Source organism: Bacteroides neonati, from assembly GCF_000499785.1.
GTDB lineage: Bacteria > Bacteroidota > Bacteroidia > Bacteroidales > Bacteroidaceae > Bacteroides > Bacteroides neonati.
This window is the reverse complement of record NZ_HG726022.1, coordinates 1-115,343: the sequence shown is the minus strand read 5'-3', so window position 1 is coordinate 115,343 and position 115,343 is coordinate 1. Positions and strand designations below refer to the sequence as shown.

The window sequence follows — 115,343 nt, the reverse complement described above, 5'->3', positions numbered from 1 at the left end:
CGAAGTTAAAGATCGGACTAAAGAAGATAAAATGCTCGCCGCCTACAAAGGGCATCCAAGTAGGCCAGTTGGTATCAATAATCGGGAAGTAGAACATATCGACTACCTTACCGTAAAACCACGTGGAGTACCCTCCCCCTTCGGGCATGAAGCCGGCAATCTGCGAATGTGTACTTTCATTAAACAAAACACCGTAAAATACACTATCGATAATGTTGCCCAATGCACCGGTGAAGATCAATGAAACACAAACGATGTATCCTGTTTTAAAGCCGCGCTTAATAATCTTTATCAGATACCAGGCGATCAATGCTACCGCTACGATTCGGAAAGTGGTAAGGAACAATTTACCGAATATCTCCATACCAAAAGCCATGCCATTGTTTTCGGTAAAATAGATATAGAACCAATCTGTAACATGAATACTTTCGTGCCAGTACATATGAGTTTTAATCCATATCTTGATGATCTGATCAATAATCAACACTGAGAAGATAATCAACAGCGAAATTTGTCCTTTCGTGAGTATTTTTTTCATTATTAATAAAGCTGTAAGTTACGAATTACGAGCTACAAATACAAGTGTCGCAGTATATATACATACTGCTTTGCTTGCAAATTGTAGCTCGTAATGAATAACTAATTTATTTCTTTCCATTATTTTTTGCCTCAATGCTCAATGTAGCATGAGGTACGGCACGCAGACGCTCGGCAGGAATCAACTTACCGGTTTCCCGACAAATTCCGTAGGTTTTATTTTCAATACGAACCATAGCACCTTGCAAGCTCTGAATGAACTTTAATTGACGCTGAGCCAGACGGGTCGTCTCCTCTTTCGACAATGTATTCGCTCCTTCTTCAAGCACTTTATAGGTAGGTGACGTATCATCGGTATCATTACCATCCAATCCCATCAAACTCATTTTCAACTGATCGTAATCACGTTGTGCTAATTCGAGTTTTTCTTTAATAATGGTGCGGAACTCTTCCAGTTCAGCATCCGAGTATCTCGTTTTTTCTGCCATTTCTTTACTAGTTTAAAAGGTTATTATTTTTTATTATTCTTTTACGACATTGACAAATAGGGAGAAGTCGTCAAAATTGAGCTCTGTACCGTCTATCACTTCTTCTGCCAATCTCAAAGGCGGTATGCCTAATACCTGGTTACAAATATAACTATTATATTCATTTACCGCATCATCTGTCTGCGGATTTTTCGACAATGTGATGTTTATCTTATCCGTAATTTCAAAGCCACTCGATTTACGTATATTCTGAATACGATTGACCAATTCACGCGCAATCCCTTCACGACGAAGCTCTTCAGTAATAGTAACTTCCAATGCAACCGTCAGTTTTCCTTCATTGGCTACCAACCAACCGGGAATATCTTCACTAAATATTTCCACATCGGCAGTCTCCAAGATGGCTTCTTCGCCATTCAAATTTAATACATAACGGCCGTTTTTTTCTAATTCGGCAATCGCTTCCTGAGACATTTCGGCTACGGAAGCAGCAACAGCTTTCATCTGTTTGCCAAATTTTGGTCCCAGTTTTTTGAAGTCACACTTCACTTTTTTTACCAATACACCGGCAGCTCCATCTACAAATTTGATATCCTTTACGTTAACCTCATTCATGATCAATGCCTTCACAGCTTCGATGTGTGCTTTCTGCTTCTCGTCCGTTACCGGAATCATGATGCATTGTAGCGGCTGACGAACTTTGATATTTACTTTGCGACGCAGAGCCAATACCATAGAGGTAACATCTTGAGCCATTTTCATGCGATCTTCCAACTCCTTATCGATCACTGCTTCCTGGTATTCGGGGAAACGAGCCAAGTGAATAGAGACAACCTGGTCGCGTCCGGTAGCCGTAATCAAGTCCGTATACAGACGATCGGCATAGAAGGGAGCAATGGGTGCCATTAGTTTGGCTACTGTTTCGAGACAGGTATACAGCGTTTGATAGGCCGAAAGCTTATCTTGTGTGAACTCTCCACCCCAGAAGCGTTTACGGTTCAAGCGAACGTACCAGTTAGACAGGTTATCGTTGACGAAATCCGAAATCAAGCGTCCGGCACGTGTAGGTTCGTATTCGTTATAGCACGTATCTACTTCTTTGACCAATGTGTTCAGTACAGATATAATCCAGCGATCAATTTCGGGACGCTCGCACATCGGCACATCGGCCTCTTTGTATTCGAATCCGTCTACATTGGCATAGAGCGCAAAGAACGAATAGGTATTGTAGAGTGTACCGAAGAATTTGCGACGCACCTCTTCGATGCCTTCTACATCGAATTTCAAGTTATCCCAAGGAGATGAATTGGTAATCATGTACCAACGCAACGGATCGGAACCATACTTTTCGATGGTCGAGAACGGATCGACAGCATTGCCCAAGCGTTTCGACATTTTGTTACCGTTCTTATCCAGCACCAAACCGTTGGATATAACGGCTTTGTAAGACACATTATCGAAGACCATCGTTGCGATGGCATGCAAAGTAAAGAACCAGCCACGTGTCTGGTCTACCCCTTCGGCAATGAAATCGGCCGGGAATACCTGGTGACTGTCGAGCAGCTCTTTATTCTCAAACGGATAGTGAATCTGTGCATAGGGCATCGCACCCGAGTCGAACCAAACATCGATCAAATCTGTTTCGCGATTCATGGGCTGACCAGTTTTCGATACCAGAATGATATCGTCGACGTATGGGCGGTGCAGGTCTATTTTATCATAATTCTCGCCATTGTATGCGCCCGGCACAAAGCCTTTGTCCTTGTACGGATTGGAGGTCATGAAACCGGCAGCAACCGATTTTTCAATCTCATTATAAAGCTCTTCGACCGACTCGATGCAGATTTCCTCTGTATTATCTTCGGTACGCCAGATAGGCAGCGGAGTACCCCAATAGCGTGAGCGACTGAGGTTCCAATCGTTCAGGTTTTCGAGCCACTTACCAAAACGACCTGTGCCAGTCGATTCGGGCTTCCAATTGATGGTCTTGTTCAACTCCATCATGCGCTCTTTGCACGCAGTAGAGCGGATAAACCAGCTATCCAACGGGTAGTAAAGCACCGGCTTGTCGGTACGCCAGCAGTGCGGATAGTTGTGCACATGCTTTTCTATTTTGAAGGCAAGATTGCTTGCTTTCATCATCATACAGAGGCTTACGTCGAGTGTCTCGTCCTGATCGGTCAAGGTGTCGTCGTAGGCATTCTTCACATACCGTCCGGCATACTCCTGATAAAGTTCCACATTGACACGCTCTTTCACAAACGTATCGTCGAGTTCGTCTAAAGTATAGAATTTACCGGTCAGATCGACCATCGGACGCAACTCGCCTTTTTTATTGATCAGTTGCAACGGAGGTACACCTGCATTTTTAGCAACCAAGGCATCATCGGCACCAAAGGTCGGGGCAATGTGTACAATACCCGTACCATCTTCGGTTGTTACATAATCGCCCGGAATCACACGGAAAGCACCTTCGCCCGGATTAACCCATGGCATCAACTGCTCATATTCCATACCGACCAGGTCGGTACCTTTGTATTCGGCAATGACCTTGAAAGGAACCAGCTTATCGCCCACTTTATATTCGTCAAGAGGCAGTTCGGCAGCTTTAGGGTTGAAGTGAGTATGCAACAGAGCTTTGGCCAGCACCACTGTGATAGGCTGTCCGGTATAAGCATTGTAAGATTGTACGGCTACATAATCAATTTTCGGACCTACACAAAGTGCTGTATTCGAAGGAAGTGTCCAGGGAGTGGTGGTCCAAGCAATAAAGTACGAAGTGCCCCATGCAGCCATTTCGGGTTTAGGGTTCTTCATCTTAAACTGAGCCACTACGGTGGTATCTTTCACATCGCGGTAGCATCCGGGCTGATTCAGCTCGTGCGAGCTCAATCCTGTTCCTGCTGCCGGCGAATAGGGCTGAATGGTGTAGCCTTTATAGAGTAATCCTTTTTTGTAAAGTTGCTTTAGCAGCCACCACAAGGTTTCGATATAGCGATTGTCGTAAGTGATGTAGGGGTGTTCCATGTCTACCCAATACCCCATCTTGTGCGTCAGATCCTCCCATTCTTTGGTGAATTTCATAACATCTTTGCGACAAGCGGCATTGTATTCGGCTACTGTAATCGATTTACCGATGTCTTCTTTGGTGATGCCCAGTGTTTTCTCTACGCCCAGCTCTACCGGAAGACCGTGTGTATCCCAGCCTGCTTTACGCATTACCTGAAAGCCTTTCATGGTTTTGTAGCGACAGAAAATATCTTTAATGGAGCGAGCCATGACGTGGTGAATACCCGGCATACCATTGGCAGAGGGAGGTCCTTCATAAAAAACAAATGAAGGACAACCTTCTCGTTCTGTCATACTTTTGGCGAAAACTCCGTTTTCGTCCCACTTCTTCAGCACATCTTTGTTCACCTGCGAGAGGTCAAACTGCGAATATTCAGTAAATCTCTTACTCATGGATTTATTATGATTTTACGATTGACAACTATAAGTAGGGATACCCCTTTGATTTTAAAGGTGCAAATTTACAAAAACATTTGCTTCATTGTATATAAAAGAAGTAAAAAGTAATGCTGTGAAGCATACATATTTAGCGTTATGCTGACTTATACCGCCATAAGTGATGCAATAAACGAGGCTAACAAATACACAAGTATGCCTGAGTGAGCAACTCGAAATAGTGTAGACGAGGAAGATATACAAAGAAAAAGAAGGAGATATAGAAATGAGTCTCGAAGCACACAATACACTGATTACGAACAATGTATATTACAGAAATCGAGTACCTGTCATTTTCTTTTTATTTGCTCGCAAAAGAACGGTATTAAAGGTGTGTTAAGTACGTAGTTTTGGTATCAATGAATCCGTATTCTTTGATACCAAAACTACGTACTCTTGCATAGCTGACGATAAATACAGGCAAAAGCAATTAACATTGTTAAAACATAGGGTACAAGAAAAAGGGACGTATCTTTCGATACATCCCTTTTATTTTATCCTTAATTAATGGATTAGTTACGAGGCAGAGCTTCTTTCACTACCATTTGACGACCTTCGTATTCAGCGCCATTCAGTTCAGCGATAACACGTTGAGCTTCTTCGTCATTAGCCATTTCAACAAAAGCAAATCCTTTAGATCTTTTTGTGTCGCGGTCGATAATCAGCTTTACTGAGTCTACTGTTCCGTATTCTTCCATTACTTGTCTCAAATCTGCTTCCTTAACACGATAGCTAAGGTTTCCAATGTACATGTTCATAAAATAAAAAAAATAAAAATTGATAAATAAAATTAGAAACAACAGAGGTTTGTGATAGATCTGATTCAACAGAAAAATGCGAAAAAAGAAAAATTATAAAACGTTCAATTGTTTACTGTCACAAAGAACGACATTATATTTGAATTACCAACTATAAACAGCTATTTATTTTCATGATTTACTTCATTTTATCAATTGTAGGGCAAAAAAAGTAAATAATTCGTTTTATAGTACGTATCTTTGCAATAAAGAACAAATACACACAATGAAATTGAAAACTCATTTTATTTTATCTGCCTGCTTATTTTGCAGCATGGCTTACGCACAGAAAACCGATTTACACCTTTGTCAATCAACACCCATTGAGAAAGGATTACAAAGTATTAACCGGCAAACAGCCGAAGCGCAAGTAAACTTTTTAGCTTGCGATGATATGGAAGGGCGGGAAGCCGGCTTTCAAGGCTCGCGCCTGGCTGCCCGATACATTAGCTCGCTTTTGCAGATGTGGGGCATACAGCCCGTTGGAAATAGCTATTTACAACCATTCGAGGCTTACCGCAAAGAGCGTCAGCAGCGCGGACGCTTTCAGGTACACCCCGACTCTATCGCTCTATTAAAGCAAGGTGTGCACCAACGTCTGTCGATGAACAACGTATTAGGTATGATACCCGGCAAGAGAACCGACGAATACGTCATTGTAGGTGCACACTTCGATCATTTGGGCATCGATATGGCTTTGCATGGCGACCGCATCTATAACGGAGCCGACGATAATGCCTCGGGCGTATCGGCTGTGTTGCAAATAGCACGCGCGTTTCTTGAGAGCGGTCAACAACCCGAACGCACTGTAATCTTTGCTTTTTGGGATGGAGAAGAGAAGGGATTACTCGGATCTACCTATTTTGTACAAAACTGTTCCTTTCTGAAACAGATTAAAGGCTATCTTAATTTTGACATGATAGGACGTAACAACAATCCGAACAAACCGAAACATGTGGTTTATTTCTATACAAAATCGCATCCGGAGTTCGAAAGTTGGTTGAAACAGGATATTCAACGCTATAAATTAGGCTTGGAGCCCGATTATCGTTCATGGGATAAGCCTGTGAGTGGTAGCGACAATGCTTCGTTTGCGAAATATGACATTCCAATTATATGGTATCATACCGATGGACATCCGGATTATCACCAACCGTCGGACCATGCAGATCTACTCAATTGGGATAAATTAGTCGCTATCACTCAAGCTTCTTTTTTAACGATGTGGAAGTTGGCTAACTAGCCTGCCTCCTTAGTTCTTATTCATCAAGTTCAATGTGGAGCTACTTTTACTCTGCTTCTCACGTTGATACTCGCTCAAGTGCTTAGAGGCCGTCTTGTCCGACTTCTCTTTCTTTACTTCTTTTTTCTTTTCTTGACCTTTCATAATTCAATTGCTTTTAGTTGATTTTATTTTTGCAAGGTACGGTTTACATAAGGAATATTCGTATAAAGTCCGCCTTATTGTTTATTTATAACAATAAGGCGGACTTTCTTGTTTGCTGACAGTGAGTTTATTTAGGCTGTATCAGTCAAAATAAAGTATTCAGGCTTTCCCTCTCTCGTTTTACCGAAAAGAAAAGCAATGCCAACACCTACTCGTTAATCAATACGTTGAGAAACGACTACCCGACGAGTTGATGTCTTTCCGGCATGCGAAGCGGTTACGTCGACTTCCACCAATTTACTTTTTAGGGGAGAATAAGCGGGAGAAGGAATCGCGTTTGCAGCAGGATACAACGTAGACCAATTATACACATGCAGATAGGCGTCAGGATGGTATTTACTACTGAGTTCGGGTACCCCGCCGGGAAGATTAGTGGGTATAACTGTTGGTTGTGACTGAGTAGGATGCAGCACGGCATTGCTTGCTATTGAGGTGACTCTCCTTACTCCCCAGTTTCGATCGGGCGCATCAACTAAATCGATGACATAGGCATTCTCATTTTTCACCGCAGAGATGGATGGATTCCATGACACATAAAACTCTTGCATGAGGTTGTCAGCAATAATCTGAACGGTAGTCTCGACACGCGAAGTGGCACCACTGAAGACAGCATTCAAGTCATACCCTTTTACAGTGGAAGTAGAGTATGCCGATGGCGAAAGAGATACCTCCAACCAATCAACACCGCTGGGTACTACGGCTATAGGGGTAACAAACTCAGTATATGGTTCAGTATAACTGCCGTAGTTAGCTTGCAAAGTTCTGGAACTTGCATAGACCGTGGCTATTGGCCCACTAATCGAAGCACCATATAGATCGAACCCATCACGGTTAACCCCCATATACCACTGCCCATCAGTGACGAGGCGTGCGCTATTGGTTTCGTCAGTCAGCGCTACCTTCACATTAGTAGAAGCGGCCCCAATTGCTGCTGTTTGGGCAGTAGCATATCCGGGGCCATTTACTTGCATTATCGTTATAATATACCGATGGTTACGTACAATATTGAGCGGTGTACCTTGTGCATCGACCATATCTATTTTATAATAACCCAACCTGCCTTTATAGGTAGCAGCGAGAATCACACTCATAAAAGACGATTCATTAGAAAAATGCTCATAGGTATATAAAACAGGCTCCGCACCATCACTCCAAGCTCGATCGTAAGGAAAAAAGTCATTACCGTAGTAAAAATCCACATGTGGTTCGGTAGGGGTTACAGGTTCAGATTGATAATCGGCCGCAGCAACAATACCCTGCGTACGTACACCGGTTGCTGTCATCCCGGTGACAATAAAATCGGACAATCCATTATCAGGTAGTTCTTTGCCTTTAATCACTTGCACACTCGCTGACGTTCGCAATAATTTAATTCCATCTACCTGAGTCTCCACAGTGATGTTGTTGAGTACAATACGCCCCCACATCACTAATGGTAGCATATTGTTGAGTAATGTACTCCGCCCTTCATCTTTCCATTGGTACGATCCGCCTTTCTCGCCTACCGAAAGAAAGGATAAAGAAGATTCGGGGAACCGCATCAAAGATGTGAAATACGCAAAATCTCCCCGAAAAGCTTCTTCATTTACCCGGTAGGGATTGACTAGCAGATGGACAATACGTTTATCAGGCGACGCAGGGACGCTTACCGAAAACTTAACGCCTCCGGGAATGGTAGTTAAGTCAGACTCTTCGATTAGAAAAGGATCTGCCACCATATTTCCGTCTTCATCGTATAAAAGTAAATACAGGTTTATAATATCCGTATCCGTATAGGGAGACTCTGCCCGAGTACCAACTTTTACCTGATCGGGCATGGGTACATTGACCGTAAAGGTAACATTGACCATGCCATCAGATGCCTCTTGTGGTTCGTACTCTTCGGCCCCGTTACACGAGGCGAAGAGGAGACACAGAATATAGGTCAATAAACCTGTTGCTGTTTTCGTTTTATATAATTGTTTCATTTGTTTGTTCTTTATATCTGTTACTTTACATCCGGAAACGGATGTTTACCTTTAATAAGGACTAGCCAGCAAATTCACCAAAGCAGTATGCTTTACTCGATCATACGTAACAGTGGCCACTTTCGTATATCCGCCTGTGGCGTATGTCTCTACTCCCTGCGTGGATGTAATGGTTACCGAGTAAGATTGCTCGTACAGCTTTTGACCACCACTATTATTGTAGTTAGTGCCGCTCTGCACCATTGAACCACCTTTGTAGGCAGTCATAGTAAAGTTCATTTTATTAGGTGCTATGCCGGGAGTATTCCAAGTAGCATAAATATCAAATTTTACTTTTTCGAGTGAAAAAGGGTCATTGTTCAATACAGGGGCGTTAAAATAGACAGATTCTCCCTCTCCTGCCTTGGCATCACCTGCCCATAGCAACAAAAGTTGTTGATTATAGTTAACAGATGTATGCAATCCTGCACCGACAGGTAACTTATCATAGGTGGAATTATTTTGCCCGCTAAGACCGGATAAGTTATTCCCGGCAAACTCTACCGCAACATTCAAATCAGATCCACCCCAAGAAAATTTCAAGGACAAATAATCAAACTCGGGAATGGATTCGAATATGCTCTGATACACGATTGATCTTATCCGGTAGTCGGGGGCATCGGCATGATAATACTCCAAAAAGCCTCTACGCCATTGATCGTTTGGATCGCGATCGGTAGTCAGTGTCAAAACCTGTGTATTGCTGTCCCAAGTCATACCCGGATGTATCCAAGTACTCCATGAAGTAAAGGTAAGGTTTCGACTTCCCCCCCAAACCATTACATCTTTTGAATTGGTAACGGCAGTTTGGTTGCTTCCTAGCGGTGCATTTACATTGATCACGTTATTGTTTTCGATATAAATGTAAGCGTTGATCAGGTTCAGCGTATCAGTATCGAGTGTAGTCGTGTTTTTAACCACCACTTTTCCATCTCCGTAGTAGGTGTTAAATTGAGTCTTATCAGAGGTTGATACACGGGTAAACGTTACCGGGGTAATTCCTACGCCTCCGCTTTGAACATTGGCAGTTGCTTTGGGAGTAGAAGATATAAATTTCCAACTACCACCCAAACTCGTTACATCGAGCGTTCCCCTTTCTCGTATGCCTGGATGCAGAACCAGTTTGCCGGTACCTATCTTTATCGTTCCTCGGTCGGGACGTTGCGTTACCTCTACCTTTCTTGTTATATTATCCGCCTTTAGGAGGATGTAAGAGGTACGTGGGCTGTTGTCGACGTAGCTGTTTACATCGGCAGTTACCTCTACCGCATTGCCTTCTATCTTTCTGACCGAAGTTATCCAAGGAGCATCCGGAGCTTTGGTTACAGTGAAGTCTTTCGCATTTGTATTGACAATAAGCGTATCTTTGTAGGCCAAACCTATTGAAGGTTTATCGGTATAGAGAACCGTTTGGATCAAGTTGGCTTCTAAAGGTACTTCTTTCCAATCAAGCACTTGGGTGGTCACATTGAGCCTTCCGGTTATATTAAGTCGCGCTAGCAGAATCGTGTTGACACGAGGTACACGCGGAAGCATTGCCGGTTTAGACACTTGATAGCGACTGCCATTCTGAAGAGCCATGTCAACGGTGATGTACAAGTTCTGTGTAGTTGTATCAGTGGGTTGCGGACTCAAATAGTCAACTCCTTTATGCGCCGGAATTATAAAAGTAAGTGTATCACTCTGCTGATGATCGGCCAGCGTTTCGTGCTTGCGTAAGCTAAACACCCCCTGCATGGGAACTTCAGACGTGGTTGGAGCTGTTGCACTGGGATACAAGCGTCCCTGCCAGTTAAGAGTAGTGGGTACACCTAGAATTCGAAGGTAATGAATACCATTTATGTCTAGTTCTCTGGCATCTGCTACCACAACCTTGAGCATTGCTACATTGCGCGATAGCAGAGCTTCTTCCGAAGAGACAGTTTCCTGTCCGGCTACAACTGTCTGCGTATTCACAAATGCAGTACGCAACTCGGGCATTGATGGCAACTCACCTCCCGAAGCATCTGTTTCCCACATTTTGAGTGTACTGCGCTCTTTACCCCTAATAGGAGAGATTAGTTTATCGGTAATCGGTTCATTGGCAGCCACCAAGGATACATTCCACGTACCGGTTGGCACAAACATCGACAAACGGTCTGTGCCATAGGTAATGTCGGATACCTTTTCTCGAAATTTATCTGTATCATCAAATAGATAAACCTGCGTGTTATCAATCACTTCCGACCGCATTCCCATCATACCGAAGGTCAGCGAGTTTGCATATACCTTAGTCTCTGTAACTGCTTCTTCTTTCCCATCGGTACATGCCCAATGGGTTGCAAGGAGCAGTAATATGCTCCATAATCTTATCTTTTGGGCTATCATGATTATTCTTTTTCATTGTAAACTATTCTGTTATTGTGTATCTCAACACGTCTGTCACGTCGGTCTACTCCCATTTGATCAGCGCCTTCCGAAGTAGGGCGAACCGGATCGAATATACCTTTGGGTCTCTCATTGGTAGATCCGATATAGCCCCATCCCCGTATATTGAAACGACATTGCAGCCCGTAGTTCTGCAAAAAAGCAGATACCGTACGGGCTCTTTCTGCAGATAGCTTATAATTGTAATCTTGTGTTCCTATCCGATCAGAAAAGCCTCCAACCATCAGTTCGCCAAACTGTAATCCTCTCGTAGCTAGCACAAAATAGCGTAGCCGCTCCACAGACTCACTTGTGAGATCGGCCGAATCAAAGTCAAAATAAAGTGTCAGCAACAACCCTTCGGGAGCAGACACAGAAGGTATAGGCTCTTGAGGTGGAAGCGACTCGGGAAACTCGGTAATGGTAGCTACCGCAGTAGATGATTTGCCACGCAATCCTAGCTCGCAATTTGTTTGGAGGTAATATAAATCATCCCTCGTTACCGGATTACGGTCGGAGACGAAATAAGCCGTGTACAAGCTCAATGGATATAAGGAGTAATCGTTGTGCGCTGAGTTAACCGGTGCAGGCAAATGAACAATACTACCCTCCTGCACTTCACCTTTATCAAAAAGAGCAGTGAAAAGGTCATACCCCCCAAATCCGGGTAAGCCGTTAGAGGCAAACAGCAGTCGATCTTGATAAAGTACGGGGTAAATTTCATCTCCCGTTGTATTTACCTCCGATCCTAGGTTTTGGGGATTTCCCCACGTCTTTGTTTCTTTATCATATCGCGACAGATAGAGATCGAAACCTCCGTATCCTCCAGGCCTGTCAGAGGCAAACAACAACGTTTTCCCATTATCAATAAAGAAAGGATGTGCATAAGAGTAGTTCGCTTCTTGCGGGAAAAGCAGCTTATATGGACTAAACCGATGCCCATTATTCGATATTGTGGTATAAAACAGTTGTGTGCAAAAGCCGGAGAACGTTCCATGGGTTTCTCCCGGTGTTACCCGCAATCGATCGTATGCGAATGCCGTAGCCACCATCTGACGATTATCGGGCGAAAAGGTGACGGGACCGCTTTGCATATCAACCGGAATACTACGGAAGTAGTTACCGTGACGAGGTGCTTTTTGTGTTGATTCTCCGGGATAAGCTCCCGGCTTGAGTTCGTAAAAGTGAACACGGTGAAAACACTCTTTGCTTGCATTAACAAACCGATCACAGCTTCGGGCATAAAAGAGTTCTCCACCATAATTGCCCACCCAAAACTCGGCATCGGCTGTGTTAAGTTTTAATCGGGTTATTGTAAAGGAAACATCCCCTTTCAATGGAGAAAGTGTCTGCTCACCCACTAGGTTCAGCGTGTGCTCCTGTGCCTGGCAGAGCGTATTTCCCTGCATAAGCATTAGAAATATTACTACCAGAACCTGTATTTTTTTATTTCTCATATCAGCCTATTTTTAAAATCCGTATGATTAACGGAATAGGTTATAAGTCATACTTACCCCCACTTTGGTAGGGCCTATCCAGCTTTTTGTTTTCTTTCGTTCCAATGGGAAATGGATGTACTCGCCACCCAGATAAAACTTATCATATTGCAGGTGAGCATAGCCCAAACCCAGGTTTAAATCGAGTCCCCAGCGGTTGCCGAAGGCAAATTTATAACCGGTAGATATACCTGCAGATACCCCCCACCCTTCGCGGCGATAGCTTTGCGAAGCATCGCCTTTACTCAGCAACCCGATATTGAAGTTACCGTACATAGCATAGGGGCCTACATAAAAACCATCCCACGAATCGTTTGTATAGAAGTGACGAGGATTAACATAGTAACGCAGTTCAATACTGCTTTGTAAGGCTCTAAACACCTCCTCATTCTTCTTAAAGAGATACGGCATACACAACACTTCACCATTAATGGTGAGTTGGCGTGATAAGGGAATCTCTATACCCACATTGGGCGAACCGGTGAGCAGAAAAGGTACATTAACCTTTACGCTCTGTGCCTCTGCACCAATGGCAAAGCACCCCAATAGAGTTACTAGCACCACAGTGCGTATCATTGATTTTATTTCCATTTTATTTCATTCTATTATTTATTCCAAGTTGGTATCTCCACTCCGAATGTTTTCATCCCAACCTACCACAGATATATTCACTACAAACCCCGAATCGATTTCGATAATAATGCGTTGCCCACTGAGTAGACGCAAGGGTACTTGGGTTTTCGGATCTACAACTTCGACCGGGATACTGCTCAGTGTATTGCCGGCAGCATCAAGGAAAGTCAGGTCCAATTTCGTAAATCCATTCTGTATACTAGGGAAGTAACGATAGTCCACCTCCAGCATATTGGGATCAGGTTGTGACCCAAGCTCTCCCTGATGGTACATCACATCATTCTCGGACAGTCGTGTGGGCCATGTATCATCTTTGAGGTGTTGTTTGCTGGCAATTCCTTGGGCAGACAGCCGAACACTCTTTATCTGCGAAGCATAGGCGGGAAGCTTTCTGAAGCGTACCGTAATACGCCCCGTGTATCGTTGGGTCTGCAACGTATCTACATACAAATATCCAGGACGGATAATCGAAGGGGTCAGTTTCTCGACGAATAGGTCAGGAGGCTGATTATATCTCTGCTTGCCTGACACATTATCAGACAGCCTAAAAGCAGCTTGATCCAAAGACGACGAATCCGTAAACAATAGACTGTCGGTGTTGGTGTAGCCATATACTTTATAAGTACCACCCACGGGCAGACGAAACGCAAACTGTCCTTTGGCAATACGGGGGTCTTTATCAAATGGAGACGAGGCGTGACGAGCCTTCACCAGCATGCCTGCTTCATTATAAACCATTACACGACAGTCACTGACGGTATTATTCATTACTTCGGGTACGAATACGATATAATTGGTTTCGTCTTCAAAATAATCATAAGTACACGAAGTGAGTGAGAGGCAAGCCAGCCAGCAGGTATATAATACAATGAGAAGCTTATTTTGTCTCATGCGCTATATTTTATTCATTAACGTAACGGGGGTGTGCAGATAGACAGACTGCCCACACCCCCGAAACTTAATATAAGTTTTTTATAAAATTAGGGTAGATTCAACGATATTGTTATCCCATCCTGCCGGCTCACCTACAGTAATGGTCAAACCGCCAAATTCGGTAGGATTTACCGGTACAAGGGTTGTACCGCCGGATTTTAAGCTCAAGTTGACTTCACGAATCACATTCGGAGAGAAGTTATCCGTTACTACACCCGACCAATACACCGTTGTTTCTGCTGTCAACGAAGTACCATCAGCCAATACATGTCCAATCTTACCTTTACCGGATATAACAACAAAGTACTGTTGCGCCGGAGCAGCTTTGCCATCTACTAACGCATTGTTAGCACGGCCACCATTATTCGGGAACACAATGACATCTCTCCACAAAGTGAATTGGTCGTCTGCAATAAGCATAGGGGTATATCCTGTAGTAGGATTAGCTGTGTTGAAGATAGGGGTTGCAGTATTACCTTCGTGAATCGATAGAATATTGTTAGTAGTGGAGGTACTGCTCACACCACCTGCCTCACCTGCCAAAAACTTCAGGTTGTCGGGCAAGCGGTGAATCATGATAGATGCACCTTGTGAAAAGTCTACACCTTTATCAATATTATCATTAACCGTACCTTCGCCTCCTTTTACAGCAAGACGTAAACGCATCAATGAGACTTCTCTCTTCAGAGCAACAGGAGGCAGTATAGTCGTTTCATTGGCGTAGATAGTGACATTAGTTGCTTCTCCCATAAACACTTCGGATGGTTCTACGTAGGCTGTTTTTGCAGAAAGTGCAGAGGCAGCATCAGCGGGGAATGTGCCCATTTTTTGCTTAATAAGCAATCCTGTAGCAGATTTTTGACGGACATTCCATTTGGTCCATTCAGCCAGAGTAGTTCCACCATCCAGAGAGGTGGCAATCGCATTATCCACTTGGGTATTAGCCACCAATACAACCTGATAATTACCGACAGGCACATCTGTGTAGGTAAATGTGGTTTGATCAGCAGTCGGCTTTATCACATCCGAGTAACGTACTACATTAGAGGCATCGTACAAAAACAATTGCACATCTTTGATATTGCTCCATGAAGTAACCGGAATGGCAGTAGACTGCGCAGCTCTTGTTGTCTTATCGGACTTTTGAAGAGCTAATTTAATGGTTAAACTTGATTTTTCAGTATTCTCATTAACAGGTACTTCGTTCTTCTCAGAGCATGCACCCAAAACCATTGCCGCACATAAGCAGCTCAATAAAATTGATTTTTTTTTCATAAAAATTTGTTTTAAAAATTAATAATTGACAATTTGTCTATCGTTTTGTTCTTTGATGTCGTTGAAAGTTTTTTCGTCTTTTTCTTTAAATTTCATTTTGTTTTTTTCGTCACTCTTGTTTTCCTTTACGCGTATATTTACGTTTTTTTCGCGCTTGTTTATTCGTTTACAATAACAGCTCTGCTTAGGGCAGCATCGTTGTAAAATATGTCGTCCACGCCACCTACGCTGATAAATACTACTAAAGGAGTTGGTTTCCACTTTGTATTTGTCTGGTGTTACTGAGGTCTGTGCGTTCATTGAACCTACTTCTGCTACTAATAATGCCAATAAGAGGCATACTTTTTTTGTTTTTTCATAAATTGATAATGAATATGTAGTTATCATGCAAATTACATTCTCAACTATTTATTCATCCATTACTTTGTAGGTAACAGGAATAGACACACTTTATGGCTTTACAACGTATATTTACAACGTTTCATGCCAATACGGGTTGCGTACAGGTTCATCAGTACCTGCACAAAAGCTAGTTTCTCTCTCTTACAAAGAGGGGGAACTAACAATTATTGTAATTTCTATGATTTTTTTTCCTAAATTCGAAAAGAGTTATTATATTTGCCGCGTCTTTATCGTATCCGTTACCTACAAAGTAACACCGTTTTATTTCACTAGAGATCAATTACTTACGTCTTTTTCAGCTATTATTTATTAGGAAGCAATCAGGTAGTTTATTACTCCTTGATTGACTTTCTTAATTCTTGAATTTCCTTGAGCTTTAAAATATGTTTCTGTCATCTTCAGGGATGAATGACCCATGCACTCACTAATCAATTTTTTATCAAATCCTAAGAAATTAGCTAATGAGGCCCAAGTATGTCGAGCTTTATAAGAGCTTAACCCTGTATTCAGTCCCAATAGCTTACCTAAAAAAGACAAAGATTGATTAAATTCGCGCAAAGCATTTTGATACTGCCGATACCCTTCACGTCTTGAAGTGGTTACAAACGGAAAAAGATATGGAGAATCCGGATTCTTATGCTGATATTTTTCAATGATCGCCATTGCCTTAGGATCTACTGTGACGCTGAGTTCCATTCCCGTCTTGTGTCTACGGTACACGATGACTCCGTCTTTTAAATCACATTTACGCAAATGGGCCAAATCGACGAATGGCATGCCTTGCAACATTAGTAAGAGCAGAAATATTGATCGGGTCGTTTCCAAGCGTGTATTGAGGTAGCGGGTCGGGCTAATTAACTTTTGCAATGCCTCAGGCTCCAGACTACGGTCACGCTTGGCATCTACACCAGTATATACGTGTTTAAAGAGACGAGGTGCATATTCTACTAGCCCGCGATCTACTCCTTGATTATAAACAGCCTTAAGCATACGTAAATAAGTCGAGATAGAATTCTCCTTCAACTGCTCAAATCTTAACTGAATTTCAAATCCTTTGATCCACTCACGGGTGAGTTTACTAAAAGGCATTTTGTTGCTTCGTTCATATTTTCGAATTCGGTTGAGGGTGCTCTGATATACATGTGCAGTACCAAACCGTTGTTCACTTCGTTGCACTCGAATCAACGATTCCATAAAAAAAAACAGATCTTTGGTTTTCATAAACAAAATATTTAATCATATATTTACACAAAAAACTCCTCGCACATAATTATAAACAGCATATTTACGTGCGGATAGCATTTATATTAAAAATGAAAAAACACAATGAATTGTTTACCAGCACTATCATTATATTAAGTTAGGGAGTTCGTTTTAGATTCTTTTTCCATTCTCTTCATCAACTAAAATACAACATGACAAACATCTCCATTACCGGACGTATTGCGCCAACCGTCGAGTGACGGTCCACATATCAGACTGGTTGCTGACTGTAAGAATACCTAGGAGTTTTTGAGGTCTGTGTTATTTATTCTATCTTTGCCATTCATTCTTAAAAACACTAAATGAAACGTTATCCGGTTATTTTGACCATTGCAGGTTCCGATTGTTCGGGTGGAGCAGGTATACAAGCCGATATCAAAACGATTTCGGCATTGGGATGCTATGCTGCTTCGGTTATTACGGCAGTAACCGTACAAAACACTCGGGGAGTAAAGGATGTACATGCCATCCCCCCCGAAATAGTACGCGGACAGATAGAGGCTGTTATGGACGATCTGCATCCGGATGCCATTAAAATAGGTATGGTGAGCAACCGTACAGTTGTTACTGAAATAGTGGATTGCTTACAAAAATATCATCCTTCCTGCGTGATATATGATCCGGTTATGGTATCTACCAGCGGGCGAAGATTGATGGATGATATTGTAGTTGAACAAATAAAGAACGAACTATTTCCGTTGGTTCATCTGATAACACCCAATCTGGATGAGGTAGCTACCTTAACGGGACACAAACCCACCACTTTGGCGGAGATGAAGAAAGCTGCCCGAAAATTATCGAACAAATACCACATTGCAGTATTGGTGAAAGGTGGACACTTGAATGGAGATGAAATGTATGACGTGTTGCACGAACACAATACCACCTATGTATATAAGGAGTCCAAAATAGAGAGTAGCAATCTGCACGGAACAGGCTGTACACTCTCCTCTTCTATTGCTACTTATATGGCAAAGGGCTGCCGGTTGAACGAAGCGATAGATAAATCAAAACACTTTATCAGTCAATCAATTGCAGCAGCCAAGGAGTTGAATATTGGCTCTGGGAATGGTTCTCTTTGGCACTTCCATCGCAATAATTTATGAATTGTAATTTGTAATTCCTAAATTATCCCTACCTTTGACCCCGGATTTTTAAAACAACTAAAATACTAAGTAGATGAAAGCATTTGTATTTCCCGGTCAAGGTGCTCAGTTCGTAGGAATGGGCAAAGACCTATATGAAAATTCAGCTTTAGCAAAAGAACTATTTGAAAAGGCCAATGATATTCTTGGATATCGTATTACCGACATCATGTTTAACGGGACAGACGAAGACCTTCGCCAAACGAAAGTGACTCAGCCTGCTGTGTTCTTGCACTCGGTTATCTCAGCACTTTGCATGGGCGATGATTTCAAACCAGAAATGACAGCGGGTCACTCACTGGGTGAGTTCTCGGCTTTGGTTGCTGCAGGAGCTTTGAGCTTCGAAGACGGCTTAAAGTTGGTTTATGCTCGTGCCATGGCTATGCAGAAGGCTTGTGAAGCTACACCTTCGACAATGGCCGCTATTTTAGGCTTGGCCGATGATAAAGTAGAGGAAATTTGTGCAGCCATATCAGCCGATGGTGAGGTATGTGTTGCTGCTAACTATAACTGTCCGGGACAGATCGTTATATCGGGATCAATCCCCGGTATTGAAAAGGCTTGCGAATTAATGAAAGCTGCCGGAGCCAAACGCGCGTTGCCGTTGAAGGTAGGTGGTGCATTCCACTCTCCACTGATGGACCCTGCAAAGGTAGAATTGGCTGCTGCAATTGCTGCTACTGAGATTCATACTCCTAAATGCCCGGTTTATCAGAATGTAGATGCATTGCCTTATACCGATCCTGCCGAAATTAAAAAGAATTTAATGTCGCAGCTAACAGCTTCGGTACGTTGGACGCAAACCGTTAAGAATATGGTTGCCGACGGTGCTACCGACTTTACCGAATGCGGCCCCGGTGCAGTGCTCCAAGGTTTGGTTAAGAAAATCGAACCCGGAGTAGAAGCTCATGGCATTGCGTAAGCACATATAAATAAAAGATTTTTTAAAAAGGCTCCTGTTGTACACAGGAGCCTTTTTTTATGGATAAATAAACTTTCTCTCTTCGTTCTTTGTTCTATTTATGTTAGGCTTTCTATGAAACATCCATCCAATAATTTCTCTAATGAAAATACATGAATACCAAGCCAAAGAATTATTCGCTAAGTACGGGATACCGGTAGAAAAGCATGCATTATGCCACACAGCTGATGGGGCATTGGCTGCCTATCGCCGCATGGGACTTCCCAAAGCCGTAATTAAAGCTCAAGTGCTGACCGGTGGACGGGGCAAAGCAGGAGGTGTAAAGCTAGCTGTCAACCCCGAAGAGGTGCATCACTATGCAAAAGTAATGCTGAGTACGTCTATCAAAGGACTTCCCGTCACAAAAGTACTACTGAGCGAAGCGGTTGCTATTGCTTCGGAATACTATCTGAGCTTTACCGTCGACCGTAATACGCGATCGGTAGTACTCATCATGAGTAACTCAGGAGGCATTGATATTGAAGAAGTAGCTCGAAATACTCCCGAGAAAATAACCCGCTTTTCGATTGATCCCTTCATTGGTATTCCCGACTATTTAGCTCGTCGTTTTGCTTTTGTGTATTTCGACCGAATAGAGTTGGCAGGCCCTATGAGCCGGATTATCCAATCACTGTACAAACTGTTTATGGAGAGCGATGCATCGCTTGCCGAGATAAACCCGTTGGTACTCACTGCGGAGGAGCAGTTAGTGGCAGTTGATGCTAAGATGCTGTTCGATGACAATGCGCTGTATCGTCAATCCAACATACATACACTTTTCGAACCTACCGCAGAAGAGAAAATAGAAACATCTGCCAAAGAGAAGGGATTCAGCTATATACATATGGATGGCGAAATAGGTTGCATGGTCAATGGAGCCGGTTTGGCCATGGCTACTATGGATATGATTAAACTTTATGGGGTCACACCCGCCAATTTTCTGGATATAGGCGGTAGCTCCAATCCGGCAAAAGTAATCGAAGCCATGAAGATATTGCTGCATGACGAGCAGGTAAAAGTAGTACTCATCAATATATTCGGAGGTATTACTCGTTGTGATGATGTGGCCATGGGACTTCTCGAAGCCTTCGAGAAAATGGATACCGATATCCCGATCATTGTTCGCCTTACCGGCACCAATGAACAAAGAGGGCGCGAACTTCTACGTACGTCCACTCGCTTTCATGTGGCCGAAACCATGAACGAAGCCACATCATGGGCGGTTAAATCATTAAAAAACAAATCTATATGAGCATATTAATAGATCAATCCACCCGCCTGATAGTGCAGGGGATTACCGGACGAGACGGCCTTTTCCATGCCCTTCGCATGAAAGAGTATGGCACTTGCGTAGTAGGTGGTACCAGTCCGGGCAAAGGAGGAAGCAAAATAGATACACTTCCCGTGTTTAACACCATGTATGAGGCGGTACAGGAAACAAAGGCAAATACATCTATCATCTTTGTTCCGGCACGTTTTGCTGCTGATGCCATAATGGAAGCTGCCGATGCAGGTATTGCTTTGATTATTTGTATTACCGAGGGCATCCCTACCCTCGATGTAATCAAAGCATATCACTTTGCCCATCAGAAAGGAGCTTTATTAATTGGTCCCAACTGCCCGGGAATCATCTCTCCGGGAAAGAGTTTGACGGGTATTCTGCCGGGAAAAATATTCAAGCAGGGAAACATTGGTATCATCAGTCGCAGCGGAACTTTGACTTACGAGATTGTGTATCAATTAACAACACATGGAATGGGACAGTCGACTGCCATCGGTGTAGGTGGAGATCCTGTCGTCGGGCTCTATTTTATTGATTTGCTTGAACGATTCGAGAAAGATCCTGACACAGATGCAATCGTAATGATTGGAGAGATCGGAGGCAATGCAGAAGAATTGGCTGCCGATTATATCCAAAAGCATATTACTAAACCTGTTGTTGCTTTCATAGCCGGACGATCGGCTCCTGTAGGAAAACAAATGGGACACGCAGGTGCGATTATTTCGACCGGTTCGGGTTCTGCAGCCGATAAGATTACGGCACTTGAAGGTGCTGGAGTACGGGTAGCCAAGGAACCATCGGATGTGCCTAAATTACTAAAAGAACAGATTCAGAAACTTGAAAAAGTACACAATAGTAGGATATAGTTGCATAAAATATGCAACTATTCTTGTTTAATAGACAAATAATAGCGATCTTTGCACCAGCTAAAAAGATAAATAATTAAAACAGCAGATTACATGCAAAAAAGAAAATTATTCAGTTTCGCTTTATTAGGAATGATGTTATTAGTTTCTTGTGAAAAAAATCTGTACGATCCAACAAAGATACAAGAAAAAGAACCAACAGTGGCCGATATGGTTGTTCCGGCTGATTTTGATTGGGTAATGTCTCAACAAGTGAATTGTACTGTCCGTACCCTCCATGCATCCCAGGTCTCTCTCTATTCGGATGAAGCGTGCAAAGAGGAGTTAATTGCTCAATTTACGGCAAGCCTAGGTAATGCACCAGTTGTATTAAGCTTACCTAAAGACACCAAGGTCATTTACTTAAAATACACCGATACGCAAGATAAGGAAAAGTCAATATCTGCCTCTGTAGAAAATAAAACAGTGATATTTGAGCTTCCAGCAGATAGCAAAGCATTGGCACAAACCCGTACTGGTAGCGGCAATAGCATCAGTTTGCTTTATCCATCTAAATGGGGAACGATTCTTTTTGAAGATATGTTTCCCAAAACAGGCGATTTTGACTTCAATGATCTTGTAGCGAAGTATCAAATTATGCTGTCCGGGCAACAAGCGTCTAACGGCTATGTTACCAATATGCGTGTTTCTCTCTATATATACGCTGTTGGAGGAACACTTCCTTATAATCCTGCTTTTAGACTAGCAGGCTTGAATAAAGATAAGATTGACATGAGCAGTGTTAAATTGCTCTCTGTTGTAAACAATCCAACTCCCGGAGTCAAACTAAATATTTTGGACAGTAGATCCAACGAATTGGCATTTGAACTAGAAAACGGCACAAAAAATCCGAATAAGATACCTGGAAGCGTTTTCTTAAATACTGAACCGGGGTTCGTGACCCGAAGAAGCGAAACAACCCAAATCACTGTCGATTTTAACTTTAAAGAACCAGTAGACCCTGCTCAACTTCAAGAACCCGCTGTAGACTTCTTTCTAATAAGCAAAGACAAAAATACGGAGATACATACAAAAGGATATCAACCCGTGGTTAAAGAGTATGATTATAGCATGAGTGGACTTCACCCGAATGAACCCTACTGCACTGATCGTAACTTGGTATGGGCTATCAAAGTTCCCTACGAAGCGAGACACGCTATTGAAAAGGCTAATTTCCGTGCTGCTTATCTTCGCTTTTCCGATTGGGTGCAAAGCGGAGGAAAACAGGCAACAGATTGGTACAAAACTAATTTGGGTCATACAAACAATGCATTGCTGATACAATGGAAACGCTAATTACTTGATAGAAATCAGAATACCTATATACAAGAATCCCGCTTATTCATCCAAACGAATAAGCGGGATTCTTGTATATAACCATAAAATAACTGTTTGCGCGATCTTACATCCCCTTCTTTACCCCTAATTTGATAAGCAATGCATTCATCGGATAAGCACAAACGAAGCCAAAAAGCATAGCTATCTGCATCATAAACCAGAAAGTCCAACCATCTTTGACTATTCCTCCGTCTTTGAAAAGCACAAAGTTAACAATAGCCATCCAGCCATACATTCCTACTTGCCACGAGAGCAACGAGAAGAAATCGGCTTTGAACGCTTTGATTAATGCATCGGCAGCAGATATTTTCTGCATCTCGCGGATGGCATAAAACTGGAAGTAAACGCCAATAATGAGGGCTAATATAAAGTCGAACACCCAACCGCCAATAATTAGACTTCCGCCAATAATAAAAGGTACATAGAATGTAACCCATTCGCCGATCATATCAGCCAAGGTGCAACCGGCACCACAATGCAAAGCCGACAAAGCGATAGACTGGCTTTTTGTACGTTTAGGCCCCATTGCCATACCCATGGGCATGGCATCCATAGGCATATCATCCATAGAGGTATCATCCATAGCCATGCTACTCATAGACATATCCCCCATGGGTGTATCACTGACAGGCACATTCTTTTCTGTACCGCCTTCTATCCTCATATAGCCATCCATCTTCATGTCCATTTTCATATCCGCCTTTGCCATGCCATTGCCCATCTCCATTGACTCTCTGCCAAATTTAAAGTAAGCCCACAAAGCAAGATAGCTACCCCAAAGTGCAGTTAACACCCATACTGCATTCATGATTTTCATGGATTGTTTATTCCGTCGAAGATCCATACCGACGATGATGGCGATAAAAATGCCAGAGCATACAAAGAAGACTGATAATAGATGAAGCATAATTGTACGTTTTTAAGTGATTGAAAGTACAACAGTTCATACTATAAATGGTTCAGTATTCTTTGCTAAATGAAACAGGGCGATTAGCCATTAATGGAAAGACCGGTTAGTTGCTGATAGACAGTCCGTATGCAACACTATTGAAGGTGTCACCCGTGCGGATCTTATCCTGGCCGAAAATACGGTATAGTATATTCCGGACAGGAACCACCAAGCTACTACCTCCGGTAATAAACACCGCATCGATATCGTCTGTACCATAAGATACCGATTGTAATAGATTCAGGATGTATTGCTCTATCTCTTTGGTATGTTGGGAGATGATGGTTTCAAATTCGGGTAGATTGAACGATTCCCGAATTTCGATGGTCTCTTTGGAGAACTCGATGAACGTTTCTGTCTGATTGGAAAGATCGGTTTTCGCCTTCTCAATCTTTTTGAAAAGAGAGAAAATGAGGTTGTTATCAATCAGTACGCGAGCATTGTCTATCCGGGGATTGTTGCCCGAAAAGACATAGTAACTATCCATTGAGCGGCGCAGTTTACTCTCTTTGAGCAGAAAGGAGCGTTCCCAACTTCTGAGTTCGCGGTATAGCGAGGTGGGAACTTCAATCTCTTTGCCGTATGATTCATACGTAACTCCCCTACCCAACCCGGGTGTAATCTTGTGCCACATAATTTCAGAGTCGAACATATCACCACCAATGTACACACCACCGTGTGCGATAATATCTTCCGCCCTATTCTCCTGTCCCCGTTTATCGGGCGAAAGGCGCATGATGGTAAAGTCCGAAGTACCTCCGCCAAAATCTGCCACAAGTACATTCTCGCTCTTCGTTAGCTGTTCTTCGTACGAGAAGGCGGCGGCTATGGGTTCAAGCTGCAAACGAATGTTCTTGAAGCCTGCCTGTTGTGCACCAAGCATCAAGCGCTTCACAGCCAAAGCCTCTTGTTTGGGATCTTCGGAGAAGATAGCTGGTCTACCCAGCACAACATCGGTTATCTCTTGCCCCAGAAATGCTTCCGCTTTCTGTTTCAAATGGCCGATGATGCAGGTGACCAACTGCTCGGGAGTCATCTTCTTTCCATAGATGTTGGTAGAGATGAATTTGTCCTGTCGCAGCAGGGTCTTCACTGACTTCAGCAAACGACCCTGCATTTCTGACTTTACATAATGATTATGTGCTTCCTTTCCTACATAATACGTCCAGTCGCTAACCGGAGGGAAAAAGAGGATGGAGCTTTCGCTACAGGAGAAAATTTCTTTTCTGGTTTCTGTGTCGGTAATGGAGAGTACGGAGTTAGAGGTTCCGAAATCCAGTCCGCACGCATATTTTTTCAAGTTCATGGTCTGTCTTTGCTTTAAAAAGGGGCGCAAAGATAGGCAGGAACTTTTAATCTGACAAATGGATCAGCAACATTATCCGCAATGGAAATATTTATCAACCAATAGCTGCATCTCTTCGGGATTGTTCTGCACATCGCTTCGAAGCGTGGCATCCTTGTAGGAACGTAGCTTGTTGATGATGCCATCGATCATAGCCGGACTGAATACCTGATACTGCTCGAATATCTGCCGTTGCTCTTGCAAACAGTCGGCCGAAGCAGCACAGCTATCGGGCAGTTGCTTCAATGCATTCAGCTTGTCGGCATTCTCCTTTTGATGAATATTGACTTGAACATAAGTATGCTCGGCCACAGCCAAAGCATTGTCCATTTCGAAACCATGACGGCAAGCTACTGCCAACCCTGCCAATAACTGATAAAGATCGGCCGAACCATCGGGCGAACGCATCTCGACCGTTTGTTTCTGTGTAGTATCGTAGTGGCTGTCTGTTTCCAACGGATTGGCCAATGCGCACATATCAGCTTTGGACGACCATCCCAGTGGAACGCGCACCAATACCGAACGGTTTCTATCGCCCCAACAGATATTGGTCGGTGCTTCCTGGTGAGGAACCAGACGGAAATAAGAGGTAGGATTCGTATTGCCGAAGGCGGTAATCGACGGAGCGAGCACCATCATACCTGCGATGGCTTTGCGTGCCGTTTCGGAGAGTATGCCCTCTTTCAGCATCTGATTCTGCCCGTTCTTCATCAGGCGCATGTGTACATGCATTCCCGAACCTGCCTTTCCTGTGGTAATCTTCGGTGCAAACGTAATATTATATCCTTGTTCATAGGCGAGGTTGCGAATCACCCACTTGGCTATCATCAACTGGTCGGCAGCGTCTTGCGCACGTACGGGCAGAAACTCGATCTCATTCTGTTCATATACCATACCGTCGAGCGTAAAGTTGCCCACTTCGGAGTGTCCGTACTTGATTTGTCCGCCTGCTTGAGCAATGTATGACATACACTGCGTACGAAATTCGTTGAACTTGGCATAAGGCCCCGACTCGTGGTAGCCACGTTGATCGGTAGCAGGAAACACCTCTTCGTCTTCGGCTATGACGTAATACTCCAATTCGCCCATCGCCTGAAACTCCATGCCGGTAACCTGAGTAAAGGCCGCACAGGCTTTCTGCAACGTATATTCCGGAGAGCTCTCCAACGGTTCGCCGTCTTTATTAAAGAAAGAGCAAAGCATCGAAAGCGTAGGCAATTCGGCAAACGGATCAATAAAGGCTGTACGAAAACGGGGAATGACGTAGAGATCGCTACTGCCTGCCTGAATAAACGGGAACAGGCTCGAACCATCCACGCGCTCACCACAAGTAAGAATGGTTTCGAGATAAGCGGCATTGTTAATCACAAAATTCAGGGTCTTCAATCTTCCGTCGGCTGCCGGATACATAAAGTTAACCATGCTGATATGATGATCTCGAATGTAAGCGATAATATCTGCTTTAGTAAACTCGGAAGATGGCTTTCCGATAGCTGCCACCAACAAGTTGGGACTCATTTGTAGTTCTTGGTTCATAATAGTTCGATGATTAGAGGTTGTCTGTGAAATTATCGAACCAAAGATAACAAATAGTAAGCACACAACCAAACATATCGCTTAAATTCGATTAAAAACTATCTAATTGCTATTTTTTCTTCCAAAAGTACATCCAATACCCCCCAATGGGAAGTAATCCACCGATGATAGCTGCTACAAAGGTTGGTATTTTAGAGAACCAGCCTGCATAATTACCAAAGTGTAAGGCTTTCACTACTTTCCAAATGGGTGCTCCGCGCTGTACCTCGGTTTGAAACAAATAACCGACTCCGTCTCTGTACCATTGGAAAGACCACATCAGGCCGGTCAGGCAACAAACCAGTAAAATAACACAGGCGTAAAGGCCCAATATGACATGTAAGCGGTAAATGGTTTGATACGCGTTTTTACCTTTTTTCATTATCAGGTGCTTCTTTTTCCATTTCCGAGGCCAATAAGCTGCCATTCCGCTTACCAATATGGCAATAAAAAAAAGCGTGGAGATGCCTACGATAACCTTTCCTATGGTACGCGTGTCATCCATCAGCCAACGATGAAGCTTCATCACTCCCATGAGCGGACTGTCACGTATGCTCTCATACCCCATGGCAAACAGTATCTCTTCTTGAAACACTAAAATAGCTCCTGTAAAGCAAATAATACTAATTATGGCTCCCGCAGGGAGCGAGAGCCATAAATGAATTTTCCTACTAATATATCTCATTATCTATTCATCAAAAAGCATACGTTACTGCTGCTGAGAAATTGCGTGGATCTATTTGGTTGATATATCCGCCGCGGTAATACGAGTTGTATCCCAGTGCATCAAACAAATTGTTCATATAAACACGAGCAGTAAAAGCCCCCAGGTTATAACCAAGTTGTGCGTTAACAGTAGTATAGGCAGGCATATCGAAAGGCTTAGCTCCTATCAGACTTCCATGTCCGTTGGGTTTTAAACCGAAATCGTCTACTGGGCGTGCACCCACATAATACACCCCTACACCTGCCGAAAGACGTTTCAACCATCCTTTGCGCACAGAATACTGCACCCATGCATTAGCGGTATGCTTCGGTGTGTTTATTGGAGCTGATCCATCTTCAAAAGCAGGGCTGTTTCGGTATTTTGTATCCAGATACGCATAACCCATCATCACTTGCAGGTTCTCAAGAATACTTCCGGTCAACTCTACCTCAATACCCTTTCGAGACAAATCACCTGCCTTGTCATAGTAACCGGTCAGCTGTGTGGTTCCCTCGCGGTAGGTAGCATACGAGAGATTTTTGGTGATAATATCAAAATAGGTCAGATTAAAGCGTAGTCTATTGTTCAGCCAGTCAGACTTGATACCTACCTCAAATTGGCGGGTATCGGATGGACCGATCTCATCTCCATTCTCCATCCGGTAGGCAGCCGCTCGCAAGCTAGTTGTCGTTGTATACGACCCAAACAGGTTGATGTTACGTATCGGTGTCACCATAATTCCCAGCATCGGGTTCCAAGCGTCTCCTGTAACCGGACCTGCATCCGTATTGCCCAGGCTGCTAATGTAGCTATAGCGAAGCCCCAGAACAGCTTTCAGGTATTTATTGAATGTCATCACCTCCTGTGCCATGATACCGTAGCTCGATGAGCTTGAAACGACAGGAGTTCCGGGCTTGAAGCGAATGGCACGTGGCAGCGTATTCGAAATTGTAGGGGCTAGCACATCAATCGTGTCAATAGTAAATTCACCGTATTCTGTAGTAGACAAAGTAGTTTGTTTATAATCGAAGCCTACCTGAAACGTATGCTTAATTGAACCGGTAAAAACATCCTTACCTATAAAATCCTCAAGTTTCGGATTTAGAAATCAAGCCGTTTGAGCGTACGCTCGGAGTGCTGCAAGTCGTCTGTCATTTTCTATGATCTGTATCATCAGTTGCTCTTCATCAGCCCCTGTGAGTTCAGCCACGACTGCCACTACTTCTAATATGATTGCCCATATCTTCTCCATAACAGTCAGTTCGTGTACTCCGGCAAAAATATCGTTGAACAACCCACCGATTGTTTCGTAGTCCAGACTCCTTTTTACCGAGGCAAGCAAATTGTAGCGTATCATAACCAGTGATACGTGCGCTATCTGCGAGGAAAAGTCTCTTGCCGAGCATCCTGCAAGATTAAGCAATCGCTTGCTATCGGCAAAGAAAACCTCAATAGCCCAACGCATTGCATAGATTTCATATGCCCGCAAGAAATCAAGTTTTACATTGGTTGTCAGCAATATTTTCCATCCCTCTCTCTTTCCTCTGCGACAGAAGAACAGCCGCACCTTGCGCCCACCGAGCATCACGTCCACCGACGCATAGTGGCAACGGTACCGTCTACTGTATATCACAGATTTAGAGCCCAGCAGCTTACTGATTATGGCTTTTGCCGTCAGTTCACCCCACTTTTTGGTGAGATATTTGGTATTACCCATCTTTGCCATCCCTAACAAGTGAAACTTCTTATGACTGTTGTATACGAAATCGACAAGCCCGGAACAAGTGAACCAACTGTCAACAAGCAGATATTCAAAAGGAATCTTTGCTTTGATGGCGCGTCTGACCATTTCAATGAGTTTCTTTCCCTTACTCATGAAATATTCCTCTTTACGTTTGGCCACATGGGAGTTCTCATCTCGTTTCCTATTATAACGGTTCTGTCGTTGCTTTGCGCTTAACCCCTGTTCCTTACCCTCTACCTTGCCTTTCTCTCCATGCAGAGATGAGTCAAGCATAAACTGGGTGCGCCCGTCACTCCAGCACAGCATAAGCGCTTTATACCCAAGAATACATTTCTGATGAACATGTGAGAATATCTTGCCGATAGACTCCATACGCATTCCGGTTTTAGGCAAGTCAGAGTCATCAGCGATGAGTACTACAGGAAGATGACTCTTCTTGAAATCCTGACGGTTAGTCACTTTGGCTATCAGCTTGACAACAATGCGGTATATCAGATTGCGCCAGTTGATATTATCATGTGACATAAACGAATACAAGACATCCTTCTTGCCGCCGAACATTCGACTTAAAGCCGAATCAGGATAATGGGAAAAACCTTTTATGGCGAAAAACGGCATCAGGACAAGAATCTGAAACAGCTGAAGATTGGTCAACTGACAGTTTTCACGTTTGTTCCCTCCAAGACAACGGCTGTCAAGATGAAGAGACTCTAACAGTCCTGAAAATGAGTCCATCACAGAGCAACGGCGTTTTTCACTCAAAATATTGCGGATTTCTGACGGAATTTTAGTAATTTTGCTCATGGCTTTGAGAATGGTTAATTAGTTGTTTGGTCACTGCTAATTTACTAAATTTCCGAGATTTACGGAAAGTCTCAAAGCTTTTTTTATGTCTAGAATTAGGATGTCAGCCTAAATCCGAAACTTGAGTAAAATCGAGCTGGAAAGTTGAGTTCTTATCATCACGAAGTGAACGAGAAATGTTGCGCTGTCGACGGTTATATTCCTTATTAACTACCGTTTTTACCGAAGTACTAGTGTTGTCTACTTTATACGAAGAGTTGAAATAGGCGGCACGCAAGCTAAAGTTATCAGTTAACTGACGAGTGATGCGGGCAGCATAGGTCAAGGTTTTATTCTCTACATTATCATTCACGAAACCAAGAAATTTATTGTAGGGCATTTTATACAAGTCTTCGGTAGTACTTGCCGATAGGTTGACAGAGCTTGTGTATGGGGTCCGATTATCGTTCAGGTAATCCATTTCGAGTGTAATCGACGTTTTATCGTCGGGACGCCATTCGAACGATGGGTTAACGTACACTCTGTTCGAGTGAACCTTTGCCCGGTAACTATCTGCACGTTCGTAGGCACCATTCATACGAAAGGCAACACGGTCGTTCTTGTCGAGCACCGTCTGTACATCGAAGGTCGGGCGCAGCAAGCCCCAACTACCCGCCCGTACGGTTACGTCTCCTTGGTTTACGAACTTGGGTGTTTTGGTCACTACATTGATTACTCCACCGGCACTACCCAAATCGTTGCCAACACCCTGAGTTACAGCAGCAGAACCTTTAACGACCTGTACACTCTCTACTCCCTGCATCTCTGAGAGAGCCGAACCGGTACGAAAATCGGAGTCAATCCGCACACCGTTTTTCAGAATTGGCACACCTCTGTAACCACGAATAGACATACTCTCGCGCACCCCACCATACGATCCGAATAGCGTTACGCCGGGCACGTTTTTGACCGCATCGGTTACCGTAAGAGCACCCTGTTCCGTTATCGATTTGTCGGAGATAACCGAGATACTCTGAATCTGCTCACTAGGACGCAACGGCATACGCGTCACAATATCAAGCTTAGTGGGCTGTGTATGGCGTTCGCCAAATACTTCAATAGTAGAGAGTAGATTCTCATCCGGCAACAGTGTGAAGGTCAGATTAATGGTATTGCGACCATTGAAGTTTATTGTTTTAGTTTGAGAGGCATAGCCTACGAAGCTGGCCTTCACACGATAGGTTCCTTTCGGAAGGTCTTTTATAAAAAAGCGACCGTTATTACGGGTAGTACTGCCAAAAGTGGTGCCTTCGATCAGTATACTTGCTGCCGGCAACGGATTATTGGTTTCATCGAATACAACTCCCCGAATAGAGGGAGATTTATCCTCTATTTCATCATTAGCATAAAGCGTTACAGGAAGCATACAAGCTATTAATAGCATTAAGATACAATTTTTTTTCATACGTAAAATCGGTTGATATAATATTTTTTGTCGGCTACAAAGTTAGAACTGTCAACCGGGTGGCACAATACCTATTCAAGGGTATAATACACGAATCAATCACCATAAAAGGTGATAGAAACAGAAAAGACAGCCTAAGAAATTGTCAAAATCATCTGATTTTTATATATTTATAAAATGATACCCTTATTGAATGTTCACTTTGAAACAAGATTATCATGATAGCTTCGTATCGTGATCACATAACACCCAACAACATACTGGGCAAACGCAGCTTGTTCATACCGAGTAAGATATTTCAACGAACGTTGAATGACATAAGTGTGACACGAGCCACGGGGTACGATCTGGACTATACCGACAATAAGAGCATGGGAAAACCTGAAAATCCATTCGAATAAACGATAGCCATCAATGATTCTGTTTTCGTGAAAAAGTCGCAAATTCGATGAGAGTTTGCGACTTTTTTATATATATTGCATTACAATCTAAAGTTTTTACCCTATTTTTGCGAAAGTTAGCCCTTGTGCCCTATCGGCACAGCCTTCTAATCAACCATTAAAAACAGAAATAAAATGGAAACAACCACTAAGCTTTATTCGTTAACTTATAGCAATGTAAGAACCTATTTCTTTGCATTGCTATTCATAGCAGGCAATCTCGCATTGCCACAATTGTGCCACCTAACACCCTATGGTGGCCCTACCCTTCTTCCTATTTATTTTTTCACACTCATTGCGAGCTATAAATACGGCTTTCGGGTAGGTTTGCTTACCGGCATACTCTCTCCACTGATGAATCACCTGTTGTTTGCCATGCCTGCATTGGCAGTACTGCCGGCTATTCTGGTCAAATCGGCTCTATTGGCAGGTGCGGCTGCATTGGTTGCCGAGTACAGCAAACAAATCTCACTACTGACTCTCCTGTCTGTCGTGTTGGCCTATCAAGTACTCGGCACAATCTTCGAATGGTTGTGGGTAGATAACTTCTATATAGCTATGCAAGACTTCCGGATCGGCATCCCCGGTATGCTCATTCAGTGGTTTGGCGGGTATGCTGTCTTGAAAGCCATCGCTAAAATCTAAAGACAGATGGGCAGAACACTAAACGAAGTGCTGGAGCGGTTTCGGACTATTCGTTTCAACGAAGAGTTCGATCTCATTGTAGCCATTGCCAACGGAGGAATTGTTCCGGCAGGTATCATCAACCAACGATTACAAAAAGAGATTCAGCTGTTACGCATCAACCTCAGAGACGAGTATCAGCGACCGAAGTACGACTCTCCACGGTTATTGACACCCGTTGATTTTGAGGTAAAGGATAAAAAAATACTGTTGGTCGACGACCGGATTAAGACCGGTGCAACCATTCGCATGGCGTGCGAACTGATGAAAGAGGCAGCAGTGATCAAAACCTTTGCAGTAAACGGAACGGCAGACTATGCGCTCTTCGACGAGTCTTGTTTCAAGTTTCCCTGGATTCTATAACAATGTGTATCAAACAACTTTTATAATAGCAAATACGAACAGATGGATAGAAGAGATTTTCTAAAAACAGTAGCGATTGCAGGTGCGGCAATGACCATACAGCGATCGGAAGCGATGGAGATTTTGACGCAAGCCACCAAAGCCGGTGGAAAGCCCGACTTGGTAGCTGTGATGGGTGGCGAACCCGAAGAGATGTTTCGTAGAGCCATAGCTGAGCTGGGAGGGATGAAGCAGTTCGTTAAACCCGGGCAGAAGGTAGTGGTAAAGCCCAACATCGGTTGGGACAAAGTGCCCGAACTGGCCGGAAACACCAACCCCAAACTGGTTGGCGAAATAGTGAAGCAATGCTTTACTGCCGGAGCCAAAGAGGTAATTGTATTCGACCATACCTGCGACGACTGGCAGAAATGCTATAAGAACAGCGGCATTGAGGCAGCCGCTAAAGCAGCGGGGGCAAAGATGATGCCGGCACATCTGGAATCGTACTACCGTCCGGTAAATCTTCCGGCAGGCAAGAGTCTCAAATCGACCAAGGTGCACGAAGCCATTCTCAACAGCGATGTATGGATCAATGTACCGGTATTGAAGAACCACGGCGGAGCCAACCTCACCATCTCGATGAAGAATCACATGGGCATTGTGTGGGATCGCGGCTACTTTCATCAGAACGATCTGCAACAATGCATTGCCGATGTCTGCTCCATGCAAAAGAAAGCCGTACTCAACGTGGTAGATGCTTACCGCATCATGAAAACCAACGGACCACGTGGTCGCTCTGCGGCAGATGTAGTCGTGGCAAAGGGATTGTTCCTCTCGCCCGATATTGTAGCAGTAGATACGGCAGCAGCCAAGTTCTTCAATCAAGTGCGCGAGATGCCACTCGAAACGGTAGGCCATCTGGCCAAAGGCGAAGCCCTGAATATTGGTACTATGGACCTCGAGAAACTCAATGTGAAGCGAATTAAGATGTAATATAATAATGTTAAGAAAAATACGTATTATCCTATCGGTTGTGCTATGGGCACTCCTTACCTTTTTCTTCCTTGATTTTGCCGGGGTGTTGCCTTGGCAACTTCATGTAATAACACATATCCAATTCATTCCCGCCCTGCTATCGGTAAGCATCGGCATAGTGGTTGCGCTGCTTATCCTGACTCTCCTCTTCGGACGGGTATATTGTTCGAGCATCTGCCCCATGGGTACTTTTCAGGATATAGTAACCGGGCTCTCCAAACGTAACCGCAAACGGCGAAAGCGTTTTTCGTTCTCGCCCCCAAAGCGTATACTGCGGTGGAGCATCGTTGTCATTGTATTAGCGGCATCGTTGAGCGGATTCGGTGCAGTATTGGGGTTGCTCGACCCATATAGTGCGTATGGCCGTATAGCCACCAACGTATTCAAACCCGTTTATCTACAGGCTAACAACCTGCTCGAATCGATCTTTTCGAGCTTCGACAACTATACGTTCTACCGGGTCGATGCGGCAATGGTAAGCGTCAGCTCATTTTTTATTGCATTGGGTACATTGATACTGATTGCTGTGTTGGCATGGAAGCACGGTCGCACGTGGTGCAACACCTTTTGTCCGGTAGGTACGGTGCTTGGATTCCTCAGTCGCTTCTCGTTCTTTAAGATACGGATTGATGCCGATAAGTGTACGCACTGCGGCAACTGTGCCACCTACTGCAAAGCCTCGTGCATGGATAGTAAGGCAGGAATGATTGATTATAGCCGGTGCGTAAACTGCTTTGACTGTCTGGACACCTGCAAAGAGAAAGCATTGATCTATGCGCCTCGCTTGCAAAAAACGAAACAAAGCGAACAAACAAGGCAGGGTGAGGAGATCAAGCAAAGCAATCAAGCAAAACAAGCCGATCAAGCCCCACTTGCCTCAAAGCGACGCTTTCTGCTCGCCGGACTGGTAACGACTGCTGCCGCCCCCAAGCTACTGGCACAAGCACAAGAAACACTCGCCACACTGGGAGGAAAGAAAAGCTATCAGAAGATGCATCCGATCACTCCTCCGGGCTCTGTGAGTCGAACACATTTTGCCGATCGCTGTACCTCTTGCCACCTGTGTGTAAGCAAATGCCCGTCGCACGTACTCAAACCGGCTTTTATGGAGTATGGGCTCGGAGGCATCATGCAGCCTACGGTAAGTTTCGAAAAGGGATTCTGTAACTTCGACTGTACCGTATGTGGCGATATCTGCCCCAGTGGAGCAATCAAACCGCTTACCATCGATCAAAAACACCTCACACAAATGGGAACCGTTGTCTTTATCGAAGAGAATTGCATCGTTTATACCGATGGAACCAGTTGCGGTGCCTGTTCGGAGCACTGCCCCACGCAGGCTATTGCCATGGTTCCCTTTAAGAACGGGCTCACCATTCCGCAAGTAAACACCGACATCTGTGTAGGATGCGGTGGGTGCGAATATGTATGCCCTGCCCGCCCCTTCCGTGCCGTGCACATTGAAGGAAGTGTGGTGCAAAAACAAGCCCATCCTTTTGTAGAAAAGAAAGAAGAAGCTGTCGAAGTGGATGGATTCGGCTTTTAAACGAATTATTTTCGGTACATAACATCCTTACTTTCCATAATTTTATTACTTTCGTGGCGTACTATCAACGTTAATGGATAAACGAAAAATGGAAAGTCATCAAAAAATGTATAACATTGGCTACGCACTGAGTGGTGGGTTCATCAAAGGATTTGCCCACCTCGGTGTGATTCAATCGCTTTTAGAACACAACGTGAAACCCGACATCATTGCAGGTGTCAGCGCAGGTGCTTTAGCCGGTGTGTTTTATGCCGATGGCAATGAGCCATACCGTGTCCTCGATTACTTTTCGGGACACAAGTTTCAAGACCTCACCAAACTGGTTATTCCCAAAGTCGGATTGTTTGAATTGGGAGAATTTATTGACTTTCTGAAAACCAACCTCAAAGCGCAGAAGATCGAAGACCTGAAAATACCGCTTATCATCACCGCTACCGATCTGGATCACGGCAAGAGTGTGCACTTCACCAAAGGCAGTATTGCCGAGCGTGTAGCGGCATCGTGCTGCATGCCGGTTATGTTTACTCCCGTACGGATCAACAATACGCACTATGTAGACGGGGGATTGTTCATGAATCTTCCCGTATCGGTGCTGCGCAACCAATGCGAAAAGGTAGTAGCAGTCAACGTAAGCCCGCTGGTAGCCGAAAAGTACAAAATGAATATCGTAAGCATCGCCATGCGTTCGTATCACTTTATGTTTCGTGCCAATACCTTCCCCGAACGCGAAAACTGCGACCTGCTTATCGAACCCTACAACTTGAACGGATACAGCAATAGCGAACTGGAGAAAGCCGAAGAGATCTTTGAGCAAGGCTACGACACCGCCAACGCTATACTCGATCAGCTTACCGAAGAGAAAGGAAAAGTATGGAGATAAAGAACGAAGAGAAACTGATTATATACCAAGTGTTTACCCGTCTGTTTGGCAATAACAACAGCGGATGTATCAACAATGGCGACATACATACGAACGGATGTGGAAAAATGGCCGACTTTACGCCCAAGGCTCTCAAAGAGATAAAGAAGTTGGGCACTACACACATCTGGTATACGGGTGTCATTGAGCACGCCACGCAGACCGATTACAGTGCATACCATATCCACCCCGACCATCCCGCTATTGTGAAAGGTAAGGCCGGTTCGCCCTATGCCATCAAAGATTATTATGATATTGATCCGGACATTGCCACCCGGGTGCCCGAACGCATGAAAGAGTTCGAACAATTGGTTGCACGTACACACAAGGCAGGGTTGAAGGTAATCATCGATTTTGTGCCCAATCACGTAGCCCGTCAGTATCATTCGGATGCACAACCCGATGGAACCGTTGAATTGGGTGCCAATGACGATATGACCTGTTCTTTCAGTCCATACAACAACTTTTACTACATTCCGCAATCCGAACTGCGTGGACAGTTCGACATGAAGGCGGGTGCAGACGAAGCTTACAAAGAATATCCGGCCAAGGCTACGGGCAATAACCGTTTCGATGCCTACCCCAACATATCCGATTGGTACGAAACCATCAAACTGAACTATGGAGTCGATTACCAGAACGGTGGTACGTGCAGCTTCTCTCCCATTCCCGATACCTGGTTAAAAATGCTCGATATCCTGCTGTTCTGGTCTTCCAAACAGGTAGATGCCTTTCGTTGCGATATGGCCGAGATGGTGCCGGTAGAGTTTTGGGAATGGGCCATTCCGCAAGTAAAGGAGGCATATCCACACCTGCTTTTCATAGCCGAAGTGTACAACCCCGATGAGTATCACAACTACCTGCAACGAGGCAGGTTCGACTATCTATATGACAAAGTGGGGCTGTACGATACCCTGCGCAACGTATCTTGCGGATACGACTCTGCCACTGCCATCACACGCAGTTGGCAGAACCTGGGAGGTATTGAAAAACGTATGTTGAACTTTCTAGAGAACCATGATGAGCAACGCATTGCTTCCGATTTCTTTGTCGGCAATCCATACAAAGCCATTCCGGCACTTATCGTATCGGCCTGTATGAATACCAACCCGATGATGATTTACTTCGGTCAGGAGTTTGGCGAGATGGGCATGGATACCGAAGGGTTCAGCGGACGAGACGGGCGTACCACCATCTTTGATTATTGGAGTGTAGACACCATTCGCCGCTGGCGCAACGAAGGTACCTTTGACGGCAAGCTATTGACCAAAGAGCAAAAGAGCATCTACGCCTTATACCGCACCATCCTTACGATTGCTTCACAGGAGAAAGCCATTGCGCAAGGGTTATTTTTCGACCTGATGTATGCCAATCAAAACGGTTGGCGATTCAATGAGCATAAACAGTATACGTTTCTGCGCAAATACAACAATGAATTGCTGTTCATTGCGGTCAACTTCGACAATCAGCCGGTAGATATTGCCATCAATATACCCTCTCACGCCTTCGATTTCCTGCAAATACCACAGATGGATGTGTACAAAGCCACCGATCTACTAACCGGAAAAGTAGAAGAAATTTGCCTGTTGCCCTACAAAGCAACTGAATTTTCGATTGGTACATACGGAGGCAAAATACTAAAAATCAAGCTATAAGCATATAAAACAAAAGTACGTACTCATTCATAGTAAGAGTACGTACTTTTGGTAGGAATGAATACGTACTCTTTGATACCAAGAGTACGTATTCCTATGTAAGAGATTAACTACTTCTTTCTAAGCACTACTGCCGTACGTGCCGGCACATAGAGCTTCAACCATTCTTTCTTCTCTCTCTGATACAACGGATCGGAAGTTGTAAAATGTGTCACACTATCATCAGCCAAGCCATTGCCGCCAAACAAGGTACTATCGGTATTCAGTACCACTTCGTAAGCACCCGGAGCTACCAAGAAGCCATAATCAACAAAAGATTGCTTGGGGTTGAAGTTAAACACAAAAATCAAATCCTTACGTTGGTAAGCCAATATCTGATCGGCATCATTGTGCCAGATCTCCTGAACAGGCGTTGACTCGAAACCTTTGACTCCTTTGATGATCTTAAGCATCGCTTCGTCAAAGTCTGCCATATAATGATAGGTCAGGTTCTTGTTATCGACCAAATCCCATTGCCGACGGGCGTATTTGCACGACCACCCATTGCCCTGACGAGGGAAATCTATCCATTCGGGATGTCCGAATTCATTGCCCATAAAATTCAGGTATCCTCCATTGATGGTTGTTGCCGTAAGCAAACGAATCATTTTATGCAGCGCAATGCCTCGGTTCACGATGTAATTCTCGTCGCCCTTTTGCATATGCCAATACATATCGGCATCAATCAAGCGGAAGATAATGGTTTTATCGCCTACCAAGGCCTGATCGTGACTTTCGGTGTACGAGATGGTCTTCTCATCTTTGCGCCGATTGGTTACTTCCCAGAACATGCTGGATGGTTTCCAATCTTCATCTATCTTCTCCTTGATCGTTTTGATCCAATAGTCGGGAATGTTCATCGCCATGCGGTAATCAAACCCATAGCCACCGTCTTCTATCTTTGCAGCAATACCGGGCATACCCGATACCTCTTCGGCAATGGTGATTGCCCGCGGATTCACCTGATGAATCAACTCATTGGCAAGGGTAAGGTAGCAGATGGCATTATCGTCCTGATGACCGTTGAAATAGTCATTATAGTCGGAGAACGACTCACCCAAACCATGGCTGAGATAGAGCATGGAGGTTACACCATCGAAACGGAAGCCATCGAGTTCGTATTCTTCCAGCCAGTATTTGCAATTGGAGAGTAGGAAATGCAGCACTTCATTCTTACCGTAATCAAAACAAAGCGAATCCCAAGCAGGATGCTCCCGACGTTCGTCGGGATAGAAATATTGATTAGGGTCTCCTGCAAAATTGCTTAAGCCTTCGACCTCATTCTTTACAGCGTGTGAGTGAACAATATCCATAATCACAGCAATACCCAACGCATGGGCTGTATCAATCAGCTCCTTAAGTTCTTCGGGAGTACCGAAACGCGAAGAAGCAGCAAAGAAGCTCGATACGTGATAACCAAAGCTACCATAGTAAGGATGTTCCTGAATACCCATGATCTGAATACAGTTGTATCCTGCCTTGGCTATACGAGGAAGAATCTTTTCACGAAACTCATTGTATGTGCCTACTTTCTCTTCTTTCTGAGCCATACCAATGTGGCACTCATAGATAAGCAACGGCTTAGCCGAAGGTTTAAACTCCTTCTTCGTAAACTTAAATTCCTGTTCCGGATTCCACACTTGCGCACTGAATATAGTCGTTTGCCGGTCTTGTACCACGCGCGTAGCCCATGCAGGTATACGCTCGCCCTGACCACCGTCCCAATGCATCATCAACTTATACAGATCGCCATGTTGCATGGCATCTGCCGGCAAGTTTATCTCCCAGTTACCATTTCCGATCGGTTGCAGTTTATAGGTAGTTCTTTCTTCCCAGTTATTGAACGTTCCTACCAGATAGATATGTGTGGCATTGGGAGCCCATTCGCGAAACGTCCAGCCCTTGTCTGTACGATGCAAACCAAAATAGAGATACCCCGAAGCAAAGTCCGAGAGTGTTTGCTTTCCCTTATTGGTCAGTTCCGACTCTTTATCAAGAGCGTGCTGATGACGTCCGGCAATGGCCTCGGTAAAAGGCTCTAACCAGGGGTCGTTTTTAATCAGATGAAGTGTCTTTTCCATATAATAGGATGTATTTAATTCAGTGGTTTATGCTTTCACCTTTACAATTACTTTTTTCACACCATCGGGGGTGATACCCGGTGCGTGTCCGTCTTGCGGAAAGAAAATGGCAAACATACCCGGTTTAACAGGAATATAGCTTTCGGCCAATCCGTCAAAGAACGTAATGTCTTTCTCTGCATCGTAAGCAGCATCGGCAGGCACACAGTCTTTACCGGCGGTATAACCCATGATTTCTGTTCCCGAAAGAGGTATCTGGATGTCGATAAAAGCATTATGTGTTTCCAGTTTAGCTTGTTCTTTCGTTTTAGGAGCAGTTTGTGCAATGTTCACAACCAAATCTTGTCCTTTCAATTCCGTCTTACCTACTTCCATTGCATGGAGGTCGTGTGTGAGAATAAAATCAATAGCTTGTGCGAATAAAGGATTCAGTGATGCGTACTTTTGCAAATTGTCTAATGTATCTACTACCATGAGTATAAGTTTTTGTTATTGATGTTAGTTATTATCTATTTTCATTCGAAATCATCGATGGTATAATTCAGAAAATCCGAAAAACGTTTAAACTGCCGGAAGGCCTCTTCGGTACGATCCAACAGATCGGGTGACGTAAAGAAGTCATCGGGTACCTGATAGGAACATACAAATTCCTTGCATTTGAGATAGTCAATGTATTTAAAATCTTTCGGAAAGCCTTTGGGAGCTGTTTTTAGAAAATTCTCGCCTACTACGGGATAGAATTTCTTAAATGCAGGGTCTTCTACAATAGAACGGTACTCTTCGATATTATCGTAGATAGACTGTCTAACAGCTTTTAAGACCTTGGGAGGCAAACACAGGCTTCCACCTGCCAACATGCAGTTGCCCGGTTCGAGATGAACGTAGTATCCGCAATGATCGGACTTTTTGCCTTTGGCATTGATGTAGCCGCCAATATGAGTCTTATAGGGAGTTTTATCGGACGAGAAGCGGGTATCGCGATAGATGCGATAAGTACAGTCGCCAGCCGCTATGCCTCTGATACTCTCATCGAAAAGCGAGATACGATCAATAATAACTGTCAGGAGCTTTTGGAATTCTGCCTGCACCTCGGTATACGTCTGGCGGTGTTCGTTGAACCATTCACGATTGTTGTTTTCGCTTAGTTCTTTTAAGAATCGAAAGATGATGGATGTATTCATTGTCATTCTTTTCTGCTTTTATGTCCCACAAACGTACGAATTTTATTTGTAACTAACTAAAAAACGAGATAAAAAGGAATTAAAAAAGCATCGACTCCGAAGAATCGATGCTTTAACACATTTATCAAAAAAGAACAGACGCCTCTGCCTTTGACGTACTTACTTATCACAAGCGGGTACAATCTCTTCTAATTAATCTTATATCTAATACTATGAAAAACACAATAATATAACGCATCCCAAACAGCCTTTGTTCACAGTGTTACAATTTATATTTGTTAATAAAACTCAAAATATAAATTAATACGAAATAAATGCTGAATTCACGTCAAGCACGAGCGATTGAAAGGGAATCATAGCATTAAATATTGTCATTTGCGAAAAGGAAAAGAGTTCTTCGAGCATTATCTCTTTCTCCTGAATGATTCCTTTTTGAAGCAGCTGTGCTCTTTGCGTTCCCTTAAGCAACGGATGCTTCGGTGTAAACCAATGGGTGCCGTCAAAAAGAGCTACATTGGCTATGGAAGTATCGGTAATGTATCCATTTTTTATAATCAACACATCATCTTTTGTATCTCTTTGTTCGTAAAGTTGATTGAGCGCCTCTCTATCGGTACTCTTGTACGTATAGTTAATTGTATCCGAACAAACAATACGCAAGGAACGTACAGGACGAATCGAATAAGGAGTGTAGCTAACCTCCTCAATGACATCCGAATAAACGACCCGGCACTTCATCACTCCTTCAGCTGTAGGCGGCAGCAAGAAATGGTTCAGATCAAGCGGTTTTGCATTGGGCCAGAAAGCCGAACGCGTATCATTCATCCTTTGATTGTGATAATCGATATGGAGCAGCACGCCTTGTTCTACTCGAATAGTTTCAATAAATGGGCACATAGACTTTTTGTATCATTTCGTTATATTCATTTTCCGCACAACTTTTGCAGGTAATTCCTCCCCCACTTTTGAAAGCAAGTCCATCTGTCGATTGCTCGATGAAGCGAATCATCACGGCACTATCCAGACTCTCGCCGTCAAAACAGCCAGTAATACCGGTATAGAAACCTCTGTCATAAGTTTCTGATTGAGCAATAATTTGGGATGTTTTACATTTGGGAGCCCCGGTAATCGACCCTGCCGGAAGCAATGTAAATATGATTTCGCCCAACCGGGAAAGGTAATCGTCGGGCAAAGTTCCTCTAATCTCCGAACTGGTTTGTAGGATAGGTCCGTGATTGGTTTCAATCGAATCGACATATCGATAACGCGAAACGTTGACTTGCGAAGCAACAATGCTCAGATCATTGCGTATCAAATCGACAATGGTAGCATGTTCTGCCGCCTCCTTTTCGTCGGCCATAAGCAGCTCTTCTGCATGAGGTAGCGTGGCATCAATCGTTCCCTTCATCGGATAAGAGCTTATCTGCCCTTGATGAATGCGTATAAAGATCTCCGGCGAGAAAACCACAAATCGGTCTTTCAGCCATAGTTTATAAGGTGCTTGAGAGTGGTAGAATATCTCTTTGAGGCTTAGATTCGTACTAATGGGAGTCATACAGGTCAAGTTGGTCAGGAAACTATTACCTGCCAAGATGTTGTTCATGACTACATTAAAAGATTTTTTGTATTGCGGGAAGGAAATCGGATGAGGTTCCCACAAAACAGATTCCGTATGTTTTTTATCGATTGAACCACATTCGGGAGTTGGGGCATTGGTATAACCGTTGAGTTGATAAAGCAGTTGAGAGGGATCAACAGCATTTACCTCTTCGATATACGAGCCATCTTGTGCATAGTTGATGATAAAAATAAAAGGCTTACCCTGCGTAGCCAGTTCATTCATTCGTTGTACAGCTTCTTTTTTATTATATAATTGCATGCGACTTTCTGTTATAAGCATGCAAATGTAGCAAAAAGAAATTATAATTTCTCTTGTTTATCCTCTGCCTCGAGTTCTTTTATCTCTTTGTTTAAAAATACCGAAAGAATGGTTCTTAACACAACAATACTACCTAGAACGATCAATTCATTGAGTGTCGGTTCCAACACCGTTTTCAAAATATCCGAAGCAATGAGAAATTCTAATCCGAGCAGCAGGTAGGTTCCGAAAGTAGCTCTTAACTGGCGTATGTTGGTAGTAGAATAGTTTCCCGTAAATCGTTTCAACTCGTTTTTCAGGAAATAAATAATACCAATCAACGCCCCATAAGTAACAATTAGGAGGCTGGTGACACTGATGATCGTTGCAAGTAAATCTAGAAAGTGAGTGAGCATATTCATTGAGTCTTTATAGTTAAAACAACTCTCGCAAAGTAAATGTTTACGCAAAAATAGTTCATTACCTTATCGCAAAATAAAGTTAATCATAATTAAAATTATCGTTTTCTTTTGCAAATTAAATGGTGCAATAAATGTTTAGTATATATTTACACTCGAAACATTGTTAACAGAAGACTTTACTTCTATAATGAAATTAAAGTATAATTAAAAATCAACTAAAGTTATGAAAAAAAAGGCATTAATCACTTTTCTATTGATGTGTTTTATAGGTATGGCTAACGCACAAGATGCTGAACCTGAATTTGTTGGAGAGGCAGTAATAGTAAATGGAGACAAAACCATTCCATTAGACAAAGAGTATTCACAGGTGAAGACGAAAGCTGGTGCTTCACTATATATAGTAGGCATTGGTTCAGTAAAATCGAAAATTAACATAAAGGGAGGGAGCGCAAGTGCTCGAGCTAATAAAGATGACGATTTTTACTTAATAGTTAAAGCAGTGGATAACAGCTCTGACCCAATGTCAATTATTAATATTTTTGAATTCGAAGCATCAAAGAAAGTTCGTAAAGCGGAGTTATCATCAACAAACACATTTGGTGGCGTAAATAACGATAAATTGGCCTATATCGAATACACCGCCAAAAAATATGGCGAAACATCATATTTAATAAAATTAAAAAAGCCTTATGCCGGTGAGTTTGGTCTAATGGTTAGAAACCCTAACACCAAAGATGAAAAGCAAGTAGTGGTAGCTTGTTTTGGCATTGACTAAAAAGAGTTATAAAGCATTTGTAACTCGTTCCATGGTTTTGAAATAAACAGAATTCAAATACTCATTAACGCGTAAAACTCTTTGCAGCAGAAACCGTCTGTATGTTATACGCACGAAACTTCAATAGTAAAAGGCAGCTCAACAAATGAGCTGCCTTTTCTATCTATTATCTAAATAGGGAAAGTTGGTTATTCCTTAACCGGTTCTTCTTTTTCATTTAACAATAGGGTAACTTCTTCTTCGTTCTTGGTTACAACAACAAGTTTAATTACACAAGTTGTGGAAACTGTAGAAACAAAGACACAAACCGGGGAAATAATACACATTAATAATATGCTTATACTATTGCATTATCAAAATGAACAAAGTAAATTTGTCCCGTTGTATTTTCACTTTGAGTCAATAGGATAAAGACACGAGCTTGAACTGTACAAACACATTACTTTGGAGTAAAGTCGGAACATTCGAATATATTTAACAAAATAAATAACAAACAAAACAGATCAAAATGAAGCGTATTTTACTTACCATGATACTCATCCTCCCACTTATACTGAGCGGATGCGTAAGCGATGAACAACCTGACGAAAATGAATCATCATTAGTTGGTTCATGGGTAGCTGTTATTAGCAGTTACGATACTTACTACCTTGACCTCAAAAAAGATGGAACAGGAAAATTTACCGGGACCTACGATGGAGAGGTAGAGGAAGTATTAAGATTAACATGGAGCACCTCCGGCTCTACGCTTCATATTAAATATGATAATGGCAACTCGGATACCAAACCATACAGAATAGATAGCTCCCATCTCTATTTAGGAGATGTGACGTATGTACGAAAGTAATGATATAGGCGGAGAGTGTAATTTGAACTTATTGCACCCTCTCCGCAAAAGCAATGATGTGACCGTCCGGATCAGAGAAATAACAAACTCGATCTCCCCAATTTCTTAGAATAATGGGGCTTATTAGTATGGCTCCACTTTCAATTGCATTTTCAAATTCTGTTTGAATATCATGAACATACAAATATAATTCACATCTTGGAATACCATCTCCACAGTCTGGATGCAATGTTTTGTCAGCTAGTATTTTCGCAATGCCGTTATTGGGCATTAAGCCGAGTTTACAGTTATCAAACAGATCAAATTCTGTCATACCCGGAACATTTAAATCAGGCGATTTACGAAATATTTTTTGATAAAAATTGCAACTCACTTCTTGGTCCTTAACATACAATATTGTCGTAAAGTGTGTAATTTGAGTTATCATATACTTATTGTTTATTGGTTATATATCTACAATTTCTTTTCCAAAAGGCGTCAATGCCAAACCGGCTAGTTTGAAGTGTTGCATACCAAACGGAATACCAATAATGGTAATGCACAGCAATACCCCCCAGGCAAGATGCGAAAGAGAAATCCAAATCCCTCCTAAAAACAGCCACAGGATATTCATCACAATACTCAAGCATCCGCCTGAATCGGGACTAGTGTGTACCTCTTTGCCAAAGGGCCACAAGGCAAGCATACCAATCTTTAGCGTTTGTATACCAAAGGGGATACCAATGATGGTAATCATCATCAGTAAACTCGACACCAGATATTCGCAGGCAACAAAAACACCTCCGAAGAGTAGCCACAAAATGTTCATGAATGGTTTCATTGTTCAATATCGATTAGTTGATACATTGGATCGAAAGTCAGCTTCCATTTATTAGATAGTTTCACTTCATAGTTTTTTTTATCACGCTCTATCTTTAAAATTCGCTCGCGGGGATGATTGGCGGTTACATAGTTAAGAATAGCAGTGGGAATGACCTTCGCCGGAACGGAACTATACTTACAGTTTACCTCTTCCCAAGCTCCATTCTTGTTAAACTCTACCTTGTCGCCATTGGTAAAAATAACGGTATAGGTCTTTTCGAGCCAACTGCTTTCGACCTTGGCCATTGCTACATCGTTATTGGCAAAATATTGTTTGATAAACTGCTGCGCCTTATCGGGCAATCTATTGACTTTAATGGGCTTGTCACCGTCGGCTCGGGCAATGGCCTGAAACGAAAACAATACAACCCATAGGAGAAATAACTTTTTCATAACAACATACATAATTATAATTTAGTAATCAGGAAGCAGTGTGCTCCTTCTTCATAGCGATACGTCAGACGAAGATGCTGCAATCGGCATATAGAATCGGCAATGGCCAATCCCAATCCGGTAGAACCCTCCTTCTTGTTTCCCTGATAGAATCGTTCAAAGATATGTGCCGAATCGAGTGCACCATCTACGGCTGTATTCCGAAATTCAACGTTCTGTTCGGTTATTTCGATCCGGATATCTCCTTCATCGACGTTGTGTACAAACGCATTCTTCAGCAGATTGGTTAGTAGCACCGTAGCCAACGACTCGTTCATCTCTATCCGGAAAACACCTTTCTCAACCACCTCCAAAGTAATGTTGCGATAGGCATACACCTCCGTGTAATCGGTCAAATAATGCTTCAACACTTCATTGAGGGAGAGTTCGGAGGTTTCGACAAACTGCCCGTTATCAATTTTCGAAAGCAATAACAACGATTTATTCAGTCTCGTAATATATTCGAGCGTCTGGTGTGCCTTGACCAACTCTTCGAGTTGTGGCTCGGATAGCGATTCATCTTCCATCATCATTTCCAATCGGTTACGACAGATAGCCAGTGGCGTTTGTATCTCGTGCGATGCATTACCGATAAACTGTTTTTGCTGTTCGAAGAGCTGCTCATTACGCTCGGCATTGCGGATAACCGCTTCGTTAAGCTTACGAAACTCGGTGATCGATGTATCGTTTTGTAAAGGTTCATTTACATGCCCTATGCGGTACTTATCCAACCAGTTTAACAAGACATAAAGCGGACGCATATTGCGATAAAACAGCCAAGCATTAATCAGAATAATCATAAAGAGCAAAGCCACATACAGCAAAATGATCCACTCCAGGATGGCTTTCTTTAAATCCATCTTCTCAATACTCGGAGTCGATACGGTAAGCGCATGATAGTGTCCGTTGGCATCCTTGAAAATAGTGGTCAGAATACGTGCCGGTTCTGTTTCGGCTTTTTCGAGAATATAGATCATCGAATCTTTGTAGCTGATCTGTTCGCGAGAATGGGCATCGGCTTCGCTGATCGGAGTCAGATAGTACTGATTGTTCGACCCGTTATTGACCGAAGGTAGCTCCTCTCCTGCCAACGCACGCATGATAATTGCCTCGGAATAGTCTTCAAGCGAATCGTCTACCTCGTCGTTCACCTCATTAATCATGGCCACATAAAAAAACACAGCCCACCCGGTTAAGATGACCAGCAATGCAAGTGAAATGCGAAGAATAAGGCGATACAGTAATTTCATGTGTGATAGCGTTCTTTATTCGACAATGAGTTTATATCCAAAACCATAGACAGCCTTTAGTTCGAGCGTAGCACCGGCTTCTTTGAGTTTCTTCCGAAGATTTTTTATCTGCGCATAAATGAAGTCGAAGTTATCGACTTGATCGATATGATCGCCCCAAACCGATTCGGCTAAGGTACTTTTATTGACCAGCCTGCCGGGGCGATTGACAAAGTAGAGCAGTATATCGAACTCTTTACGGTTTAGTTCGAGTAACTTCTCGTCTACCCATGTCTGAAACTGTTCGGGTACGATTCGTACATTGCCCAACCGAATATCGACTTCCCCTTCTTGTTGATGTCGGCGAATGACGCTCCGGATACGAGCATTGAGTTCGGCCAGATGAAAGGGTTTTGGCAAATAGTCATCGGCTCCCAACTCCAGACCGAGCACTTTGTCTTCTATGGAGTCTTTGGCCGAAAGGATGATAACGTTTTCGCGCTTATGGAGCTGCTTGACGTGTTTGAGTAAGGTTAGTCCATTGCCGTCGGGCAGCATGATATCGAGCAGGATGCAGTCGTATTCGTAGTCTTCAATTTTCTGCATAGCCGTCTGAAAGTTTGCGGCTACCTCGACTACATAACGCTCTTTTTCGAGCGAACGCTGAATAAGCTCGCGCAAAGAAGGTTCGTCTTCAACAATCAATATCTTCATAAAACAGGAGTATTTAAATGTGATTTCATACAAAGAAAAGAATTATTTCTGAAATAATACTGAAATTGAATCTCTTAATAAAGTAACCACCCTATACAGATACGGGCGATATGGAAAATTCCATATCGCCCGTATTCTATTTTTGTATTCGTTCCTGTTAGTAAGAGCGTGCAAATACCACGCGGCAAGCCGATGGCTTGCCCGTTACCATACATACGCCCGGTGTTTTATCGCCTTCCAGCGGGATGCAGCGGATCGTAGCTTTGGTTTCTTCCTTAATCTTTTCTTCCGTTTCGGGAGTACCGTCCCAGTGAGCCATGATAAAGCCACCTTCTTCGATCTTCTCTTTGAACTCTTCGTAAGTATCTACCGTAATGGTTTTCTCTTCGCGATGCTTCAATGCTTTTTGATAGATGTTTTCCTGAATCTCTTCCAACAGGTTTTTCACGTATGCTTCAATACCGTCGCAAGAGACCGTCTCTTTCTCTAAAGTATCGCGACGCATTACTTCCATCGTATTGCTTTCGAGGTCACGACCGCCCATCACCAAACGCACAGGCACACCTTTCAACTCGTAATCGGCAAATTTGAAACCGGGACGTTTGTTGTCCGAGTTATCGTATTTTACCGAAACGCCCAATGCTTTAAGGTTCGCAACGATACCGGCTATTTTGGCATCGATCAGATCGAGTTGTTCCTGATTCTTGTAAATAGGCACAATAACCACCTGTATAGGAGCCAAGTGTGGAGGAAGTACCAATCCGTTATCATCCGAGTGAGACATGATAAGCGCACCGATCAAACGAGTGGAAACACCCCATGAGGTAGCCCATACGTACTCCATCTTATTCTCTTTGTTGACAAACTGCACGTCGAATGCCTTGGCAAAATTTTGTCCCAAGAAGTGCGAAGTACCACTCTGCAAAGCTTTTCCGTCTTGCATCATGGCTTCGATGGTATAGGTATTGAGTGCGCCGGCAAAGCGTTCGTTTGCCGATTTAACTCCTTTCACAACAGGTACTGCCATGTATTTCTCGGCAAATTCGCCATATACATGTAGCATCTTCAATGCTTCTTCTTCGGCCTCTTCGCGGGTAGCATGTGCGGTATGGCCTTCTTGCCACAAGAACTCTGCCGTACGAAGGAACAAGCGTGTACGCATCTCCCAACGGAATACGTTAGCCCATTGGTTGCACAAGATAGGAAGGTCACGATACGATTGAACCCAGTTCTTATAAGTATTCCAAATGATGGTTTCGGAAGTAGGACGAATAATCAACTCCTCTTCCAGTTTGGCAGCAGGATCAACCACCACACCCGAACCGTCGGCAGCATTCTTCAGACGGTAGTGTGTTACGACCGCACATTCCTTAGCGAATCCCTCTACATGTTCAGCTTCACGGCTTAGGAATGATTTAGGAATCAGTAGCGGGAAGTAAGCATTCACGTGACCGGTTTCCTTAAACATATCGTCGAGTTGACGTTGCATTTTCTCCCAGATAGCATATCCGTAGGGTTTAATCACCATACATCCACGCACAGCCGATTGTTCAGCCAAATCGGCTTTTACCACCAATTCGTTGTACCATTGCGAGTAGTTCTCGCTACGTTTGGTAAGGTCTTTCAGTTCTTTTGCCATTATATTATTTTCTTTAAAAATCCGATGTTTGATAAAACAGGATGCAAAAGTACGAAAAATACAGAATTAAACATACTTACCGGGCTAAAACTTTACGTTTGCTCCGGCAAAGAAAGTAGCTCTGGGCATTGGGTAACCGATATTGATTTCATACTTCTGTGCCAACAGATTTTCACCACGAACAAATAAGTCGACGGCTTTGTCCAACCGATACGTGGCACGCAGGTTCCAGAGAGCAAAGTTTTCAGTGCTTTCTTTCCCCTCCTTAACTGAGGTGTAAAGTCCGGCAACGTATTGCATACCGGTCGAAAGCTTCCAGCGGCGATATACATAATCGGCACCGACATAGAGCTTATGTTCGGGCGATGCTACCACCTTATGCTTCATGTGCAACCAACTATAGTTGGCCGAAAGATTGAGTTGACTCGTTAACTGATAGCCCGCCGCCAACTCTATACCGTAATTCTCGACCGTACCTGTATTGACGTTTTTCATTTTTCCATCCACCGGGAGGGTCTGAATCATATTATCGCCCTCTATATAAAAGAGATTCAGATTGAGCAGCAAAGCATTGTCAAGCAGGTAGTGCGAAACCGAAACTTCGTAATTCATCAACCGTTCAGGTTGTAGATCGGGGTTTTGAGGAGGAAACATATACATTTCGCGGATGGTAGGATTCCGAAAGCCTTTACTCACAATCGCCTTCAAGGTAGTAGCACCCGAGGGCGTAAAAGTAATTCCTGCCTGTGGCACCCATTCCAGACCGAAATGATCGTTATAGTCGGCACGCATGCCCAGATTAAACGTAAGTGCATTGCCTACCGTCTGCTGAATGGTGAGGTATCCGGCTACATCGTCAAGAGATCGGTCGGCCAACTCTTTCTCGTTATCGAGAAACTGATTCCAGGCATGTCCGCCGAAGTGTTGGTAATCGAGCCCTACGGTCGTTTGGTTGCCGGCAAACAAGCGATAAGATTGATAGAGGGTAACACCCAGCATTTCGTCGAACGAACGGAATAGGTAGTCTTTGGGAGCTGTACCGGGTGTATATCCATCGTTAATGCGATGAATGCCCCAGTTATAGAATAATTTCAATGCACCGGAGCTACGTTCGTAATTGTTTTCGAGCGAAAAGGAAGTCATTCCTCGTGTGATATCGGCATCATTATCAATAATCGGGGCGGATACGGCTCCGGGATTGGACGATTCAAAATTGGTTAGATTGACATCGGCGAAGGCCTTCCAATGGGTAGTAAAGTCGTATCCCAATTTGCCATAGGTACTGTATTGATTGAAATCCATATTGGTACGGTGCCCATCGGTACGATTGTAATCGAGCGACACAAAGCTACTGAAGCGACCGGAACGAACACTGTTGTTCACCCCCACATTGGCCGTGTTGTAAGAACCATACATCAAACGAGCATGGGTATAAACGGCATCTTGCTGCTGCTTACGGGTGATGATGTTGACAACCCCACCCATCGCATTGGAGCCGTAAAGGATAGAGGCGGGGCCGCGTACTACCTCCACACGTTCGGTCATTCCCGACTGATAAGCATCGGCAAGAGGATGCCCCATCAGCCCCATGTATTGCGGATGTCCGTCGATCAGGATCAGCAAGCCTGTGGTGGGTCCACCTGCCTGATTATTACTGCCGATACCGCGAATACTCATTCCTCCTGCTGCTCCGGCAGCAACCCCGTAGCCCATTATACCGCGTCCGGTAACAAACATGCCCGGAATGGCTTCGGACAGCAAAGGGAGTAGCGAAGGTTCGTAACGTTGCTCGATTTTTTTTTTATTAATTGTAGAAACGCTCATCGGCAGATGACGCAGATTGACCTCGGAACGAGTACCGGTTACGACCACTTCGTCTAAGCGAATGGAGTCTTTGACAGAATAGTTACCGGCATGCAAAGAAGATGAACAGAAAACGATTAAGCTGGTAAGAAGTAGTTTCATACGGTTTGTTTTTCATGGATTACTGGAGGCAAAGATACAATTATTCAATAAAAAGCCGCACGGGGTTTATGGAAAAAACACTGCGCGGCTTTTTAACTATAATAAAACAGATACACTCCAGTTCCAATTCGGTGGCTATCGGTGCTTGCGTTCCTTCAAAAAACAGGCGAGCTTTGGTGCAAATTTTTCCGGCACGGCGCGTAGAGCAAACAAGTATCGAAGCCGACTCCAACTCTACCGAGCGAAGGCTCGCGCCAATCGTAGCATCGCCAATGAGCCCGCCTTCTCCTTCGATGCTAAACAGGGTGTTCTCCCTGGCTAACTATCGTACATTGCCGTTATCATCGGTCACCTCGACCACTACCACAATTAAATCTGATCTTTCGGCTACTAACTCCTTGCCAAGTCTGTCGACCGAAAGGTGCAACTTTGTAGAACGGTGGCTGGCCATATCTCCTTTGGTATGTACAAGCGGAAGTATCGAGCTTTTCGTACTGTCATAAATAGTGAGACGCACCGAATCGCAATTGCTGAACACCCCTACATCGGTATACGAAGAGACTCTTGTTTGAATGCATCCCGGCATATCAAACAAGAGTCTCTCTTTTTGTTAGCAAACAGATGCTACTACGAGGCAAGCTGAGCTTTAGTAAACCGTTACCTTCTCTGCAATACGTTTCGCCTTATCGCGCAGCACATCCAAGTCGGATCCGTTGGGTGCATAGCAAAGCACTACCCCCATGCGGCGATTGACGCGCGTAAAAGGTTTGCCAAACAAGCGCAGGTAGGTGTCTTCTTCTTTTGTCACCTCTTCCATGCCTTTGTATTGCGGAGTTTCTTGACTTGAAATGGTCGAGAGTATCACCGCACTGGCACCTATTCGTTCTTGCTTGATATGCGGTATGGGCCAGCCGAGCACGGCACGCAGGTGCAGTTCGAACTCGTTGAGGTTTTGTGTTCCGGCAAGGGTTACCATACCGGTATCGTGCGGACGGGGCGAAAGCTCGGAAAAGTACACTCCGTTTTCGTGGCTTAGGAAGAATTCAACACCCCACAATCCGGCTCCCGACAGTGCACGGGTCACCTTCTCTGCCATCTCCTCGGCCTCTCTAAGATGGGCAGGATCGATGGGTGCAGGTTGAAAGCTCTCACGATAGTCGCCTCCCTTCTGTACGTGTCCGATGGGTGGACAGAAAAGCGTTGGTCCGTTCTGCTGTGTCACGGTGAGCAGAGTGATTTCGCTATCGAACTGTATGAACTCTTCGATAATCAACTCGCGGATATCACCACGGCTACCACTGCATCCGTACTCCCAAGCGTGTTCCAGTTCGTCGGCACTCTTGACGAGCGACTGCCCTTTGCCCGACGACGACATGAGGGGCTTCACCACACAGGGGAAGCCGATCTTATCGGCCGCTGCACGCAACTCTTCGAGTGAGGTGGCGTAGAAGTAACGGGCGGTTTTCAGCCCAAGTTCCTGAGCAGCGAGATCGCGAATGGCCTTGCGGTTCATCGTATAATTTACGGCACGCGCACTGGGCACTACCTGAATGCCCTCTTTCTCGAAGTCGTAAAGACGTTCGGTGCGTATGGCTTCGATCTCGGGCACAATAATATCGGGTTGGTGTTTCTTTACGGCACAGTCGAGCGCATCGCCATCAAGCATATCGAACACCTCGAAAGCATCGGCAACCTGCATGGCAGGTGCCCCCGGGTACGAGTCGCAGGCAATGACATACTGCCCTTTACGTTGGGCGGAGATGACAAACTCTTTTCCTAATTCTCCGGAACCGAGTAACAGAATTTTCTTCATTTGGGATATCTTAGTTATATAGTTAAAACTGCTTTTCATCACAGTGTGTGCAGTTGGCTGGTTATTGGTGCTGATCGCGCAAGAGGTCGTTGACCGTTTTCACCGGATTGAACGTATCAAGGGGCACTTCGACAAAGACAGTGCTCCAATCGCTCATGGCACCGTTCCACAAACCGGGAAGCTCGAGTGCTTTGAGCTCTTTGCCGTTCTTCGATTTATAAGAGATGAAGCCGGTAGAGGGATCGACATAGCGAGTGAGGTCGAACTTATGGCCTTTGTAATTGCGCACAGCACAAACCAGATCGACGGGATTAAAATGTGTGCCTTTCTCAAACATCTGCTTACTTACAGAATCATTCATGTCGATCTGCGAGCTTTCGAGTATCTGCAACGAGATAGTACCGTCGCTGTTGTAAGCCAGAAATGGTCCGCCACCAGGCTCACCTACGTTCTTGACCATACCGCATACACGCATGGGGCGATTAAGTTTCTGGCGCAAGTAGAGTACCAGTTCGGCATCTTCGAGGTGCTTGGTGTCGGGATTCTTACAGAAAAGTTTCTTCTGCACGAATTGCAGGATATCGAGTATCTCCTCCTGCGTATAATCACCGCTATCGAGACGTTCGAGATACTGGAACGCTTGCTGCTGCAAGCTCACCAATACACCGGCAATGAGTTTCTTGTAAAGAACCGTATCGCCTTTGAGTTTATCGGGCACTACGTTATCGATGTTTTTGATAAAGATGATGTCGGCATCGAGATCGTTGAGGTTTTCGATCAACGCACCGTGTCCGCCGGGACGAAAGACAAGCTTACCGTTATCGCGGAAAGGCTCGTTGCGCATATCGGCTGCAATGGTATCGGTACTAGGCTTCTGCTCGGAGAAGCTGATATTGTACGAAACGCCATATCGTTTGGCAAAAGAAGCCGCCTTCTCCCGAACCAATGTCTCGAAGAGCTCGCGATGCTCTGCCGATACAGTAAAGTGTACGTTGACCCTGCCGCTCTTGCCACTGGCATAAAGCGCACCCTCAACCAGATGCTCTTCAAGTGGTGTACGTACACCCTCTTTATACGTATGAAACTTGAGCAGACCTTTGGGCAATGCCCCATAATTAAGTCCTCCCACCTCGAGCAATGCGGCAACCACAGCTTTGTATTGTCCCTCGGCAAGCAGTGTGACAATGTTCTTGCCAGCCATGCGCAAACAGGCTGCATCTAAATCATCGTAGAAAGCAAACTTACGGATGTTATCGAAAAAGAGTTGTTCGAACTTCGTAGCAGGTGCTTCATAGCCGGCTCCGAGAAACTCGAACAGATCCTTGAACATACGGCTGGCAGCTCCCGAAGCAGGTACGAACTTTACGATCGTCTTATCTGTTCGTGTATAAGCATCCCAAGCCGAAAGATAGGTGCGCTGCTCATCGGGTCCGGGTACCAAAATGCCCTTGCCCACAGCAGCTGCAGCATCGAGCTTCAAGTAAGGAAAGCCTTTTTGAAAGCAGGCCAGTTGGTCCGCTATCTGAGCTTCTGAAATGTTTTTCTTCGCAAGCAACTCTTTGTCTTGTGTTGTCATCATACTAGCTATATTTATTGAATTAATGCCCAAAATTACAAAATGTTATTTATTTTAGTTTCATAAATAAACAAAAAAAGCTACTTTTACGTCGAAATAATATACCAATACGCCCATAACATGAAGGATATTTTATTTTTCACAACACCAGAGAAGGCAGAGTTGCTAAACTTATATAAGCAGCTTATCCGCTCGGCCGGAGAAAGCATCCCTAAAAAGGATATCCGGAAACTTAGACAATACCTCCTACAGGCAGTTGAAAGCGACAGCCTGCCCCGCGATAATTTCGGAATAAACCCCATCATCAAAAACCTGCAAACCTCCCTGATCGTATCCGAAGAGATTGGTATGAAGGGGTCGTGCCTGACGGGGATCATGCTCCACGAAATCACCAAAAACAAACGGTTGACACTAGAACAGGTGAAAGCCGAATTTGGTGATGACGTAGCGAGCATCATCAAAGGGTTAGTCAAAACCAACGAGTTGTATGCCAAAAGCCCCGCCATTGAGTCGGAGAACTTCCGCAACTTACTACTCTCCTTTGCCGAAGATATGCGGGTGATACTCATCATGATTGCCGACCGGGTAAATCTGATGAGACAAATCAAAGACACCGAAAACGAAGATGACCGCCTACGGGTGGCCAACGAAGCTGCGTATCTATACGCACCCCTCGCCCACAAGCTAGGTCTATATAAGCTAAAGTCGGAGCTCGAAGACTTATCGCTGAAGTACACCCGTCGCGATACGTATTACTTCATTAAAGACAAACTAAACGAAACAAAGGCCTCGCGCGATAAATACATCGCTGCCTTCATCGACCCGATTAAGAAGAAAATAGAGGCCGACGGACTGAAATTCGATATAAAGGGACGCACCAAGTCTATCCACTCAATCTGGAACAAGATACAAAAGCAGAAAACATCTTTCGAAGGTATATACGACCTCTTTGCCATCCGCATCATCATCGATGCCGACGAAGATAAGGAGAAACACGAATGCTGGCAGGTGTACTCCATCGTAACCGATATGTATCAGCCTAACCCCAAACGATTGCGCGACTGGCTGTCGATTCCGAAAAGCAACGGATACGAATCCCTGCACATCACCGTAATGGGTCCCGAAGGGAAATGGGTGGAAGTACAGATACGCACACGGCGCATGGACGAGATAGCCGAACGAGGACTGGCAGCTCACTGGCGTTACAAAGGCATACGCGGCGAAACCGGACTGGACGAGTGGCTCACTTCGGTACGCGAAGCACTTGAAAACCCGGAAAACGATTCAATGAAGGTGATGGATCAGTTCAAGATGGACTTGTATGCCGACGAGGTATTCGTATTCACCCCCAAGGGCGATTTGTTTAAGCTCGCCAAAGGGGCAACGGTGCTCGATTTTGCCTTTCACATTCATAGCAAACTGGGATGCAAATGCATCGGTGCCAAGGTAAACGGAAAAAACGCACAGTTGAAGCATGTACTCAACAGTGGCGATCAGGTGGAGATTACCACCTCAAACACGCAGAGCCCTAAACAGGACTGGCTCAACATCGTAACCACCTCAAAGGCGCGTACCAAAATACGTCAGGCACTCAAGGAGATGGCATCGAGCCATCACGATTTTGCCAAGGAGACGCTCGAACGCAAGTTCAAGAACCGTAAGATAGAATACGATGAAGCGGTGATGATGCGCCTCATTAAGCGGCAAGGATTTAAAACGGTAACCGATTTCTATCAAGCCATTGCCACAGGTACACTCGATGTAAATGATGTACTCGACAAATATCTGGAACAACAGAAGCGAGACAACAACGATACACATGATGAAATAGTGTATCGTAGCGCCGAAGGTTACAACTTGCAAAACCTGGTCGATGAAACCTCGGCAGCTAAGGAAGATGTGCTCGTGATCGACCAAGACCTGAAAGGGTTGGACTTTAAGCTGGCACGTTGTTGCAGCCCCATCTATGGCGATGAAGTGTTTGGATTCGTCACCGTATCAGGCGGTATCAAGGTACACCGCAGCGATTGTCCCAATGCTAGCCAGATGCGCGAGCGATTTGGCTACCGCATAGTTAAGGCACGCTGGGCAGGAAAGTCCGAAGGTACGCAATACCCCATTACCCTACGTGTGGTGGGTCATGACGATATCGGTATCATCACCAACATCACCTCGATCATCTCGAAAGAGAACGGCATTGCCCTCCGCTCTATCGGTATCGACTCGAACGATGGTCTCTTCTCCGGAACACTCACCATCATGGTAGGCGATACGGGAAGACTCGAAGCACTCATCAAAAAGTTGCGAACCGTGAAGGGAGTGAAACAGGTAACCCGATAAAGGAAGGAAAAGAAGAAATGGAAAAGTTTAGCATCGGCAAACGGCTGAAAAGCTTCGGTTATGCAGCCAAAGGCATCGGCAACGTGCTGTGCCGTGAGCACAATACCTGGATACATCTCATCATCACTTTGCTTGTGGTGGCGGCAGGCTTTTTCTTTGATATCCAACGGGGCGAATGGATTGCTCTTGTGCTGTGCATCGGTTTGGTGTTGGCTGCCGAGACATTCAATACAGCTATCGAACGGTTGGTTGATCTGGTTTCACCCAACCGGCATCCGCTGGCAGGCGAAGTGAAAGATATTGCTGCCGGTGCAGTCTTGATTTGTGCCATTGCCGCCGCCGTTGTGGGGCTGATTGTCTTTATCCCCTACCTGTTTTAAAAGAGAAGCAAGCTCATCAAGAGCGAGAGCGAGTATCTAAAAAAATGAAGCAGCACTCATCCACCTACATAAAGTAAGGGTTGAGTGCTGCTTTATTATATTATTTAGGATAAGCCTATTAGCAATCTCTCTTCTTTACTTTCTTACGATTATAATACGGGTAAGTGACCAATATAAAAAGCAGCAAAGCAGCAATGATAGAGATGGTTCCTATCTCGTAGAATTTTTCGGGACGAACACTTACATCCATCCAACAGGCGGTAGCGATACCGGCTGCGATACCCATCTCCCAAGCCAGTAAATGAGTCGTGTTGGCAGTACCACGCTGGCAGTGCTGAGACAGCTTCACAAACATGGTTAGGAATTGTGGCGCAATCAGCCCCAAGCTAAGTCCGAAAAGAATGGCAGCCAGCAACAGTTCGGTAAACTGCGGAAAGATAATCTGCGACATGCATGCCATGGCAACAATCATCAGTATCAGCCCCACCACAATTTGTATCCACATCTTCAGCGGACCGCGAAAAAGGAGACGCACCAACAACACTGTGAGCAGAAAACCGATCGCTGCCACACCAAAGAAAGGAACAGAGACTGTACCAATCGATACATTGACAGGCGAATAGAGCAGCATCGGCAATAACATACCGGGCACGCAGGCAATCAGTACCAGATTCAGAGCCGGCAATAATGCCCGCGACAGCAGGAAACGGTCGAAAGAGCAAATCCGTGTAACGATGGGAGCACGAAACGGTACATACACCCCTGATAAAGCCAGCACGCCCAGCGCACCGATACCTACCGAGATATAAAGCAACGACTCGAACCCGTGCGTTCCGAACAGAAACACTCCCAAGGCAATGCCCAGTATCATACCCAGACGGGAAGCTCCCGAAAAAACAATGTTGCCCGCATTACGCACCGATGAGTTGGTTACGTCGATAGCCAACGTAATACCCGCAGTGGTAGCCAGTCCGAACGAAGCTCCCTGCAAGAAGCAGAGCACCAACAGCTCGGTCAGGTTACGAACAAACGAATAGCCTGCCACAGCAGCCATCATGGCAGCGAACGCCCACATGCAGATGTCTTTGCGCTTACAGGCATCAATCAGGTAGTTATAGAACGGCCCGATGAGCAGCATACCCAGCGTAAAAAACAAGTAGAGAAGACCTGTATGGGCAATGGGAACGTTCAACCGATCGGCCATTACTACAGGAAGCACAGGATATAACATATAGAGGGATACAAACAGCAATAAGTTAGCGATTGATACCCGCACGAAATGCGATGTCCACAATAGATTTGCCATACAACAAAAATAATTAGTACTGCTCTTTCTCGTTAGGGAAGTCGCAATTCTTCACGTCCGATACATAGCGACTGATGGCATCGGTCATCACCGTAAACAGGTCGGCATAACGACGCAGGAAACGAGGGCGGAAACCATTATTCATGCCCAGCATATCCTGAATAACCAATACCTGTCCGTCTACATCGCCACCGGCACCGATACCAATCACGGGGATGGTCAGTTCACTGGCTACACGGGCAGCTAGTTCGGCGGGAATTTTCTCTAGTACCAGTGCAAAGCAGCCGGCATCTTCGAGCAAATGCGCATCTTTAATAAGCTTTTCGGCTTCTTCTTCACTCTTAGCACGAACGGTGTACGTTCCATATTTATTGATCGACTGCGGCATCAAGCCCAAGTGTCCCATAATCGGGATACCGGCACAAAGAATACGCTTTACCGTTTCGATAATTTCTTCGCCACCTTCGAGTTTGATACAGTCTGCGTGTGTCTCTTTCATAATACGGATGGCAGAAGCCAATCCTTCCTTTGAATTTCCTTGGTACGAACCGAATGGCATATCTACTACCACCAGTGCGCGCTTCACAGCCTTCATTACCGACTTACCATGATAAATCATTTGGTCGAGGGTGATGGGAAGTGTCGTTACGTTGCCCGCCATCACGTTAGATGCAGAGTCGCCTACGAGGATTACATCGATACCGGCGCCGTCTACAATCTGAGCCATCGTATAATCGTACGATGTCAGCATGGATATTTTTTCGCCTCTCTCTTTCATTTCGATCAGGCGATGCGTCGTCACTTTTCTTGTGTCATCTGATATATAACCAGCCATGTTTTTTAAAATTAAATATTAAAATTAGATATTAAAACGCGGCAAAGGTAAGTGATTAATCTGTAATGGGCAATAATATGCAGATTAATTACGTAGGAGGCTCCAAGCAAGGAGTTGGACATGAGTCATACGGGAGAAATCATCGATTAGGTAATGTGCCTTTCCGTCAAGAACTTCGCGCGTATGAGTAGTAGCCAAGCCAACTACAATAGCACCCGAATCGCGCCCGGCTTGCAGGCCGTGAAAAGAGTCCTCGAACACGAAAGTTTGCTCGGGAGTGGCATTAAAAAGCTCCATTCCGAGCAAAAAACAGTCGGGTGCAGGCTTCGAACGGGTAAACATTCCTGCCGTAAGAATACGGTCAAACTGTTGGGCAAAACCGGGGTGCGCACGGTACACCTGCTCCATCTTGGCCTCATCCGAACTCGTAACAACAGCGATGCTCACCCCATGGGCACGCAAGTCAGCAATAAACGCCTGCACACCGGGGATATATTCATAAGACATTTCGTTCTCAAAGCGCTGAAGGCTGCGACTAATTTCGGCCTGTATATCGGGCTTTCCGGCAAAATCTCTGGCATAAATTTGAGCCAGAGTCTGTCCTTTGATACGATGACCATAACCGGCAACACCGAGGTGACGGATGCCCTGCTCGTCCCAGAAACGGGTATATTGGGTTTCTGTGTCAAGAATCACTCCATCGAGGTCGAACAATACGGTAAGAGCGTGTGTGTTTGTTTCCATTGTTTTGAGTTTTTAGAAGCCTCAAAGTTGGGAATAATCGCCGAATACAGCAAATAATTTGTAACTTTGCGTCACTTAACTAATCGACCGACTTCGTAATTATGGCTAAAAACAACGACCCACATACTTTAGGCACCGAAAAAATAGGCAGCCTTTTGCTGCAATATTCCATCCCCGCCATTATCGGGATGACCATTACCTCTCTTTATAATATTATCGACAGCATCTTTATTGGTCACGGTGTAGGGCCAATGGCTATTTCGGGACTCGCCATCAGCTTTCCGCTCATGAACCTCGTTGTTGCTTTTTGTATGCTCGTATCGGCAGGCGGATCGGCCATCGCCTCCATCCGTCTGGGGCAAAAGGATATTGACGGAGCTACTGCCGTACTTTGCCATACCGTAATGCTCTGTGTCATCAACTCGGCGGTATTCGGCTTGCTCTCGTTCTTCTTTCTCGACTCTATATTAATCTTCTTCGGTGCCAGTGACACTACCCTGCCCTATGCACGGGACTTTATGCAGGTGATTTTACTAGGCACTCCGTTTACTTATATCATGATCGCGCTGAACAACGTCATGCGCTCTACCGGATATCCAAAACAAGCGATGCTGACCTCTATCGTTACAGTACTTATCAACGTAATCCTTGCTCCGATCTTCATCTTCGGGTTCGACTGGGGTATCCGTGGTGCGGCATTAGCTACCGTTTTGGCACAGTTCGTAGGCATGATCTGGGTGTTACAGCACTTCACAAAGAAAGAGAGTTTCGTACACTTCCGCCGGGGGTATTGGAAACTGAGCCGGCGCATCACAGGCAGCATTTTCGCTATTGGTATGGCACCTTTCTTGATGAACGCATGCAGTTGCATCGTGGTCATTCTGATTAACAACAGCCTGCAAGCACACGGAGGCGATATGGCAATCGGTGCTTACGGCATCATCAACCGGTTGCTGACGCTTTATGTAATGATTGTATTGGGGCTTACATTGGGTATGCAACCCATCGTGGGCTATAATTATGGTGCACAAAAAATGGAGCGTGTGAAACGTACATTGAAGCTGAGCATCATCAGTGCCATCGTCATTACCAGCAGCGGATTTTTGATTTGCGAGATTTTTCCACACGCAATATCGGCTATCTTTACCGACAGCAACGAACTGATCGGCATTGCCGCTTCGGGTATACGTATCTGCATCCTTATGTTCCCGTTTGTCGGGGCACAGATTGTGATATCGAACTTCTTCCAAAGCATTGGCAAGGCAAAAGTAAGTATCTTCTTATCACTCTCGCGACAGATGGTATACCTACTACCCTGCGTCCTGCTACTGCCTCAACACTTCGGATTGAATGGTGTTTGGATGAGTATGCCGGTATCGGACGGATTGGCTTTTGTTACGGCAGTGACAATGCTGACGATGTATTTTAAACGGTTAAAGAGGCAAGAGTAGTTATATCTTTTATTCTATTCCATAAGTATAAAGTCATCTCTGGAAGCAATCCGCAAAGCGCGAATCATAAGAATCATTCACATTATCCCCCACCATAAAGTAATAATCATGTAGAAAATGATATTGCGTGACTAAGCTATCATTTATGAATACTCTATTTTTTCTTCGGTATAATTTTCTTCATGCAGGTATATCAATTTTATTCATACTTTAAAATCCTACTATTTTTACTCTTAGCAAAATAGAACCTAGCTTAACATACACAACTGAGCTGTTTTCATAGAACTCCGAAAATTTACTTATACAGCCATACAAGTTTGTATATATGTCGACAAAAATAACACTACAATCAGATAGCCTAACTTCTTTAAGAGGTATATTTTATGCAATAGATAGATTTCCTCCGTTTAGATTTCAGATATTACTAACTACAATAATACAGACAGCGAGTGTCTAAATCTTACAAAGATAATAAAAGGTTAATAATAAACAAAAAACTAATTCAAACAATGAAGTATCAAATAAAACCATTATATTATTAGCGAATTAAAAAATATCAATATACATCCATCTAGTAATGATAATGAAATAATCTATTTGGGTGGCACCTTAGAAAAAACCTCAGTCAACTCAGGAGAGAGTAAGTATAAATAAAAGAGGAGAGAACGATATCGGTTCTGATTAATGATATTGCTATCGACTATTTCCACAAACCATTAAACTAATAGGAGGGGAATACAATGCAAACTTAACAAAAACAAGTGAGAAATAGCAAATGCTACATTTGCTATTCTACGGAAATTTATCTTCCCGAAAGAAAGATAAAAAGCACAATAACTTCATAAATACTATAAAGATTATGAAAAACAAGTTTTTTATTACATTGATAGCAATTGCAATCGCAATGATTGCTGGCTATAATGTATATCAGGTCAAAACCACAGTGACTATATCTAAACTTTCCATGGCTAATATCGAAGCATTGGCATACGAGTTACCAGAAGTTGAGATTACATGCGGACAATCGGAAGGACGTTGTTGGTTTACAGATAAAAAATTAGTAGGACCACTTTTACCTTGGTATGTATCTTATTGTAATCCATTCTCTGGAAGACAAAGCGACTACTGCGTACCCGGCTTACCAGTTTAACAAACAAATCAATGCCCGTAATATATTTATCAAATAATATATTACGGGCTAATTCATAAAGGAGGAACTGAATATGATATTTACACATAGAAAAATACTAATTTTATTATTTACGATTCTCATTATGAGCTGCCAAAGTAAGAAAATAGACAACGATGCATTTAACATAATCAAAATCGACATCGATAATATTAGTAAAGAATCAATAAATGATTGGTTTGATTCGATTGAACTTATTCCATTGGCATCAACAAATAATTCATTTATTAAAGAGGTTTGTAAAATAACAAAATTCAACAATAATTACTACATCCTTGACAATTGGCTACATACCGTTTTTATATTTGATTCGATAGGCGATTATATAAATAGCACCCAACACTTGAAAGGGGCAGGTCCAAATGAATATGTAAGTCTCATCGATTTTGATATTGATAAATCAAATGGAAATTTACATATATTGGATCCTGTTTCTCATAAAATAAGAATCTATGACAGAAACCTATCTCCCATAGTTAGCTCCAATATCAACAGCAAGATGCTTCCTCTACAATATTTCAAGCACATAAAAGACAGTCTTTATATCTTTTATTGTCCCGCAAGAGAAACAGGAGAACCTGCTATTAAGTTTTATACAACAAAAGGTGAGAAAATATTAAAAAAGGAAATGCCTACAGTGATTAAAGAAGCCGCTTATCTTCCAAATACGCAATACTCACCCTTTTATGAATTCAATGACAATCTCATCTTTACGCAAAAATACCCCAATAATGAAGCTTTTAAAATAGACACTAAAAAATTACTTGTAAAAAAATATTTAAGATATGATTTTAATGAGCACACGTTTAATCTAGAGAGCCTTAAAGAGCTAAAAAGTAAAAACCTAGATGATTACACAAACTATATTGAAAGTAACAATAAGGACAAGTGCTTTGTGTTTACTAAAAACGAAAACAATTTACATCAGTTTATTTCAGTATATTATAAACATTGCATGTATATAATAAAGTATAACAAAGAGACAAAAGAGAATAAAGTTATCATTAATGATTATTCCCAAAACGGTTCATTGGGAAGAGCCATTTTTTTAGATGATGATTATTACTATTGCGCCGCCAACCCTGAATACATAGAAATATTAACAAATAATGAATTATTAACAAAAGAGGCACAGACAGTACTATCACAAAGAAAAGAAGATAACAATCCCATAATCATTAAATACAAATTAAAAAAACAAATATGACGCAATACATATTTACGAGTTTAATTGTAGAATAGAGCATTCAATTGACTTTTTTAATCCTAACATAAATATGAATAACAAAATGTATAATTGTAGTATGCACGATAATCTGCTTATTGCTTTATTCCTGTAGTACTGATAAACCTTCAACAAAAACAAAAAAATGTATTTGTCTTGAAACATGTGCTATCAGATTAATCTGATGCAAAGCTACGAATTTAAGTCCGTTCGCTCGAGAAACCTCTGTAACTAATTAAATTTCAAATATTTCAAAGAACTATTTTAGATTTTAATGGGACAGCAATGAATTACAATATATTGTAATACGAAATAGCGGATAGTTACTCCGATTGAATACTGTTAACGGGGTTTTCATTAGCTACCGACCAGGTTCTGACGGTGACCATCGACCAGATAAACAATAGTATTGCCACAGCGATTCCCATAAACAAGAGCAGTCCGGGGGCAACCGACTCACTAAACTGCTCCAGCCATTTACCACCAATATACCAAGCGGAAACGATACCCAAGAGCACACCGGGAAGTGCCGTCCAACCAATCTCTTTCGAGAGCAACCACAAGATAGAGGAAGCCTCGGCACCGTTTACCTTACGGATAGCAATCTCCTTACTGCGGCGGCGTACTTCATCGTTGGTATAGCCCCAAAGCCCCATCAACGCAATGAGCAAAATAGAGAAGGAGGCGATACTGACCAAGTTGCGAAAACGGCGCACACTGTCGTACTGTGTTTTGATTTTCTTATTTAGCGAGGCAAATACAGCATCTCTATCGGGAAACAGCAGAGCTACTTCCTTATTCAAAGCCTGTAGATTTTCAGCGAACGGTTCTTTGAGACGCACGCTGTACGAACCTCCTCCCGAATAACTACCCACCCAGATAATAGGTGCTTTCGGCACGTAGGCATTGAGGTTGGAGTAATCGGCTATCACCCCGACTATGGTACGGGGATTATCCCACTTTATATCGATCTGACGCCCCTGCACATTCCCTGTCCAGTGGGCACGCCGCAGAAACTCTTCGTTGACAATGACCTGATCGGGGCCGTCGATAAACTTCCCTTGTTTAAGATGTACTCCCATCATGGGCAGAAAGCTGTAATCACAGAAAGAGGTACGGGCATCATCGAGCAGACGGGTACCATCTACGTTGTACACAACAAAACCGCTGTATCCATTGCACATCTCGTTCCACGAACAGGCTACCTTTTCGACCATGGGCAGATTGTTTAAGTTACTCTTGATCAAGGCACGTTCATCGTCGGTAGAGCGAATATAACTGTAAGCCACCCGCTCGGGGGTGTATCCGAGATCATGATTCATCACCGTATAATATTGCATCAGAATCACAGCCAGTAATCCGAAGATAAACGCCATTCCGGCAAACTGCACAAAGAGCAAAGGGCGTTTCCATGACATCCGCTGATTGGTATAGCGGCGAAACACCTGGCTCACGGGGATGTGTGAGAATAACCGACCGGGCAGGAAACCGGCTATGAGAAACAATACAATCACCACTCCCAAAGGTATCCAAAGCGTATGTAATGTGAAAAGGCCGGCAAGTGATACATGTACCGAATCTTCGATAACCTCGCGAAACTGATAGAGCAGCAGGACGGCAAGCAGCAACGAAACAGCGGTCACTAAGAACGTTTCGCACAGGAAACACCCGAGTATCTCGCCTGCCGAAGCCCCATTGCATTTATGTACACCTACCCCTTTCGCACGTCGTGGCAAGGCGGAAACGGAGATCAGCACGTAGTTGAGCGCAGTAACCAACAGCAACACGAAAGCGAGCACCGACATAATAAGCACCATGCGATGCACTTCGGGCATGGAACTATGCACGGTGCTTACAGGCACAAAAGAGTACCGTTCTCTCTCTGTCTGCCACTTCTCGCCGGGCATATACTTTTTCAGCATTTCGGGGATGCGGGCTGTTACGTTGTCAACCCCAGTGGTAGAGTCGCGAAAGCGAACCAGCCCAAGGTAGCTGATGTCATACCCCCATCCTCCGCGTGAGGGTTCGAGCGTAGCAAAGGAGTACACTACATCATAGCGCAATTCCGAGTTCTCCGGGATATCTTCAAAAACACCACCTACAGTCATGGGAGTGGTTTTATCGGCTACTAATGTTTTATTCAACGGATCTGTATCACCGAATATCTGTCGTGCCAGTGTTTGCGAAAGAAAAATCACCTGCGGACGCAGCAACGATTCGGCATTGCCGCTCAACAATGCCACACCGGTAGTAGCAAACAGGTGTTCATCGGCATAGATCGAACGACAGTCGGCATAGCGTTGCTCTCCGTTGAACAATACCGAAGAGAGATCGGTACGTATCACCGTGGCAGACTCAATATAGTCGGGAAAACTTTCAAGCAACGCTCCGGGCATCTTGCCGTAGACATAAGGTTCGGACGGCCCCGACATCCCGTCTTTATCGGTATAGGAGCATTGCAGCATAAACAAATTCTCTGTTCCGGGATAGAAGCTGTCGTAGTTCAGTTCGAAAGCCACACGGGCAAAAAGCAACATACTTACCAATACCCCTACCGCCAACGAAACGATCTTGATGCTTTGCTCTCTCCAGCTTCGCAGAATGTATTGGTAAGCGTAATATAATTGTTTCATGGTGTATTATCTTACTGATTCGATTATACCGTTACGCTGGCTACCACGCTGCCATCAAACAGGTGTACGGTGCGATGGGCAAACGAAGCATCGTGGCCGGAGTGAGTCACCATCACAATGGTAGTTCCCTCTCTGTTGAGTTCGGTGAGTAAGTTCATCACCTCGGCACCATTCTTTGAGTCGAGGTTGCCGGTAGGCTCATCTGCCAGTATCAGCCCGGGGTTAGTGATAACTGCTCGTGCAATGGCTATACGTTGCTGTTGTCCACCCGAAAGCTGTTGCGGAAAATGCTTGGCACGGTGACTGATATTCATACGCTTCAGCATCTCATCGACCATGCGCCGACGTTCGGAGGCTTTGATACCGAGATAAGTCAAGGGGAGTTCTACATTTTCATATACATTGAGTTCATCGATCAGGTTGAAACTCTGAAACACAAACCCGATGTGTCCTTTACGCATTTGCGTTCGCTGTTTCTCTTTGAGGTTTCCGACCTCTTCGCCCATAATACGATAAGAGCCTTCGGTGGGGTTATCGAGCAAACCCAATATATTGAGTAACGTAGACTTGCCACAACCCGACGGGCCCATAATGGCTACAAACTCACCCTCTTTGATGTGGAGGTTTACGTGGTTCAACGCTACCGTCTCTATCTCGGAGGTGCGGAATACTTTGCTGATGTTATCTATTTGAATCATAATCGGTTAATTTATTAATCTGTTATCTTTGTTTATTTCTGTTTTATTCGCTTTTGAGGCTCTTCACGGGATTTTCGTTGGCTATGCGCCATGATTTCAGAACGACACAACCTACAATAATGGCGAGTATTCCGACAGCCGTCAGTATGTACATCGCCCAACTCACTGTAACTTTCTCGGCAAACAGTTCCATCCACATATCGTTCACGTACCAGGAAGCCAACGTACCTATTATTACGGCGGGCAGTGCCACATAAAGTACATCGACCGATAGCAGTCGCAAGATCATCGCCGATTCGGCACCGTTTACTTTGCGCACGGCAATCTCTTTCGAACGACGACGCACTTCATCGGCTGTATAGCCTATCAGCCCCATAAGCATAACGAAGAGCATCGTTATGGCAGCTACGAGCGTACCGTTTCGGAATACACGCACGGCGTTGTAGTTCTCTTTAATGTCTTGCTCCATCGAACTGAAATCGATCAGCTTATCGGAGAAAGTGGCAGCAACATCTTTATTCAACTGTCTAAGATTCTCCTCGAAAGGCTCTTTGAGTCGCAGATGGATACAACTGCCGAATCGCTGCTTATAGTACATGGCAAGCGGTTGCTGCTCCGTATAGAAACTACCGGTATGGAAGTCTTTGAGTACACCCACAACCGTACTACCCTCTCCACTACCATCCAGCCCTACTACCCGTCCCAGCACATTGCCATCCCAGTGCATCAGTCGAACAAAGGTTTCATTGACGGCTATCTCCGAGCGATCGCGAGGCATACGCCCTTGCTTGAAGGTGATTCCCATCATCGACGGGTAGCTATCCATCGCTCCCATAAAGCGGGTAGAAAAGAGACTCTTTCCCCCTTCATTCACTATTGCTCCCGAAAGACCGATCGTCGGATTATTGCTGGCAGCAGAGACTGCCTCTACGTAAGGTAGATTCTTGAAAAACGTCTGTGCATAATCACTTGCCTCGGCACTGTCGAATCCGATATCTGTCGTGACCATTCGTTCGGGTTGATAACCGGTGTCTTTGTGCAGCACATAATTGTATTGTGCCATCACGATACACATCAGTCCGGCAATAAATGCTACCCCCATGAACTGAACAAACAACAGCGGACGCTTCCACCCCTTCTTGCCTTCGCTATAACGGCGGAATACCTGTGACACAGGAATACGCGAGAAGATACGTCCCGGCACGATGCCACCAATCACAAACAGCAACAACACCGTACCTACCGGTACCCATAACCGCTCGGGCGAGAAAAGAGAGGAAAGACGTGCCACGAGCATATCTTCGACAAAGTCGCTAAAGTTGACCAATAACAACCCTGCCAGTAACAGTGCCAACAGAATGATAATACCTGTTTCGAGCAGAAACATATAAAAGACCGTTTGCCCGGAAGCACCACTACATTTATGCACCCCTACCGCTTTGGCTCGATAAGCCAGCGAAGAGATGGATATAAGCACGTAGTTGAGCGTTGCAATAAAAAGGATGGCAAACCCCAGAAGCGTCATGATCTTGGTCATACGCTGTACCGCATCAGAAGTACGGTATTCGTCGCGGATGGGCTTTACTACGGCAGTGTAGCCTAATTGTATCTGTTCCATTTCGGCAGGCAGGTATTTGGCTACCATGGCATCAAGGCGACGCATAACACTCTCCTTATCGGCTTCGGGGCGGAAGCGGATGTATTCGAAGTAACTATCTCCACCATTCCATGAATAGTTACTCCAATTGCGACTCCACATGGTAGGCATGGAGATAACCGCCTCGCAAATGCCATTGTTGCCAACCATCGTTGTATTCTCGGGCAGTGCGGCATAAGTGCCTTTTACAGTAAGAGGAAACTGTTTACCGAACATCAGGGTTTTCCCGATAGGATTATCCTCTCCGAATATTTTCCGGGCAAAGCGATCGGACAGGAAAACAACATCCTTCTGTATCAGTTCGCGCTGATCGCCCGTTAATACCTCGATACCCATTGTCCGGAAAAAGAGCGAATCGGCCATTACCTTGCCTTCGTCGAAACGAACGCTGCCATTAAATAACGGATCGCCCGCTGTATAACGACACACACTTGTGGCTGCTTCTACCTCCTTGGGAAAGTTCTCCAGAATAGCCCCTGCAACAGGTCCCATATTTTGACTGTAAGGCTCGCTACGCTCTCCTTTTTGCGTCCATACGGAATATACCTGATAAAGATTGTCGGTATCGCGAAAACAGGTATCAAAGCTTTGCTCAAATGCCACACGCGCAAAGAGCAAAATACTCATCGCGAGCCCCAACCCCAGCGAAATGATCTTAATCACATTAGATCCGCGTCCGCGAATCAATGTTCGAATCACATAATAAAGTTGTCTCATAGTTTGCGTATCTAATTAATCGTATGATCAACCGTTTGCAGAAACCGTGCCACAACTTATTACCATCTGTATATCAGCGATATGAACTTTTCGCCTATTGCTGCTTCTGTCTAATTATCATACAATGATTGTCTAATTATTAGACAAGACTTTGCCATATCAAATGAAAACCATAGCTTTGCAAAAAGTTTTCTAACACAGTATAACACATGAAAAAGAAGAATCTCTGCCTCCTTCTGCTGTTTGCGTTGCTTTGCGGAGGATGCGAGTTAATTGATTATCACCCTTACGACGTACGTATCAAGGGAGAAACCGACATCAACGCAAAAAACATAAGAAGGATAGAGGAGGCTTGCCGCAACAAAACAACCCTCCGGTTTGCCGTCATGGGTGATACACAGCGGTGGTACGATGAAACGGAAAGCTTCGTCAAGGCAGTTAACAAACGGGAGGATATAGACTTCGTGATTCATGGCGGCGATGTGTCAGACTTTGGGCTTACCGATGAGTTTCTGTGGCAACGCGATATCATGAACGGACTTCGGGCTCCGTATGTGGTTCTTATCGGCAATCACGATTGTTTGGGCACCGGCGAGGAGGTATACCGAAAGGTATTCGGTCCGGTCAACTTCTCGTTTATTGCCGGTAATGTGAAGTTCGTATGCCTAAATACAAATGCGCTCGAATATGACTATTCGGAGCCGGTACCCGACTTTACGTTTATTGAGAATCAACTAACCGAACGCAAAGAAGAGTACCGGAGAACCGTATTTTCGATGCATGCACAACCTTATTCGGATGTATTCAACAACAACGTAGCAAAGGTATTTCAGCACTACATCAAGCAATATCCCAACCTGCAATTCTGCTTGGCAGCACACGATCATAGTCTGGGCGTAACAGACTTGTTCGGTGATGGAGTGCTGTATTACCGAAGTGCCTCGATCAAGAAGCGAAACTATCTATTATTTACTATCAATCCAACAGATTACAGCTATGAGGTTGTTTACTATTAATAAAATGAAAGAACCATTACTCGGCATACTCTTCGGGATACTCCTCGCTACGGGAGGATGCCAACCTATATGGGCACAAGAAAACGGGCTGAACGAACAACCCGATACGACCAAGCCTTATGACAAACGAATACATCGTTATCGCTCTAATTGGGAGAAACTCATTCCGACCCATACCAAGATACAGTTTGCCGGCAATATGGGATTGCTCTCGTTTGGCACAGGATGGGATTACGGCAAGAAGAATCAATGGGAAACGGATGTGTTTATCGGAGTGCTTCCACGCTATTCGTCGAAGAAGCCTAAAATGACATTGACGTTGAAACAAAATTATCTGCCATGGAACCTTCCGTTGGGGCAGCGTTTCTCAGTCGAACCACTGGCTTGTGGTATTTACCTGAATACAGTCTTTGGCAATCAGTTCTGGGTCAAAGAGCCCGACCGTTATCCCGAAGGCTATTACGGGTTTTCCAGCAAGGTGCGCATCAACGCATTTATGGGGCAACGAATTACGTATGAAATAGATCCTCGACATCGTTACCGGGCCAAATCCATTACCCTTTTTTATGAACTAAGCTCAAGCGACCTCTACATCATCAGTGCATTTAACAATCGCTACCTGAAGCCACGTGATTATCTAAGCCTATCGTTCGGCATGAAACTGCAACTATTCTAAATCGCACCCTTCTCCTGACCGATAGACCGATTGTAATGGATAAATGTAAACAAGCGTCTGTCTAATAATTAGACAGACGCTTGCTCATATATGCTACATGTCTTACCTTTGTCTCCAAAGCCTATCATACGATGAAGAAAAACGGAACCATTATCGTGATCGACGATAATAAAGGGGTACTGACAGCCGTACAGCTACTCTTAAAGAATCACTTCGCACAAGTCGTGACGTTGTCGTCGCCCGTCAGTCTGCCTACATTGTTACAACGTGAGCATCCGGATGTAGTACTGCTCGATATGAACTTTACCGCAGGCATCAATACCGGAAACGAAGGACTCTTCTGGTTGCACGAAATCAAGAAGCTGCGCCCTACCCTCCCTGTGGTACTATTTACCGCCTATGCGGATATTGATCTTGCCGTGAAAGGAATCAAAGAGGGTGCAACGGATTTTGTCGTCAAACCGTGGGATAACCAACGCCTGCTCGACACGCTCCTTGAAGCCGCTTCTCGACGTACCAAGAAGCATGCCAAACAGGAAAATACTCCCACTTCGAGAATGTATTGGGGCGAAAGCAGTGCCATGCAACAGCTTCGTACGCTCATCGGTAAAGTAGCTAAAACAGATGCCAACATACTCATCACCGGCGAAAACGGTACGGGAAAAGAGATGTTGGCACGCGAGATACATGCCCTCTCTGCCCGTAGCCAACAGGAGATGATAACAGTAGATATGGGTTCTATCACCGAATCGTTATTCGAGAGCGAGCTGTTCGGGCACGTAAAGGGTTCGTTTACCGATGCCCATACCGACCGTATAGGCAAGTTCGAAGCGGCACAAGGCAGTACACTTTTTCTCGACGAAATAGGAAACCTGCCCTATCATCTGCAAGCCAAACTACTCACCGTACTGCAACGCCGCAGCGTGATTCGTGTGGGAAGCAACACACCGATTCCGGTAGACATACGACTGATTTGTGCTACCAACCGCAACCTCACCGATATGGCAAGCCGGGAGATGTTTCGCGAAGACCTGCTCTATCGTATCAATACCATCCACTTGGAGATTCCTCCGCTACGTAACCGATGCGAAGATATTGTTCCGTTGGCCGAACGGTTCATCGCACGTTTTTGCAGGCAGTACGACAAAGCCTGCCTCACACTGAGCCCCGCAGCTTGCCAACGACTTACCTCGCATCCTTGGTACGGAAATATACGCGAACTGGAGCACGCCATAGAAAAAGCTGTCATCATCAGTGACAATGCAGTAATTCCTGCCGAACTGTTTCAACTGCCCCGCCGCAGCGAAATGCCCGAAGCAGCAGCCTCTACACTCGAAGAGATGGAGATGAAGATGATTCAGCGAACGTTGGCACAATGTGAAGGCAACCTTTCGGCAGTAGCCGCGCAGCTGGGCATCACCCGGCAGACCTTATATAATAAGATGAAAAAGTTTGGATTATGAGAAACCGTTTCCGCTCACTGACCAACCGATATACCTTTCGGATGCTGCTTACGCTCTGTCTGGGAGTAGCAACCACCCTGCTGTTCGTAAACGGATCTTTCGTTTGGATGGGAATCAGTACTTGTGCACTATTATGGAGCATTTGGTGGCAACTGCAAGGCTATCGCAGCCATACACGCCGACTGCTGTTTTTAATAGATGCACTTGAAAACAACGATCAGACCCTTCACTTTTCCGAAGAACAGGGAACAAGCGAAAGCAAACAGATTAATCGCTCCCTGAATCGTGTGGGGCGTATTCTCTATCAGGTAAAGGCCGAAACTGCCCGTCGGGAAAAGTACTACGAGTTGATACTCGATTGCGTGAACAGCGGCTTGCTCGTGCTCAATGACAATGGGGCAGTTTATCAAAAAAACAGTGAAGCTATGCGACTGCTGGGGCTCAACATCTTTACCCATGTACGCCAATTGAACAAGGTCGATAAACTACTGATGGAGAAGATCGAACATTGCCGTCCGGGCGAGAAGCTACAAACCTCGTTCAGCAACGAGCGGGGTACTGTTAACCTTTTCATCCGCGTATCAGACATCACCGTACAGAACGAACACCTGCGCATTCTCTCGCTCAACGATATCAATACCGAACTCGATGAGAAGGAGATTGATTCATGGATTCGCCTCACCCGGGTGCTTACACACGAAATTATGAATGCCATCACCCCCATTACATCGCTTAGTGATACACTACTTTCACTTGCCATACCCGGCAACGAGGAGATTCGCAACGGCTTGCAAACCATCAGCACCACGGGCAAGGGCTTACTGGCTTTTGTAGAGTCTTACAGGCGATTCACCCGCATCCCATCGCCCGAACCGTCGCTTTTTTATCTCAAACCCTTTCTCGACCGTATGATAGAACTGGCACGCCACCAAAACAACTGTTCGCACATCACTTTTCGGGTGGAGATAGAACCTGCCGACTTGATTCTCTATGCCGACGAAAACCTCATCACGCAAGTATCTGTCAATCTGTTGAAGAACGCCATACAAGCCATAGGCACGCAGCCCGATGGAGTCATCACGCTACGTGCCTATGGTAATGCGGCCGAAGAAGTATTAATTGAGTTTCGAAATAACGGTAAGCCCATTCCACCCGATGTAGCTCCGCACATCTTCATTCCTTTCTTTACGACCAAAGAAGGGGGCAGTGGTATTGGCTTGAGCATCTCCCGGCAGATTATGCGACTATCGGGCGGCAGCATTGTGCTACTGCCCGATAAGGAGACGCGGTTCGTATTGACGTTTAACTAAACGTATTTATCGGGTGAAAAAGAGAATTAATCCTCCTTTGGCAATACCAGATTGAGCAATACGCCCACCAAAGCTGCCAGTCCGATACCGGTTAGAGAGAAATCGCCCCAAGAAAACACAGCTCCCCCAATACCGATGGTAAGCGTCAACGAAACGATAATGATGTTGCGTGTGCGACTCAGGTCGGTACAACTGTTGATGAGATTGGCTACACCTGCACAGGCTATGGTGCCGAAGAGCAACAGCATGATACCTCCGAGTACTGAGCTCGGGATGGATTTGAGCAGTGCACTGATCTTACCGATTACCGAAAAAAGAATAGCAGTTACGGCAGCAATGCGTATCACCTGAGGATTGGTTACCTTGGTAAGCGACATGGCTCCGGTTACCTCCGAATAGGTAGTTACGGGAGGGCCACCCAATACACCGGCTACCAGACAAGCCAGACCATCGCCCAACAACGTGCGATGCAATCCCGGGTCTTTAACAAAGTCTTTTCCGGTTACCGTATTTACCACATACACATCGCCCACGTGTTCGATAACCGGGGCAATGGCTACGGGAATCATAAAGAAGATAGGTTCCCACGAGAATACGGGAAACACGAACTGAGGAAGTCCGATCCAAGCGGCATCACGAATACCTGTCAGATCGACATCGTAGAAAATCACTCCCGTCAGATATCCCACAATAATACCGCAAAAGATAGGAATGAGTTTAAACAAGCCCTTGGCCTTCATCGACACAAACACGGCGGTAAACAACGACACCAAAGCCAGCGTCCAGTTATCTTTGGCCATGCTCACTCCTGTTCCGGCAAGAGACAGACCAATAAGAATAATCACCGGACCAATCACTACCGGTGGAAACAATCGGTCGATCAATCGCGTACCTTGCCACTTCACCAAAGCACTCATCACAAAATACACCAAAGCTACGCCAATCATTCCGCCCAATGCTCCGGCAAGCCCGTATAGCTCGGTTGCCTTAATAATAGGTGCTATAAAAGCAAAGCTACTGCCTAGAAAAATGGGTACTTTACCCTTCGTAACCAAATGAAAAATTAATGTACCTATACCGGCGGTAAACAGAGCAGTCGAGGGATCGAGCCCTACCAATAACGGAACGAGAACGGTGGCTCCGAATGCCACGAAGAGAAATTGCACCCCAACTACGCCTTTACGCAGGGGAGAAAGATTGTTTGAATCCATAAATAATGATATCGATTAATGGCTACAAAAGTAGTATTTTTTAGGAAAATTCACAGTTTCATCCGGAATTGTCTGCCGTTAATTAACCGTAAAAGTAAGTGACAGAATTTCGTTTATGTTAATGAAAGATTAATTTTGCGCAGTTTTAAACCAAATGTGCAAGATAGACCAAAATGGAACAAGAACAACGGTTCATTCATTACATAGAGCAAAGCATCCGGAACAATTGGGATCGCAACGCTCTGACGGATTACAAAGGAGCCACGCTTCAATACAAGGACGTAGCTCGTAAAATAGCCAAATTTCACATTGTATTAGAAAGTGCAGGCATTCAGCCGGGTGACAAGATAGCCGTATGCGGACGCAACAGTGCCCATTGGGCAGTGGCCTTCCTTGCCACTGTTACTTATGGCGCAGTCATCGTGCCCATTCTTCACGAGTTCAAAGCAGATAACATACATAATATCGTAAACCACTCCGAGGCTAAAATGCTCTTTGTGGGCGATCAGGCGTGGGAAAATCTGAATGAAGAACAGATGCCGCTGCTCGAAGGAGTGGTACTACTGCCCGACTTTTCGCTGTTGGTTTCTCGAAGCGAGAAACTTACTTATGCCTGCGAGCATCGCAATGAGATATACGGTATACGTTATCCCAAGAACTTCCGCCCCGAACACGTAGTTTATCGCAAAGAAAAACCCGAAGAGTTGGTTATAATAAACTACACCTCGGGCACTACCGGATATTCGAAAGGAGTTATGCTTCCGTACCGGAGCATCTGGTCGAACATCGCCTACTGCCACGAGATACTTCCCATCAAACCGGGCGACACGATGGTGTCGATGCTACCGTTGGGACACGTATTCGGTATGGTCTACGACTTCCTATACGGATTCTCCGCCGGTGCGCATCTTTACTTCCTTACCCGCATGCCATCGCCTAAAATCATTGCACAATCGTTCTCCGAAATCAAACCGCGCACCATTGCCTGTGTGCCGCTTATTGTAGAGAAGATTATCAAGAAAGGCATTTTGCCCAAACTAGACAATACAATCGGCAAACTGCTGCTGCACGTGCCCATCCTCAACGATAAGCTCAAAGCAGCCGCCCGGCAAACGGCGATGGATGCCTTTGGCGGCAATTTCGATCAGATCATCATCGGTGGTGCTCCGTTCAATGCCGAAGTTGAGGCCTTTCTCAAGATGATCGGCTTCCCCTACACGATTGCCTATGGCATGACTGAGTGCGGTCCCATCATCTGCTCTTCGCGCTGGGAAAACCTTAAACAAAAATCGTGTGGTAAGGCAACTACGCGTATGGAGGTACGCATTGACTCACCCGAACCGCAAACACAAGCAGGCGAAATTATCTGCAAGGGCGACAACTTGATGCTGGGGTATTATAAAAACCCCGAAGCAACAGCCCAGATTATTGATAGCGATGGGTGGTTGCATACAGGCGATCTGGCTACGATGGACGAAGAAGGATACGTTACAGTGCGCGGACGCAGCAAAAACCTCCTACTCACCTCGAGCGGACAAAACATCTATCCCGAAGAGATTGAGAGCAAACTTAACAATATGCCCTACGTATCCGAGTCGCTCATTGTATTGCAGAATGACAAGCTCGTGGCACTCATCTACCCCGATTTTGACGATGCCTTTGCGCATGGTCTGGCGCAAGCAGATGTAGAGAAAGCTATGGAGAGCAACCGCGCAGAACTCAATCAGCAACTGCCCAACTTCAGCCAGATAACCAAAGTAAAAATTCACTTCGAAGAGTTTGAAAAAACGGCCAAAAAGAGTATCAAACGGTTTATGTATCAGGAAGCCAAAGGATAGCCGGCATACGGCAATCGCCAGGTGGTATTGCACCTTGCCGGATACAATGTTTTTTTAACATTGTTAATCGATTTCTCCCTTATACTTTTCATCGACAGCAAGAGTATATAGTTTTGGCAGGAAAGAATACGTACTCTTTCCACCTAAGAGTACGTATTTAACACTCTGTTAAAATAGTTCTTTTGCGAGCCAAGAAAAACACGGTGATAACGTATCGCCGGAGTGGTTAATCAGCGAATCGTTTATTCGTCATTTCGTTCAGATAATCAACAAGATACCTCACGATTACATGCGATAAAAAACCGTTCTATTCCATAAAGGAGCTAAATTAACAGGCAAATGCAACTAAATCCTGCATTTAAATCCGTACTTTTGTGATAGAATTCAGATATGCATAAAAACAATGAAGAAAATGATTAAAGGATTCCGGTTTACCCCTTCCAATTATCCGGATGAGATCGAAGATAAAATACAAAAATACAGAAAACAAGGATTAAAGTTGCCCCAACGCAAAGTACTTCGTACGCCCGAACAAATTGAAGGCATACGAGCCAGTGCGAAAATAAATACGGCGCTTCTCGACTATCTGTCGGAGAAGATTGCCGAAGGCATGGCTACCGAGGAAATAGACAAGTTGGTATACGACTTCACCAAACAGCACGGTGCCATTCCTGCACCGCTGAACTACGGTGGATTCCCGAAAAGTGTCTGCACCAGCATCAACGATGTAGTATGCCACGGCATACCGAGCAAAGACGAGATTCTGCGTAGTGGAGATATTGTTAATGTAGATGTATCGACTATCTTCAACGGTTACTTCTCGGATGCATCACGTATGTTTATGATTGGCGAAGTGAGCGAGGAGAAAAAAAGATTGGTACAAGTCACCAAAGAGTGTCTGGAACTGGGTATTGCCGCTGCACAACCTTGGGCAAGGCTGGGCGATGTAGGAGCAGCCATTCAGGAGCATGCCGAGAAGAACGGATACAGCGTAGTGCGCGATCTTTGCGGACACGGTGTTGGGGTGGAGTTTCACGAAGACCCCGATGTGGAACACTTCGGACGCAAGGGCACGGGCATGGTCATCGTGCCGGGTATGACGTTTACCATCGAGCCCATGATCAATATGGGAACCTACGAGGTATTTGTTGACGAATCGGACGAGTGGACCGTATGTACCGACGACGGTCTTCCATCGGCACAATGGGAAAATATGATTTTGATTACCGAGACGGGAAACGAAATTCTGACCTATTAACGCACCATGGAAGTAACGTTACTCATCGTTGTCATCATTTTACTCGCCGTGTTGATTGTGCTGGTGCTTACCAAAAGCAACGGACAGCAACAAACCGAACAGTTGCAGAGTGCCTTACGGCAACAGCTTCAGGAGAACCGCGAAGAATTAAACCGCAGCATCCGCGAGCTCCGTATGGAGATTACCCAAACACTCAACCAAAGCATACAGCAGCTACAAGATGCACTGCACAAGAATATGCTTACCAGCGGCGAACTGCAACGCCAGAAGTTTGAGACCATGGCGCGCCAACAGGAGGTACTCATACAGTCGACCGAAAAGCGGCTCGATGATATGCGTCTGATGGTAGAGGAGAAACTGCAAAAGACGTTGAACGAACGTATTGGACAATCCTTTGAGATTGTTCGCACACAACTCGAAAACGTACAACGCGGACTGGGCGAGATGAAGTCGTTGGCACAAGATGTAGGCGGATTGAAGAAGGTGTTGAGTAACGTCAAGATGCGCGGAACCTTTGGAGAAGTGCAACTCGGCGCCCTCCTCGAACAGATGATGAGCCCCGAGCAGTACGATGCCAATGTGAAAACCAAAAAGAGCGGAACCGAGTTTGTAGAGTATGCCATCAAGCTACCGGGTAAGGACGACAGTAACTCTACGGTCTATCTACCGATCGATGCCAAATTTCCCAAGGACGTGTACGAGCAGTATTACGATGCCTTCGAGGCAGGCGATGCTGCATTGATAGAGTCGTCGGGCAAGCAGCTCGAAAACACAATCAAGAAGATGGCGAAAGATATCCACGAAAAGTACGTAGACCCTCCCTTTACTACAGACTTTGCCATTCTCTTTCTGCCGTTCGAGAGTATCTATGCCGAAGTAATTCGCCGTACGGCACTCGTAGAGATGCTGCAAAAAGAGTACAAGATCGTTGTAACAGGACCTACTACGTTAGGAGCGATCCTTAACAGCTTGCAGATGGGCTTCCGCACACTAGCCATTCAGAAGCGTACGGGCGAGGTATGGTCGGTACTGGGAGCCGTTAAAACAGAGTTTGGCAAGTTTGGCGGACTGCTCGAAAAGGTACAAAAGAACCTGCAAACAGCGGGTGACCAACTTGAAGAGGTAATGGGCAAACGCACTCGCGCCATAGAACGGAAGCTCCGCCAAGTGGAGGAGCTTCCGCAGGAAGAGAGTCAAAAGATTCTACCGATTAATGACGATAGTGATGATGAATAATTGAGAATTACGCCTACGGGCGCTCTTCTCCTACTCTTTTTCTATATTCACTTTCAAGGCTGATATTTTTCGCAAAACATCCTTAACATCGGTCACCGTTCCCATCTTGCAATTCTTAGCCACCTTAATACCGACAACTAAATTCTCCGGATCGGGCATTTGGTTACGGGCAGCAATAACCTTTTGTTGTAGTTCATTCAAAGTGAAGTTTTCAATCGTCTCCATTTTTCCCGAGGGGTAAAGAGTGACAACAATATCGTTGATTCTCTCCTCTTTGGACAATACCGTCTGATTGTAATTTTCTGGTAAATCTTCCCACAGGCGTATAGGGAAAAGTTTATTCAGATATGCCTGACTCTTATCTGCCGAATTTGCCGACAAATCCGAACGAATCTGTTCATAGGCATTCTTCACCTCTTTCAGCATTTCTGCTAGCGCACCTGAGTCACTGCCACGATCATATTGCAAAACAATGATCTGAGTATCCTTCCTTCCGCTCGCCTCCCAAGAGGCCAACAGATTCTTCATAACAAGAGGCTTTAGTTGCTCTGTCTTAACATACACATTGTCGAACAGAATCTGATTCCTATTATTCATCAGAAGCTTGTGCACTTGTTTCTCTTTCACCTTCAGGTCGATATCCTGTTTTCCATAAGTTCGATCCTTGTAGGCTTCTTCCTCCTTTTTAAAGAAACTCATCAGAGATACATAATCATCTCCTACGCTCTGTTGCATTTGAGGTATAGTTGGTTGCAACACCTCTTTTACTTCCGGCCGTGCAAAGGCATACAGCGTTACGGCCACTGCGGGTGCAAAAAGCAATAGCTTTAAGCGTGCCCAACTTTTTGTTCTTTCTTTTAACATCATGTTGATACGTTTTTTAAGTTTGCTGTGGTTGAAACCGTTGGCCATAGAGTAGAGCCTTGTACCAACGGCTTTTTCCACTAATAATAATTGATATCTCGTTGCATCGATGCCTGTGTGAAGAACGCCGTTGTCGGCTTCATATTCATGGATTTCCCGTAGCTCACGTTTTAGCAGCCATACAGCAGGATTAAACCAATAAATGATGAGAAGTAAATGTATGAAAAGTAAATCAATGGTATGATGATTGCGTATGTGCATGGATTCGTGGAGCAATATCTCTTCCACATGCCGTTCATAGTCTGATTGGGAAATGACGATATAGCGCCCCCAACTAAAAGCACCAATGGGTGGGCGAACAACCAAGAGCCGGTAGTTTCCCCATCGCTTCTTCTCCGCTCCACGCACGAGTTGACACATACGGTAATTCGAAACGAGGAAGCACAACAGCATGACACAGCTTCCCAACAGATAGCCAACACCCAGTGCCCTAAGTAACCAATAGGAACCGGAAACATTCGTTCGACTGCCCGGAAGGGTCTCTCCTATTCCATCTGTCGAAACAGAGAAAACAAGAGTCTTGGCGCTTCCATCCAATATTTCTTGCAACGTATGCAGAGGCAAGAAAGAGGTTTCGCTTTTGGTTAGTTCAATCAAGGGTAAGAGTAGGCAGCAGGACATTCCCACCAGCAGTGTAAGCCGGTTGAAGCGAAAAAAAGTAGTCTGTCTCAACGTCAACCTAAAGAGAAGGTAAAACACAATCAAACAGAGACTGGACTTAATGAGGTAGAATAGAAAAGCACCCATAACCGTCTATTTTTTACGCCCTTGTTCAATACGCTGAATCAACCCTTTCAACTCTTCGACCGACAATCCTTCTTCTTCGATAAAGGCCGATACAACATTCGTATACGAATTGTCGTAGTATTGAGACACAACCTCGTTGAGTGCCGATCGTTTATATGCTTTTTCAGAAACAAGTGCATAGTACTGATAGGTGTTTCCGTATGCTTTGTAGCCAACCACTTTCTTTTCTTCCAGTCCTCGTACCAAGGTGGATACTGTATTATAATGAGGTTTGGGATCATCGTAAAAGGCGAGTAGTTCTCGTACAAACAGAGGTCCATGCTCCCAAAAAATACGCATCACCTCTTCTTCTTTATTGGTCAATCGCTTCATAAGTATATGTTTGTTTAATGACTAATCAATTATGATTACGCGACAAATATAGTAATTAGTTTGATACAAACAACTAATAGGTGTAGTTATTCAACTAAAAAGATAAGTTGTTTAACTATATAGTTTAGTAGTTCTCTGTTTAGGGAGGAAATTAAGCTTTCGCAAGCATACGTTTAAGTACTGAAAATAAGAGCCATGTGCTACTCTTGGCTTTTCGGCAACACGAGCGTCAGTACGATGTAGCCCAAGATACCCGCAATCAATGTGCCACACAAAACACCGAATTTAGCCTGATTCAACAATACCGGGTGTGTATTACCAAACGATAGGTTGGCTATAAACAAAGATACCGTGAAACCAATACCGCCCAGCAGGGCTACTCCGGATATATTCTTCCAGTTCATCCCCTCGGGCATGGGCGTTAAGCCACTCTTGACAGCTACCCAGGTAAAGGAGTAAATACCGATAAACTTCCCGATCAGCAACCCCATGGCAACAGCTATACTCACGCTTCCTATTAGTTCGCCACTGCCGCTAAACACCACGCCCGCATTGACAAACGCAAACAGCGGAAGTATAATGTAATTCACCGCCCCGTGAAGATTGTCTTCAAGCGATTGAAGCGGACTGATTACTCTATCCGAAGCCGACTCCACTTCCTTCAGCTTGGCTATCTGCTCATTGGTAAGCACGATACTCTCCTCACCCATAGCCGGAAAGGTGTTGATGGTGCTGCGAATACGTTCGATATACTTACCGACATGAAGCTGTGGTTTGGCAGGGATGACAAAGGCGAGTATCACTCCCGAAATGGTGCTGTGAATACCCGATTGCAAAAACATATACCAGATAACAACTCCGATCAGCAGAAAGAAAACCTTATTGGTAGAGCCTTGCTTGCCGATGAAGTAAAGCACCACGTACAGTGCAGCTGCCACCAGCAGATATTCATAAGCAACGTGCGAACTATAAAAAAGAGCAATCACCAGAATACCGCCAATATCATCGACCACAGCAAAGGCTGTAAGAAATATCTTTAAACTTAAAGGTACCCTACTACCCAACAAACTCAGCACTCCGAGCGAGAAGGCAATATCAGTAGCCATCGGAATAGCAAGTCCCTGCCCTCCCTCACTTCCGGGAGAAGCCACCCATGCATAAATCAGAACCGGAAGCACCATTCCTCCGCAAGCAGCTATAAAAGGAAGAGCCGCTTTGCGAAACGAGGAGAGTTCTCCTACCAGCAGTTCTCGCTTTATTTCCAAGCCCACCAACAGGAAGAATACAGTCATCAACCCATCGTTTATGAACTCAACCATTGTTAAATTCTGTCCACCATGCGATAGCAAGTTGAACGTACCGATACGTAAATGAAGCTCATGCGCCAGAAATTCCTGATACATCGGTGCTACCGATGAGTTGGCAATCACAGCCGCTGCAATGGCTGTAATGAAAAGAAGAATACTCGCCGCGATATTCATCGACGAGTGATTCTTGATAGAACGCAAAATAATCATAAGAACGCTGTTTTAAATAGTATTTTCAAAGTAATCTACTAAGCTTTATAGCTTCGCAAAGCAAGCTTCTTCACCCAAAGCACGAAAATACCCGTCAAGATTAAGTTAAGAACAATGGTCAACACGGAGATAATCAATGCAGGTCCTCCCAGATTATATCCCAGTGCAATGAAAATGATACCGGCTCCTACCTCACCACGGGTAAACATACCGATAGAAAGAGCCAAACGCTCGCTGAACTTGCGGTCTCGATAGAAGAAGACCGGAATAAGCTTTCCTATATTCGACAGCAACGACACCGCCAGTACATGAAGTGCAATCACTCCCCATGGCATCATCTCCTGCGAACCGGTTACCGAATGAGCACCCGTATGTGCTTCGGCAAAGTTCACACCGATAAAGTGAGGCATACTCATACCTACCAAAAACATAAATAGAAACGAAATGCCGGTCGATACTTTTCGCTCAACGGGGGTATCGATCTCTTTATGCTTCATCACCATACCCAGCACAAAGGCAGGCAAAAGCACTTCAATATGAATACTACCTGCATCGCCATATAGTTTTTTGCTGACCAGATAAAGAGCCTGCGTAGCCACAAATACAAGAGCAGAATAGAGCAGAATAGCCTTCCAATCTTGTCGGAAGTTGAATTTTCCTAAATACTTCCAACCGATAGAGAGCAACAGGAACACAATAACCACTACGACAATCACTTGCCAACGCAAGCCAATCATCATTATTTGAAGTGGAATCATTAACAGAATGGTATCCAAGTCGTCGAAGATGGCAAGCACCTGTATCTTCTTATATATCCAACTTGATTTTAGTCCGATGGCAGCCAGCATGGTAAACAGAATACCTGCGGAAGTGGGTGCAGCAAAACGGCTTAACAAGAGATTTTCTTTCCAAGCCTCCCAACTCTGCCAGAACTCGGGCGGAAGCAGTACAAAGACATAATAGAAAGCAATCAGAAACCAAGGCATGGCAGCAGTGGCCATAGCTATAAAATAATCTTCGGCATAGCTTTTCCAGCGCACTTTATCGAGTTCGAACTCCCGGCCTACATTAATCATAATGAAGCCCAGACAGACATAAAGCAGTATATCCGAAATGGTTTTTACCGTTCCGTACTCTCCTCCTGCCAAGGTAGGCAAGAATTGAGACAGAATAAGACCTACGACCATAAAGGCCGAAAAAGACAGAACTTTTCTCATATTTTTTTATTCGTTTTTTTAAAGCAATTGCCAGGAAAGCTCTGTAGACAGATAACAATTGCCTGGTATCTTAAAAACTATCTGCGGGGCCTCTTTGTTCAGTGTAAACTGATTTCAAAGACCTCGCAGACAATAATTAATCCAGTTTCAGTACAGCAAGGAACGCCTTCTGCGGTACTTCTACATTACCAATTTGTTTCATTCGTTTTTTTCCTTTTTTCTGCTTCTCGAGCAGTTTTCTTTTACGGCTGATATCGCCACCGTAACACTTCGCTGTTACATCCTTACGAACCGCTTTAATCGTTTCGCGCGAAATGATCTTTGCACCGATAGCTGCCTGAATGGCAATGTCAAACTGTTGGCGCGGTATCAGCTCTTTCAGCTTCTCACACATTCTTTTTCCCAAGTCGTAGGCATTGTCTACGTGTGTAAGTGTAGAGAGAGCATCGACCGGCTCACCGTTGAGCAGCACATCGAGCTTGATTAGTTTTGAGGGACGGAAACCGTTCGGATGATAATCGAATGAAGCATATCCTTTAGAGATACTCTTCAAGCGGTCGTAGAAATCGATCACAATTTCACCCAAAGGCATGTTGTAATAGATTTCAACGCGGTTTCCGGAAATATATTCTTGTTTGAGCAATTCGCCTCGCTTGCCCAGACAGAGTGTCATGATCGGCCCGATATAATCGGTCGTTGTAATAACAGAGGCTTTGATATAGGGTTCTTCGATACGATCGATCAGTGTTGGATCAGGCATACCGCCGGGGTTGTGCACCTCGGTCATAACACCCTGCTTGTCGTAGATGTTGTACGAAACGTTGGGTACGGTAGTGATTACATTCATATCGAACTCACGATCCAGACGTTCTTGCACGATCTCCATGTGCAGTAAACCAAGGAATCCGCAACGGAAACCAAAGCCAAGTGCCAAAGATGATTCGGGTTGGAAGGTAAGCGAAGCGTCATTGAGTTGTAGCTTCTCTAACGAAGCACGCAGGTCTTCAAACTCTTCGGCTTCGATGGGATATACACCGGCAAAGACCATCGGCTTCACCTCTTCGAAACCCGAGATTGCCTTCGCACACGGACGAGAGATATGCGTAATCGTATCGCCCACTTTCACCTCTTTGGAGGTTTTGATACCTGAAATGATATAACCTACATCTCCTGCACGGAGCTCTTTACGCGGAACCATATCCATGCGTAGTACGCCGATTTCATCGGCAGCATACTCCTTGCCCGTATTGAAGAACTTCACTTTATCACCAGCACAGATCACTCCGTTCTTGATCTTGAAGTAAGCGATGATACCCCGGAATGAGTTAAATACAGAGTCGAAGATAAGTGCTTGCAAGGGTGCTTCCTCGTCTCCTTTGGGAGCAGGCACACGTTCGATGATTGCCTCGAGAATTTCTTCGATACCCATACCGGTTTTGCCCGATGCACGAATAATTTCATCGCGCTTGCAACCGAGCAATTCTACGATTTCGTCCTCTACCTCTTCGGGCATGGCACTTGCCATATCGCATTTATTGATGACGGGAACTATTTCGAGATCATGCTCAATGGCCATATAGAGATTGGAAATAGTTTGTGCCTGTACCCCTTGCGAAGCGTCGACAATAAGCAACGCACCTTCGCAGGCAGCAATGGAGCGAGATACTTCGTACGAGAAGTCGACATGCCCCGGAGTATCAATCAGATTCAGAATATACTTTTCTCCTTTGTACACATATTCCATCTGTATAGCATGGCTCTTGATCGTGATACCTCTCTCCTTTTCCAGGTCCATATCGTCGAGCATCTGTCCGTTAGTCACCGTTATCGTCTTGGTATATTCAAGTAAACGGTCGGCCAACGTTGATTTGCCGTGGTCAATGTGAGCAATAATACAGAAATTGCGGATATTCTTCATTTTATGATTATAATTACCTAATTATAAATAGTTTAAATAAAAATTATATTTTCATTGTAAAACATTCGTAGAAAAACAGGTAATGAAACAGTCTATCAAAATGCAAACAACGATATTTTGAGGTGCAAATATAGTCAAAAAACAGAGAACTACAATATAATAAAAAGCATTGTCTCACTCCATGTTGGTTAATATATAGAATCTTTTCCATACCCAAATATGTATTTTTGCAAAAACATTAATTCAATTTATTATGCTAAAAATCATACTTAAACACTTCCGTCTTTCAGATCGAAAACTGCGAATGTGGTGTATTTCACAGACCATTAAAACAGATCCAACACATATTCAGCAACTCTGTAAAGACGCAGAAGAGCTATTCAATTACATCAAAGAAGGAGTACCATACCAAGCCGATTGGACTAAGAAGAAGGAATAATCCTCTTAGGAGCTTCTCTCAGAATCTTTCCATCCGTTGCACTTCTTTGTGCCGGTTGAGAAAGATTCTCTATTCCTAATAAAAGCACAGACATCATTACCTAAATCAATTATAGTTTAGTATCACATACTTAACATCAAACAACGCATTAAAGTCTTTATACCTATCATTCCCATGCTTATATGTAAAATTTTGACCTTGGTCAAAGCTTCTTATTGTAAATTTCTTAGCCAACCCGCTCGGAATGTTAGCATTTAAAACTAAATCTCTATAATCAAGAACTTCACCATCGAGATAGTATATAAGCCTTATTGAGATTTGCCCCACTGTCCTATTTGTATTATTCTTTAAAGAAAACGATTCTTCAAATTCAGAGCCAATCTTTTCAAAATATACTACAGATATAGAAGATGAATTTACTGTAGGATCTTGCTCAATGCTACCTTGTGGCTTTTCTTCTACCGTTGCAATGGTTGTATTCCTTATTGTTGTATTATTAGTTTGAGTATAATTATATTCATTACTTTTCACTGCACCTATATTTTTAGTGCCTTCTTTCCCGGTATAGTGATTGATATTCCCTTTTGTAGACCAATTATTAGAAACGCTCCCATCGGGGCTGGATCTCACATGTGGTTGAACATAGGTTCCATTCTTTTTATAATACCCCTTTACACGAACTTGTGCAATAGAAAATACTGAAACAAGCGTCAATAGAAACAATAGAGCAATTTTCATATAATTATTTATTTAATTATTTATTTTCCACCCTCCCACCCTTTCAGATGGTTAAGTTCCTTGTTTTTTAATATCTTTGACTGCCAATTTTGGCACGAGCTTTAAGCAATTCCTTTGCTATGAATCTCTCTAGCCTTGTATTCAGCTAGTTCTGCCTTTAATCTTTCATTCTGTTCGATCATGGCATCCAATAATGCCTCTGTTTTTCTTAGTTTATTTTCCATATCTATTGTATTTAAGTCACCATCGACATTGATGGATGAAGTGTTTGTGTTTAATTTAAGCATTTCGCCCTCACCAGTAAGAAGCCAGCCTGTATTTAGATCAGGAAAATTAGAAGCAATGCTCGCAACTTTATTGGGTTGTAATGACACCCTCATATTAGAAACAAAACCTGTTGAAAAACCACATGTTTTTTCAAAGCTATGCTTATTAATTCCCTTGTAATCAATAAATTTAATAAGTCTCTCTTTTACAGTTGATTCCATAACACACTATTTAGAATTAAAATAAATAAATAGAATATATGAAATATGTTCATATATTATTTTGATATTATGAACAATGCTCATATATTTGCAAACGTAATCAATCACGCTGCACAATCAATTGCTTGATTAAGCAGCACAATTTAAAACGATTTTCAAAGATATTTATAATTATGGAAACAGCAAAAGAAAAGCAAAAAAGAATTGCCCCAGTGTCTGTCGTCAAGAAAGTTGACGTACAAGCGACATTGCTATCATTGAAGATTGGGGTTCCAACTTCGATAAAAAATAGAGATATAAAAGCGTGCTCTTTACGCAGTGCAAACAGAATTCTAAAAGGAAGAGGATACTCTTTCATTCTATCAGAAGCAGGCCGTATTGACGACATAATAGTAACCCGTTTAAAATAAAGAATATGGATTTAAACAAGACATTAAGAACCTTGTGCTCTATACTTGGAGTATTGGCAATGATCTGTATTCTTGGAGTTGCTGGAAATTGCGATCGGATAGAACAAATAAAGTACAGCATGCCTGACAATGCCTATCACACTATTAAATCAGAGCTCGGCAACAAATGCTCAGATAAGCAAGTTACCGAAGTCTATCTTGCAAACAAAAAATATTACGATTCACTTTCAAAATTCTAACATTATGGAAATCGAACTTTGGGAACTAAATAATATCATACAGGCTACGGCAAGAGCTACGGCAAGAGCCATTAAGGTTGAGATGAACCCAACCAAGGACGAAATTACAGAATCAGACGCATATAGGACTTATGGAGAGGGGTGGGTGGATCATCAAAAAGCAATTGGCGCAGCCAAATGGAAACGAAAAGGAGTGCATAAAAATAGCCCTAAAATATATTCTCGCAAACAATTAGACGAGTTAAAATTAGGACCAGATCCGCTCTTAAAGGCAATAACAAAAAGAGTATAATCATCGCATAATGGTTTAATGCCGGTTCGATTCCGGCATGCGAGCTACACCCGGGCAGTCAGCAGCCCTTACCATTGTCTGACCTCCGTATCTAACGACGTAACAGTAGCGCTCTCCGCACATAGGATAGGAGCGATTAAAACGAAGCGTGAAAAGCAGATCCGTAGACTTGTCCGGTGAGAGCAGCGTGGTTAAATTAGCACATACTCCTTCGGGAGTTACACATAATCCCCTCCCGTATATTCGGGTAGCCAAAACGGTTTAAAACGTTGAGGGGAACACATTATTCACTAAAACTCAATTTTATGGAAACAAAAAATCTGAAACAGGAACCATTTGATGTCTCTGAAGCTATAAACGCGCAAACAGAATATTGCGAACGAACCAAAGCTCCTTTCTTTGCACCAAGAAGTGGGCGTTGCTGGAAGTGTGGAAACAACATCTATATTCCCATCGAGAAACATGGACGCACTACGGGGGTCACAGTGGAAAAAGCCGGAAAAGAGCTTATCACCGGCTGCCCTCATTGCAATACCACCTTTTGCGATTAATCCAAATCCCCTCCCGTCAAATTCGGGTATAGACATACGTATTGTTGCGTTGAGGGGAACGAATCATTTTTAAACTATGCTTTATGAATAATTTGCAAACGATCAAAGAAACAATGAGTTCTCTGCAGATTGCAGAGATTACAGGAAGAGAGCATAATGCTGTTATGCGATCCATCCGTAATATGGAGGATGCATGGGAAAAAATCAACGGGTGCAAGTTTGCACTCGTTGAATACACAGATGCCAAAGGCGAGAGGCGCCCTTGTTATCAGCTATCAAAAACGGAGTGCCTTTATATTGCCACTAAGTTTAATGACGAAGCTCGCGCTAGGCTGGTGCTCCGTTGGGAAGAACTTGAAACCGAAAGACAAGTAAACACCTTTCGTGTTCCATCCTCATTTAAAGAAGCTCTTTTACTTGCTGCTCACCAACAGGAACAGATAGAGGAACAGCACAAGCAAATAGAGTGCATGAGTAGCGAAATCGTATCAATGAAGAAAAAGACCGACTACCTCGAGATAATCCTTGCGAGTAAGGAGACAATGACTATTACGCAAATAGCACAAGATTATGGTATGTCGGCCAAAGCGTTTAACAAGCTATTGTCTGATTTCCGAATTCAATATAAAGTGAACAGGCAATGGATATTGTATGCTCCGTACATATCGCAAGGGTACGTGCATAGCACCACATTCAATGTTGATCATAAGGATGGATCTTCGAGTGTGGCTCTGAATACAGAGTGGAGGCAGAAAGGAAGAATATTTCTATATGAGAAGTTAAAGCAAAACAATATACTTCCATTGATAGAAAGGTAGTAACAATTCGACAACTCAATTTTTATTTAGTGCAAGGATATTTGGCATGTGAATATAGGATATCCATTTTCAAAGTTTAAAGGTTAATATCAAGCCCTGCCGGAGGCGTCCGACAGGCAACACGGAAAGTTGGCAGAGCGGACGATTGCGCTTGTTTGCTAAACAAGTTAACCAAATGGTTACAGAGGTTCGAATCCTCTACTTTCCACGAAATCCAATAAATGAGGGGACGCCCACAATTGAGGTTGGCAGCTCGGAACAGACGAGCGCATTTTATTAACATTTTAGTTTTATCAAAACAAAAAAACAGGAAGCCGTATATCCTTCATGCGTAGCCGTTCCCTAAGGCACATGGGAATTCTAATTTGTCATTAACCAGCCTGCACAATCCAGTGCGGGCTTTATTATTTACCGCTTTATGGAAAAAGAAAAGAGAATCATCAACATCATCAACGATATGAGGAAGGCTAACCGTGATATCACAGTCAAAACAGTTGTTGTCGCCTCTATCTTATCCAAGGGTTTGGCAATAAGCATCTCCGACAAAGAATTAATTCAATCAATCATCAATAAAATCCAATAAAAATGAAATTACAAGTATCAGCACTCCGCGTTTCGGACTGGAAAGGTATTAAAAGTGAAAACTTCCGGTTTAACAGTCACGAGAATTTTATCTACGGGGCCAACGGCTCCGGTAAGTCTAGTATGTTTGCAGCGTTTATATGGTTGTTGTTTGGCAAAGATCAGTTCGGCAGGCAGGATCATCAGATCAAACCCCTGGATGCATCAGGTGAGGCTATCCACAAGCTTAACAGCGAAGTTGAAGCCGTACTACTTGTAGACGGAAAGGAATTAACGCTCAAGCGCGTTTATCGCGAGAAATGGATTAAGCCAAAAACGGAAGTTGAAGATGTGTTTGACGGAAATACCACCGATTACTACATCAACGATGTGCCGGTATCAAAGAAAGACTACGATGTAAAAGTGACTGAAATCTGCAATGAGACAGTCTTCAAGTCGATTACTTCACCGCATTACTTTACCTCATTGGGCTGGAAAGAACAGCGAGATATACTGTTCGGCATGGTGGACGCTATCACTGACGAACAGATCGCATCAGGCAACGAGTCCTTTTTATCTATCTTGAAAAAAGTTGAAGGAGTTGGCTTTGAACGGTTCAGCAAGGAATTATCAGCCAAGAAATCTAGAGTTAAGAAAGAGATTGAAGGAATCGACCCACGAATCGATGAACATAGACGGAATAGACCTGCTTTGATCGATTTCTCATCCGTGCAAAAAGAGCTGACTAAAGCTGAAAAAGAACTCGAAGCAATCGAAGATTCCATCTCTGATGTTGCAAAAAAGAGCGAATCCGAAAATGCCAAGCGCCTGGCTGTACAATCAGATATCAATAAACTCGAAAGAGATAATCAGCAAATAGGTTTCGATGCCGAAAGCGACAAAAGAAAACAGATCGAAGCAATACGCGCTAGAATACGAGCAGTCACCATTGAAATTGGAGATATCCAAAGAGCCGATAAAACGAAAAAGGCGCGGCTCGAATTCCTGCTACCGGAAGTCAAACGACTATCGCTGAAGAAGGAAGAGTTGATTAACGAGTATAAAGCAATTAAGGCCAAGGAGCTTGTTTTCCCAGATGGATCATTCGATTGTCCAACTTGCCACCGCCCCCTCGAAGTTGCCGACATAGAATCTAAGCAGAACGAGATGACCATGTCCTTTAATGCTTCAAAGTCTGAACAAATAGCAGTGAACGTCAGCAAAGGAAAGTCTATTGCTTCACAAATTAAGCTTATGGAGGATGAGATCGCAGACATTGGAGAAGTAAGTATTGCCGATGTGTCTGATCTTGAAAAAGAGATTGGCGTGTTGAATCAATCCCTGGAATCTCTTCAATCTGTTCCGGTTGATATTACAGGCAATGAACTTTATGCGCTTAACCTCTCGAAGATTCAAGAGTTAAAAGAAAAGTTATCCGAACCGTTTGAAGGTAAGACAGACGGAAGTTTAATTGAGCGTAGAAACGAACTAAAGAACGTCATTAAGAATCTGACCGAAAAGCTTGCAATCAGGTTAACCATTGAAAAAACAGATGCTCGCATTGAGGAACTAAACAAGCAATACGCCGTACTTAATCAAGAGCTTGCAGACCTTGAGCAGACGGAGTATATCATTAAGGAGTTTGAGTTTGCCAAGAACAAAGAATATGAAGCGCGCATCAATAGCATGTTTTGCCTCGTACAGTTCCGTTTATTCAAGCAGCAGGTAGATGGTCAAATAATCCCGACTTGCGAATGTATGGTAAACGGCACTCCTTACTCTACCCAAAATAATGCGATGCAAATAGCCATGGGATTAGACATTATTAACGCGATAAGCTTAAAATCAAACGCATTCGCACCCATCTGGATAGACAACCGAGAGGGTGTTACTGAAACCCCAAAAATGAATACACAGATTATAAACCTGGTGGTTAACCCGGAACAAAAAGTATTAACAATTAAATAAACGAATATGGAACCAAATATACAGACAAGCAGAAGGGGGGTAGACGTCCTCAAGAGTATCTTAAAAGCAGATTCAGTCGAAGAACAATTTCGAAACGCTCTAGGCAAAAGCAGTCAGGCGTTTGTAGCAAGCATTGTTAGCCTATACAACGGGAATACAATGCTACAACAGTGCGATCCAAGCCAGGTGGTAAAAGAAGCATTGAAAGCGGCTGTTCTTAATCTTCCAATCGATCAAAATTTAGGGTTTGCGTGGGTAATCCCTTACAATAATAGCGTAAAAACCCCTGATGGAAGATACGAGAAGCGAATGACCCCAACCTTTCAGATAGGAAGCAAGGGATACGTGCAGTTGGCCATGCGTACCGGTCAATACAGAACCATCAATGCGGATGTTGTTTACGATGGAGAACTTCAAAAGGTGGATAAGCTAACCGGAGAGATAAACTTCCAAGGTGAGAAAAAGAGTGACACGGTGATTGGTTATTTCGCCTATATCGAGATGATCAACGGTTTCAGTAAAACGTTATATGTGACTAAGGAGCAGATCGAAGCGCACGCAAAGCGGTTCTCGAAGAGCTATAATAGCAAGTCTAGCCCATGGTCTTCTGATTTTGATGAGATGGCAATAAAAACAGTCGTCAAAAGGCTGCTTAGCAAGTTCGGATACCTGTCAATTGAGATGGCCGGAGCAATTTCTAATGATACTGAATCTGATTCAATGTCGGATAGAGATAAGGCAATCGAATCATCCGCTACTCAAATTATCGACATCGACGATGTGCAGCACGAGGTCGTTCAAGAAGAGGTCGAAGACCCAGCTCCTTATTAATGAAATTAACCGTAATCGGGTCTTCTTCATCCGGGAACTGTTATGTCATCCAGTCTGATACCGAAGCTATTATATTAGAGGCCGGTATCGGATTGGATAAAGCAAAGAAGGTGCTCGGATTTAACGTGTCGAAAGTGAACGCTTGCCTTATTACCCATGCCCATGGAGACCATGCCGGAAAAGCGGCCGACTACGAAAAGACTTTTCCGACATACACGCTTGAGCACGTTATTGAAGCTAAGGGGTTGAAAAGATCGACAGCCGTCTACCCGATGAAGAAATTCACCGCAGGAAGATTTACGATACTACCCTTTCGAGCGCAGCACGACGTTCCATGTGTTGGGTATCTAATCAGCCACCCGGATATTGGAAAGCTAATGTTCCTTACCGACAGTTTCCTTTGTGAATACAGCTTCAAAGGCGTAAATCATATACTTGTAGAGTGCAACTACTCAGACAAGGCACTTCAGGAAGCAATCGACGCGGGAAAAACTCATGCGGCAATGAGAACGAGACTGATGACTACGCACATGGAGCTAAGGACTTGCTGCAAGGTGATAAACAACCAAGACTTATCCGATGTGCACAACATCGTTCTGCTGCATCTATCTATGCACAACTCGGATAGAACAGAAATGCTTACCACCGTAAAACAACTTACCGGGCAGTCCGTAACAATAGCTACTCCGGGACTTGAATTTGAAATTAGTAATAACCCATTTTAATTATGATTATAACTTCAATAGAAGAACTCGCCAATGAATGCGAAGAAATACAGGAGATATTGCAAATGCCTTTTGATGACAATCCTGTTGTAGCCCAACAGAGAGGAGATGCTTTGTTTGCATACCTTGCCAGGACAGGTAAAATGTACTCAGACGCCAAGTATCATCTAGCATGCAAAGGCCGGTCTGAAGATCGAAAGATAGAACAGTTACTTGTAGATTGGACAGATCGCCTAAATAACATCTGTGGCAGGCAATTAGAATGGTGCCGCACTGTAGTAAGTAAGAGTAAAGTGGAGCTGCAATTAAACGCACGCCCGGGAAAGGAGTTTAGATGAACATGCTTGTAGAAAAAACAAACATCAATCAACTCCTCGAAAGAGCGCAAGAGTTGATTGATTGGCTCTCCGATCATCCGTTAGCGGATATACGAGTATTTGAGGATAAAGCGAACCAACTCGCTATCTTATCAATCAAAATCAATAATTACTACCATAACAACAAATCATATGGATGAAATTTGGAAAGATATTAAAGGATACGAAGGGTTGTATCAAGTTTCAAATTTAGGAAGAGTGAAATCTTTAAAGAAAAGAGGTCGAGATGAAATTGTTTTGTCGCAATGCATAAATAATAAATGCTACAAAATGGTCTCTTTATCTAAGAATGGAAAGGCGAAATCAATGTTAGTCCATAGATTGGTTTCTTATTCTTTTATTCAAAACGCATCGAATTACTCACAAGTAAATCACATCGATGGGAACAAAGAAAATAATTGCATTGACAACCTAGAATGGTGTTCAAACAGCTACAACCAGGTACATCGTATATCAGTTCTTCACCAAGACGTAGCAACAAGAAAGCCTGTTTGTCAGATTGGGTTAGATGGCATTCCCATTAAGACATATAAATCTCAGACAGAGGCGAGTAAAAATACCGGTGTAGTTAGGAACTCAATTAGTCAGGTTTGTTTAGGGAAGTATAAAACAGCAGGTGGATATTATTGGAAATTTTTAAAATAAAATATTATGGGAAATTGGTTTGAATGTAAAATCCGGTACGAGAAATTAATGGAGACCGGAATGAATAAAAAGGTGACTGAGCCTTATTTGGTCGATGCTTTAAGTTTTACAGAGGCGGAAGCCCGTATTATCGAGGAAATGACCCCGTTTATTACAGGGGAGTTTACGATCTCGGATATCAAGCGCGCCAACTATAGCGAGATTTTTACCAGCGATGAGGAGTCGGCAGACCGTTGGTTTAAATGCAAGCTAATATTCATTACACTCGATGATAAGAGCGGTGCCGAAAAGAAATCATCCACTCAAGTATTGGTACAGGCTGCCGATTTGCGCGACGCAGTGAAAAAGCTAGACGAAGGAATGAAAGGTACCATGGCCGATTATCAGATTGGCATGATAGCAGAAACAGCGATCATGGATGTATATCCGTATACCTCGGAAAACATCGAGGAAACGATAGGAGAAAACGCAAACTCTCCCGTGGTAAAACGCTTCATTGCATCTTTGCCGGATGGGTGTAAAACAACGATCACTGTTGGCGGGAAAGCTGTAGTCGTAGATAAGACGGGGAAAGATACGGTTGTAACTCCCGAAGCAGAACATAAACGGGCTGAGCCATGAGAAGTATAACTGCCATGACGGAAGTCGATATTGATCTGGATGATTATGTCGATGAATTCTTAGAAGACGCCTCTGATGAAGAGTTAACTAAAGAGCTGGAGAAAAGAGGATTTAGGGTCATTGGGAAGTCTAGCCGCACAGTCCCTATGGAAGAGCGGATTCAATTCAGTGGTGCTGTCGATCTGAAACGTCACTTATGTGATATATCCGATCTAGGGTATTATGTGAGCGATGATAACCTTCTTGATGCTATCAAGCAAAAGTTGCAATAGCCAATCAATCCCGGTTAGATTTGATCGTCTCTCCGGGAACACCCGTGAGGGCTTTTTGTCATAGTATTAAAATTAATTTAGATGCCCGATCACGAGATGGTCGGGCTTTTTTATAAAACGATGAAGAAAGTAAGTAAAAAGCAATCCAAGTTGAACAGAGAGGTAGCCAAAATAAAATCTGAGCTACCACCGTTTTGTGCCATTTGCGGGAGCCGTTCAAGCGATGCAGCTCATTTGGTCCCCAAGTCTATGTGGCCGGAGCATTATACAAATCCGCTTAATATAGTCTGTCTGTGCCGTGAATGTCACAACAAATATGACAATGACCTCTCATTCCGTAAACTGCAATTAAAACTAATCAGGCAAGTACAATCATTCGATACGCTTGCCGCAAATCGCTATTTTAAGTTATGAAAGAATTAGAGCACCAACTACAAGTATCTTGTATTAAATGGTTTCGTTTGCAGCACCGTGGCCGCTTAATATATGCAATTCCAAACGGAAGTAAACGTAATATCATTACCGCATCCAAATTGAAAGACGAAGGCGTAACACCGGGCATACCCGATCTTCACATTCCGGTACCAAACCGATTCTATCATGGGTTATATATTGAGATGAAAGTAAAGCCCAACACTCCGAAACTCTCCCAAAGAGAAATGATGAATCAGTTGCACGCAAATGGTTATAAATGCGCTGTGTGCTACAGTTTAGATCAGTTTATCGAAGTAGTTAATCAATACCTATCAGACGAATGAAAATACAAACAGAATTCGACCGCCTGATTAATAAATACGGACCGCCTGTTAAGCCTCCAAACACATGGAAAAAAATATTCCTAAAGCCGCGTATGTGTATTGCAAGAACTGCAAAACATCCACCGGTAAAGAGACAATCAAATGCGCGCGATTTCCGCGTGCTAAAATCAGTAGTGCCAAAATGATGGCATGTAGTTATTATCAAGCAAAATGAACAGCTATCAATTAATCTCGAAGCTAAAAAAGATAAGGGATGATACCTATCTCACCGCCATTGACCAAGCCCTTTATTACGAACTTATCTCTGTATGCAATGATAAGGGATGGAAGGATGTGTTTGATGTTCGCAGCAATTCTCTTTGCTCTTCTTTGAATATCTGGGATAAGACATTGCGAAAGTCGAGAAAAGCACTCGCTGACGCTGGCCTTATTTCTTTCGAATCCGGCAAAGACAAAAGGGTCGGATGCTATTATTCATTCACTAAAAAATTAAGCAATGACATGAAAACATCAGTAATATCATCAGTACCTGCTACCGATGAAAATACCGAAGAAAATACCGATGATACACCGATCGTCGAACCGACATCATCAGTACGTAGTACCGAAGAAATTACCGTACCAATTACTGATGAAGAAAAAACAACATCGGTAATATCATCGGTAGCAGGTACCGATGATACCGCAACTCCACCTTATAAGGGAATTCAAACTATAAACGAAGAGAGTCTCGCGCATACGCACGAGCCACCCCCTCCCCGGAAGCCAAAGACTTCTCGCAAAAAAGAGGGAGACGAAAAGCCTTTAGTTTACCCGTTCACTTCAACCGGTTTTATGTCAGCGTGGGAAACGCTTCGAAACACCCCGAAGTGGAAAAAGAAACTCAACTACGCTCTGCAACTTTCGCTAAATAAGCTAGCGCAGTTTGAAGAGGCGTTTGCCATCGAACAGGTAGAAAGAGCTATTGAGTCAAACTGGGTAGGTGTCGTATTTCCTGAGACAGACAAACTTTATCAAGAATGGTTAAATCGAAAAAATGGAAAATCAATTAGTACAACAAAATCAGCAAACAGCAGTAGCACTGCTAACGAGCGAAAAGAAAGCGTTGAAGGACTTGCTAGCCTCGCCGAAGGAGTATTGCAGAGAATTGGCGCCGAAAAATTTAAGTGATGTCTTTGAAGCGCCTTATTTGCCACTTTCAAGGATAGCTATTGAAATCGATCAGATCGGAGTAAGAGCAATTTTATCAATACTATTAACTGAGTTGGTTTCGTTCTTCAATGTCGGAAAGACAATGAACGATATGCAAGTAGCCATGACCTGTGATCTAATCATCGACAACTATCCTGAGTATAAGCTTGAGGACTTTAAACTGTGCTTTAGAAATGCCATGGCTTTGAAATATGGAAAACTGTTTGATCGGTTGGATGGCGGAATTATCATGGAATGGATCAGCAAGTATTCAAGAGAGCGAAATGAATATGTGTCAATTTCGGCTGAATCATCTGCGAGAGAAATTGAAGAGATTGTTAATGATGGCATATTCTATCAAGACTATTTAGTGAATCTTCAAGAGCGAGTAAATAACGGAGACTTAGAAGCAAAGGAGTGTTTGGAGAGGCATCTATCGGTTCAAGCTATCCTAAAGAAGCCGGAGTATATCAAGTACAAAAAAGACCGAGAATATACTCGGTTGCATGGTAAAGGAGACACAAGGAGATGAAACCAAAGAAAAATCTCATAGATCAAGCTACCACCAACGGTAGTATGGACAGAATGAACCAATTACTAAGTGCCGCACACATCTTGCATTGCGAAGCCAACAATCTTGTAGAAGAAGCATCTGATCTGATGATAAGTCAAGGTTTGATGTTAGGCATGCTAAAGAAGCGGCATAGCGATTTAACCAAAGCAGCAGATGTTTACTTCAAGGAATTTGCATCTATGGTCTGTACTGACAAGTCAAAGATGGATATGTTTTCCGATTTAGACGACTTCGATACATCATTCAGGAAGTGGGCTAAGGTACCGGCAGGATGGAAACCTAAAGAGGTGGAGCCATGAAACAATCCATTTCTCTAATAGTAATCATTGCTTTAATCGCATGCTTTTACTACGCATCCTATGCGGTTATTAACCAAATTATTTACAGCAAGTAATCAAAGATGAAAAATATAGAATTATTTAATGACCATTTCCAAAATTACAAAACATACGGAATACCAAAAGCTCAGTTGATTATAGCTGATATTCCCTATAATATTGGAAAGAATGCCTATGGCTCTAACCCATCGTGGTATGTGAATGGCGATAACGCCAATGGGGAAAGCGAACTGGCAGGAAAAGAGTTTTTTGATACTGATAAAGATTTTCGGATAACAGAGTTCCTACATTTTTGTAGCAAAATGCTCGTTAAAGAGCCAAAGGAATCTGGAAAATCTCCCTGTATGATTGTTTTCTGTGAATTTGAACAGCAGTTCGAGCTGATACAAAAGGCAAAAGAGTACGGGTTGAACAACTACATAAACTTAGTTTTTCGCAAGAACTTTTCTGCACAGGTATTAAAAGCTAATATGCGTATTGTTGGCAACTGCGAATATGGTGTTCTTCTCTATCGTGAGAAGCTTCCTAAGTTTAATAACAACGGTCGTATGGTATTTAACTGTTTCGACTGGAAGAAGGACTCTGATACAAAGAAAATACATCCCACACAGAAACCCGTTTCTCTTCTGGAAAACCTTATTGAGATATTCACAGACAAAGGAGATGTGGTAATTGACCCGTGCGCAGGTAGTGGTAGCATCTTTTAGCTGCGGCTCAATGTGACAGGAGAGCGTATGGATTTGAAATAAAGAAAGACTTCTTCCGAGACGCTCAAAAATATGTGTTGTCGAGAGTGCAGAGGAAATTATTTTAGAATCCTCGCATTCAGTAATCAATCAAAGAAAATCAAATGAGAAAGATAGTTCACGCCTCACTATTTAGTGGCTTTGGCGGCCCTGATCTTGCAGCTAAGTGGATGGGCTGGGATAATGCCTTTCATTGCGAGATAAACGAATTTTGTAATACCATCTTGGAATACTGGTTTCCAAAATCAAAAACTTATAAAGATGTCACAACAGCAGACTTTACAGAATGGAGAGGGAAAATCGATGTCCTTACAGGAGGCTTTCCATGCCAACCTTTCTCCGTCGCAGGTCAACGAAAGGGAGCGGATGATAACCGCTACCTCTGGCCGCACTTTCTCAGAGTTATACGAGAAGTCCGACCCACTTGGGTTATTGGTGAAAATGTTGGTGGAATCCTCACGATGGTACAGCCCGGCGAGGAGATTGAAGTGGGATGCCAAGCCTCTTTGTTCGAAGAGAATGACAAAGAAACAATACTCGAACAAGAGTTCGTCGTCGAAACCATCTGCAAGGATCTTGAGTGTGAGGGATATTCCGTCCAACCGATACTTATTCCGGCTTGTGCCGTCGGAGCGCCCCACCGCAGAGATAGAATCTGGTTTATTGCCTACCGTACAGACGCAAGGGCTGAAGGTCTGCAATCGGGATGGGAAGACGGAGTTTTATCCGGTACATCTATTACCGACACCTATGGCAAGCGATGCAACAACCGGAGCGATAATTGGGAAGAACGACCAATTTATTACGACTGGCAACGGTACTCCGAGAAAGATCAATCAGAATGGGACAAACGGGAGTATAGGACTAGCGAGAATGGTTCAGTTGCTTCCTACACCTACTGCCAGAAGTTTCAAGAGCGGATCGAGACTAGAAGATGGTCGAACGAAGCGAAAGTTGGCTTTGGGGTGGACGATGGAACTAAACGATTTGGCAGTTTGCGGTATGCTTCCTACTCCAACCGCTTCGGATTACAAGCCTGGTTACAGCCCAACTGCCATGAGTCGAATAGACGGGAAGTCCCGTATGGATATGCTACGAAGTATTCCGTCAATAATCGGAGAGCATTGCACGCAGCGACCTGGCAAGACTTCCCAACTCAATCCCCTGTTTGTCGCGGAGATGATGGGATTTCCTGCGGATTGGACGGTATTACCTTTTCAAAATGGCGACAAGAGTCAGTCAAAGGATTCGGTAACGCGATAGTGCCACAGGTGGTGCTTGAGATATTCAAAATGATAGAAGAAATTTATACTAACCTTATCCGCCGCAAGTTGACGGCATAAAAACAAAACAGAAAGGAATATTATGGGATATGATTTAATACCAGTTAAAAAAGAAGCTGGGAGTCCGAGCGGTATGATAAGCACATGGCCAATGATACTTAACGAAACTGGAGCCGGGTATCTTTTTGGATATGGTGATAATACTGTGAAACCAGGTTTCTATATATACAATGGCAAAAGAGGGCCGGGAAGTCCTGTTAGTAATGATGGCTTCAAGGTATCTGCTTCGGAAGCAAAAGCAATGGCAAAGTTATTTAGGGGATATGCACATGTAAAAAGAGCTATTCGCGAAGAAGGAGAAATACTTAATAGTGAGGAAAGGGCTATATACTCTAAATTCAAATGGTACAAAGAGCCACCATCTGAAGAGTTTATCAAGAAAGTCCAGAATTTCGGGGATTTAAAAAATGCGCTTTCTATGGCTTGTAGAGGTAAGAAAAATGGTGGTACATGGATGCATCCTATTTTGTTTGTTAAGTTCGCCATGTATTTAAGCCCTAGATTTGAGTACCATGTTTTGAAATTCGTTTCTGACGAAATGATACGCTATCGTAACGATGCTGGAGATGCTTACAAGGAGTTGAGCTCTGCCATCATGCGTATTGTTCCAAAAGACTTCATGCCGAAGGCAATGTGTAGGGTTGGCGAGGCGTTGAATTGGGTTGTGTTTGGCAATCACGAGAAAGATTTACGCAACAAACATGGTGAAGAACATAAGCAGCGTGAGCTTTATCAGCTCGAAAAGAAAGTGGCTGATTTGATAAATGAAGGATTTATAACTAACTTTGACAACGTTATTAACTATCTAAGAAATCAGTACCAGAAGCGGAATTCCCCGCAAGTATTTAATCAAAGTGTAGCTTAAATGAATGCATTATCCAAGTTGAAAGTGAGTTATATAGAGGGGTTGATAGCCAACCCTTTTTATGTTCGTAAGTTGATAAATCGCAGGAGTAATGTTATCTTGTCTTGTCTTTTGACCCAAGCGTATAGCCATTTTACTACGATGATGTTGCATCGTAGTTTGGCCGTACTTGATAACAACTCTTATGAGGAGGCAGAGAAGTCGGCTATCTTGTTCGATTCTCTATTCGCTTTAGATGTTAAGCCAGAAGATATGCTGCATAAAACTGATGAAGAGACGAATAAATCCTTGGATGACTATGAGAAGCTATGTCATAATCTTAATGCTTTAGAAAAGTTAGGCATAGAGAGGGAGGTGGTTATTGCTTTTTGCAAACAAGTTGAGTACGGGTGTGGAAATAAGCTTGCCAGGTATCGAGTTCAATGTAACTTTCATTATACATATTATGCAGAAGCGACTTTTCTCTATCTGTTGGACCTGTGTTCCTACGAAGAAATGATGGGGCAATTCTTTGAGTATAGCTTATTCACAAAGAAGCGCTCTCCGGCTAAAGTCAGACGATTTATAAAGGATCTAAGGATGGCTTTGGATTTATTCAATGAAATAACTCAGAAAAGGAATATCCGAACTAAATGTAAATTATAATAGCTTAGAGCGTAGTTGCCTCTTGAGCTAACAAAAGCAATAAGAGATAGTAATTCCCTGCGTTTTCAAGCGTTACAACTGCCATCATTTGAAATAACCTATTTTGGCGCTCCACAAAATTATGGAACGCCTGATGATCAGCAATGGTCATTTTTGACCTATGACTTTCTGTGAATAGTAAAGGCTACTGTGTAGTGCAGTAGCCTTTATTAATTTGAGACTGTATGCGTTAATATGTAGAATGTTTATGGGGTAATTATTCGTTGATTTGCCGAATAAAGCAATACGTATGAATATTATTTTAACTATCAAGAAAGCGGCTATTTATGATGAGGTGGCAAAGCTAACAGGTTATGTTGGTGCGAAGACTATTGAAGATACCGGAAAGGCTTATGATCGTGTGTTTACAACCGATGATGATCGATTTATGCTAGAGCGCTTTTGGCGCGAGGCTGTTGGGGCAATTACAGATGAGGTTAAAAGGTTCATTGTTAGCGTAAGTACCCCAGCGAACAGCCAACTAGTTGATATAACTGAGGTTTGGACTGCTACTTTGGATATGCCTAGTAATTTTGATTCTAATCTGACGGAATCAATAAATGACTCTCTATTATCTTATTCTGTAAACTCAATAGCGAGTAAATGGTTCGCTATCACAAATAAAGAAGAGTCAGATAAGTATAATGGCATGGCTTTTCTAGCAGGAAATGAAGTAAAAAGCAAGTTGTATTATCGGAAAAAACCTCAGAGGGTAGTCCCTTCAATTTAAAAGTATTTATTTAAAACAGATTGTGAATATGGCAAAGAAAGAATTAGCTATTACACTTGTTAAATCGGAGTTGATTTATGAAGTACAGAACAAAACGTATCTAACGGGTAGGAGTAGAGAGACTGGAGAGAACCACGAGCAGGTCGCTAACATGCAAGTAAATGATGACGAAGAGCACAAAAATCAAATTCTTCGTTCACTTGGTGATGCGTATCGGGAGTTAAAAACGAAGTTATCAAACTACCTTGTAGAAACAACTGCAAAATCAACTGATATTCAGGAGGCTGATACTGGCGATTTTAAGTTTGCATTAAAGATGCCAAGCAACTTTAATCAAGCTGCATCTGATAGTATATCTGCTGCTTGTCACAAGTATCTGGTGAACACGGCTATTTGTGATTGGTTTATGATCACTAAGCCAGATGAAGCAAAAAACTATGCAGACTTGGCTATTGTAGCTCTCCAGTCCATTCGCGAGTCGGTTAATAAGAGGAGCGTGCCTACTAGAACAACGCCTTCAGATCAAGCATGAGAAGGATTGAAGTAACACTATTGAGAGGTGAGCTTATATATGATATGGAGCTTGTCGCGCATGTGGTAGGGGAAACAGTAAGGAGTGAAGATGAAAAGGATCGCAGTATAGTTATGGATGTGGCTGACGATGGGAAGGTAGATAAAACGACATTGAATATAAATAAGGCATGGTGCGATCTTCTCAATGAAACAACTGGATATACCAAAGTTGCAGTCGATGATGACATGGCGTCTGATAATAGCTTCATTGCCCCTGAAGAATATGTTGTTGTTCTAACTGTTCCGGAAAGTTTCACCAAGTTGAATGTAGAAGCTATAAAAAACGCTATGCATGCTTATGTTGTCAATAAAGCTTTAGAGGGTTGGTTTTCTATGACAAAGAAAGATGAGGTCGCATATTACGCAAATGAGGCACGAATGGAATTAGCTAAAGTGAAGAGATTTTTGAACATGAGAATACGTCCAACTAGAATTAGGCTGAGTCCTTTTTGATTATTTACAACAAAGGCTGCTATCGCACATCAGATAGCAGCCTTTGTTTTGTTATCGAAGTTTATTGGTTTGCTTGGTGTCAAATATGATAGATGTTCCAGAAATGCTTTCGCTAGGGGATAAATCGGCAACAATGACGTAGCGGAAATATTTATAGGGGCTCCCATGTACCGACCGTATAGCATGGCTATTACTTGATGCGATAGGAACAAAGTTGATGCAGTCCCTAGAACCATATAAAACTGTCTTTATTTTCCCTTCTTCAAATACACCACGATGGATGGATTGTGTAACTGTTTTTAATAAGTCCGGGGCGTCGAGCTTAAGCGGCCTAGTAATGATTACGCCTTTTGTTTTTAGCGATTCGTTACTCTTAGTAATATCTACCAGTGTATTTTTTGTGGTCATAGCATACGAAAGTGGATAGGCATTAATCGCATTAGAGAAGTTCGATGCTATAATAGACCATGTTTTATTTTTAAGGTTGTATACATACGAGTACTCTTGTTTTGGATTAAACAGTATTATCCTAGAGTTAGGGTAGTCGTATACCATCTGACATCCCATCAAGAATTCTTTAAACGGAATATATTCAAATGGAATATCATTCAATTCAGCTTTCTCTATGAGAATTGGAAACGAAACTAGAAGGCTTTGTTTGAAAATAGCTCCATCTAAAATATCTGAGATACATCTACTCTCAGCGCCAGATAGTAGCATTATTCCTTGGTCTGTTGTAAACACAACAGCTCCATCAAGTTGGGTAATAGATGTTGGATTATTGCATACATCCCGCGTTGCTGGTTGCTTGGCTGAATAAGATCCGGCTGACGATACTTCTAGTGCCCATACTCCTTCATCGGTAAAAGCATACAAAGGAAACTGTCCAAACTGTCCCTGAGAAAGGGCTTTGGTGGACGAGCTGATTCCTATTATTGTGCCAGATCCTACGGAGTTTATACCGGTAGCTGGAAACTGAAACGGATTGTTGACTTCCGATGTGTATATCTTATTTGGATGGTATATAATCGGTTCTGTCCCATTCAGAATTGAAGTATCAAATGTCGTTTTAAACACAATCTCGTTGTATTCGCTAAAATAGAAGGCTCCGTTTAGGAATTGATGCTTCTCCATTTTTACTTCAGCATATGATTTTTCTCCGGTACTGCTTGTGCGCTCTATAATCGCTCTGGTGGCGTTTGGATTCGGATAGAACAAATATTCCGGTGCCTCATATATGGGAAGCTTACTGTTGTTGTGAACAAGTAACTCCTTACCGTTTTCTAATAAGAATATATGAATAAGATAGGTGAAACTTCGAGGGGTGGCTACTCCATTTTCAATCAATCCATTAGTATATATAAAAAGAGATTCTGACGGGAATCCAAATAGTTTTCTGTGTAGGTTCGCTATATTTAACCTTGAGTTATACACAAAAGAATATGAAGGTATAACCGTGTCATGCGAGTTATATTCTTCAACAAGTCTTTCTTGGGTTTGTAAGGCTGCCAACTTGTTCGGGTTAACCACTATTTTCCCTTCTTCGATCAACTCCTTTACTTTAATTGTTGCTACTTTATAAAAGTTAGAAGTTTCTTTGATTCTTCTGTGTATATCTTTCTCATCGAAGTATGGCCCGATAACCTGTGGGTTTATAAGGTCATTACTCCAATCTACTCGACTATAAAAAAACCTTCGGTTAATTGCCGTTTTCCCAATATCCATATATCCAAACCCTAATGATTGATACTGTGATATTTCATCATCGTACCTTCCTTTGACGATGGCCTGGCAACTTCCATTTTGATCGTATGAATATATTGGCTCCGATATGTATATGTCAATGTTTTGAATTACATCTTCCCATTTCCTGAGCTGTGTTAATTCTTCGACGGAATTGAGTAGTCTATATGTTAATCCTCCGATGTAAGATCTTATTCTAGCATTAAACCCTCTAGCAACATTATCTGAGTATGTATAGGACATAATATCTATTACCGGGCATCTCCCACTATTTGGAATCATCAATACGGGTGGGGATTGCATGTAGGATCCATCAAATGCCCGATATGAATATCTAACGAAGAATGGAAATATGAATTCGCCGCGTCCTATAGATTTCTCTTTGATGTATTTGTTAATTGCAGCTGTTACTTGTTCTGTAATTTGATTTTTAGCTTCTCCATTTAGTGTTATTGTGTTGCTGATAGGTGGGTTTAGCTCTAATTTATCCGAATTAATGTGGTAATAATCAGATTCTATAACAGCTCCCTGTAATCCAAATGACAGATTTAGAAATGGTGGTTTAGTACCTAAATTTTCGTATGAGTTTCTTTTGTATAAAAGATAATACATACCATTAGATGTGAGTAAAAGCAATGTGTTTCCTATGGCATTTACGTGAAACAACTCTGTCCCTTCTATTGTCATTAACTCGGTGGTAGTTAATGGAGAATTAGAGAAGTAGCATAGTTTATTCAGAGCAATGTCATGTGTGATGTAATTACAGAAGCTAGGCGTTTTATGTACGAATATAACTTTCTGATTTGGCTGCAAAACAAACAATGTTTTAGGAGGTGAGACGGAAAGTATATTTCCGTCTTCATTAGTCATATTAATTAATACTGATAGGTCTCCATCTTGGCTATCGTAATCACTTGGTACTGCTGTAATACCAGTGTATTTAATCTCCTTCTGCTGCATAGTTTTTTCTTGTTATAATTGGTAATACTTTTCGCCCATCTATCTCATGTGGGTCGCCGACTCGATAGGCAGCGCTAGAAGATCTTCCGTCTGAACTTATTATTTTTCTACAAAGCGACTCCCATCTGACACGTAAATATCCAGCTGATTTATTTGCACGGCGGGCTATTCCTGTAATGTTTTTATCTTTAACTTGCCTCGCGTGGATATAGATATAGGTCTCATCTTTGTCTTTGGCGACCTGTATAGCATCTCCTTCCTGTATGCCAAGTAGAGATACAACTTTAGATGTAAGGTGTATGTCTCCATTTGGCATAAATTTGATATCGGGTTTAATGTTACTTACTATTTGATTCATCGTATTGGAGTATATAATCGGTTGATTCATTTTTAGCTCTTCGTATGATGTTAAACCGTTGATCTTTGTTGTGTGGCAATCCAAGATCAAAGAAAACACTCTGGTTGGTAGGGCATAGATTTTCAAAGACATAGTATCCTGTTTCTCGATTTTTGGATACTAGTCCTACTTGAGTTTGTGCAGCAAATTGGTAATTAACTCGCTTCAAAGCGTAGGCTGTAACTCCTTTATATTCGGTTTTATATACGAATATAAAAGGGATTCCCCCTTTTGAGATTTTTAATAATCTCGCCGCTCCATCAGATAGTGACACAAAGTTAGTCTCGCTATGAAGAATGACAAATAATCCTTTTTTGGATTGGTTATGGCGCATAACACTAAGTAAGTTTCTTATTTTCATGAGGCAAATATAATGTATGAATAATGTGAATAATTCTATGTATTAATCATCGACTTCTTCTTTGAGTTTATCGAAACGATTCTCTATTCTAATTAAGGTCTCTGTAGTATGGAATTTAATAATCCCGGTGACTTTTAAAGTTGTTGTGTTTGCTTTTATCTTTTTACAAAACTTTGTGGCCTCTTTTTTGGAAGGGTAGGGGGTGCCGGAGATATAGTCTTGCTGCCCGTCGAATAGCACAACAGCATAGTAGGTGTTTCTTTTAGGAAACAACTTTAAGAAAATTGATTTTAATTTTTTCATCTTATTATTTGTTTGTTAAAACTGAAATTAATTACGTTAACTGTTAACAAGTTTATTTTAATTATTAAACCATGTTATAAGACACGCTGATTTGGTTTAGAAATTTGGAGATTTCCCGAAAACCAGTACCTTTGCAATGTGTTTTTCATAGTATTAGATTTAAGGTTAACAAAGGTTGGAGCAAGGCGTTGCTCCTTTTTTTATGCCCATACGTTTGTTCTCATCTATGACTCTTTTGTTTTGCCTTTCGACCAATTTTGTTTTTCCTTCGACGTTTAGCGATAGACTTAGGATTAGCTCCTTTTTTGGTTGAGCTGCCTCGCCAGTAGTTAGGTTTCTCTCTGTCTAAAGGATTATCTGTTTCTACCTCGTGGTAGAATCCAGCTTCATCGTAATAGCTTCCCATCTTATTAATACGGTTCACCTATACACCGTAAGGTTCTAGATTATAATTATTCTTTAAAATTAGGTATTTGTAAATAGAAAGAAGTGCGAGATAGTGGAAGCCAAATACTGTTTTCTTCATTGCAAGTACTCCAACATTCGCTACCAAATCTATCATCTAAAGCATTTATTATTTTTGTTGCAATATCTCTAACATACTGAATATTAATCAATCGTTTATGACCTACTATTATCGTTGGTGTATAGATTGAGATTTTATATTCTCCACCATCAGTTGCATGCCAGCCACCTTGCGCAACGGTAATATGTGATGCGGATTGATTCTTGTACTCCTGAACAATACTGTAATAGATATTGAATACTAATGGCTTGAACGATGCTTTGTAAACCTTCATTCCTGTAGCATCCTTTATTACCTTTCTAAGTTGCTGCTCGTCACGTGTTAATGTAGACATAGGCTATTCGGGTATTGGCATCCAGTGAGTAATAGTTTCCCATGTATGGTGTCTTTCTCCCCAAGTATTTGTATCTTCATCAATGAAGCAAACATCACATAACCAGATACCATCCTCTTTATTTTTATTGCGACATCTTACATTAACAAGTTTACCAGGATCAGGCAAGCGTTCTTCTACTCTGATCCATGGGGATTGCTTGGCTTTCCACTCTGCACCTTTGTGAAACATATTAAGCATTGCCTGCCTTTGGTATGCTAACTCCCCATCGACTATAATCGCATAGCTATGTAACAGTTCTTCGCTTGCTGCTTTTTCTAATTCTGTCATAATGTAGGTGGTATAAATTCAATATTCGCTTTCTCCATCGCTTTCTCAAAGGTAAAATCAGGCTGGTTTTCTAAATACCAATCGTTCCAACCGGCATACTCTTGCCCTCGAGAACACACACTATACGACTTGTCTTTCACATGACATCTTGCATGACAGACATCACGCAATGTTTTACCACCAGACCATCGGTAGTCGGCAAAACAAACGATTTCTTTCCCCTCGTCAAGCAACTGCTTGAGCAGGGTGTAATCACGGCTTAGTTGGTAGGGTATCATTTTGCTTCTCCTTTCATGTAACCGTTCTCTGCGAGCCAACAAAGCATCTGATAAGCAGATTCAAGGCTCGTTTCAGCTTCTCTAAGAACATATCCATTAATAGAATTATCTTCACCGCTTTCGTTGTATATACATTGCCACAGAGTTTCTTCCGGGTGGGATAAACATGCATCAAGTGGCATCATCTCTAGCATATCCTGCAACGTAAATACGCCACAGCCCTCACGGTAAGAATGATCGTAGATACCTATTTGGGCATCGAAGTACTCTTTGTGAGTAGACTCCCATACTTCAGATTCTTCATTCCACCACTCATATAGCGGTTCTGCACCTGGCATCCCGTGATTCTCTACTTCCCAGCCTACGTGTTCTCCATCCTCCCCGATGAATAAGAGAATAACACTTGCATTACTTACATCTACACCCAGGTCTTTCAGGTGCTTCATTTGTTCGATTGATAGGGTTTGATTTTTCATCCTTTGTCACATTTTGGTTTAACGTATTAAAAATTCTATTCAGTATCAATAATATGTAGGATAGTACATTAGCAATAATAATCAATAGGGCTACCTCTTTGGATGTTCCTGATATAAGTGCTGTTGCCATCACAAAGAAAACTGTTATAAGTAGCAACTTTACTTCATGTACCCTCATGGCTTACCTCCTTCCTCAATTACACCGGAATATTCCCAGAAACTCAACTTACCTTTTGCCGGTATAGGGTTAGCAAATAGTATCGGGTTGGCGAGTACCCAGTTATATACTCCTTTCTCCGCCCATACAGACGGATAATTTTGTACGCAGTCTACTATCTTGACGCTGCCAATGATAGAGCCGAAAGGGAGACTACCAAACGTGCGCTCCTTTGCAATCGTAGCAAATGCGCCTTTAGCTTGTTCATCAGTCGAATTGACTTTAAATTTCTTTCCACGGAAACCACTTGCATGGATCAGTACTCTTTGCCCGATATACTTCTTAGGACATGGCCAAGTGCGGTTCTCGATGTCTTTGATGCCGTGGACGATTAAGGACGCCCAAGGCTGTTTGATGGTGATTGCTTTCATTTGTCAGATAATGTTTTAATGAAACAAACTAATACGATTACTATGCCGGCTACAATTGCGCACTGAGTTGCAGGATGTAACGATGAGAACACTTCTAAGCTCATTCCTTACCTCCTTTCAGTAGTTCGGGGTTATCGTGGATATTGCCAATCACAATAGCCTCATTGTTATATATCATATTAAAGCTAAGACCCTTACTCCATCCTCCGGTTTTAGTTGAGTTCTTAACTCTCCATCCAGATGGGTTAGTATTAGAAGAAAAATATACTTGACTGATAAATTGAATCTTTTCCCCATTTGTTGATTTGGGGTTAAAGCACATTCTTTTTAGCAAGTCACCTTCGTATATCTCCTTTCCATTCTTATCGAGTAGTCCGGTGAACTGTCCGACGGTATCGGGGACAACTTTTATCGGCTGGCATCCATCGACCTTAATGTACGAGCACCTACCTTCTCCATCGCATAGCGAGAATTCAAGATAGTACCCGAATATCCATTCACCGGTATCGACTCTCTTTCCTCTGAACTTGATTTGTCTTTTCATTGCTTTGATTTTCTATAATTAAACACTTGTGGCTTTACTCCTTCTCTTCGCATGATTGAACAGAGAATAGCATTTTCGGCACGATTATTGGCTTCTTGCTCACTTGCTTCCTTCTCTACGAATATGAGCCCATTTCGCTCGTACATCAGTCCCCAGTTGTTGGGAACTTCATCTTTGCTAACCATGCTATCAGGACATAGATAATAGCGGAAGTTTCCGGCTCCATCGTTTGGGTTTTGGCGAACTATCTTACGGGCATCTCGAAGAAAATCCGCACGGCTAACCTTTACTTCAATGAGATAAGTTCTAAACCCTGTAGTGCCCCAAACATCAGCGAGCTCCCAACCTTGTGTAACAAGCTCTACCGAAACATACTTTACGCCATACGTAAGTTTCCGTAGGTATTCAGCACCAAGTAAGCATAGTTCACGGTGTTTCGTATTGTCATGCTTGCGCTTTATCTTCACTTCAGGTGGTTTAGTACCTGATCTTGTTCCTCTCATTCCCATATCAATACTTTTTTCCGTGCATTCGCCCACGGGATTGGTTATACTTTATTTTCTGTTCCACATGCCACATTAGGTCGATATCTAGATGCTTCGCAAAGCCAAGTATCTCAAGCAGCATTATTTCGGGAGTCACTGCCGAAGTTTCAATAGAGCGACTAGTAGCGGATATAAATCGAACAATGTGGTAGACTGACTCAGTGAAAGACTTGCCTTGATAAGTAGCGGCATATTCTTCAATCGTTTTAAGGTCAAAAACATCTTCGTTAAGATATACCTCTCGTGCTCCGAATAAGTCAAGCAGGCGGATGAAGGCATCGGCTAGCTCATCCTCAACGGAATCCTTGATGTGATAACAGAAAGATACCTCATTGAAATAGTCTTGGTTTCCTGTCCTTTCGATACTCGCTTTTGACAATAGCTTGTAATCTTGAATATCAGCTCTTCTTCCTTTCCGATCTGCTTCTACCGCTTCGGAAAGCTCTGTTATAACGAGCATAAGGAAGTGTTGATCGCTCGGGTTATTATCCCAGAAGCCCTTGACTGCTGCATTTGCGTGAATCTGGTCACGTAGGTTGTTTAAATTCATTGCTTTGATTTTTTAGATTTTACTTTGATTGGATTCCACTTCTCACCTGTACCGAATTGATAAGATGAAAGCCGTTGGTTCGGAGCCAGTATTTAAAGGCTCCTATGCTCATTTGATTCATTACTTTATTATTTTGAATTAAAATAAAAGATTCTTGACTTTCGACATAATGTAGTCGAAGTGTTCCCTAAATTCCTTTGTATGAGTAAATACGGGAGAATCTATATTTGACAAATTCAGCTCTACAATATTGCCCATACATTTAATATGTTCGGAGTGTGCTTTACGATAACCGCTTTTATAGGCGCTCATAACTAATCGACGAACCTCCATCCGATCGACAAACTCGGGCTGCGGATCGCATACCCGTTTAGAATGCTCTATCGCCAATACGGTTTCTGTCTTTTTCTTCATATTTTTCTTATACAGGTTGTTTAATCAATTCAAGACAGATTCGCACACCATCCATAATATCGTTTTTAATTGATAACAGGCGAAGTTTAGCGTCCATACATCCTACGTCAGAGAATTGCTTCTCTACTATTTCTTTCGCTTTTGCCATTGCCAACTCCGATGCCTTGGCAATAATTTCTTTTTCATTCATATTTATATTGTTATTCGTTAATTGGTAATTTCATAAAGCACATCCACATGGTTTTACCATGCCTTCCAGTAGTATGCCCAAACAACGGCTGCCGTTCGATGGCATTCAATACTTCTTTGACCGTAATCTGATCTTCGTTCCACTTGAAAATCAAAACGCCATAGTCTTCTAGCACACGAAAGCACTCATCTACACCTTTCTTTATCAACCTTGGCCAATCTTCAGGGAGTTTACCGTACTTCTTGGCCAACCAACTATCTCTACCGGCCTTTATCAAATGAGGAGGGTCAAACACTACCAGTTTAAAAGATTCATCCAAGAATGGCATATCGGTAAAGTCAGATACAATATCCGGGTGCACTTTCAGACTTCGACCATCGCAAAGAGTATGTTCTTCATCCCGGATGTCAGCAAACAAAGCCAAAGGGTTTTCTTTATCAAACCAAAACATTCGGCTACCGCAACAGGCATCAAGTATTAGTTTTGCCTGCTTTCCGTGGGCACGTGCATATTCTGTTATTTCACTCATGTTTTAATTTTATTGAAGGTTATTACTCTTTATCCCAATCGATTTTCTCGTATGAGTGTTTCCCGATAAAATCCCAATCATCATTATAGGGCCACTCCTCTTCATCACAATCTTCCGGGCATTCATCTGTATGTACATGATAGTTTGATCTTTCATCAACTGTTGTTACCACAGACCTATACTGAATTTCTGCGATATAGTTTTGGCCGCAACAGGCTTCATTTGATATGCCTTCACCGTCATCTTCCGTTAGCCAATCTTCCGCCTCTTTTAGCGTTTCAAACTCTTGGTAATCTCCGTTTGCAGCATCATAAGCCACATAACGGTAATTGTTCTTTTTACTCATTGCTAAATTGAATTACGTTATTCTAAATCCGCCACTTTTCTCACAAAACTCAGCGAGTTCCTCGACTTTCTTGATAAACTCTTCAGATGGTGGCTCTTTGTACCATTTGAATTTAGAGTATATAGCCCTTTCCTCACTATTAAGTATTTCTCCTTCTTCGCGAATAGCTCTTTTTACATGTGCATATCCCCTAAATAACTTTGCCATTGCTTTTGCTTCCGAAGCAGATACCTTGAAGCCATCATTACTAACAGGACTTCCCGGCCCTCTTTTGCCATTGTATATATAGAAACCTGGTTTCACAGTATTATCACCATATCCAAAAAGATACCCGGCTCCAGTTTCGTTAAGTATCATTGGCCATGTGCTTATCATACCGCTCG

At 43.3% G+C, this 115,343-nt stretch carries 116 protein-coding genes, 1 tRNA gene and 4 pseudogenes (1 of these 121 running past the window's edge); 54 read left to right on the top strand and 67 right to left on the bottom strand.

Features of this window, described 5'->3' with window-relative positions:
• From TY03_RS12430 to TY03_RS12415, 4 genes are all read right to left on the bottom strand, one after another.
• Positions 1–538, bottom strand: partial view of a lipoprotein signal peptidase gene (locus TY03_RS12430; protein ID WP_042370450.1) — the 5' portion only. Its footprint begins 92 nt before the window's first position; 538 of the gene's 630 nt are visible here — the first part of the coding sequence; the start codon lies at positions 536–538; its stop codon lies beyond the left edge, outside the window.
• A 106-nt stretch (positions 539–644) separates the two neighbouring features.
• The gene (locus tag TY03_RS12425; RefSeq protein WP_042370448.1) at positions 645–1,025 is read right to left on the bottom strand and encodes a TraR/DksA family transcriptional regulator; all 381 of its coding nucleotides are present in this window, start codon (positions 1,023–1,025) and stop codon (positions 645–647) included.
• A gap of 33 nt (positions 1,026–1,058) precedes the next feature.
• Positions 1,059–4,487, bottom strand: a complete 3,429-nt coding sequence (gene ileS / locus TY03_RS12420) for an isoleucine--tRNA ligase (protein WP_042370446.1) — start codon at positions 4,485–4,487, stop codon at positions 1,059–1,061.
• Positions 4,488–5,041: 554 nt separating this feature from the next.
• Entirely contained in the window at positions 5,042–5,287 is a 246-nt protein-coding gene (locus tag TY03_RS12415; RefSeq protein ID WP_042370580.1) for an RNA recognition motif domain-containing protein, read from the bottom strand.
• 313 nt (positions 5,288–5,600) lie between these two features.
• Between TY03_RS12415 and TY03_RS12410 the strand changes: the two genes are divergently transcribed.
• Complete coding sequence (locus TY03_RS12410) at positions 5,601–6,569, top strand: M28 family metallopeptidase (RefSeq protein WP_042370444.1); 969 nt, start codon at positions 5,601–5,603, stop codon at positions 6,567–6,569.
• Between the two features lie 9 nt (positions 6,570–6,578).
• On the opposite strand, the gene TY03_RS23015 is transcribed toward TY03_RS12410, so the two are convergent.
• The 8 genes from TY03_RS23015 to TY03_RS12370 form a co-directional block, all read right to left on the bottom strand.
• On the bottom strand, positions 6,579–6,713 hold the full coding sequence (locus TY03_RS23015) for a hypothetical protein (protein WP_262482517.1): 135 nt from the start codon (positions 6,711–6,713) through the stop codon (positions 6,579–6,581).
• A gap of 215 nt (positions 6,714–6,928) precedes the next feature.
• A complete protein-coding gene (locus TY03_RS12405; RefSeq protein ID WP_042370442.1) occupies positions 6,929–8,740 on the bottom strand; it encodes a hypothetical protein in 1,812 nt (603 codons plus the stop codon).
• Between the two features lie 51 nt (positions 8,741–8,791).
• Positions 8,792–11,146, bottom strand: coding sequence for a hypothetical protein (locus tag TY03_RS12400; RefSeq protein ID WP_052332485.1), 2,355 nt, complete (start codon positions 11,144–11,146; stop codon positions 8,792–8,794).
• A 2-nt stretch (positions 11,147–11,148) separates the two neighbouring features.
• Positions 11,149–12,642 (bottom strand): OmpA family protein, encoded by a 1,494-nt coding sequence (locus TY03_RS12395; RefSeq protein ID WP_052332484.1) that lies wholly within the window; start codon positions 12,640–12,642, stop codon positions 11,149–11,151.
• Between the two features lie 27 nt (positions 12,643–12,669).
• The gene (locus TY03_RS12390) at positions 12,670–13,257 is read right to left on the bottom strand and encodes a DUF3575 domain-containing protein (RefSeq protein WP_394330885.1); all 588 of its coding nucleotides are present in this window, start codon (positions 13,255–13,257) and stop codon (positions 12,670–12,672) included.
• Positions 13,258–13,290: 33 nt separating this feature from the next.
• Entirely contained in the window at positions 13,291–14,205 is a 915-nt protein-coding gene (locus TY03_RS12385; RefSeq protein WP_042370440.1) for a FimB/Mfa2 family fimbrial subunit, read from the bottom strand.
• Positions 14,206–14,286: 81 nt separating this feature from the next.
• Positions 14,287–15,522 carry a FimB/Mfa2 family fimbrial subunit gene (locus tag TY03_RS12380; protein WP_042370438.1) on the bottom strand — a complete coding sequence of 412 codons (1,236 nt, stop codon included), beginning with the start codon at positions 15,520–15,522 and terminating at the stop codon, positions 14,287–14,289.
• Positions 15,523–16,233: 711 nt separating this feature from the next.
• Complete coding sequence (locus TY03_RS12370; RefSeq protein ID WP_042370435.1) at positions 16,234–17,145, bottom strand: tyrosine-type recombinase/integrase; 912 nt, start codon at positions 17,143–17,145, stop codon at positions 16,234–16,236.
• 344 nt (positions 17,146–17,489) lie between these two features.
• Between TY03_RS12370 and thiD the strand changes: the two genes are divergently transcribed.
• From thiD to TY03_RS12345, 5 genes are all read left to right on the top strand, one after another.
• Positions 17,490–18,293: a bifunctional hydroxymethylpyrimidine kinase/phosphomethylpyrimidine kinase gene (thiD, locus tag TY03_RS12365; RefSeq protein ID WP_042370434.1), complete on the top strand. Its 804-nt coding sequence runs from the start codon at positions 17,490–17,492 to the stop codon at positions 18,291–18,293.
• A 73-nt stretch (positions 18,294–18,366) separates the two neighbouring features.
• Positions 18,367–19,254: an ACP S-malonyltransferase gene (fabD, locus tag TY03_RS12360; RefSeq protein ID WP_042370432.1), complete on the top strand. Its 888-nt coding sequence runs from the start codon at positions 18,367–18,369 to the stop codon at positions 19,252–19,254.
• Positions 19,255–19,396: 142 nt separating this feature from the next.
• Positions 19,397–20,545, top strand: coding sequence for an ADP-forming succinate--CoA ligase subunit beta (gene sucC, locus TY03_RS12355; protein WP_042370430.1), 1,149 nt, complete (start codon positions 19,397–19,399; stop codon positions 20,543–20,545).
• Positions 20,542–21,441 carry a succinate--CoA ligase subunit alpha gene (gene sucD, locus TY03_RS12350; RefSeq protein ID WP_042370428.1) on the top strand — a complete coding sequence of 300 codons (900 nt, stop codon included), beginning with the start codon at positions 20,542–20,544 and terminating at the stop codon, positions 21,439–21,441. The genes sucC and sucD overlap by 4 nt, the downstream gene beginning before the upstream one ends.
• 93 nt (positions 21,442–21,534) lie before the next feature.
• The gene (locus TY03_RS12345) at positions 21,535–22,776 is read left to right on the top strand and encodes an LruC domain-containing protein (RefSeq protein ID WP_081713101.1); all 1,242 of its coding nucleotides are present in this window, start codon (positions 21,535–21,537) and stop codon (positions 22,774–22,776) included.
• A 106-nt stretch (positions 22,777–22,882) separates the two neighbouring features.
• Here the strand turns inward: TY03_RS12345 and TY03_RS12340 are convergent, their stop codons facing one another.
• The 7 genes and pseudogenes from TY03_RS12340 to TY03_RS12310 form a co-directional block, all read right to left on the bottom strand.
• Positions 22,883–23,725, bottom strand: coding sequence for a DUF4396 domain-containing protein (locus TY03_RS12340; RefSeq protein WP_042370424.1), 843 nt, complete (start codon positions 23,723–23,725; stop codon positions 22,883–22,885).
• A gap of 106 nt (positions 23,726–23,831) precedes the next feature.
• Complete coding sequence (locus TY03_RS12335) at positions 23,832–25,073, bottom strand: Hsp70 family protein (protein ID WP_042370423.1); 1,242 nt, start codon at positions 25,071–25,073, stop codon at positions 23,832–23,834.
• Positions 25,074–25,145: 72 nt separating this feature from the next.
• Positions 25,146–26,648 carry a glutamine synthetase family protein gene (locus TY03_RS12330; protein WP_042370422.1) on the bottom strand — a complete coding sequence of 501 codons (1,503 nt, stop codon included), beginning with the start codon at positions 26,646–26,648 and terminating at the stop codon, positions 25,146–25,148.
• A gap of 109 nt (positions 26,649–26,757) precedes the next feature.
• Positions 26,758–27,372 (bottom strand): PepSY-associated TM helix domain-containing protein, encoded by a 615-nt coding sequence (locus TY03_RS12325; protein WP_042370421.1) that lies wholly within the window; start codon positions 27,370–27,372, stop codon positions 26,758–26,760.
• Between the two features lie 10 nt (positions 27,373–27,382).
• Positions 27,383–28,480: pseudogene (locus TY03_RS12320) on the bottom strand (TonB-dependent siderophore receptor); the annotation flags it as partial.
• Between the two features lie 21 nt (positions 28,481–28,501).
• Complete coding sequence (locus TY03_RS12315; RefSeq protein WP_042366734.1) at positions 28,502–29,941, bottom strand: IS4 family transposase; 1,440 nt, start codon at positions 29,939–29,941, stop codon at positions 28,502–28,504.
• Between the two features lie 127 nt (positions 29,942–30,068).
• A pseudogene (locus tag TY03_RS12310) lies at positions 30,069–31,385 on the bottom strand (carboxypeptidase-like regulatory domain-containing protein); the annotation flags it as partial.
• Between the two features lie 218 nt (positions 31,386–31,603).
• On the opposite strand from TY03_RS12310, the gene TY03_RS12305 reads away from it, so the two are divergent.
• The 7 genes from TY03_RS12305 (at position 31,604) to TY03_RS12275 (ending at position 38,006) form a co-directional block, all read left to right on the top strand.
• A complete protein-coding gene (locus TY03_RS12305) occupies positions 31,604–31,786 on the top strand; it encodes a hypothetical protein (protein ID WP_042370420.1) in 183 nt (60 codons plus the stop codon).
• A gap of 174 nt (positions 31,787–31,960) precedes the next feature.
• Entirely contained in the window at positions 31,961–32,470 is a 510-nt protein-coding gene (locus TY03_RS12300) for a hypothetical protein (protein ID WP_042370419.1), read from the top strand.
• A 6-nt stretch (positions 32,471–32,476) separates the two neighbouring features.
• Positions 32,477–32,872: a phosphoribosyltransferase gene (locus tag TY03_RS12295; protein ID WP_042370418.1), complete on the top strand. Its 396-nt coding sequence runs from the start codon at positions 32,477–32,479 to the stop codon at positions 32,870–32,872.
• A gap of 42 nt (positions 32,873–32,914) precedes the next feature.
• Entirely contained in the window at positions 32,915–33,844 is a 930-nt protein-coding gene (locus TY03_RS12290; protein WP_042370415.1) for a DUF362 domain-containing protein, read from the top strand.
• 7 nt (positions 33,845–33,851) lie between these two features.
• Positions 33,852–35,432 (top strand): 4Fe-4S dicluster domain-containing protein, encoded by a 1,581-nt coding sequence (locus TY03_RS12285; RefSeq protein ID WP_042370413.1) that lies wholly within the window; start codon positions 33,852–33,854, stop codon positions 35,430–35,432.
• A gap of 88 nt (positions 35,433–35,520) precedes the next feature.
• Positions 35,521–36,312 (top strand): patatin-like phospholipase family protein, encoded by a 792-nt coding sequence (locus tag TY03_RS12280; RefSeq protein WP_042370566.1) that lies wholly within the window; start codon positions 35,521–35,523, stop codon positions 36,310–36,312.
• Positions 36,309–38,006, top strand: coding sequence for an alpha-amylase family protein (locus TY03_RS12275; RefSeq protein WP_042370559.1), 1,698 nt, complete (start codon positions 36,309–36,311; stop codon positions 38,004–38,006). The genes TY03_RS12280 and TY03_RS12275 overlap by 4 nt, the downstream gene beginning before the upstream one ends.
• Before the next feature lie 110 nt (positions 38,007–38,116).
• On the opposite strand, the gene TY03_RS12270 is transcribed toward TY03_RS12275, so the two are convergent.
• The 6 genes from TY03_RS12270 to TY03_RS12245 form a co-directional block, all read right to left on the bottom strand.
• A complete protein-coding gene (locus TY03_RS12270; RefSeq protein ID WP_042370411.1) occupies positions 38,117–40,126 on the bottom strand; it encodes an alpha amylase C-terminal domain-containing protein in 2,010 nt (669 codons plus the stop codon).
• A gap of 27 nt (positions 40,127–40,153) precedes the next feature.
• Positions 40,154–40,600, bottom strand: coding sequence for a YhcH/YjgK/YiaL family protein (locus TY03_RS12265; RefSeq protein WP_042370409.1), 447 nt, complete (start codon positions 40,598–40,600; stop codon positions 40,154–40,156).
• A 41-nt stretch (positions 40,601–40,641) separates the two neighbouring features.
• Positions 40,642–41,307 carry a DUF2461 domain-containing protein gene (locus TY03_RS12260; RefSeq protein WP_187373994.1) on the bottom strand — a complete coding sequence of 222 codons (666 nt, stop codon included), beginning with the start codon at positions 41,305–41,307 and terminating at the stop codon, positions 40,642–40,644.
• A 300-nt stretch (positions 41,308–41,607) separates the two neighbouring features.
• Positions 41,608–42,204, bottom strand: coding sequence for an aminotransferase class IV family protein (locus TY03_RS12255; RefSeq protein WP_042370405.1), 597 nt, complete (start codon positions 42,202–42,204; stop codon positions 41,608–41,610).
• Positions 42,188–43,186 (bottom strand): aminodeoxychorismate synthase component I, encoded by a 999-nt coding sequence (locus TY03_RS12250; RefSeq protein ID WP_042370403.1) that lies wholly within the window; start codon positions 43,184–43,186, stop codon positions 42,188–42,190. Before TY03_RS12250 ends, TY03_RS12255 begins: the two co-directional genes overlap by 17 nt.
• 41 nt (positions 43,187–43,227) lie before the next feature.
• Positions 43,228–43,581 carry a DUF1622 domain-containing protein gene (locus tag TY03_RS12245; RefSeq protein WP_042370557.1) on the bottom strand — a complete coding sequence of 118 codons (354 nt, stop codon included), beginning with the start codon at positions 43,579–43,581 and terminating at the stop codon, positions 43,228–43,230.
• Positions 43,582–43,810: 229 nt separating this feature from the next.
• Between TY03_RS12245 and TY03_RS12240 the strand changes: the two genes are divergently transcribed.
• Complete coding sequence (locus tag TY03_RS12240) at positions 43,811–44,362, top strand: hypothetical protein (protein WP_042370401.1); 552 nt, start codon at positions 43,811–43,813, stop codon at positions 44,360–44,362.
• A 508-nt stretch (positions 44,363–44,870) separates the two neighbouring features.
• Entirely contained in the window at positions 44,871–45,209 is a 339-nt protein-coding gene (locus tag TY03_RS12235; protein WP_042370399.1) for a lipocalin family protein, read from the top strand.
• Between the two features lie 28 nt (positions 45,210–45,237).
• Here TY03_RS12235 and TY03_RS12230 read toward each other — a convergent pair whose 3' ends face one another.
• The 10 genes and pseudogenes from TY03_RS12230 to TY03_RS12185 form a co-directional block, all read right to left on the bottom strand.
• On the bottom strand, positions 45,238–45,636 hold the full coding sequence (locus TY03_RS12230; protein ID WP_042370395.1) for a VOC family protein: 399 nt from the start codon (positions 45,634–45,636) through the stop codon (positions 45,238–45,240).
• An 18-nt stretch (positions 45,637–45,654) separates the two neighbouring features.
• Positions 45,655–46,029, bottom strand: a complete 375-nt coding sequence (locus TY03_RS12225) for a YccF domain-containing protein (RefSeq protein WP_042370393.1) — start codon at positions 46,027–46,029, stop codon at positions 45,655–45,657.
• Complete coding sequence (locus tag TY03_RS12220; protein WP_042370555.1) at positions 46,026–46,463, bottom strand: PepSY-like domain-containing protein; 438 nt, start codon at positions 46,461–46,463, stop codon at positions 46,026–46,028. The genes TY03_RS12225 and TY03_RS12220 overlap by 4 nt, the downstream gene beginning before the upstream one ends.
• 14 nt (positions 46,464–46,477) lie before the next feature.
• Positions 46,478–47,752: a sensor histidine kinase gene (locus TY03_RS12215; protein WP_042370391.1), complete on the bottom strand. Its 1,275-nt coding sequence runs from the start codon at positions 47,750–47,752 to the stop codon at positions 46,478–46,480.
• Positions 47,753–47,767: 15 nt separating this feature from the next.
• Positions 47,768–48,445 (bottom strand): response regulator transcription factor, encoded by a 678-nt coding sequence (locus TY03_RS12210; RefSeq protein ID WP_042370389.1) that lies wholly within the window; start codon positions 48,443–48,445, stop codon positions 47,768–47,770.
• Positions 48,446–48,602: 157 nt separating this feature from the next.
• Positions 48,603–50,084: a proline--tRNA ligase gene (gene proS, locus TY03_RS12205; RefSeq protein WP_042370387.1), complete on the bottom strand. Its 1,482-nt coding sequence runs from the start codon at positions 50,082–50,084 to the stop codon at positions 48,603–48,605.
• 84 nt (positions 50,085–50,168) lie between these two features.
• Complete coding sequence (locus TY03_RS12200) at positions 50,169–52,049, bottom strand: TonB-dependent receptor (RefSeq protein WP_042370383.1); 1,881 nt, start codon at positions 52,047–52,049, stop codon at positions 50,169–50,171.
• A 109-nt stretch (positions 52,050–52,158) separates the two neighbouring features.
• Positions 52,159–52,596 (bottom strand): annotated as a pseudogene (locus TY03_RS22890) (glycoside hydrolase family 2); the annotation flags it as partial.
• Between the two features lie 99 nt (positions 52,597–52,695).
• Positions 52,696–53,862 (bottom strand): formate-dependent phosphoribosylglycinamide formyltransferase, encoded by a 1,167-nt coding sequence (gene purT / locus TY03_RS12190; protein WP_042370380.1) that lies wholly within the window; start codon positions 53,860–53,862, stop codon positions 52,696–52,698.
• Positions 53,863–53,923: 61 nt separating this feature from the next.
• Entirely contained in the window at positions 53,924–55,441 is a 1,518-nt protein-coding gene (locus tag TY03_RS12185; protein ID WP_042370378.1) for a DUF4301 family protein, read from the bottom strand.
• A 117-nt stretch (positions 55,442–55,558) separates the two neighbouring features.
• Between TY03_RS12185 and TY03_RS12180 the strand changes: the two genes are divergently transcribed.
• Positions 55,559–57,778: a RelA/SpoT family protein gene (locus TY03_RS12180; protein ID WP_042370377.1), complete on the top strand. Its 2,220-nt coding sequence runs from the start codon at positions 55,559–55,561 to the stop codon at positions 57,776–57,778.
• 17 nt (positions 57,779–57,795) lie between these two features.
• Positions 57,796–58,158: a diacylglycerol kinase family protein gene (locus TY03_RS12175; RefSeq protein ID WP_042370376.1), complete on the top strand. Its 363-nt coding sequence runs from the start codon at positions 57,796–57,798 to the stop codon at positions 58,156–58,158.
• A gap of 118 nt (positions 58,159–58,276) precedes the next feature.
• Here the strand turns inward: TY03_RS12175 and TY03_RS12170 are convergent, their stop codons facing one another.
• From TY03_RS12170 to TY03_RS12160, 3 genes are all read right to left on the bottom strand, one after another.
• Positions 58,277–59,464, bottom strand: a complete 1,188-nt coding sequence (locus TY03_RS12170) for an MFS transporter (RefSeq protein ID WP_042370375.1) — start codon at positions 59,462–59,464, stop codon at positions 58,277–58,279.
• 13 nt (positions 59,465–59,477) lie between these two features.
• A complete protein-coding gene (panB, locus tag TY03_RS12165) occupies positions 59,478–60,299 on the bottom strand; it encodes a 3-methyl-2-oxobutanoate hydroxymethyltransferase (RefSeq protein ID WP_042370374.1) in 822 nt (273 codons plus the stop codon).
• Positions 60,300–60,383: 84 nt separating this feature from the next.
• The gene (locus tag TY03_RS12160; RefSeq protein ID WP_042370373.1) at positions 60,384–61,043 is read right to left on the bottom strand and encodes an HAD family hydrolase; all 660 of its coding nucleotides are present in this window, start codon (positions 61,041–61,043) and stop codon (positions 60,384–60,386) included.
• Positions 61,044–61,144: 101 nt separating this feature from the next.
• On the opposite strand from TY03_RS12160, the gene TY03_RS12155 reads away from it, so the two are divergent.
• The 3 genes from TY03_RS12155 to TY03_RS12145 all read left to right on the top strand — a co-directional run bounded on the left by TY03_RS12155 (position 61,145) and on the right by TY03_RS12145 (position 64,890).
• On the top strand, positions 61,145–62,494 hold the full coding sequence (locus TY03_RS12155) for an MATE family efflux transporter (protein ID WP_042370371.1): 1,350 nt from the start codon (positions 61,145–61,147) through the stop codon (positions 62,492–62,494).
• Positions 62,495–63,353: 859 nt separating this feature from the next.
• Positions 63,354–63,644 (top strand): NVEALA domain-containing protein, encoded by a 291-nt coding sequence (locus TY03_RS12150; RefSeq protein ID WP_042370552.1) that lies wholly within the window; start codon positions 63,354–63,356, stop codon positions 63,642–63,644.
• Between the two features lie 73 nt (positions 63,645–63,717).
• The gene (locus TY03_RS12145; RefSeq protein ID WP_081713098.1) at positions 63,718–64,890 is read left to right on the top strand and encodes a 6-bladed beta-propeller; all 1,173 of its coding nucleotides are present in this window, start codon (positions 63,718–63,720) and stop codon (positions 64,888–64,890) included.
• Positions 64,891–65,231: 341 nt separating this feature from the next.
• Here TY03_RS12145 and TY03_RS12140 read toward each other — a convergent pair whose 3' ends face one another.
• Genes TY03_RS12140 through TY03_RS12130 form a run of 3 tightly spaced genes read right to left on the bottom strand, consistent with a single transcriptional unit; the run spans position 65,232 to position 70,613 of the window.
• Positions 65,232–67,541, bottom strand: coding sequence for an ABC transporter permease (locus TY03_RS12140; RefSeq protein ID WP_042370367.1), 2,310 nt, complete (start codon positions 67,539–67,541; stop codon positions 65,232–65,234).
• 23 nt (positions 67,542–67,564) lie between these two features.
• Positions 67,565–68,239, bottom strand: coding sequence for an ABC transporter ATP-binding protein (locus TY03_RS12135; RefSeq protein ID WP_042370366.1), 675 nt, complete (start codon positions 68,237–68,239; stop codon positions 67,565–67,567).
• A gap of 43 nt (positions 68,240–68,282) precedes the next feature.
• Positions 68,283–70,613 (bottom strand): ABC transporter permease, encoded by a 2,331-nt coding sequence (locus TY03_RS12130; protein ID WP_042370358.1) that lies wholly within the window; start codon positions 70,611–70,613, stop codon positions 68,283–68,285.
• Between the two features lie 209 nt (positions 70,614–70,822).
• Between TY03_RS12130 and TY03_RS12125 the strand changes: the two genes are divergently transcribed.
• The 4 genes from TY03_RS12125 (at position 70,823) to TY03_RS12110 (ending at position 75,078) form a co-directional block, all read left to right on the top strand.
• The gene (locus tag TY03_RS12125; protein ID WP_042370356.1) at positions 70,823–71,629 is read left to right on the top strand and encodes a metallophosphoesterase family protein; all 807 of its coding nucleotides are present in this window, start codon (positions 70,823–70,825) and stop codon (positions 71,627–71,629) included.
• A gap of 4 nt (positions 71,630–71,633) precedes the next feature.
• Entirely contained in the window at positions 71,634–72,305 is a 672-nt protein-coding gene (locus TY03_RS12120) for a hypothetical protein (RefSeq protein WP_230201974.1), read from the top strand.
• A gap of 131 nt (positions 72,306–72,436) precedes the next feature.
• A complete protein-coding gene (locus TY03_RS12115; protein WP_042370355.1) occupies positions 72,437–73,768 on the top strand; it encodes a sigma-54-dependent transcriptional regulator in 1,332 nt (443 codons plus the stop codon).
• On the top strand, positions 73,765–75,078 hold the full coding sequence (locus TY03_RS12110; RefSeq protein WP_042370354.1) for a sensor histidine kinase: 1,314 nt from the start codon (positions 73,765–73,767) through the stop codon (positions 75,076–75,078). Before TY03_RS12115 ends, TY03_RS12110 begins: the two co-directional genes overlap by 4 nt.
• A gap of 26 nt (positions 75,079–75,104) precedes the next feature.
• Here the strand turns inward: TY03_RS12110 and TY03_RS12105 are convergent, their stop codons facing one another.
• A complete protein-coding gene (locus tag TY03_RS12105; protein ID WP_042370353.1) occupies positions 75,105–76,289 on the bottom strand; it encodes a uracil-xanthine permease family protein in 1,185 nt (394 codons plus the stop codon).
• A 173-nt stretch (positions 76,290–76,462) separates the two neighbouring features.
• On the opposite strand from TY03_RS12105, the gene TY03_RS12100 reads away from it, so the two are divergent.
• The 3 genes from TY03_RS12100 (at position 76,463) to rmuC (ending at position 80,621) form a co-directional block, all read left to right on the top strand.
• Positions 76,463–78,127, top strand: coding sequence for a long-chain fatty acid--CoA ligase (locus TY03_RS12100; RefSeq protein ID WP_042370352.1), 1,665 nt, complete (start codon positions 76,463–76,465; stop codon positions 78,125–78,127).
• Positions 78,128–78,530: 403 nt separating this feature from the next.
• Positions 78,531–79,385 carry a methionyl aminopeptidase gene (locus TY03_RS12095; RefSeq protein ID WP_042370350.1) on the top strand — a complete coding sequence of 285 codons (855 nt, stop codon included), beginning with the start codon at positions 78,531–78,533 and terminating at the stop codon, positions 79,383–79,385.
• Positions 79,386–79,391: 6 nt separating this feature from the next.
• Complete coding sequence (rmuC, locus tag TY03_RS12090) at positions 79,392–80,621, top strand: DNA recombination protein RmuC (protein WP_042370348.1); 1,230 nt, start codon at positions 79,392–79,394, stop codon at positions 80,619–80,621.
• A 30-nt stretch (positions 80,622–80,651) separates the two neighbouring features.
• Here the strand turns inward: rmuC and TY03_RS12085 are convergent, their stop codons facing one another.
• The 5 genes from TY03_RS12085 to lepA form a co-directional block, all read right to left on the bottom strand.
• Positions 80,652–82,292: a M56 family metallopeptidase gene (locus tag TY03_RS12085; RefSeq protein ID WP_042370346.1), complete on the bottom strand. Its 1,641-nt coding sequence runs from the start codon at positions 82,290–82,292 to the stop codon at positions 80,652–80,654.
• Positions 82,293–82,298: 6 nt separating this feature from the next.
• Positions 82,299–82,664, bottom strand: coding sequence for a BlaI/MecI/CopY family transcriptional regulator (locus tag TY03_RS12080; protein WP_042370344.1), 366 nt, complete (start codon positions 82,662–82,664; stop codon positions 82,299–82,301).
• Positions 82,665–82,864: 200 nt separating this feature from the next.
• Positions 82,865–84,181, bottom strand: a complete 1,317-nt coding sequence (gene nhaA / locus TY03_RS12075) for a Na+/H+ antiporter NhaA (protein ID WP_042370341.1) — start codon at positions 84,179–84,181, stop codon at positions 82,865–82,867.
• Between the two features lie 38 nt (positions 84,182–84,219).
• Positions 84,220–85,398 (bottom strand): cation:proton antiporter, encoded by a 1,179-nt coding sequence (locus TY03_RS12070; RefSeq protein ID WP_042370339.1) that lies wholly within the window; start codon positions 85,396–85,398, stop codon positions 84,220–84,222.
• A 136-nt stretch (positions 85,399–85,534) separates the two neighbouring features.
• Positions 85,535–87,316, bottom strand: a complete 1,782-nt coding sequence (lepA, locus tag TY03_RS12065) for a translation elongation factor 4 (RefSeq protein ID WP_042370338.1) — start codon at positions 87,314–87,316, stop codon at positions 85,535–85,537.
• Positions 87,317–87,569: 253 nt separating this feature from the next.
• Between lepA and TY03_RS12060 the strand changes: the two genes are divergently transcribed.
• A complete protein-coding gene (locus tag TY03_RS12060; protein WP_042370335.1) occupies positions 87,570–87,755 on the top strand; it encodes a hypothetical protein in 186 nt (61 codons plus the stop codon).
• 105 nt (positions 87,756–87,860) lie between these two features.
• On the opposite strand, the gene TY03_RS22665 is transcribed toward TY03_RS12060, so the two are convergent.
• Positions 87,861–88,493, bottom strand: a complete 633-nt coding sequence (locus tag TY03_RS22665; protein WP_052332482.1) for a hypothetical protein — start codon at positions 88,491–88,493, stop codon at positions 87,861–87,863.
• A 101-nt stretch (positions 88,494–88,594) separates the two neighbouring features.
• On the bottom strand, positions 88,595–88,981 hold the full coding sequence (locus TY03_RS21500) for a hypothetical protein (RefSeq protein ID WP_052332481.1): 387 nt from the start codon (positions 88,979–88,981) through the stop codon (positions 88,595–88,597).
• Positions 88,982–89,154: 173 nt separating this feature from the next.
• On the opposite strand from TY03_RS21500, the gene TY03_RS12045 reads away from it, so the two are divergent.
• Positions 89,155–89,391 carry a hypothetical protein gene (locus TY03_RS12045; RefSeq protein ID WP_148335657.1) on the top strand — a complete coding sequence of 79 codons (237 nt, stop codon included), beginning with the start codon at positions 89,155–89,157 and terminating at the stop codon, positions 89,389–89,391.
• A 243-nt stretch (positions 89,392–89,634) separates the two neighbouring features.
• The gene (locus tag TY03_RS12040; protein WP_042370538.1) at positions 89,635–89,922 is read left to right on the top strand and encodes a hypothetical protein; all 288 of its coding nucleotides are present in this window, start codon (positions 89,635–89,637) and stop codon (positions 89,920–89,922) included.
• A gap of 15 nt (positions 89,923–89,937) precedes the next feature.
• Here TY03_RS12040 and TY03_RS22435 read toward each other — a convergent pair whose 3' ends face one another.
• The gene (locus TY03_RS22435; RefSeq protein ID WP_148335656.1) at positions 89,938–90,177 is read right to left on the bottom strand and encodes a hypothetical protein; all 240 of its coding nucleotides are present in this window, start codon (positions 90,175–90,177) and stop codon (positions 89,938–89,940) included.
• Positions 90,178–90,227: 50 nt separating this feature from the next.
• Here TY03_RS22435 and TY03_RS12035 point away from each other — a divergent pair, with 50 nt between their 5' ends.
• From TY03_RS12035 to TY03_RS11925, 24 genes and pseudogenes are all read left to right on the top strand, one after another.
• Entirely contained in the window at positions 90,228–90,473 is a 246-nt protein-coding gene (locus tag TY03_RS12035; protein WP_042370331.1) for a hypothetical protein, read from the top strand.
• Positions 90,474–90,556: 83 nt separating this feature from the next.
• On the top strand, positions 90,557–91,291 hold the full coding sequence (locus tag TY03_RS12030) for a phage regulatory protein/antirepressor Ant (RefSeq protein ID WP_081713097.1): 735 nt from the start codon (positions 90,557–90,559) through the stop codon (positions 91,289–91,291).
• Between the two features lie 123 nt (positions 91,292–91,414).
• Positions 91,415–91,499 (top strand) — tRNA-Ser (locus TY03_RS12025).
• A gap of 210 nt (positions 91,500–91,709) precedes the next feature.
• Positions 91,710–91,874 carry a hypothetical protein gene (locus TY03_RS22430; protein WP_154663595.1) on the top strand — a complete coding sequence of 55 codons (165 nt, stop codon included), beginning with the start codon at positions 91,710–91,712 and terminating at the stop codon, positions 91,872–91,874.
• Between the two features lie 2 nt (positions 91,875–91,876).
• Positions 91,877–93,820, top strand: a complete 1,944-nt coding sequence (locus TY03_RS12020; protein WP_042370329.1) for an AAA family ATPase — start codon at positions 91,877–91,879, stop codon at positions 93,818–93,820.
• A gap of 6 nt (positions 93,821–93,826) precedes the next feature.
• The gene (locus TY03_RS12015) at positions 93,827–94,651 is read left to right on the top strand and encodes a recombinase RecT (protein WP_042370327.1); all 825 of its coding nucleotides are present in this window, start codon (positions 93,827–93,829) and stop codon (positions 94,649–94,651) included.
• The gene (locus TY03_RS12010; protein WP_042370325.1) at positions 94,651–95,376 is read left to right on the top strand and encodes an MBL fold metallo-hydrolase; all 726 of its coding nucleotides are present in this window, start codon (positions 94,651–94,653) and stop codon (positions 95,374–95,376) included. The genes TY03_RS12015 and TY03_RS12010 overlap by 1 nt, the downstream gene beginning before the upstream one ends.
• A 2-nt stretch (positions 95,377–95,378) precedes the next feature.
• Positions 95,379–95,714 carry a hypothetical protein gene (locus tag TY03_RS12005; RefSeq protein WP_042370322.1) on the top strand — a complete coding sequence of 112 codons (336 nt, stop codon included), beginning with the start codon at positions 95,379–95,381 and terminating at the stop codon, positions 95,712–95,714.
• Complete coding sequence (locus TY03_RS22885) at positions 95,711–95,893, top strand: hypothetical protein (RefSeq protein WP_042370321.1); 183 nt, start codon at positions 95,711–95,713, stop codon at positions 95,891–95,893. Before TY03_RS12005 ends, TY03_RS22885 begins: the two co-directional genes overlap by 4 nt.
• A complete protein-coding gene (locus tag TY03_RS11995) occupies positions 95,886–96,398 on the top strand; it encodes an NUMOD4 domain-containing protein (RefSeq protein WP_042370319.1) in 513 nt (170 codons plus the stop codon). The genes TY03_RS22885 and TY03_RS11995 overlap by 8 nt, the downstream gene beginning before the upstream one ends.
• 6 nt (positions 96,399–96,404) lie before the next feature.
• Positions 96,405–97,019: a DUF4494 domain-containing protein gene (locus tag TY03_RS11990; protein WP_042370317.1), complete on the top strand. Its 615-nt coding sequence runs from the start codon at positions 96,405–96,407 to the stop codon at positions 97,017–97,019.
• The gene (locus TY03_RS11985; RefSeq protein ID WP_042370315.1) at positions 97,016–97,291 is read left to right on the top strand and encodes a hypothetical protein; all 276 of its coding nucleotides are present in this window, start codon (positions 97,016–97,018) and stop codon (positions 97,289–97,291) included. Before TY03_RS11990 ends, TY03_RS11985 begins: the two co-directional genes overlap by 4 nt.
• A gap of 120 nt (positions 97,292–97,411) precedes the next feature.
• On the top strand, positions 97,412–97,705 hold the full coding sequence (locus tag TY03_RS11980) for an HNH endonuclease (protein WP_187373993.1): 294 nt from the start codon (positions 97,412–97,414) through the stop codon (positions 97,703–97,705).
• Positions 97,702–98,049, top strand: a complete 348-nt coding sequence (locus tag TY03_RS11975) for a VRR-NUC domain-containing protein (protein WP_042370311.1) — start codon at positions 97,702–97,704, stop codon at positions 98,047–98,049. Before TY03_RS11980 ends, TY03_RS11975 begins: the two co-directional genes overlap by 4 nt.
• Positions 98,050–98,259: 210 nt before the next feature.
• A complete protein-coding gene (locus TY03_RS11970) occupies positions 98,260–99,219 on the top strand; it encodes a hypothetical protein (protein ID WP_042370310.1) in 960 nt (319 codons plus the stop codon).
• On the top strand, positions 99,155–99,772 hold the full coding sequence (locus TY03_RS22880) for a hypothetical protein (protein ID WP_081713096.1): 618 nt from the start codon (positions 99,155–99,157) through the stop codon (positions 99,770–99,772). The genes TY03_RS11970 and TY03_RS22880 overlap by 65 nt, the downstream gene beginning before the upstream one ends.
• 44 nt (positions 99,773–99,816) lie before the next feature.
• Positions 99,817–100,113 (top strand): hypothetical protein, encoded by a 297-nt coding sequence (locus TY03_RS11965; RefSeq protein WP_230201972.1) that lies wholly within the window; start codon positions 99,817–99,819, stop codon positions 100,111–100,113.
• A 101-nt stretch (positions 100,114–100,214) separates the two neighbouring features.
• A pseudogene (locus TY03_RS11960) lies at positions 100,215–100,966 on the top strand (DNA-methyltransferase).
• Positions 100,967–101,002: 36 nt separating this feature from the next.
• A complete protein-coding gene (gene dcm / locus TY03_RS11955; RefSeq protein WP_042370306.1) occupies positions 101,003–102,241 on the top strand; it encodes a DNA (cytosine-5-)-methyltransferase in 1,239 nt (412 codons plus the stop codon).
• A gap of 22 nt (positions 102,242–102,263) precedes the next feature.
• Complete coding sequence (locus tag TY03_RS11945) at positions 102,264–103,106, top strand: KilA-N domain-containing protein (RefSeq protein ID WP_081713095.1); 843 nt, start codon at positions 102,264–102,266, stop codon at positions 103,104–103,106.
• A complete protein-coding gene (locus tag TY03_RS11940; protein ID WP_042370304.1) occupies positions 103,107–103,751 on the top strand; it encodes a hypothetical protein in 645 nt (214 codons plus the stop codon).
• Between the two features lie 289 nt (positions 103,752–104,040).
• On the top strand, positions 104,041–104,520 hold the full coding sequence (locus tag TY03_RS11935) for a hypothetical protein (protein WP_042370302.1): 480 nt from the start codon (positions 104,041–104,043) through the stop codon (positions 104,518–104,520).
• Between the two features lie 28 nt (positions 104,521–104,548).
• Positions 104,549–105,052 (top strand): hypothetical protein, encoded by a 504-nt coding sequence (locus TY03_RS11930; protein WP_042370300.1) that lies wholly within the window; start codon positions 104,549–104,551, stop codon positions 105,050–105,052.
• On the top strand, positions 105,049–105,546 hold the full coding sequence (locus tag TY03_RS11925) for a hypothetical protein (protein WP_148335655.1): 498 nt from the start codon (positions 105,049–105,051) through the stop codon (positions 105,544–105,546). Before TY03_RS11930 ends, TY03_RS11925 begins: the two co-directional genes overlap by 4 nt.
• A gap of 51 nt (positions 105,547–105,597) precedes the next feature.
• Here the strand turns inward: TY03_RS11925 and TY03_RS11920 are convergent, their stop codons facing one another.
• From TY03_RS11920 to TY03_RS11840, 17 genes are all read right to left on the bottom strand, one after another.
• Entirely contained in the window at positions 105,598–108,249 is a 2,652-nt protein-coding gene (locus TY03_RS11920; protein WP_042370295.1) for a hypothetical protein, read from the bottom strand.
• Positions 108,230–108,607, bottom strand: a complete 378-nt coding sequence (locus TY03_RS11915; protein ID WP_042370293.1) for a hypothetical protein — start codon at positions 108,605–108,607, stop codon at positions 108,230–108,232. The genes TY03_RS11920 and TY03_RS11915 overlap by 20 nt, the downstream gene beginning before the upstream one ends.
• Positions 108,588–109,007, bottom strand: coding sequence for a hypothetical protein (locus tag TY03_RS11910; RefSeq protein ID WP_042370291.1), 420 nt, complete (start codon positions 109,005–109,007; stop codon positions 108,588–108,590). Before TY03_RS11910 ends, TY03_RS11915 begins: the two co-directional genes overlap by 20 nt.
• 42 nt (positions 109,008–109,049) lie before the next feature.
• The gene (locus TY03_RS11905; RefSeq protein ID WP_042370289.1) at positions 109,050–109,310 is read right to left on the bottom strand and encodes a hypothetical protein; all 261 of its coding nucleotides are present in this window, start codon (positions 109,308–109,310) and stop codon (positions 109,050–109,052) included.
• Between the two features lie 452 nt (positions 109,311–109,762).
• Positions 109,763–110,170, bottom strand: coding sequence for a hypothetical protein (locus TY03_RS11900; protein ID WP_042370287.1), 408 nt, complete (start codon positions 110,168–110,170; stop codon positions 109,763–109,765).
• A gap of 3 nt (positions 110,171–110,173) precedes the next feature.
• On the bottom strand, positions 110,174–110,500 hold the full coding sequence (locus TY03_RS11895) for a DUF551 domain-containing protein (protein WP_042370286.1): 327 nt from the start codon (positions 110,498–110,500) through the stop codon (positions 110,174–110,176).
• Entirely contained in the window at positions 110,497–110,778 is a 282-nt protein-coding gene (locus tag TY03_RS11890; protein ID WP_042370283.1) for a hypothetical protein, read from the bottom strand. Before TY03_RS11890 ends, TY03_RS11895 begins: the two co-directional genes overlap by 4 nt.
• Positions 110,775–111,254: a hypothetical protein gene (locus TY03_RS11885; RefSeq protein ID WP_042370281.1), complete on the bottom strand. Its 480-nt coding sequence runs from the start codon at positions 111,252–111,254 to the stop codon at positions 110,775–110,777. The genes TY03_RS11890 and TY03_RS11885 overlap by 4 nt, the downstream gene beginning before the upstream one ends.
• Before the next feature lie 174 nt (positions 111,255–111,428).
• Entirely contained in the window at positions 111,429–111,842 is a 414-nt protein-coding gene (locus TY03_RS11880; protein WP_042370279.1) for an ASCH domain-containing protein, read from the bottom strand.
• A gap of 100 nt (positions 111,843–111,942) precedes the next feature.
• Positions 111,943–112,386, bottom strand: a complete 444-nt coding sequence (locus tag TY03_RS21490) for a YopX family protein (RefSeq protein ID WP_052332478.1) — start codon at positions 112,384–112,386, stop codon at positions 111,943–111,945.
• Positions 112,383–112,895 carry a hypothetical protein gene (locus TY03_RS21485; RefSeq protein WP_052332477.1) on the bottom strand — a complete coding sequence of 171 codons (513 nt, stop codon included), beginning with the start codon at positions 112,893–112,895 and terminating at the stop codon, positions 112,383–112,385. Before TY03_RS21485 ends, TY03_RS21490 begins: the two co-directional genes overlap by 4 nt.
• Before the next feature lies 1 nt (position 112,896).
• Positions 112,897–113,481, bottom strand: a complete 585-nt coding sequence (locus tag TY03_RS11865; protein WP_042370276.1) for a nucleoside triphosphate pyrophosphohydrolase family protein — start codon at positions 113,479–113,481, stop codon at positions 112,897–112,899.
• A 138-nt stretch (positions 113,482–113,619) separates the two neighbouring features.
• Positions 113,620–113,895, bottom strand: a complete 276-nt coding sequence (locus TY03_RS11860; protein ID WP_042370274.1) for a hypothetical protein — start codon at positions 113,893–113,895, stop codon at positions 113,620–113,622.
• A gap of 7 nt (positions 113,896–113,902) precedes the next feature.
• Entirely contained in the window at positions 113,903–114,085 is a 183-nt protein-coding gene (locus TY03_RS11855; RefSeq protein WP_042370273.1) for a hypothetical protein, read from the bottom strand.
• A gap of 10 nt (positions 114,086–114,095) precedes the next feature.
• On the bottom strand, positions 114,096–114,614 hold the full coding sequence (locus TY03_RS11850) for a class I SAM-dependent methyltransferase (RefSeq protein ID WP_042370271.1): 519 nt from the start codon (positions 114,612–114,614) through the stop codon (positions 114,096–114,098).
• Positions 114,615–114,636: 22 nt separating this feature from the next.
• Positions 114,637–114,960 (bottom strand): hypothetical protein, encoded by a 324-nt coding sequence (locus TY03_RS11845; RefSeq protein ID WP_042370269.1) that lies wholly within the window; start codon positions 114,958–114,960, stop codon positions 114,637–114,639.
• A 12-nt stretch (positions 114,961–114,972) separates the two neighbouring features.
• Positions 114,973–115,343: hypothetical protein (locus TY03_RS11840; protein WP_148335654.1), on the bottom strand; the 371-nt coding region annotated here is incomplete at its 5' end.

Excerpts from the sequence above, each read along its gene's own strand:
- TY03_RS12425 (WP_042370448.1), bottom strand. The coding sequence starts at position 1,025 with ATGGCAGAAAAAACGAGATACTCGGATGCTGAACTGGAAGAGTTCCGC.
- ileS (WP_042370446.1), bottom strand. The coding sequence starts at position 4,487 with ATGAGTAAGAGATTTACTGAATATTCGCAGTTTGACCTCTCGCAGGTG.
- TY03_RS12415 (WP_042370580.1), bottom strand. The coding sequence starts at position 5,287 with ATGAACATGTACATTGGAAACCTTAGCTATCGTGTTAAGGAAGCAGAT.
- TY03_RS12410 (WP_042370444.1), top strand. The coding sequence starts at position 5,601 with ATGGCTTACGCACAGAAAACCGATTTACACCTTTGTCAATCAACACCC.
- TY03_RS23015 (WP_262482517.1), bottom strand. The coding sequence starts at position 6,713 with ATGAAAGGTCAAGAAAAGAAAAAAGAAGTAAAGAAAGAGAAGTCGGAC.
- TY03_RS12405 (WP_042370442.1), bottom strand. The coding sequence starts at position 8,740 with ATGAAACAATTATATAAAACGAAAACAGCAACAGGTTTATTGACCTAT.
- TY03_RS12400 (WP_052332485.1), bottom strand. The coding sequence starts at position 11,146 with ATGATAGCCCAAAAGATAAGATTATGGAGCATATTACTGCTCCTTGCA.
- TY03_RS12395 (WP_052332484.1), bottom strand. The coding sequence starts at position 12,642 with ATGAGAAATAAAAAAATACAGGTTCTGGTAGTAATATTTCTAATGCTT.
- TY03_RS12390 (WP_394330885.1), bottom strand. The coding sequence starts at position 13,257 with ATGATACGCACTGTGGTGCTAGTAACTCTATTGGGGTGCTTTGCCATT.
- TY03_RS12385 (WP_042370440.1), bottom strand. The coding sequence starts at position 14,205 with ATGAGACAAAATAAGCTTCTCATTGTATTATATACCTGCTGGCTGGCT.
- TY03_RS12380 (WP_042370438.1), bottom strand. The coding sequence starts at position 15,522 with ATGAAAAAAAAATCAATTTTATTGAGCTGCTTATGTGCGGCAATGGTT.
- TY03_RS12370 (WP_042370435.1), bottom strand. The coding sequence starts at position 17,145 with ATGAAAACCAAAGATCTGTTTTTTTTTATGGAATCGTTGATTCGAGTG.
- thiD (WP_042370434.1), top strand. The coding sequence starts at position 17,490 with ATGAAACGTTATCCGGTTATTTTGACCATTGCAGGTTCCGATTGTTCG.
- fabD (WP_042370432.1), top strand. The coding sequence starts at position 18,367 with ATGAAAGCATTTGTATTTCCCGGTCAAGGTGCTCAGTTCGTAGGAATG.
- sucC (WP_042370430.1), top strand. The coding sequence starts at position 19,397 with ATGAAAATACATGAATACCAAGCCAAAGAATTATTCGCTAAGTACGGG.
- sucD (WP_042370428.1), top strand. The coding sequence starts at position 20,542 with ATGAGCATATTAATAGATCAATCCACCCGCCTGATAGTGCAGGGGATT.
- TY03_RS12345 (WP_081713101.1), top strand. The coding sequence starts at position 21,535 with ATGCAAAAAAGAAAATTATTCAGTTTCGCTTTATTAGGAATGATGTTA.
- TY03_RS12340 (WP_042370424.1), bottom strand. The coding sequence starts at position 23,725 with ATGCTTCATCTATTATCAGTCTTCTTTGTATGCTCTGGCATTTTTATC.
- TY03_RS12335 (WP_042370423.1), bottom strand. The coding sequence starts at position 25,073 with ATGAACTTGAAAAAATATGCGTGCGGACTGGATTTCGGAACCTCTAAC.
- TY03_RS12330 (WP_042370422.1), bottom strand. The coding sequence starts at position 26,648 with ATGAACCAAGAACTACAAATGAGTCCCAACTTGTTGGTGGCAGCTATC.
- TY03_RS12325 (WP_042370421.1), bottom strand. The coding sequence starts at position 27,372 with ATGAGATATATTAGTAGGAAAATTCATTTATGGCTCTCGCTCCCTGCG.
- TY03_RS12315 (WP_042366734.1), bottom strand. The coding sequence starts at position 29,941 with ATGAGCAAAATTACTAAAATTCCGTCAGAAATCCGCAATATTTTGAGT.
- TY03_RS12305 (WP_042370420.1), top strand. The coding sequence starts at position 31,604 with ATGATAGCTTCGTATCGTGATCACATAACACCCAACAACATACTGGGC.
- TY03_RS12300 (WP_042370419.1), top strand. The coding sequence starts at position 31,961 with ATGGAAACAACCACTAAGCTTTATTCGTTAACTTATAGCAATGTAAGA.
- TY03_RS12295 (WP_042370418.1), top strand. The coding sequence starts at position 32,477 with ATGGGCAGAACACTAAACGAAGTGCTGGAGCGGTTTCGGACTATTCGT.
- TY03_RS12290 (WP_042370415.1), top strand. The coding sequence starts at position 32,915 with ATGGATAGAAGAGATTTTCTAAAAACAGTAGCGATTGCAGGTGCGGCA.
- TY03_RS12285 (WP_042370413.1), top strand. The coding sequence starts at position 33,852 with ATGTTAAGAAAAATACGTATTATCCTATCGGTTGTGCTATGGGCACTC.
- TY03_RS12280 (WP_042370566.1), top strand. The coding sequence starts at position 35,521 with ATGGAAAGTCATCAAAAAATGTATAACATTGGCTACGCACTGAGTGGT.
- TY03_RS12270 (WP_042370411.1), bottom strand. The coding sequence starts at position 40,126 with ATGGAAAAGACACTTCATCTGATTAAAAACGACCCCTGGTTAGAGCCT.
- TY03_RS12265 (WP_042370409.1), bottom strand. The coding sequence starts at position 40,600 with ATGGTAGTAGATACATTAGACAATTTGCAAAAGTACGCATCACTGAAT.
- TY03_RS12260 (WP_187373994.1), bottom strand. The coding sequence starts at position 41,307 with ATGAATACATCCATCATCTTTCGATTCTTAAAAGAACTAAGCGAAAAC.
- TY03_RS12255 (WP_042370405.1), bottom strand. The coding sequence starts at position 42,204 with ATGTGCCCATTTATTGAAACTATTCGAGTAGAACAAGGCGTGCTGCTC.
- TY03_RS12250 (WP_042370403.1), bottom strand. The coding sequence starts at position 43,186 with ATGCAATTATATAATAAAAAAGAAGCTGTACAACGAATGAATGAACTG.
- TY03_RS12245 (WP_042370557.1), bottom strand. The coding sequence starts at position 43,581 with ATGCTCACTCACTTTCTAGATTTACTTGCAACGATCATCAGTGTCACC.
- TY03_RS12240 (WP_042370401.1), top strand. The coding sequence starts at position 43,811 with ATGAAAAAAAAGGCATTAATCACTTTTCTATTGATGTGTTTTATAGGT.
- TY03_RS12235 (WP_042370399.1), top strand. The coding sequence starts at position 44,871 with ATGAAGCGTATTTTACTTACCATGATACTCATCCTCCCACTTATACTG.
- TY03_RS12230 (WP_042370395.1), bottom strand. The coding sequence starts at position 45,636 with ATGATAACTCAAATTACACACTTTACGACAATATTGTATGTTAAGGAC.
- TY03_RS12225 (WP_042370393.1), bottom strand. The coding sequence starts at position 46,029 with ATGAAACCATTCATGAACATTTTGTGGCTACTCTTCGGAGGTGTTTTT.
- TY03_RS12220 (WP_042370555.1), bottom strand. The coding sequence starts at position 46,463 with ATGAAAAAGTTATTTCTCCTATGGGTTGTATTGTTTTCGTTTCAGGCC.
- TY03_RS12215 (WP_042370391.1), bottom strand. The coding sequence starts at position 47,752 with ATGAAATTACTGTATCGCCTTATTCTTCGCATTTCACTTGCATTGCTG.
- TY03_RS12210 (WP_042370389.1), bottom strand. The coding sequence starts at position 48,445 with ATGAAGATATTGATTGTTGAAGACGAACCTTCTTTGCGCGAGCTTATT.
- proS (WP_042370387.1), bottom strand. The coding sequence starts at position 50,084 with ATGGCAAAAGAACTGAAAGACCTTACCAAACGTAGCGAGAACTACTCG.
- TY03_RS12200 (WP_042370383.1), bottom strand. The coding sequence starts at position 52,049 with ATGAAACTACTTCTTACCAGCTTAATCGTTTTCTGTTCATCTTCTTTG.
- purT (WP_042370380.1), bottom strand. The coding sequence starts at position 53,862 with ATGAAGAAAATTCTGTTACTCGGTTCCGGAGAATTAGGAAAAGAGTTT.
- TY03_RS12185 (WP_042370378.1), bottom strand. The coding sequence starts at position 55,441 with ATGATGACAACACAAGACAAAGAGTTGCTTGCGAAGAAAAACATTTCA.
- TY03_RS12180 (WP_042370377.1), top strand. The coding sequence starts at position 55,559 with ATGAAGGATATTTTATTTTTCACAACACCAGAGAAGGCAGAGTTGCTA.
- TY03_RS12175 (WP_042370376.1), top strand. The coding sequence starts at position 57,796 with ATGGAAAAGTTTAGCATCGGCAAACGGCTGAAAAGCTTCGGTTATGCA.
- TY03_RS12170 (WP_042370375.1), bottom strand. The coding sequence starts at position 59,464 with ATGGCAAATCTATTGTGGACATCGCATTTCGTGCGGGTATCAATCGCT.
- panB (WP_042370374.1), bottom strand. The coding sequence starts at position 60,299 with ATGGCTGGTTATATATCAGATGACACAAGAAAAGTGACGACGCATCGC.
- TY03_RS12160 (WP_042370373.1), bottom strand. The coding sequence starts at position 61,043 with ATGGAAACAAACACACACGCTCTTACCGTATTGTTCGACCTCGATGGA.
- TY03_RS12155 (WP_042370371.1), top strand. The coding sequence starts at position 61,145 with ATGGCTAAAAACAACGACCCACATACTTTAGGCACCGAAAAAATAGGC.
- TY03_RS12150 (WP_042370552.1), top strand. The coding sequence starts at position 63,354 with ATGAAAAACAAGTTTTTTATTACATTGATAGCAATTGCAATCGCAATG.
- TY03_RS12145 (WP_081713098.1), top strand. The coding sequence starts at position 63,718 with ATGATATTTACACATAGAAAAATACTAATTTTATTATTTACGATTCTC.
- TY03_RS12140 (WP_042370367.1), bottom strand. The coding sequence starts at position 67,541 with ATGAAACAATTATATTACGCTTACCAATACATTCTGCGAAGCTGGAGA.
- TY03_RS12135 (WP_042370366.1), bottom strand. The coding sequence starts at position 68,239 with ATGATTCAAATAGATAACATCAGCAAAGTATTCCGCACCTCCGAGATA.
- TY03_RS12130 (WP_042370358.1), bottom strand. The coding sequence starts at position 70,613 with ATGAGACAACTTTATTATGTGATTCGAACATTGATTCGCGGACGCGGA.
- TY03_RS12125 (WP_042370356.1), top strand. The coding sequence starts at position 70,823 with ATGAAAAAGAAGAATCTCTGCCTCCTTCTGCTGTTTGCGTTGCTTTGC.
- TY03_RS12120 (WP_230201974.1), top strand. The coding sequence starts at position 71,634 with ATGAAAGAACCATTACTCGGCATACTCTTCGGGATACTCCTCGCTACG.
- TY03_RS12115 (WP_042370355.1), top strand. The coding sequence starts at position 72,437 with ATGAAGAAAAACGGAACCATTATCGTGATCGACGATAATAAAGGGGTA.
- TY03_RS12110 (WP_042370354.1), top strand. The coding sequence starts at position 73,765 with ATGAGAAACCGTTTCCGCTCACTGACCAACCGATATACCTTTCGGATG.
- TY03_RS12105 (WP_042370353.1), bottom strand. The coding sequence starts at position 76,289 with ATGGATTCAAACAATCTTTCTCCCCTGCGTAAAGGCGTAGTTGGGGTG.
- TY03_RS12100 (WP_042370352.1), top strand. The coding sequence starts at position 76,463 with ATGGAACAAGAACAACGGTTCATTCATTACATAGAGCAAAGCATCCGG.
- TY03_RS12095 (WP_042370350.1), top strand. The coding sequence starts at position 78,531 with ATGAAGAAAATGATTAAAGGATTCCGGTTTACCCCTTCCAATTATCCG.
- rmuC (WP_042370348.1), top strand. The coding sequence starts at position 79,392 with ATGGAAGTAACGTTACTCATCGTTGTCATCATTTTACTCGCCGTGTTG.
- TY03_RS12085 (WP_042370346.1), bottom strand. The coding sequence starts at position 82,292 with ATGGGTGCTTTTCTATTCTACCTCATTAAGTCCAGTCTCTGTTTGATT.
- TY03_RS12080 (WP_042370344.1), bottom strand. The coding sequence starts at position 82,664 with ATGAAGCGATTGACCAATAAAGAAGAAGAGGTGATGCGTATTTTTTGG.
- nhaA (WP_042370341.1), bottom strand. The coding sequence starts at position 84,181 with ATGATTATTTTGCGTTCTATCAAGAATCACTCGTCGATGAATATCGCG.
- TY03_RS12070 (WP_042370339.1), bottom strand. The coding sequence starts at position 85,398 with ATGAGAAAAGTTCTGTCTTTTTCGGCCTTTATGGTCGTAGGTCTTATT.
- lepA (WP_042370338.1), bottom strand. The coding sequence starts at position 87,316 with ATGAAGAATATCCGCAATTTCTGTATTATTGCTCACATTGACCACGGC.
- TY03_RS12060 (WP_042370335.1), top strand. The coding sequence starts at position 87,570 with ATGCTAAAAATCATACTTAAACACTTCCGTCTTTCAGATCGAAAACTG.
- TY03_RS22665 (WP_052332482.1), bottom strand. The coding sequence starts at position 88,493 with ATGAAAATTGCTCTATTGTTTCTATTGACGCTTGTTTCAGTATTTTCT.
- TY03_RS21500 (WP_052332481.1), bottom strand. The coding sequence starts at position 88,981 with ATGGAATCAACTGTAAAAGAGAGACTTATTAAATTTATTGATTACAAG.
- TY03_RS12045 (WP_148335657.1), top strand. The coding sequence starts at position 89,155 with ATGGAAACAGCAAAAGAAAAGCAAAAAAGAATTGCCCCAGTGTCTGTC.
- TY03_RS12040 (WP_042370538.1), top strand. The coding sequence starts at position 89,635 with ATGGAAATCGAACTTTGGGAACTAAATAATATCATACAGGCTACGGCA.
- TY03_RS12035 (WP_042370331.1), top strand. The coding sequence starts at position 90,228 with ATGGAAACAAAAAATCTGAAACAGGAACCATTTGATGTCTCTGAAGCT.
- TY03_RS12030 (WP_081713097.1), top strand. The coding sequence starts at position 90,557 with ATGAATAATTTGCAAACGATCAAAGAAACAATGAGTTCTCTGCAGATT.
- TY03_RS22430 (WP_154663595.1), top strand. The coding sequence starts at position 91,710 with ATGGAAAAAGAAAAGAGAATCATCAACATCATCAACGATATGAGGAAG.
- TY03_RS12020 (WP_042370329.1), top strand. The coding sequence starts at position 91,877 with ATGAAATTACAAGTATCAGCACTCCGCGTTTCGGACTGGAAAGGTATT.
- TY03_RS12015 (WP_042370327.1), top strand. The coding sequence starts at position 93,827 with ATGGAACCAAATATACAGACAAGCAGAAGGGGGGTAGACGTCCTCAAG.
- TY03_RS12010 (WP_042370325.1), top strand. The coding sequence starts at position 94,651 with ATGAAATTAACCGTAATCGGGTCTTCTTCATCCGGGAACTGTTATGTC.
- TY03_RS12005 (WP_042370322.1), top strand. The coding sequence starts at position 95,379 with ATGATTATAACTTCAATAGAAGAACTCGCCAATGAATGCGAAGAAATA.
- TY03_RS22885 (WP_042370321.1), top strand. The coding sequence starts at position 95,711 with ATGAACATGCTTGTAGAAAAAACAAACATCAATCAACTCCTCGAAAGA.
- TY03_RS11995 (WP_042370319.1), top strand. The coding sequence starts at position 95,886 with ATGGATGAAATTTGGAAAGATATTAAAGGATACGAAGGGTTGTATCAA.
- TY03_RS11990 (WP_042370317.1), top strand. The coding sequence starts at position 96,405 with ATGGGAAATTGGTTTGAATGTAAAATCCGGTACGAGAAATTAATGGAG.
- TY03_RS11985 (WP_042370315.1), top strand. The coding sequence starts at position 97,016 with ATGAGAAGTATAACTGCCATGACGGAAGTCGATATTGATCTGGATGAT.
- TY03_RS11980 (WP_187373993.1), top strand. The coding sequence starts at position 97,412 with ATGAAGAAAGTAAGTAAAAAGCAATCCAAGTTGAACAGAGAGGTAGCC.
- TY03_RS11975 (WP_042370311.1), top strand. The coding sequence starts at position 97,702 with ATGAAAGAATTAGAGCACCAACTACAAGTATCTTGTATTAAATGGTTT.
- TY03_RS11970 (WP_042370310.1), top strand. The coding sequence starts at position 98,260 with ATGAACAGCTATCAATTAATCTCGAAGCTAAAAAAGATAAGGGATGAT.
- TY03_RS11965 (WP_230201972.1), top strand. The coding sequence starts at position 99,817 with ATGGACAGAATGAACCAATTACTAAGTGCCGCACACATCTTGCATTGC.
- dcm (WP_042370306.1), top strand. The coding sequence starts at position 101,003 with ATGAGAAAGATAGTTCACGCCTCACTATTTAGTGGCTTTGGCGGCCCT.
- TY03_RS11945 (WP_081713095.1), top strand. The coding sequence starts at position 102,264 with ATGGGATATGATTTAATACCAGTTAAAAAAGAAGCTGGGAGTCCGAGC.
- TY03_RS11940 (WP_042370304.1), top strand. The coding sequence starts at position 103,107 with ATGAATGCATTATCCAAGTTGAAAGTGAGTTATATAGAGGGGTTGATA.
- TY03_RS11935 (WP_042370302.1), top strand. The coding sequence starts at position 104,041 with ATGAATATTATTTTAACTATCAAGAAAGCGGCTATTTATGATGAGGTG.
- TY03_RS11930 (WP_042370300.1), top strand. The coding sequence starts at position 104,549 with ATGGCAAAGAAAGAATTAGCTATTACACTTGTTAAATCGGAGTTGATT.
- TY03_RS11925 (WP_148335655.1), top strand. The coding sequence starts at position 105,049 with ATGAGAAGGATTGAAGTAACACTATTGAGAGGTGAGCTTATATATGAT.
- TY03_RS11920 (WP_042370295.1), bottom strand. The coding sequence starts at position 108,249 with ATGCAGCAGAAGGAGATTAAATACACTGGTATTACAGCAGTACCAAGT.
- TY03_RS11915 (WP_042370293.1), bottom strand. The coding sequence starts at position 108,607 with ATGAATCAAATAGTAAGTAACATTAAACCCGATATCAAATTTATGCCA.
- TY03_RS11910 (WP_042370291.1), bottom strand. The coding sequence starts at position 109,007 with ATGAAAATAAGAAACTTACTTAGTGTTATGCGCCATAACCAATCCAAA.
- TY03_RS11905 (WP_042370289.1), bottom strand. The coding sequence starts at position 109,310 with ATGAAAAAATTAAAATCAATTTTCTTAAAGTTGTTTCCTAAAAGAAAC.
- TY03_RS11900 (WP_042370287.1), bottom strand. The coding sequence starts at position 110,170 with ATGTCTACATTAACACGTGACGAGCAGCAACTTAGAAAGGTAATAAAG.
- TY03_RS11895 (WP_042370286.1), bottom strand. The coding sequence starts at position 110,500 with ATGACAGAATTAGAAAAAGCAGCAAGCGAAGAACTGTTACATAGCTAT.
- TY03_RS11890 (WP_042370283.1), bottom strand. The coding sequence starts at position 110,778 with ATGATACCCTACCAACTAAGCCGTGATTACACCCTGCTCAAGCAGTTG.
- TY03_RS11885 (WP_042370281.1), bottom strand. The coding sequence starts at position 111,254 with ATGAAAAATCAAACCCTATCAATCGAACAAATGAAGCACCTGAAAGAC.
- TY03_RS11880 (WP_042370279.1), bottom strand. The coding sequence starts at position 111,842 with ATGAAAGCAATCACCATCAAACAGCCTTGGGCGTCCTTAATCGTCCAC.
- TY03_RS21490 (WP_052332478.1), bottom strand. The coding sequence starts at position 112,386 with ATGAAAAGACAAATCAAGTTCAGAGGAAAGAGAGTCGATACCGGTGAA.
- TY03_RS21485 (WP_052332477.1), bottom strand. The coding sequence starts at position 112,895 with ATGGGAATGAGAGGAACAAGATCAGGTACTAAACCACCTGAAGTGAAG.
- TY03_RS11865 (WP_042370276.1), bottom strand. The coding sequence starts at position 113,481 with ATGAATTTAAACAACCTACGTGACCAGATTCACGCAAATGCAGCAGTC.
- TY03_RS11860 (WP_042370274.1), bottom strand. The coding sequence starts at position 113,895 with ATGAAGAAAAAGACAGAAACCGTATTGGCGATAGAGCATTCTAAACGG.
- TY03_RS11855 (WP_042370273.1), bottom strand. The coding sequence starts at position 114,085 with ATGAATGAAAAAGAAATTATTGCCAAGGCATCGGAGTTGGCAATGGCA.
- TY03_RS11850 (WP_042370271.1), bottom strand. The coding sequence starts at position 114,614 with ATGAGTGAAATAACAGAATATGCACGTGCCCACGGAAAGCAGGCAAAA.
- TY03_RS11845 (WP_042370269.1), bottom strand. The coding sequence starts at position 114,960 with ATGAGTAAAAAGAACAATTACCGTTATGTGGCTTATGATGCTGCAAAC.